We start from the raw sequence: 112,409 nt of genomic DNA, 5'->3' as shown, positions 1-112,409 counted from the left end.
ACGATCGTACTGGCGAAAAGCGTGCCCGACATAGCCGCCCAGATCGAGCAGGGTCCGCGCGCCGTCGTCCAATGCGCCGCGCAGCCACAACAAAACGGGATACTCGGTCGCCGGCATGGGCTCGAAGCCGCCGGCCATCGTGGTGTAGTGGTCGATATCCGCCATGGCGGCGTGATCGAAGCCGGCGAGGCCGGCCGGAAGGGCGCGCTCGGCAGCCTGAAAACTGTCGTATCTGCCGCTGTAGCCGCAGTGATATCTGCCTGCGCGAAACCGTGCCTGGTAGAGCCGTTGGCGCAACCGGGCGATGCCGGGCCAGCTGAGCGAGGCCGTGCGGGCGGTCAGGCGCAGGTTCTGCTTCCAGGTAGCCATGGTGGACATCAATCAGGCCTCGCCAGCGCGTTTCGACACGGGGCGGGGGCTTGGCTTCAACGCACCTGCTTTGCCGCCCGAGACTTCGGCGGTACCTGGGGTTTCCGACCGCGGCCCAAACGCGCGCCCCACCAGTCTTGCTGCGGGCTCTGCGAAGAGCACTGCCAGGGCGAACAGCAGCAGGATCACCGTCGATCTCAGGCGACTTGGCGTGGACGTGCCTTGCGGCATGTTGACGGAGGGCCGAGGGGGCGCTGTCTCATGCAGCGCATGTCGCTGCGGTGCCCGCCTGGCGGGCGCACCAAAGGCCGCTTTCGTGAGCTCGGCGCCTCCGTCGTCGACCGCGAGCCAATGTCTCGCGAAGGCAGCATGCCGGACCGCCGGAAGCGACGGGGAGGGACGCTCGCTGCTATGGCCTTCCCGGCTGTGCTTCTCCGAGCTCGTCAAGGATCTCTCCGTTTCAACACATGGAGTGTCTCCTCTGCTTTGCCGCTTTGGATCGCTCAGCGGGTCATAGAGAAGAGATCGCATCGGCCGCGGGGTTGATCATGGTCGTCACAGCCCAGCGGGCGCCTCTCGGCATGAGCTGCAGCGTCGGTCATTGCTGGCTGGCGAGGCCGGTGAGCGAACGCATCGGCGTCTGGGCCTCCCCCCCTGGAACCCTGCTCTCGATCGCGCGCGCCTTCGGAGCGACCTGGACGATGTCGCCCGGTTGCAGGGAGGTTTCGAATTTCGCCTGGATCGTCACCGGCGTGAGGCCGGTCTGCCGCGTGATCCGGATATCCCAGTCGCTCGCCGCGCTGGAACCTTCGCTTGCGATCATTCGGCGGCGCCGACTCTCCGCGATCTCACGGGCGACCGGAAGGCTGCGCTCGACCTCGAGGATCTTTTGCCGCGTTTCCTGGAGCTCCATGACGACACGGCGCATATAGGTGGTGTCGAGCTCCCGCAGCCTAAGCGTCAGCTCGCCGAGCGCCGTCTCGCTCTTGGCCAGTTCCGCCCGCAGGCGCGCGGCTTCGCCCTGCGTGCGGGCATAGTCGCGCTCGCGCTCGACCTGGACGGTGCGTAGGCCATGGCCGGTCGTCGCCAGCTTGTTGTATTCGCTCGATTGCTCGCGCGTCAGCTCGACCTGCCGCTCGACCAGTCGAGCTTGCTCGGTCAGAGCGCCCTTTTCGGACTGGAGCCGCGCGACCTGCTGGCTCAGCAAGTCGCGCTCGCCCTCGCGCGCCCGGCGCTGGAAGTCGAGGATTTCCTGTTCTCCGGCCAGAAGCTGGGCGTTCGCCGCAGCGCGCGCATCGGGGACGAGCTGTTTGACGCCGTCGCGTTCCGCTTCGAGCCGCGCGCGCCTTGCCATCCACGTCTGGAGCGACGTGTTGAGCAAGGTCTCACGTTCGTCCGCGAGCAGAAGTTCGGATTTGAGGACAGCGAGCGACTCGTCGCCGACACGATAGCCGCCTGCCAGCGCGACGGCTCCCAGGACATTGAGTCCGTGCCGGAACGGATAGGTTCCCGGCGAGCGCACCTCGCCCATGATGTAGATCGGCTTCAGCTCGGCGACCCGCAGGCTCACGACGGCATCCTTGAGATAGCCGTCCATGAGCGCGCTGCGGATCCGCGCTTCCGCTTCCATTGCCGTGAGCCCCGCGACCCTGATGCGCCCGGCCAGGGGCATATTGACCATGCCCGACCCGTCGAGCACGAAATCGCCGGAGAGGTCCGTCTGGCCGAAAACCGAGATCGTGACCTTGTCGCCGATCGAGAGCGTTTCGGCGGCATCGCGTTCCGCCGCCGATACCATCGACGCCACGAAGATCATGAGGGCGGATAGGACCAGGAGAAGGCGCCAGAGGCCGTATTGCCCCGATCGGCCGGCACCTGCCGGCGTTTCCGATGCAGGGTGAGAACCCCAGAGATGAATCGATGCGTCCGACATCAGCCTCGACCGTCCTGCCATTCGAGTCTCGCAAGGAGATGCGGGGGAGGATGTCAGGACATGCCGTGCTTTCCGCGTTGGCATTCAGGCCAAGGCGCGTCGCCATGGGATTAACTCCATCGTCGAACCCGGCAGCCATCGTTGTGTCAGCACGCCAGGTCGCGTCGCGTGGGAAGTAGCCCTTCCTTGTTGCCGCCGGGCGGCTCACCTCCCAAAGCGTCCTTTGAGAACGCGGGGCTTGCAGCAAAGCTTCCAGCTCCCTCCCGTGAACGATCCGGTGGAGCTCAGACATGCAGAAGCGCATTCTCGTCACAGGCGGCGCCGGTTTCCTCGGTTGCCATCTCTGTGAGCGCCTCGTCGCCCAGGGCCATCAGGTCCTCGCGGTCGACAACTACTATACGGGACGTCGCGAGAATCTGAGCGCGCTGCTCGGCCAACCCAACTTCGAGACGGTGAGGCACGATGTGACCTTCCCGCTCTATCTAGAGGTCGACGAGATCTACAATCTCGCCTGCCCGGCTTCGCCGGTGCACTATCAGCGCGATCCCGTGCAGACCACCAAGACGAGCGTGCTCGGCGCGATCAACATGCTGGGCATGGCCAAGCGGCTCGGCATCCCGATCCTGCAGGCCTCGACCAGCGAGATCTATGGCGACCCTGACGTCCATCCGCAGGTCGAGGACTATCGCGGGCTCGTCAGCATCAGCGGTCCACGCGCCTGCTATGACGAGGGCAAGCGCTGCGCCGAGACACTCTTCTATGACTACAAGCGGCGCCACGGTGTCGAGATCCGCATCGCGCGCATCTTCAACACCTATGGCCCCCGCATGAATCTCGAGGATGGCCGCGTCGTCTCCAATTTCATCGTCCAGGCGCTGCGCAACGAGCCGATCACGCTCTACGGCGACGGCCGGCAGACCCGCGCCTTCTGCTTCGTCGACGATCTCGTCGAAGGCCTGATGCGGCTGATGAACGTGACCCAGCCGCTGGATAGCGCGGTCAATCTCGGCAATCCCGTCGAGACCTCGATGGCCGAAATCGCTGACATGATCATCGCGCTCACCGGTTCGCGCTCGCAGATCGTCTACAGGCCGCTGCCGCAAGACGATCCGCGCCAGCGCTGCCCCGACATCGGCAAGGCGCAGGAGCTGCTGCACTGGGCGCCGAAGGTGCCCTTGCAGGAAGGGCTCGAGCGCACGATCGCCTATTTCGACGGCGTGCTGTCGAAGCTGCACGATCCCGTGCGGCACGTCGAGGTCGCGAGGGCGAGCTGATGACAACCCAAAACCCGCTGCCGCGCGCCCGCATCATGGGCGTGAATGTCAGCGCCATCACCATGGCGGATGCCCTGCGCACGGTCGAAGACTGGATCGGACGGAGGGCTCAGAACTACGTCTGCATCACCGGCGTGCACGGCGTGATCGAAAGCCAGTCGGATCCGAAGCTGATGGCGATCCACGAGGGGGCGGGAATGGCCACCCCCGACGGCATGCCCCTGGTCTGGATGGCTCGCAAGCTCGGTTACGGAGGCACTGAAAGGGTCTACGGCCCCGAGCTGATGCTGCAGCTCTCGGCCTTGTCTGCCCAGAAGGGCTACCGTCAGTACTACTTCGGCGGCGCGCCGGGCCTTGCCGAGCGCCTGCGTGAGCGCCTCACCGAACGCTTCCCCGGGCTCGCTGTAGCCGGCACGTTCTCACCACCGTTTCGACCAGCCTCTGCCGATGAGGATGACGAGACCGTGCGCATGATCAACGCGGCCCGGCCGGACATCGTTTGGGTCGGGCTCAGCACGCCCAAGCAGGAATACTGGATGGCCGGGCATCTCGGCCGGATCGATGCACCGGTCATGATTGGCGTCGGGGCTGCCTTCGATTTCCTCGCCGGCACCAAGCGCCAGGCCCCGGCCTGGATGCAGAGGCGCGGGCTCGAATGGCTGTTCAGGCTGTTGTCGGAGCCGCGGCGGCTCTGGCGTCGCTACGGCAAGATCGTTCCGCAGTTCATATTCGGCGCCAGCCTGCAGCTGCTGCGCCAGAAGACTGCGCTCGCGGATAATCCCAAGAGGTAGCTCGTCTCAAAAGGGGTATAGTTCGGTTTAACCACCTGATTTAAAAAGATAAAACCGCTATCACTGAATTCCATTTCTCAGTGGAGCGAAGTAATGTCCAGGAAATCTGTGCTGGTTACGGGCGCTGGTGGCTTTATCGGCTTCCATCTTGTCAATTATCTCAAGGATCGAGGCTATTGGGTCCGCGGGGTCGATATCAAAGATCCGGAATACCAGGCCAGCTCGGCGGACGAGTTCCGCCTTCTCGACCTGCGTGAGATGGACGATTGCCGCGAGGCCGTCCAGGGCATGGACGAGGTCTACAACCTCGCTGCCGACATGGGCGGCATCGGCTACATTTCCGGCGCGCACGCCTCGATCACCTACAACAACACGATGATCAGCGCGCAGATGCTGAAGGCGGCGCACGACGCCAAGGTCAATCGTTTCCTGTTCTCGTCTTCGGCCTGCGTTTACCCGCAACATCTCCAGGACGTGCCCTCGGTCGTGCCGCTGAAGGAGGACGATGCGTTCCCCGCCGACCCGGAGCCTGGTTACGGGCTGGAGAAACTCTACACCGAGAAGCTGTGCGAGTACTTCACGGAAGATTACGGCTTCCAGACCCGGCTGGTCCGCTTCCACAATGTCTACGGGCCGCTGGGCACCTGGGATGGCGGCAAGGAGAAGGCGCCTGCCGCCATCTGTCGGAAGATCGCGCTGGCGAAATCGGGCGATGCGATCGAGGTCTGGGGCGACGGCAAGCAGACCCGTTCCTTCATGTATATCGACGATTGCGTCGAGGGCATCTACCGCATCATGCGCTCGGACTACTCTCGTCCGCTCAACCTCGGCACGGACGAGCTGGTTGATGTCAGCGGGCTCGTCGACATCATCGCCGGGATCGCCGGGAAGACGATCCACAAGCGTTTCAACACCAACCGCCCGCAAGGCGTGCGCGGCCGCAACAGCGACAACAACCGCCTGCGTGAGGTGCTCGGCTGGGAGCCGTCGATCCATCTCGGGCAGGGGCTGATCCCGACCTATGCCTGGATCGCGAGCGAGGTGAAGGCGAGGGCCGAGCGCGAGGCTGGCGTCGAGCAGATCCCCACGATCGCAGCGCAATAGCGCCTTCACGCTTCTGCGTAGTTGAACGAGACCTCCTGGGAGCTTGCCATGCCGGACGTTGTCACGACTGTCGTGCCCGCCTCGATCGGCATGGCAAAGCCGGGTTGGCGGCTTGGCACCCCTGTTGCTCCGGCAACGCGGCGACGACTGGTCGCCGTCGCGTTGCTGCTCGGTGATCTCGTCACGCTGACGATCGTCGCAGGCGTGCTGCAGTTCGGCGCGGCTATGGCCGCGTCCGATACCGACACCAATATGGCGAGCCTGATCCTGGTCTGGGCTCTGGCTCTGTGCGGTGCTCTGGCCGGTTTCGGGCTCTACGGCTCGGACCGGGCCGAGCCGGTCGATCGCCTGCGCCGGCGCGCGCTCGGCAATGTCGCCGCGGTTGTGGCCATGTTCGCCTGGCTCCTGGTCAATGAGCCGAATAACCACCTCTGGGGCTTCGTGGGGGTCGGCGCGGCTCTGACGATCGTGCTCGGCTATTATGTCGAGGCACTGATCCGGGGCGGGTTGCTTCGGCGTGACCTGTGGACCGCTCCGACCGTCCTCTACGGGACGATGCCGGCATGCGTGGCCCTGGCGCGCGACCTTGCCTTGCGGCCGGAACTCGGTCTCAGGCCGGTTGCCATCCTCCTGGATGAGGACGCCGATGGGCCGTGGGATGCCGCCGAGATGGCAGGTCTCCCGGTGATCACCCGCGGCCAGGCCAGTATCATCTCGTCGGGGATCGAAGTCGCCCTGTGCGCATCGGGCGATCTGCACGCCGAGAAGGCGGATTGGCTGGCGCGCCTGCCGTTGCGTCAGATCTTCGTCGTCCATGACGCGTCGACGCTGCAGGTCCTGAATCCCCAGCTGCGGGCCATGGGCGGATTGCTTGGCCTCGAATTGCGCAGCGCCATCCACATGCCGCGTAACCTGCGTCTGAAACGGGTGCTCGATCTCATCGTCGCAGTGCCGCTTGCCCTTCTGGCCCTGCCGGTGATCGCCGTGCTCGCGCTCGCGGTGAAGGCGGTTGATGGCGGGCCTGCTTTCTACACACAGCCGCGCGTCGGCCGGAGCGGCCACATCTTCAACGTCTACAAGCTGCGCAGCATGTATGCCGACGCAGAGGCGAGGCTCGCCGCGCATCTGGAAGCCGACAGCGCGGCGCGGCAGGAATGGGAGCGCTTCTTCAAGCTGTCGAACGATCCGCGGATCCTGCCTGGAATCGGACAGTTCATCCGCCGCTCGAGCCTCGACGAGTTGCCGCAACTCTGGAACGTTCTGCGCGGCGAGATGAGCATCGTCGGGCCGCGGCCGTTCCCCGCCTACCATAATCAGTGCTTCGACACCGCCTTCCAGGCGCTGCGCACCAGCGTGCCGCCCGGCCTCACCGGCCTCTGGCAGGTCACGGACCGAAGCGACGGCGACCTCGCCGTCCAGAAGCGGCAGGACAGCTTCTACATCCACAACTGGTCGGTCTGGCTGGACTTCTATGTGCTGCTGCAGACCGTTCCAGCTGTGCTCCTGGGGCGCGGGGCGAAATAGCGCTCAGAAATCTCCGCACGTGCCGGCCAGCAGGCGCCGGCCGCGATCCGCATCTCGAGTGAATTCAGCAGGCGAGGCACGGGACCATGGATCTCTTCAACGACATGCGAGGCCACCGCGCCCCGGCGACGCTCGCCAAGCACTATGATGCGGTGACCTTCAACTTCCTCTCCATGCTCTGGAGGAAGCGGCTGCTGATCCTCACCGTCACCTGTGCGACGATATTGGTGGCAAGCCTTTATCTGATGGTGACGCCGCAGCGCTACACGGCCGATCTGGTGCTGCAGTTCGATTTCACGCGGGAGGATAGTGGCGGAGGCGGCAAGGCGAGCAGTGTTGCGCTCGATGCTTCGACACTTGTGGAAAGCGAGGCGCGCATCATCCGCTCGCTTGCGACGGCCCGAGCTGTGGCCTCGCGTCTGGGGCTCGACAAGGCGACGGCGGCTCCACCCTCGTCGCTATCCAGTCTTTTCACCGGAGCTGCCGAGTTGATCTTTCCATCGTCCGTCCGCAGGACGCTACGGAATCTCGCCGGTTTCGATGTGGGAGCGGCCGAGCCGACGCCGCGCGATATCGCCGCCCAGAGGCTGCTCGCATCGCTCGGCGTGAGCAACGATACGAAAGCCTATCTCGTCACGCTGACCTATCGCGATACCGACCCGGATCGCGCGGCGCTGATCGTCAACGCCTTCGGCAACGAGTATCTGCGCCGCAAGATGGAGGCCACCACCAGCGCCTCGCAACGCTCCAGCCAGTGGTATGGCGCGCAGGCGCAGGAGGCGCGCGCCAATCTCGGGAGGATCGACAAGGAGATCGAGTCCTTCCGCGTCAGGACCGGCTTCGTCGAGCTGGGCCAGGATGGCGCCGACATCCAGCAGCAACAGCTTCGCGACATGCTGACCCAGCTCAACACGATCTCCGCCACGCGCCTGGCGGAAGAGACCCGGCTGCAGCGTGCGCAGGTCTCTCTGGCCGCAGGCAATATCCCCCAGACAAGCGATCTCGGCGGTTCTTCGGTCGTACAGCAACTCCTGGACGAGGAGGGCAAGGCGCGCCGGGCCCTCGACGAGATGGTCGCGGTGTCGGGTGAGCGGCATCCTGCCGTGCAGCGGCTGCGGCTCTCGCTGACGGCTGTCCAGGAACGGCTGCAGAAGCAGTTGGCGCAATCCGTCGCCAATATCGAAACCGATGTCGCGGCGGCCCGGAGCGCCGAAGCCGCGCTGCATGAGCGCGTTGCGGCACTGCAGACCAAGTCGATCGAGGCGAGGGGCCTTGAAGGCCAGCTGCGGACCTTGCAGGCCGAAGCAACAGCCGCACGCGACCGCCTGAAGCAGCTTTCCGATGCGCATCAGCAGGCAAGCGCGGTAAGCGAGCTGCGGCCCATCATCGCCCAGATCGTCGCACCGGCCGATATTCCCTCGCTGCCGAGCTCGATCAAGCCGTCGCTGGTGCTGGGGCTTGCCCTGATGGGAGGGCTCACAGCGGGCGCCGCGCTCTCCTACATGCTGGAGAAGCGCGACCGTGGCTTCCGCAGCGAGAACGAGTTCGCTGCGGAGATCCGGACCAATTGCGTCGGCCTTCTCCCCAATCTCGAGCATTATCCGGGCGGGCTGGAGAGCCTGGTCTTCGCCGAAGCGGTGCGCTCGATGGTGGCTGAGCTGTTTCCGTCCACCAATCCGCCGAAATTCGTGCTGATCACCTCGTCCGCACCGGGGGAAGGCAAGTCCTTCGTCGCCTCCGCCATGGCGCGCGTGCTGGCGATGATGGGACAGCGGGTGCTCGTGGTCGACGGCTCGCCCCGGCGCCTGCTGCTGGGCCAGAACTTTCCGCATGAGGCGTTGCTCGACCAATGCCTGCCGCAGGTCGGCGATGCGGGCGGTCCGGGTGCAAGTCCGGTCGCCACGGTTAGGCGCGCCTCCGGCCTGCGCGACAGCCAGAACGTCTATTCGAACCCGGCTTTCGAGGCGATGCTGCGCGAGGCGCGGGCGCGATACGACGTGATCCTGTTCGAAGTGGCGCCTGTGCTGCTCTCCGCCGACAGCGCCCTGTTGCGCGAACACGCCGATACGGTGCTGCATGTCGTCAAATGGAACGACACGCTGAAGAGCACCGTCTCCGCAACGCTCGATCACCTCGCCAGGCTGGGACTGGACGTCGCGGGTGTCGTGCTCAACGGCGTCGATCTCGAGGAGCAGGGCCGCTACGAGGTCTCCGATCGCGGGCGGGTCTATCGCAACTACAAGTCGTTCTATCAGGCCTCGGCATGAGCCGGCGCGCGCATCGCTATGCCGCGCTGCTGACGGCCAGGGGGAGCGGCACGCCTTCGCCTGCGCCTGCGCAACGGGGAGGCTTCAGCTGCCGGAATTGCGGATCTCCCGCCGTTCACTTGCCGAGCGATCTATCGGCCGGAGCGCTCGTGATCTGTGACGGTTGCCAGCGCCCGGTGGCGACTCTGGCTGCCTTCCGGGCCTATGTCGATCGCCTGGCCGCGGGGGCCCAATTTTGCGATCACCACCTGACGGTCTGCCATTCGGACGCCGGAGCCGGATCGGATCAGGTGTCGTCGACCTGAGCGGCAAATTCGCCTTCTGGTTTCGAGATTAAGGCCATTTGAGGGCTTCGCCCACCCGGTCAGCAGGCGATTCGGGCCCGGCCGTGCCGTTCCATCAACAGGGTCGGCGACACCGGGCTACCAAATAATCCGTTGATATATTGTACCAAAACAAGACGATTAGTCCGAACGGACTAATCCCTCCGAGTATCGATTCATTGCTTTGGGTAGAATCGAATCAGGCCTCAAGGGTATCTAGGCAGCGATCACTTAATGTGTTCCAGCCAAAAAAGGAGCCCCTTTATGGCCATAATTTACGTCTCGCCGACTGGAAACGACAACAATACTGGAATCGACCAAGCGTCGGCTTTCCAGACACTGGAGCGGGCGCTGCAAGCCATGCACCAGAGCGCTGGTGCCGATACAGTCTACCTCAGTGGAGGTACCCATTATGTGAAAGGCCCGATCCAACTGACGGCTGCCGATTCCGGCTCCTCCTTCGTGGCGACGTCCGGGGAGAAGGTGGTGATCAGCGGCGGCACGCCGGTGAGCAGCTGGACCAAGGGCGCCGATGGCATCTGGACGGCTCATGTCGACGCGGACCAGGTCGAACAGTTCACCGTCAATGGGGTGAAGCAGACGGAAAGCCGTTTTCCCAATGTGGATCCGAACGATCCGATCCAAGGCGGCTGGCTCTGGGCGAAGGATCTGCCGAACGGCTACGATCCCCAGAAGTCGATGGCGTTCAATCCGTCGGATTTCCCAGCTGGCCATGAGCCCAAGGTCGGGCAGACGATCTCGGTCTTCGCCGAGAACGGTTATGCCAACGACAAACTGACGATCGCCTCGATCGAAGGCAATGTGATCACCTTCACATCGGAGGCCAATTACGACCTTGGCCCCGCAAGCCGCTTCTACGTTTCAGAGGGCACGCCGGACGATGTCGGCGAATGGTCCTACGATAGCGCAACGCAGACCATCCGGTTCAAGGCGCCCGAGGGCTTCACTGGCGAAGGAGGCGTCGTTTCCGACGACCACAGCCTGTTCGTCGTCGACGGCGCGAAGGACGTGACCTTCAAAGACCTCACATTCACGGACACGGCCGCTAACGCAGGGGATCCCAATACTGCGGCGATCGAGGTGCATGACGCGACCGGCCTGAAGGTGGAAGGCAACCACTTCATCAATGTCGGCGTCGGCGTCGCGCTGCATGGCGACAGCAGCGGAAATCTGGTCTCCGGCAACAGCTTCGAGCATACTTGGTCGAGCGCCATCGCGCTGACGCCGGGAACGAGCGGCAATCAGATCTCGAACAATGTCATCGATCGCTCGAACGAGGCCTTCGTTCAGCATGGCTCGATCTCGATGGAGGAGTCGGCGCGCAATCAGATCGATCACAACACGATCACCAATGTGCCGCGCTTCGGCATCGCGGAGATCAACTACGATCCCGGCAATCCGTCGGGCGGTAACACCATCGAGTACAACGATGTCCGCCATTCCGGTCAGCAGACGCCGGATGTCGGCGCCATCTACCTGTTCTCGGCCGATGACTCTGGCGCGGCTGGCGACATCATCCGCTATAACCACATCGTCGACACTGGCGGCCTGAACACGCAGGCCGGTGGCTTCGCCGAGAACTGGAGTTCCGGCATCTATCTCGACAATATGGCGAGCAATGCCCAGATCTACGGCAATTTCGTCCAGGGCACGACGTTCAGCGGCATTCTGATCCATGGTGGATCGAACAATCAGATCCACGACAACACGCTGCTGGACAACGGCAAGTACGGGATTTCGACGATCACCGCCGATGATCACGCGATCTCTGGAAACCAGACCTACCAGAACTTCATCGAGGTCTCGGAAGACGGCAGCAACACGATCGATACCGATCAGACCGATCCGGGTCTGATCCACGACAACGTCTACTACAACCCCAATGGCGGCGAGTTGACGATCGCCGATCTCGCGCTGGCGGGCTTCCAGCAGCGCGGCGGCGATGCCGGCAGCGTCATGACGACACAGGCCGGTTTTGTGAACGCGGCGGCTGGCGACTACGGCTTTGTCGCCGGATCGGCGGCGCAGGGGCACGGTATCGAGGCGCTGCCGTTCGACTCTGTTGGCGCGACAGGCGTCGTCACGGCACCTGATGTCGATGTGCCTGTGACGCCTCCGAGCGGGGGCGGCACCCCACCGGTTACGCCAGAGCCCGAGGCGCCGGCCACGGAAATCCCGCCGATCGTGGCAGAACCGGAGGTCCCGACCAATGGCGGCACGTTGCCGGTAACGGAAAACCCGCCGGCGACGGCGGAACCCGAGGCTCCGAGCAATGGCGGCACATCGCCAGTATCGGAGACCCCGCCGATCACCGCTGAGCCCGAAACACCGCAAGTCGAGACGCCGGTCTCAAACCCCGATATCCCGGATGTGATTACGATCCCCGAGGTGACAGTGCCGGATACCCCGTCGAATTCGGGGAGTTTGTCAGGCTGGGGCGGTCTCGGCGGTGGGCGTGGCTGGTTCCAGGAAAACTGGGCTCAGCGTGGCGACGATGACCATGGCGGCGGTCGCAACTGGTTCCAGGAGAGCCGGGTGAGCCGCGACGACGATGCGGGCGGGCGCCGTAGTGACTCGCTGGCTAGTCTGGGGCGCCAAGATGATGGCGACAACGAGCACCACGGGCTCTCGCACTCGCACTGGCACTGGTAGCGCGTCCGCTACTGCCTCCAAGCGACCCGGCCATCGCGGCCGGGTCGCCCTTCATCGCGACGAAGCCTGCGGGCTCTCAACCTTCTTCCCCACAGACTGCCGCCCGGCCGGCTTCGCTGCCGCCGACGGCTGCAATCGTGCCAAGGAAACCGACGAATATGCTCTCGCAAACGGTTCGCAAGCTGACGCCCGCATTCGCATCGCTCTTCGGGCTTTCCTTCGTGCTGAACCTGTTCGTCTTCGTATCTCCGCTCTATACGATGCAGATCTACGACCGGGTGCTGACGAGCCGGAACAGCACCACGCTCGTCATGTTGTCTCTGATCGTGCTCGCTTTGTTTGCCGCCTATGCAGCGCTCGAGCATTTCCGCAGCCGCGCGCTCGTCCAGCTCGGCTTATGTGTCGATCGGGCGCTGTCCGAGCCGGCTTTCGAAGCCTCCTTTCGTGGTGCGCTCGATGCGAAGGGCTCGCCAACCCTGCCCATTCGCGATGTCGAAACCTTGCGGGCGACGCTCTCCGGCAGCCTCGTGCCGGCGCTCATGGATGCGCCCTGGATTCCGATCTATCTCGGCCTCTGCTTCGTCCTTCATCCGGCGATCGGCCTCGTCGCTACGCTAGGGGCGGTCGCGATCCTGGGCGTTGCGCTGCTGAACGAGCGCATCACCAAGGGCTCGCTGGTCCAGGCGTCGGAGCTTGGGCATGGGGCGAGTGAGCGGCTGACGGCCTCCCTGCGAAACGCCGAGGTCATCAAGGCGCTCGGCATGGGCCAGGCCGTTCACGGCGAATGGCAACGTCAGCGCGGGCAGGCGCTTGCATTTCACACGATTGCTGCCGATCGGGGCGGAACCCTGCTGGCGGTGACGAAGCTGTTGCGCCTGGCGCTTCAAAGCGCGGTGCTGGGCGTCGGGGCCTATCTCGCAATCAACCAGAACATGGCGGTAGGGGCGATGTTCGCCGCATCCTTGATCATGGGCCGGGCGCTTGCTCCGATCGAGGGCGCTGTCAGCCAATGGAAAAGCTTCGTCTCCGCTCGCAGCGCCTTCCAGCGGCTGGGGACGACGTTGAAGGCGCCGTCCGATACCGCCAGCCCCATGACCTTGCCTCATCCGGCCGGCTCGTTGCGGGTCGAAGGCCTGAGCGTGCGTGCTCCGAGCGGAAACGCTTTGCTGCTGCACAATGTCTCCTTCGAGGTCGAGCCGGGCGAGATCGCGGCCGTCGTCGGCCTCACCGGCTCGGGAAAATCCACGCTGGCCCGGGCTTTGGTCGGTGTCTGGCAGCCCGTTCAGGGCGTCGTCCGGCTCGACGGCAACGACATCCGCCATTTCTCCGATGAACAACGCGGCGGTGTCCTCGGCTATCTGCCGCAGGATGTCGAACTCTTCGCTGGAAGTGTGCGCGACAACATCACCCGCTTCGATCCTGCTGCCACGGACGAAGTCGCCGTCGCTGCCGCATCCGCTGCCTCGGCGCATGAACTGATCCAGGGCTTTTCCGATGGCTACGCGACCCAGATCGGGGAGGGCGGGGCGATCCTGTCCGGTGGGCAGCGGCAGCGGATCGGGCTGGCGCGGGCACTCTGCGGCCAGCCGGCACTGGTGGTGCTGGACGAGCCGAACGCCAATCTCGACATGGACGGCGATGCCGCGCTCGGACGGGCCCTGGCGGGCCTGCGCGCCGCGGGTGCGATCGTCGTCGTGATCACCCATCGCCCGCAGCTCTTGTCGCAGGTCGACAAGATCATCCTCATGCAGAAGGGCCAGGCCGTCAGGGTCGGCCTGCGCGACGAGATCCTGCCGGTGCTGCTGCAGCCGGGCGGCGGCTTGCGCATCCAGCCTCCGCAGCGCGGCCAGACAGGGCAGGTCGAGCCGCTTTCGGCAGCGCGGTGGGCGCGTCGATGAACCAATTCCTGAAGCAAATGAGACTCGTCCTGAAGCAGATGACGCCTTCCTTGACCTGGCCGGAATGGCGCCGCCGTTTCGAAGCTGCGCCCACGATTGCAAAGCAGTGGCTCGAGCGGGCTCGTGCGCCGGTCGAAGGCAGCGGTGATTGGCGCAGTCCGATCCGAAAAGGTTACGTCGTGGTCGCCATCGCGCTGGGCGCCGGCGGCCTCTGGTCGGCGCTCGCGCGCCTCGACAGTGCCGTGGTGGCACATGGCAGCGTGGTCGTTGAAAGCGATCGCAAGGCGGTCCAGCATCTCGAGGGCGGCCTCGTCGAAGCGATCGCAGTCCGCGATGGCGCAGAGGTCAAAGCCGGCGAGATTTTGGTGCGTCTCGACGCGACGCACGCTGCCGCGCAGCGCAGTGTCGCGCGGCTCGGCGTGATGCAGGCGCTGGGTGAGGAAGCACGTCTCACGGCCGAGATCGACCGGCTCGATCGCATCACCTTCCCGAGCGAATTGGCCGAGGCTACCGACATCAAGGAAGCGCGCCGGATCACGATCGATCAGGAGCGTCTGTTCAAGGAACGCCAATCCGCCCAGAAGCTGGAAGTCTCGATCCTGAAGGAGCGGCTGACCCAGTCCGAGAGGCAGTACCAGTCGACCGAGGCGCAGCGCGACTCGACCGTCGGGCAGGCCGCCAGCATCAACGACGAGCTCACCAATCTGCGGCCTCTGGCCGATAAGGGTTATGTCGCTGCGACGCGAATCAATCCGCTGAAGCGATCGCTGACCGAGCTGCAGGGTCGCACTGGTTCGCTGGAAGCGGACTTGTTGCGCTTGTTGGTCGCCACTGACGAGATCCGGCTTCAGATTGGTCAGATCGGCCTTCGCGCCGTGGAAGAGGCCTCGACGAAGCTCGCCGAGTGCCGGGTCAAGCTCGCCGACGCCCGTGAAAAGCTGCGCATCGCCGAGGACGTGCTGGCGCGCGCTGAAGTTCGCGCACCGCGGGCCGGGCGCGTCGTGGCGTCGAAGGTCCATACGGTCGGGGCTGTGGTCAAGCCGGGCGAGACCCTGATGGAGATCGTGCCGCAGGACGACGAGCTGATCGTCACGGCCAAGGTGTCACCGATGGATGTGAACAATCTGCGTCCGGGCATGGCCGCGGAGGTGCGCCTGCCATCGTTCAAGGGACGGGCGACGCCCTTCACAGTCGGCGAGGTGAAGTCCATCGCGGCCGATGCGCTGCGCGATGAGGTCCTGCAGCAGATGGTCTACGAGCTGCGCGTCAGCGTATCGGCCTCGGGCTTTCCTCCGAAGATCAGGGCCAAGCTCCGGCCGGGCATGCCGGCCGAGGTCTATGTGCCGACCGGCGAGCGGACCGCGATCGCCTATCTGATGCAGCCGCTGACGGACTCGATGCGCTCCAGCTTCAGGGAGGAGTGAGGCCGGAAAGGACTCGCTCGCCTATATGGCCGTACGCCGCGCGGCGCCGACGAACCGGATCGACTGAGAGCTAGCATGCGAACGCCCGCCATTGAGCGGGCGTTCGCATGCTCATCAAATTAGCATTGACTAATCAATTAGTGATTGCTAATTGATTTGCCCATGATCCAGACCGCCCCCGTCTCCACCGTCATGCGCGCACTCGCCGATCCGACGCGGCGGGCCGTGTTCGAACGGGTTTCGGCTTGCGACGAGATCTCGGTCGCCGAGCTTACCCGCGGCAGCGGCGTGACGCAGGGCGCCATCTCCCAGCACCTCAAATCGCTGAAGCAGGCCGGCCTCGTCGCCGAGCGTCCCGAAGGCCGCAATGTCTTCTACCGCGCCGAGCCCGAGGGGCTGGCGCCGCTCGTCGATTGGATCGGCCATTACGGCGTCTTCTGGCGCGAGTGCTTCGCCAACCTCCGCACCCTTCTCAAGGAGATCGACCCATGACTGCTCTCGACCTGCAGCCCGCCACGCAGGAGATCGTCGTCGACGAAATCCTGCCGCATGCACCGGCGACGATCTGGAAGGCGCTGACCTCGAGCGTGCTGATCGCGCGCTGGATCATGGAACCCTCCGGCTTCGCCCCGGTCGAAGGCACGCGCTTCACCTTCAAGACGACGCCGGCCGGCGCCTGGGACGGCACAATCCAATGCCAGGTACTGGAGGTGAGCCCGAATGAGCGGCTGGCCTATTCCTGGAAGGGCGGCGATGACGGCAATGCCGGCTACGGCTCAAGGCTCGACACGATCGTCACCTGGACGCTGTCCAGGGTCGCGAACGGCACTCGCGTACGCCTGGTCCATTCCGGCTTCGAGCTGCCGCGCAACGAGACCGCCTTCACGAATATGGGCCGTGGCTGGAAGAGCATTCTGCCACGTCTCGGCGAGATCGCCGGCGAGCAGGGCTGACAGGACTGTCGCGCTGGCTTCTGCCGCCCCCGTTTTTTCGAGGAGAAGACGATGAGCCATGCCTACAAGGGCGGCTGCGCCTGCCGCGCGATCCGCTATGAGATCGCGGCCGAGCCGGTCGAGAGCAATGACTGCCAGTGCCGCCAGTGCCAGCAGCAGAGCGGCACCGGCCACAGCTCCTATCTGAGCTTCGTCGGTGCGCCGGTCACCGTCGAGGCGAGGCGAAGACCTGGGACGTTGTCGGGGAGGGCGGCACGGTCAAGCGCTGCGCCTTCTGCCCGACCTGCGGCTCACCCGTCTATCTGACCTTTCCGGACATCCCCGACCTGTTCATCGTGCGTGCCGGCAGTCTCGACGAACCCGCCCGCTACAAGCCGGAGATGGTGTTCTGGCATTCGGTCGCACAGCCCTGGGACCATTTGCCTCCGGGCATCCTGAAACATGAGAAACTACCGCCGCGATAACCGCGGGCGGCCTTGGCCTGTCCGGGCTCAATAGGGCAGGCCGACATAGTTCTCCGCCACGCTAGTGAGTGCGGCCTGCGACTGCGCGAGATAGTCGAACTCGGCGCGCCTGATCCGCTGGTCGAAGGTGCTCGCCTCCGGGAAGAGGTGGAGCAGGTTCGTCATCGACCAGGAGAAGCGCACCGCCTTCCAGACTCGCGCCAGCGCCCGGCCAGAATAGGCGTCGAGCCCGGCATCGGAGCGCTCGGCATAGTGCTCCCGCAGCGCCTCGAACAGGTAGTGCACGTCGCTCGCCGCAAGGTTCAGCCCCTTGGCGCCGGTCGGCGGCACGATGTGGCCGGCATCGCCGGCGAGGAAGAGCCGGCCGAAGCGCAGGGGCTCGGCGACGAAGCTGCGTAGCGGCGCGATGCTCTTCTCCAGCGACGGCCCCGGCGTCATCGCGGCCGCGACCTCCTCTGGCACGCGCCGGCGCAGCTCGTCGAAGAAGCGCGTGTCCGACCAGGCAGCGACCTTTTCGTCGAGCGGGACCTGCACGTAATAGCGGCTGCGGGTCTGCGAACGCATCGAGCACAGCGCGAAGCCGAAGGGCGAGCTGGCATAGACCAGCTCATGCGCCGCCGGTGGCTGGTCGGTGAGCAGGCCGAGCCAGCCGAAAGGATAGACGCGCTCGAAGGTCTCGATCGCGCCTGCCGGCACCGAGGCGCGGCAGACACCGTGGAAGCCGTCGCAGCCGGCGATGAAGTCGCAGGCGATCTCGCGTCGCCGGCCCTCGAACGTGAAGCTGACGCGCGGCGAAACGCTGTCGAAATCATGCAGCTGGACGTCCTCGGCCTCGTAGAAGGTCGTCGTGCCGGCGGTCTGCCGGGCCTCCATCAGATCCTGCGTCACCTCGGTCTGGCCATAGACCGTCACCTGCTTGCCGGTCAGGCCCTTGAGGTCGACGCGCTGCAGGCGCCCTTCGAAGGCGAGCGAGAAGCCGTCATGCGGCAGGCCCTCTTCGGCGAGGCGCGCGCCGACGCCCGCCTCGTGCAGCAGCTCGACCGTGCCCTGCTCAAGCACGCCGGCACGGATGCGCGAAAGCACATAGTCGGCGCTCTTGCGCTCGAGGATGACGTTGTCGATGCCCTGGCGGGTCAACTTCTGTCCGAGCAGCAGGCCGGACGGCCCGGCGCCGACGATGACGACCTGCGTGCGCATGGCGTCCTCCCATGAAACAAGGGGCGCAAAGCCCGGTACTTTCACACGAAAATGCCACCGTATCTGCTTGACCGGAATGGAGCTTTCACCCAAGCTCTTGGACAAAACGAACATCGGATACCTAGATGACGCTCGCTTCGGTGCCCGCCTACTGGCTTTATGACGAGCCGCGGGAGCAGCGCTTCCCCGATGCGCTGCATATCGAGCGCATCAGCGCGCGCAGCGCCCCGCGCGACTGGCGGATCGAGCCGCACCGCCATCAGGACATGGCCCAGTTCTTCCTGATTGCGACTGGCGGCGGGCTGGTTCGGATCGACGGTGATGAGCATCAACTCGCGCCCAGCACCGTCCTCCTGCTCCCGCCGCTGGCGATCCACGAATTCCGCTTCGAGCCCGACACCGAAGGCTTTGTTGCCAGTGTCGCGACCTCGACCCTGACGCCGCTGATCGAGGCCGAGCCCCCGCTCGGTGCTGTGCTCGGCGAGGCGTTCGTCGGCAGGCGAGGGCCGGACGACGCCAGCATCACCGAGCTGGCCATGGCGATGGAGGTTGCGCTCGCCGAGTTCGGCCGCAACCGGGGTAGCCGAGAGCTCGCGCTCGCCGCCCATGCACGCCTGATCGCGATCTGGTTCGCCCGCGCTGCGCGCTCGCATGCCGTGGCGAACAGCGGAGTGGGCGATGCGCGCGCCGTGCTAGTCCGGCGTTTCGTCGAGCGCGTCGAGAGTCATTTCCATACGCACGAGCCGCTCGATGCCTATGCGCTGGCCCTCGGCGTCACCGGCCCGCATCTCACCCGGGTCTGCCGCGAGGTGCTCGGCCATTCGGCGATGCGGGTCATCCAGGGCCGGTTGATGATCGAGGCACGGCGCGATCTCGTCTACACCCGCTCGCCGATCTCCCAGATCGCCTTCCGGCTCGGCTTTTCCGACCCCGCCTATTTCTCCCGCTTCTTCGCCGCGCGGGCGGGAGTGTCGCCCTCGGAGTACCGGGCCGCGGGGTGAGGGTGGTTGCGATTGTTCTCTATTTGTTCTAAGTACTGGAGATGGGAAGGCCATCTCCAGATCAACCAGATCTGTTCGGTTGGGATGCCCGGTACGGGATCGTGGGCGGCCGTGACTGGTCGAAGACCTCAGTCGCTCCCGGCTGGATCAGATACTTCTTCGCACTGCTGCCGCCGCCGGCGGATGCTGTGGCGATCGATGCGTTCGCCCATGGTCTGCGCAGATCGGACGGTTTACGCGGGTGGCCGATCGGACCGGAGCGCTATCACGTCACCCTGTGCGGCATCGAGCGATATGGCGGAGCTGCCAGCGAGGAAATCGCAGCCCTGGAGAAGGTTGGCGCTTCCATGGTCGCGCCGGGGTTCACCGTCGCCTTCGACCACGTTGCGGGGCATGGCAAACCCGGTGATCGGCAAGCCATCTTTCTGGAAACGAGCCAGACATTCTCGGTCCTCGACAGGCTTCAAAGGATCCTGTGTCGCGAGATGCGGGCGCGGGGCTTTCGGACGCCGTCCACGTTCGGGCCGCACCTGACCCTGCTCTACGACGAGTGCCCATTCAGCAAGCTGATGGTCCCACCAGTGAGCTTTCCGGTCCGGGAGTTCGTGCTCGTCCGCAGCGTCCATGGCGCAGGACAACACAATCATCTCGCCCGCTGGCCGCTCATTGGTGGACGGGTGCCCGTGCCGGCTTGATCGCCCGCACGCGACATGCCACGCCCGCACCGACGACATCCCAACGATCGGTCGAACGATGGTCACGCTCTACGGCATCCGCAACTGCGACACGATGAAGAAGGCTTGGAGCTGGCTCGACGCGCACGCCGTCCCGTACGCCTTCCATGACTATCGCGCCTCCGGCATCGACAAGGCCCGGCTCGAAGCGTGGTGCCGCGAGCTCGGCTGGGAGAAGGTACTCAATAAGGGGAGCACAACCTTTCGCGAACTGCCCGAGGCCGACAAGCAGGGCCTCGACGCGAAGAAGGCGATCGCGCTGATGCTGGCGCAGCCGACCATGATCAAGCGCCCGGTGCTCGATCTCGGCGACCGCCGCATCCTCGCCTTCAAGCCGGATGTCTACGAAGCGGCTTTCGCCAGCCGGTAGAAACTCGAGACGTCATTGCGAGCGTAGCGAAGCAATCCAGACCAGCAGAGCACGACGGCCCTGGATTGCTTCGTCGCTGCGCTCCTCGCAATGACGGTTGGCGTTATGGCTCTTCCGTCCGGCGCAACGCTGGGCTAGGCCGACGCCCATGATGACGGAATTCAGCTTTCACCTGCTCGGCCGGGACGGCGCAGCCCGCACCGGCGAGGTCCGCATGCCGCGCGGCGTGATCCGCACGCCCGCCTTCATGCCGGTCGGCACCGCTGCGACTGTGAAGGGCATGTATCCCGAGCAGGTTAAGGCGCTCGGCGCCGATGTCGTGCTCGGCAACACCTATCATCTGATGCTGCGGCCCGGCGCCGAGCGCGTCGCCAGGCTCGGCGGCCTGCACAAGTTCATGAACTGGCCGCACCCGATCCTGACCGATTCCGGCGGCTTCCAGGTGATGTCGCTCGCCAATCTGCGCAAGCTGACCGAGGAAGGCGTCACCTTCCAGTCGCATATCGACGGCTCCAAGCATGTGCTCACCCCGGAGCGCTCGGTCGAGATCCAGAACCTGCTCGGCTCCGACATCGTCATGCAGCTCGACGAATGCGTCTCACTGCCCTGCGAGGACAAGGTCGCAGAGAAGGCGATGCGGCTTTCGCTGCGCTGGGTCGAGCGCTGCAAGACGGCCTTCGGCGATCCGGCGGGTAGGGCGCTGTTCGGCATCGTCCAGGGCGGGGCGGTGCCAGCCTTGCGGATCGAGAGCGCGCGCGAGCTCGCCGCCATGGACCTAAAGGGTTACGCCGTAGGCGGGCTCGCCGTCGGCGAGCCGCAGGACATCATGCTGGCGATGATCGAGACGGTCGAGCCGCATCTGCCGCAGGAGAAACCGCGCTATCTGATGGGCGTCGGCACGCCGGACGACATCGTCGAGGCGGTCAGGCGCGGCGTCGACATGTTCGACTGCGTGATGCCGACCAGAGCCGGCCGCCATGGCCAGATCTTCACCCGCTTCGGCCGAATGAACCTGAAGAACGCCAAGCATGCCGAGGATATCAGGCCGGTCGATCCGCAATCCTCCTGCCCGGCGGCCAATACCTATTCGCGGGCCTATCTGCACCATCTGGTCAAGGCCGAGGAGATGCTTGGCAAGATGCTGCTGACCTGGGTCAACCTGGCCTATTATCAGGAGCTGATGGCTGGCCTGCGAGCTGCCATCGCCGCCGGCCGGCTGACCGACTTCATCGCTGAGACTAGGGAAGGCTGGGCCAAGGGCGAGCCGGCGTGATCGATCCCTGGCTCGGCCTGCTGCTCATGAAGATGGCGGTCGCGGCCGCCATCGTCGTCAGCTGTTCGTTGCTCGCCGAACGGTCGGGGCCGCTGCTCGCGGCGATGATCGCGACGCTGCCGATCTCGGCCGGGCCGGTCTATGCCTTCCTCGCCATGGATCACGATGCGGCCTTCATCTCGGCGAGCGCGCTCGGCAGCTTGAGCTCCAATCTCGCCAATGCCGGGTTGTCGCTGGTCTATGTGCTGCTGGCCCAGCGCTTCGGCACGGTGATCTGCCTCGCCGCAGCGTTGCTGACCTTTTTCCTGATCGTCTCCGGCTTGCAGGCACTGGCTTTGCCTTTCGTTGTCATGGTGGTGGCGACGCCTGTCGTCTTCCTGATCCTGCACCGGATCGTCCGCCCTTATCTCGCTGCGCGGCCCGCGATCACGCCGCGGCGGCCCTGGTATGCGATCCCGCTGCGCGCCGTCGCGGTCGCCACACTGGCTGGTACTGTCACCACAGTCAGCGCCCGCGTCGGACCGGCCTGGTCGGGCGTGCTGGCGACCTTCCCGATCGTGCTGTCGAGCCTGATCGGGATCCTGCAGCCGCGTATCGGCGGGCCGGCCAGCGCCGCGGTCATCGCCAATGGCCTGCTCGGGCTCCTCGGCTTCGGCTTGGCGATTGCGCTGGTCCATGTGACGGCCGTGCCGCTCGGCTCCTGGCCGGCGCTCGGCCTCGGCCTGCTGGTCTGTATCGCCTGGAACCTGGGCTTGATGGCGCTAGCGCGCCGGCGCGCGGCGCCATGAGGCGATGAACAGCCCGCCGATGATCAGCGCGATGCCGCCGATCTGCAGCCCGCTCGGAATCTCGCCGAGCACCGGGATCGCGAGCAGCGTGCCGACGACCGGGATCATCGGCGGAAAGCGCCCGGCGACCGAGGGGCCGAGCACCGGCGTCGACCAGCTCCAGATCCACAGGCCGACGATGACGTTGAGCACGCCCTGATTGATCGCATGCAGGACCAGCACCCACCAGGGCGCGACGTCGAAGCCGCGGAAATAGAAGGCGAAGTAGATCGGCAGATAGGCCATCGACAGCACTGAAACCACGGCCGTGGCCTTGAGCGCATTGACCCGCCAGAGCTGGATCAGCAGCGGATAGCCGCCCCAGACCAGTCCGACGCCGAGAAAGCAGAGATCACCGAAGACGATGCTCGGGTTGGATTGCGTCGTGCCGGCGATGCCGAGGCAGGCGAGGCCGATGAGCACCGCAATGACGCCGAGCACGAGCTGCCGCGTCAGCAGCGCACCGAACAGGACGACGCTGCCGATGATGCCGATCACCGTGACGGTGCCGGGCCCAATCACCGCGCCATGCGCTGCCGGGGCGAAGGTCAGTCCGGTCATGAGCAGGAAGCTCATCGGGAGGCCGCTCATGACCGCGAGGATCACGCCCTGTTTCCAGCCGAGCCCGCCGCAGTCGCTGAGGCCGCCGGCCATCATGAAGCTGGGCAGAAGCAGGAAGCCGGCGGTGACGAAGCGCAGCGCCAGCATGTCGTGCGAGGAGAGGCCGTTCAGCACCGCATGGCGGCTCACGACGAAATTGGCCCCGAAGATCACCATGGCAAAGGCCATGCCGGCAAAGGCGAGCTGCCTGCGCCGGCGCAGTTTCTCGTCGGAAAGCGGAACGGCTTGATGCATGCTCCGGCTTAGCGCGATGCCGGAGCTGCCGTTAGGGGGCAAACCGCATGGCGCTGCCTATTGCAGCGCAGCATGTGCGTCAGGCGAGGGCCTTCAGCGCCGAGCGGCCGGCATAGATCGCTTGCGCTCCCAGTTCCTCCTCGATGCGCAGCAGCTGGTTGTACTTCGCCGTCCGGTCGGAGCGGGCGAGCGAGCCGGTCTTGATCTGCCCGCAATTGGTTGCAACCGCGAGGTCGGCGATGGTCGCGTCCTCGGTCTCGCCCGAGCGATGCGACATCACCGCGGTGTAGCCGGCGCGCTGGGCCATCTCGACGGCAGCCAGCGTCTCGGTCAGCGTGCCGATCTGGTTGACCTTGACCAGGATCGAGTTGGCCGTCTTCGCCTTGATGCCCCGCGACAGGCGGGTGACGTTGGTGACGAACAAGTCGTCGCCGACCAGCTGGCACTTGTTGCCGACGAGATCGGTCAGCGCCTTCCAGCCCTCCCAATCATCCTCGGCCATGCCGTCCTCGATCGAGACGATCGGGTAATTGGCGACAAGCTTGGCGAGATACTTCGCCTGCGCCTTCGGATCACGGGTTTTGCGTTCGCCTTCATAGACATAGGCGCCGTCCTTGAAGAACTCGGTCGCGGCGCAGTCGAGCGCCAGCGCCACGTCCTCGCCGAGCTTGTAGCCGGCCTTCTCGATCGCGACGGTGACGAAATCGAGCGCCGCCTCGGCTGATTTCAGGTTCGGCGCGAAGCCACCCTCGTCGCCGACATTGGTGTTGTGGCCGGCGTCGTGCAGCGCCTTCTTCAGCGTGTGGAAGATTTCCGCGCCCATCCGCAGACCCTCGGCGAAGGAGGGCGCGCCGATCGGCATCACCATGAATTCCTGGAAGTCGATCGGATTGTCGGCATGGGCGCCGCCATTGACGATGTTCATCATCGGCACCGGCAGGACGCGGGCCGAGGTGCCACCGACATAGCGATAGAGCGGCAGGCCCGAGCACTCGGCCGCCGCCTTGGCCACGGCGAGCGAGACGCCGAGGATGGCGTTGGCGCCGAGCTTGCTCTTGTTCGGCGTGCCGTCGAGCTCGATCATCGCCTGGTCGATCGCGGCCTGGTCCTCGGCGTCCATTGCGACCAGCGCCTCGGCGATCGCGACATTGACGGCCTCGACCGCCTTCAGCACGCCCTTGCCGAGATAGCGGCTCTTGTCACCATCGCGCAGCTCGACGGCCTCGTGCGCCCCGGTCGAGGCGCCTGAAGGCACCGCGGCGCGGCCCATCGAGCCGTCTTCGAGCACGACATCGACCTCGACCGTCGGGTTGCCGCGGGAATCGAGGATCTGGCGGCCGATGATGTCGATGATCGCGGTCATGGCAGGCTCCGGAGCTGAGGTGGGCAAGGGATGCCGCGCTTCTAGACACAAGCGGCGGCGACGGGAAGGGGCGGTTTTGACGAAATGTAATTTATAAGTTACATTACCTGTCGATAAGATCCGACAGGGCGCCATGCTCCAGCTCAGGCAGACGGATACCTTTCGAAAATGGGAACGGCGGCTGACGGATCAGAAGGCGAGGGCGGCGATCGCCGCGCGCCTCTTTCGATTGGCAAACGGGCTGGCGGGGGATGTTGCCCCGGTGGGTGGAGGCGTCAGCGAACTGCGGATTCACTACGGCCCAGGCTACCGGGTCTACTTCAAGCGCCGAGGCCAGGAGATCCTCATTTTGCTCTGTGGGGGCGACAAGGCGACACAGGAGCGGGATATCGCACTGGCGAAGAAACTCGTTGAGCAATGGAATGAATGAGATGGCGGACAAGCTCCACGATTACGATCCAGCTGATGCGTTGAAGACGGATGAGGCCGTCGAGATATTCCTCAGGGATGCCTTCGAGACCAGTGACGCGCGCTACATTGCGAAGGCGCTGGGCGTCGTCGCCCGGGCCAAGGGCATGACCAAAATCGCGCGGGAAACCGGCCTCGCTCGCGAACAGCTCTATAAATCGCTCAGCGAGCACGGTAATCCGACGCTCGAAACCACCTTGGCGGTCTTGAAGGCGATCGGTTTCGAGCTCACGGGCAAGCGCCACGCCGCCTGATCGCGACAATCTGGACGAAAACGACATGACCCTCGACGCCTCGACCCTTCAGCTCGGCAAGGCGAGCGACCTGCCGCGCTCGCCGGAGGAAGCCCGCCTCGATCGCGTGCCCAACCCTCATGTCGGCACCGACTATCTCGCGCGCTTCACCTGTCCGGAATTCACCTCGATCTGTCCGGTCACCGGTCAGCCCGATTTTGGCATCCTGGTGATCGACTATCTCCCGGGCGACTGGCTGGTCGAATCGAAGTCCTTGAAGCTCTATCTCAGTTCCTTCCGCAACCACGGCGCCTTCCACGAGGACTGCACCGTCGGCATCGGCAAGACGCTGGTCGAGTTGCTCGAGCCGAAATGGTTCCGCATCGGCGGCTACTGGTATCCGCGCGGCGGCATCCCGATCGACGTGTTCTTCCAGACCGGCGAGGCCCCGAAGGGCCTCTGGCTGCCCGACCAGGGCGTCGCGCCCTATCGTGGGCGCTGACCTTCAGGTCCGGCTGCCGGCCAGCGGCAGGATGCGCGGCGTTGCGAAGCCGAGCAGGGTGATTCCGGCGGCGAAGACGAGGATCGCGCCGCTGGTGCCGAACAGGTGCAGGGCGGCGCCCATCAGCACCGGCCCGAGCGCATGGCCGCAGAACAATGCGCAGGCGAACAGCGCCACCGCAGAACCGCGCGCGGTCGGCGCGAGCTCGGTCGCCTGCGCCTGGAAGGTTCCGTGCATCAGGAAGAAGCCGAAGCCGTTCAACGTGAAGATCGCGACCGCGCTCCACCAGGGCAGGAAGGTGAGCGAGAAGAGAGCGAAGGCCAGGCCCATCACGATGCCGCCCAGCGTCGTCATGCGGGTCGGGCCGAGCCGCTCGACCAGGATACGAGTCAAGACGCCATAGACGATGCCGCCGAGTCCGGTGCCGGCGATAACGAGGCCGGCCTGTGACGGCCCGACGCTGGCGCGCTCCTGCAGGATCGCGGCGATATAGGGCGGCATGCCGAAGATCAGGCTACCCTCGACGATGACGAGCCCGTAAAGCAGTTTCGAACGCGGATTGGCGAAGACGGCGGCATAGTTCGCGAGCGCGCCGGCGAAGCTGAGCGGCGCACGCCGCGCATCCGGCCTGGGCTTCAGCACCACCAGCACCAAAATGCCGGCGATTGCGGCGAGGCCCCCCGCCATCACGAAGACGTAGCGCCAGCCCAAATGCTCGGCGATCAATCCCGAGCAGGCGGCACCGACCATCTGCCCGACGATCATCAGCACCAGGAAGCGGCCGAGCATGATCTGCCGCTCGGCCATGGGCGCCCGGTCACCGATCGCCGCCATGGCGACAGGGATGATGCCTCCGGCGGCGATACCGGCGACCATGCGCACGACCGTCAGCGCTTCGAACGACCCGACGAAAGCCACTGCGAGCGACAACAGCGCGAGCCCGCCGAGGCAGGCCGAGATCGTCCTGAGCTTCCCCAGCGAATCGGCGATCGGCCCGAGGAAAGGCTGACCGACGGCGTAGGCGAAGGAGAATGCGGTCGCGACGGCAGCGACCTGGGCGATGCTGCGGCTGAACTCGGCCGCCAGCGTCGGCACCAGCGGGTCGAGCAGGCGCATGGTGAAGGTCGAGGCGAAGCCGCACGCCCCGAGAACGAGGATCAGCGAATTCAGCGAACCTTGCGGTGGCGAGGCTGCGGGGCTGTCAGACATACGCCAGCGTAGAATGCGCTATGCGCTTGGCAAGCCGATCAAACTCTTGCAGCTCTGCAATCAGCGCATGGAAGTCGCGCAGCGGCACCATGTTCGGCCCGTCCGACGGGGCATTGTCGGGGTCCGGGTGCGTCTCGATGAAGACGCCGGCGACGCCGACCGCGACCGCAGCCCGCGCCAGCACCGGCACGAATTCGCGCTGCCCGCCGGTCGAGGCACCCTTGCCGCCGGGCTGCTGCACCGAATGGGTCGCGTCGAAAATCACCGGGGCGCCGATCTCCGCCATGATCGGCAGGCTGCGCATGTCGGTGACCAGCGTGTTGTAGCCGAAGGAAGCGCCGCGCTCGGTCAGCATCACGTTGGGATTACCGCTCTCGGTCACCTTGGCAGCGACATTGACCATGTCCCAGGGCGCCAGGAACTGGCCCTTCTTGACGTTGATGACGCGGCCGGTCTTCGCGGCGGCGACGAGCAAATCGGTCTGCCGGCACAGGAAGGCAGGAATCTGCAGCACGTCGACTACCTCGGCCACCGGCGCGCACTGGCTCGCGTCGTGCACATCGGTCAGTACCGGCATACCGGTGCGCTCGCGGATCTCGGCGTAGACGGGCAGGGCGGCCTCGAGCCCCATGCCGCGCTGGCCCTTCACGCTCGTGCGGTTGGCCTTGTCGAAGGAGGCCTTGAAGACGATGCCGATGCCGAGCTTCTCGGCGGTCTCCTTCAGCGCCAGGGCGATCTCGAGCGCGTGATCCCGGCTTTCCATCTGGCAGGGGCCGGCGATCAGGGCGAGCGGCAGGCCGTTGCCGAAGCGGACGGGCTTGGCGAGGTCGGCGCCCACGGTGACGATGGTGTTGGCGGTCATGGCGGGCTCTCAATCCGAGATTTCAGAGTGGGAACTTACGAAAATCCGGCTTTCGCCTTGTCGCGTCCGGCTCCGGAGGTCGAGGGTTTAGAAGCCGCCAGTCGCCATGACAAGTCGAAGCAGGCGAGGGCAAGGCCTCCCGCCTTGAAAGGCGGAATATTATTGATTAATCTGAGAGCATTGATGATCGAGGGCGAGCCATGACGGGTATGACGATCCGCAATCTCGACGGTCAGTTGAAAAAGCGCCTGCGCATACGCGCTGCCTCGCGCGGACGCTCGATGGAGGAGGAGGCGCGCGAGATTCTGAGAGCGGCCCTTTCGGTCGAGCCTCATCAGAACCGGCGCAATCTCGCCGATCGAATTCGCAGCCGGATGGCGAAGGTCGGAGGAGTGGAGCTCGATATCCCCGGGCGTGAGGCGATCCGTGAGCCGATCGATTTCGGCTGATGATCATTCTCGACACCAACGTCATCTCCGAACTCCTGCGTCCGAAGCCCGATGGCGCCGTGGAGGCATGGCTGACCGACCAGCCGCCGGCCTCGATCTTCACGACGACGATCACGCAGGCTGAGATCCTCTATGGCGTGCGCCTGCTTTCGGACGGCAAGCGCAAGAAGGAACTGCTTGCTGCTGTCGAGCCCATCTTCGCTGAGGATTTCGCCGGTCGTGTGTTGCCGTTCGACGAGGATGCGGCGGATGCCTATGCCACGCTGGCCGTCGCGCGCCGGCAGGCCGGTCGGCCGATCAGTCAGTTTGATGCGCAGATCGCGGCAATCGCGACCTCGCGTGGAGCCGCCATCGCGACCCGCAATGTCTCTGATTTCGCCGAAACCGGCGTAGCCTTGGTTAATCCATGGGCGTATGAGGGCTGACGGAGCCCGTGTCGGAACCGGCTGTCTTCCTGCGCCGCTTATAGTCTCACGTCACCTCGAACCAGCTCCACAGCCCGCGGTCGAAGCGCTCCAGCACGGTCGAGGAGATCAGCCAGCGCCCGGGATTGTCGGCGATGAAGGCGATGTGCAGGCGTTTTCCCTCGGGAATCTGCACCGTGTCGAGGAAATAGGGCTCCCAGCCATCGTCGAGCGGATGCAGCAGGCGGAAGCTGTGGCCGTGGACATGTAGCGGCTGCAGGAAGGCGGTCTTGTTGGTGATGCCGATCACGACGGGCGCCCCACGCTTGACGCTGAACAGCGGCTTGCCCTTCGGATCGCCCTGGCCGCCATTGACAGTCCAGGGCCTGGCTAGATCGAGCCCGGCGAGGTCGAGCTTGTTCTCCGCCGTGATCCTGGCGCCGCCCTCGATCACCAGCTCGGCACGCTTCGCGTCCTGCAACCGAACCGCCGCCGGCAGGGCCGGGTTGGGCGGCATCGCGGCGATCGGCGTGCGCGCCGCTTTGGCCGTGCCCTCCGAGACGAAGCGCACCAGCGGCACGCCCGGGCCGATCAGCGCGGTGACGCTGGCGCTGGCCCCGATCGTCTCCGGCATGTCGAAGATCACGTCGTAGCGCGTGCCCGGCGCGAAAGGCAGCTGCGCCCTGACCGGCTCGAAGGTCTCGGTCGGCTGGCCGTCGACCGCTGCGACGAAGGCCTTCATCTCGTCGAAGCGCAATCGCATGATCCGCGCATTGCAGGCATTGCCGAGGCGAAGCCTGACGCGAGCACCCGGTGGCAGCTTGACCGGCAGCGGCGGCGGCTTGCCGTTGACGGTGAGCCAGCTGCCGAGCCGTCCGGCCGCGGCGCCGTCCTGTCCGTCGGCAGCGAAGGGCAAGAGCTTCTGGTCGTCGCTGAGCAGCCAGTCGCCGATCAAGGCGGGCAGGTCGAGATCGACCGACGGCGGCTCCTTCTCCTCGACGATCAGCATGCCGCAGAGCCCGCGCCCGGCTGGCTCGGACGAGCCACCGATCAGCATCGGCCGATAGAGGGAGGTGCCGGAATCGGGCGGCGTCAGCCGGTATTCGAATTGCCCGCCCGGCGGCACCGGCTCCTGGCTGAAGCCGCCGACGCCGTCCATGGCGTGATCGGCGCGCAGGCCATGCCAGTGCAGCGAGAGCGGCTTGTCGGTCCGATTCTGCAAGGTGAGACGTAATGTCTCGCCCTGCTTCACTTTGAGAACCGGGCCCGGCGTGGCGCCGTCGAAGGCCCAGATCTCCGTCTCGGGCGCCGGCGCAGGCCGCAGCCGCACCTTGGCCGAGGTCGCGACAAGGTCTCGCATCGCGCCGCCGGCAGCTGGCGCCGGAGCAGTCGGCGTCTGCTGGGCCAGTGCGGAAAGCGGCGTGAGCAGGGTCGCGGCGCCGGCGGCCTGTGCGATGACCAGGCGTCGGCTGGGATGAGGGCGCGAGGCCGGTGGCGAAGCGTCTTTGCTCATGCTCGCGACATAGCCGGGCCGTGCTGTTCTGGCGAGTGCAAAGCCGCTAGGGAGCGGCGTTCGCAGAACTGTCGCATTTTTTTGCTGCATGACGCGTCCGAAATGGTATAGCGGCGCGGCCTACGGTGCTGCTGTCGCGAAAACCGCGATATGGCGCACCGGGTTGGCGGGCGTGGCGGAACTGGTAGACGCACTGGTTTTAGGTACCAGCGGCGAAAGTCGTGGGGGTTCGAGTCCCTCCGCCCGCACCAGGATTCGGATTTCGCGAGCGCGGCGGCGGTCATTCGGCGTCGCGCTTTGGACATTGAAGTTAAAGAGCTGTTGGCGGATCAGAACGATGAACGTGACGGAAACCCTGTCCCAGGGCCTCAAGCGCGAATTTCAGGTGGTGCTGAACGCCACCGACCTCAAGTCGAGGCTCGATGACAGCCTTCAGGACCTGCAGGGCAAGGCCAAGATCAACGGCTTCCGTCCCGGCAAGGTCCCGGTCGGCCATCTGCGCCGGCTCTATGGCCGCTCGGTCATGGCCGATGTGGTGCAGAACGCCGTCAACGAGGCGAACCAGAAGATCATCGCCGACAACGAGCTCAAGCTCGCCTTCGAGCCGCAGATCAAGTTCCCCGAGAACAAGGACGAGATCGAGGCCGCGATGGAGGCCAAGGGCGATCTCGCCTTCACCGTCGCGCTCGAGGTACTCCCGAAGATCGAGATCGTTGATGTCTCCGATGTCGCGCTCGAGAAGCCGGTCGCCGAGGTGCCCGCGGCGGATGTCGACGCAGCGCTGGAGCGCATGGCTTCGCAGAACCGCAGCTTCGAGTCGAAGAAGGATGGCGCCAAGGCCACCAAGGGCGACCGCCTGCTGATCTCCTTCGTCGGCACGCTCGAAGGCAAGCCCTTCGACGGCGGCACCGGCTCGGAAATCCCGCTCGAGCTCGGCGCCGGCCAGTTCATCCCGGGCTTCGAGGAGCAGCTCGAGGGCGTCAAGAAGGGCGACCAGCGCACCGTCTCGGTGACGTTCCCCGAGAACTATGCGGCCGAGAACCTTGCCGGCAAGCCGGCCGAGTTCGCCGTCACCGTCGACGACGTCCAGGGACCGGGCGAGCTCAAGATCGACGACGAGCTCGCCAAGGGCTTCGGCATGGAGTCGCTCGACGCGCTCAAGACCGCGATCCGCGAGCAGATCGGCCGCGAGTTCGGCGAGCAGTCACGCCGCAAGGTCAAGAAGAGCCTGCTCGACGCGCTCGACGCCAAGTACAGCTTCGAGCTGCCGCCGACCCTGGTCGAGCAGGAGTTCGCCGCGGTCTGGAGCCAGGTCGAGGCGGATATGAAGAACGCCAACAAGACCTTCGCTGACGAGAACACCACCGAGGACGAGGCTCGCGCCGAGTACCGCAGGATCGCCGAGCGCCGCGTGCGTCTCGGCCTGGTGCTGGCCGAGATCGGCGAGCAGGCCAAGGTCCAGATCGCCGATGACGAGGTGACGCAGGCCCTGATCCAGCGCGCTCGCCAGTTCCCGGGCCAGGAGAAGGAAGTCTGGGAGTTCTATCGCAAGAACCCGCAGGCGTTGGCCGAGATCCGCGCCCCGATCTTCGAGGAGAAGGTCGTCGACCATCTGCTCGGCCAGGTGAAGGTTTCCGACAAGTCGGTTTCGCGCGAGGCGCTCTTCGCCGATGACGAGGAAGAGGGCGCCGCCGAGGCCAAGCCGAAGGCCGCCAAGGCGAAGAAGGCCAAGAAGGCCGCGGACGACGAGGCTTCGGCCTGATCCCTTCCGCACCTGGCTTACGATTTCGCGCCGCCCGCATCCTGCCGGGCGGCGCTTCCCTTTTCAGCTGCCGCCGGCATGCTTATGTGGGGTTTCGCCGCTCTCGGCTGATTCCCGCCCGCTTTGACCCCAAGGACCGACCATGATGCGTGACCCGATCGAGACCTATAATAATCTCGTCCCGATGGTGGTCGAGCAGTCGAGCCGCGGCGAGCGCGCTTTCGACATCTATTCGCGCCTGCTGCGCGAGCGAATCATCTTCCTGACCGGCCCGGTCGAGGATTACTCCGCCTCGCTGATCGTGGCGCAGCTCCTGTTCCTCGAGGCCGAGAACCCGAAGAAGGAAATCTCCTTCTACATTAACTCGCCCGGCGGCGTGGTCACCTCGGGCCTGTCGATCTACGACACCATGCAATTTATCCGCTGCCCGGTGACGACGCTCTGCGTCGGCCAGGCCGCCTCGATGGGCTCGCTCTTGCTCACCGCGGGCGCCAAGGACATGCGCTTTGCCCTGCCGAATGCGCGGATCATGGTCCACCAGCCCTCCGGCGGCTTCCAGGGCCAGGTCACCGACATCCTGATCCATGCCCGCGAGGTCGAGAGCCTGAAGCGGCGCCTGAACGAGATCTACGTCAGGCACACCGGCCGCTCCTACGAGGACATCGAGGGCGCGCTGGAGCGCGATAATTTCATGACCGCCGATCAGGCCAAGGAGTTCGGGTTGATCGACAAGGTCATCGACAAGCGCGCGGACGAGGCGGCGGCCTGAGGTCGTCGCGATACAACGCGCCTGTGGGTTGGCGAGTGGCTTTCGAAGGGCCATATTGCCTAGAGACTAGGCCCCATGTTTGCATGGGGCATCGGAAGGGCGCAGCAAGGCGCCCGAGCGGTCCGGTTTTGGGTCAGTTTCGTCGCCGCCTGCGCCAGAGCGACGCGTTAACCTAAAAATCGTGATCTGAGCGCCTATTATGACGGGGAGACGACATCAGCCTGCCGTTATTCGGTGGCGGATTTCGTCCTCCGAGATGGAGAATCACGATGAGTAAGGCCAGCGGCGGCGATTCCAAGAGCACGCTCTACTGCTCCTTCTGCGGCAAGAGCCAGCATGAGGTCCGCAAGCTGATCGCGGGCCCGACCGTGTTCATCTGCGATGAATGCGTTGAGCTCTGCATGGACATCATTCGCGAGGAATCGAAGTCCGCGCTGGTGAAGTCGAAGGACGGCGTGCCGACTCCGAAGGAGATCCGCAAGGTCCTCGACGACTACGTCATCGGTCAGGATCACGCCAAGAAGGTGCTCTCGGTCGCGGTCCACAACCATTACAAGCGGCTCTCGCACGCCTCGAAGCACAACGACGTCGAGCTCGCCAAGTCGAACATCCTGCTGATCGGGCCGACCGGTTCGGGCAAGACGCTGCTGGCGCAGACGCTGGCGCGCATTCTCGACGTGCCCTTCACGATGGCGGATGCGACGACGCTGACCGAGGCCGGCTATGTCGGCGAGGACGTCGAGAACATCATCCTGAAGCTGCTCCAGGCCTCCGACTATAATGTCGAGCGGGCGCAGCGCGGCATCGTCTACATCGACGAGATCGACAAGATCAGCCGGAAGTCCGACAACCCGTCGATCACCCGTGACGTCTCGGGCGAGGGCGTCCAGCAGGCGCTGCTCAAGATCATGGAAGGCACCGTTGCCTCCGTGCCGCCGCAGGGCGGGCGCAAGCATCCGCAGCAGGAGTTCCTGCAGGTCGACACCACTAACATCCTGTTCATCTGCGGCGGCGCCTTCGCCGGGCTGGACAAGATCATTTCCAGTCGCGGCAAGGGCACCTCGATCGGCTTCGGCGCAAACGTGAAGGGGCCGGACGACCGGCGCACCGGCGCGATCTTCCGCGAGGTCGAGCCCGAGGATCTGCTCAAGTTCGGCCTGATCCCGGAGTTCGTCGGCCGCCTGCCGGTGCTGGCGACGCTGGAGGATCTCGACGAGGCGGCGCTCAAGACCATCCTGACCGAACCCAAGAACGCTTTGGTCAAGCAGTATCAGCGCCTGTTCGAGATGGAGGACACCGAGCTGACCTTCACCGACGAGGCGGTCAGCCTGATTGCCCGCAAGGCGATCGAGCGCAAGACCGGCGCGCGTGGCCTGCGCTCGATCATGGAAGGCATTCTGCTCGAGACCATGTACGAGCTGCCGGGGCTGGAAGGCGTCGAGCAGGTCGTGATCGGCCCCGAGGCGGTCGAGACCAAGTCGCGCCCGCTGTTCATCTATGCGGATCGCGAAGAAGAGGCCAAGTCGGCCTCGGCCTGAGCTAAGCCCGTTTCTGGTTCAGTTCGGAACGCGCGCCATTGGCGCGCGTTTTGCTTTTTAGGCCTGGGCGGATACGACTGCCCGGAAACGGTTTTTGCCTTGCCGATCCTCACGGTCTCGTGTGCCGGCTATGGCAGAAGCTGCGGTGGACTTTGCGTGGCCGTCGCTTGAAAGCCGGCGTCGAAACATCCACCTTAGGATCACCTGCAAGAGTCGCGTGCCTGTCGAGGGCGCGGTTTGCGGGGGCGCCTGGCGCGAATGGTCGCGTCGCGCGGTACGTCCGTTTCGATCGCCTTTTCGGGGTCGGCCGGACGAAAACTTGAAGGACTAGACATGACTGGCTCGACGCCCCGCGCCCCGCTTGTCCCCGGTACGACCGATACCTATCCGGTCCTGCCGCTGCGCGACATCGTCGTATTCCCGCACATGATCGTTCCGCTCTTCGTCGGCCGCGAGAAGTCCATTCGCGCGCTTGAGGAAGTCGTCAAGAACGATGGCCTGATCCTGCTCGCCACGCAGAAGAATGCCGGCGACGATGATCCGGAAACCGGTGACATCTACGAGATCGGCACGCTCGCCCGCGTGCTCCAGCTGCTCAAGCTGCCCGACTCGACCGTGAAGGTGCTCGTCGAGGGCATCGGCCGGGCGAAGGCGACGGCCTATACCGCCACCGACGATTTCTATCAGGCCGAGGCCGAGGCGCTCGCTGAGGAGGCCGGCAAGAAGGTCGAGGTCGAGGCGCTGGCCCGCTCGGTGATCAGCGAGTTCGAGAATTATGTGAAGCTCAACAAGAAGATCTCGCCCGAGATCGTCGCGGCGGTCTCCCAGATCGACGAGCCGGCCAAGCTCGCCGATACGGTCGCCTCGCATCTTGCGGTCAAGATCGCCGACCGGCAGACCGTGCTTGAGGTGATGAACGTCGCCCACCGGCTCGAGAAGGTGCTCTCCCTGATGGAGAGCGAGATGTCGGTGCTGCAGGTCGAGAAGCGCATCCGCTCGCGCGTCAAGCGCCAGATGGAGAAGACCCAGCGCGAGTACTATCTCAACGAGCAGATGAAGGCGATCCAGAAGGAGCTTGGCGACGGCGAGGAAGGCCGTGACGAGCTGGCCGAGCTGGAAGAGCGCATCGCCAAGACCAAGTTGACCAAGGAGGCGCGCGACAAGGCCGTCGCCGAGGTCAAGAAGCTGCGCCAGATGTCGCCGATGTCTGCCGAAGCCACGGTCGTCCGCAACTATCTCGACTGGCTGCTCGGTATCCCGTGGGCCAAGAAGTCGAAGATCAAGAAGGACCTGGCCGCGGCCCAGAAGGTGCTCGACGACGATCATTTCGGTCTCGACAAGGTCAAGGACCGCATCGTCGAATACCTCGCCGTGCAGCAGCGTGCCAACCGGCTCGCCGGACCGATCCTGTGCCTCGTCGGCCCTCCGGGCGTCGGCAAGACTTCGCTCGGCAAGTCGATCGCCAAGGCGACCGGCCGCGAGTTCGTGCGCATGTCGCTTGGCGGCGTGCGTGACGAGGCCGAGATCCGCGGCCACCGCCGCACCTATATCGGCTCGATGCCCGGCAAGATCATCCAGTCGATGAAGAAGGCCAAGACCTCGAACCCGCTCATCCTGCTCGACGAGATCGACAAGATGGGCCAGGATTTCCGCGGCGATCCGTCGGCGGCCCTGCTCGAGGTGCTCGATCCCGAGCAGAACTCGACCTTCAACGACCATTACCTCGAGGTCGACTACGACCTATCGAACGTGATGTTCGTGACCACGGCGAACACGCTGAACATCCCGCCGGCCCTGCTGGACCGCATGGAGGTGATCCGCATCGCCGGCTACACCGAGGACGAGAAGGCCGAAATCGCGCGTCGCCACCTGATTCCGGGGACGATCAAGAAGCACGGCCTCGAATCCAAGGAATGGTCGATCGACGACGAGGCCCTGACGACGCTGGTCCGGCGCTATACCCGCGAGGCCGGGGTGCGTAACCTCGAGCGCGAGCTCGCCAACACCGTCCGCAAGGCGGTGAAGGAGATCGTGCTGACCAAGAAGAAGAAGGTCGCGGTCACGCCTGCGGTGCTGGAAGAGTATCTCGGCCCGCCACGCTATCGCTATGGCATGGCGGAGACCGAGGATCAGGTCGGCGTCGTCACCGGCTTGGCCTGGACCGAGGTCGGCGGCGAGATGCTGACGATCGAAGGCGTGATGATGCCCGGCAAGGGCAAGATGACCGTCACCGGCAACCTGCGCGACGTGATGAAGGAATCGATCTCGGCGGCGGCATCTTATGTCCGCTCCCGCGCCATCGATTTCGGCATCGAGCCGCCGCTCTTCGATCGACGCGACATCCACGTCCACCTTCCCGAGGGGGCGACCCCGAAGGACGGTCCGTCGGCGGGCATCGGCATGGCGACGGCCATCGTCTCGGTGATGACCGGCATCCCGGTCCGCCGCGATGTCGCCATGACCGGTGAGGTCACGCTGCGGGGCCGGGCGCTGCCGATCGGTGGCCTCAAGGAGAAGCTGCTGGCTGCCCTGCGCGGTGGCATCAAGAAGGTGCTGATCCCCGAGGACAACGCCAAGGATCTGGTCGATCTGCCGAAATCCGTGAAGAATGGGCTCGAGATCGTCCCGGTCTCGCGCATGGACCAGGTGCTGCAGCATGCGCTGGTGCGCCAGCCGACGCCGATCGTCTGGGAAGAGGACCTCAAGGCGCCTGCGCCCAAGTCCACCGAGGACGACGCGGCTACCGGCCTCGTCGCCCACTGAACTCATCACTCGTGAATAGGAAGGCCGCCGGCATCGCCGGCGGCCTTTTTCTTTGGCGGAGCGCTTGAACCGCACCCTGCATTATAGCCTAGGCGCCTGAGCGATGAACTCGGCGAGCGGATTCGCAATCGGATCCCGCATCCGCAGAGCGAGGTGACGTTGCGCGAGCTCCTCGAGCAGCAGCAGCGCGGCCGGATGTCTTTCGAGTTCTTGAGCGAGGAGTTGGCGGACGCAGTCCGCGAGCAACAGCCGATCGTGAGCGCGGAGCTCGAAGCGAAGGGCGATCTGCAGTCGCCTGGCTTCCGCCGCGTTGCCGAGGACGGCGTCGATATCTACGAGGCGCGGTTCGCCCAAGGCTCCCTGCAATGCGGCATCGGCTTTGACCAGGATGGCCGCGTGCATACGCTCTGGATGCTGCCGGCCTGAGGAAAGGGTTCGCAAGCGACCGCCTGTGGCTTGCGAAGCCGCTCCCATGGCCTTAAACGGCGGACAGGGGCGGTTAGCTCAGTCGGTAGAGCGCTTCGTTTACACCGAAGATGTCGGCGGTTCGAGCCCGTCACCGCCCACCAGCCATCGCATGGCAGCTGTCGGACCCAGGGGCGTTCGTTCAACGGGTTCAGCGACTGCGGGTGTAGATCACCGCATAGCGATCGGAATAGGCGCGCGTCCAGCCGGGCAATTCCTCAAAGAACGGAATGCGGTTGTCCCCGGCCGACAGTAGCGCCCAGTCGACTCCATATTTGCGCAATTGGGTTTGCAGCAGCGGCTTGCCAGCGCTGCGTCCCGTCGCGTCATCCGCTTGCGTGAAGCCGTTCAGGAAAAGCTGGTCGGTGCGGCCGTCAATGAAGGTCTTAACGCCGTGGAAGATGAGAGTTCCGCCAAACTCGTAGGAGTTGAGGACAGGGCCTGACAGGCCGCGCTGCGCAGCGAAGGCCAGCGCATCCTTCGCCGATGTCTTCTGGCTCGGTTCAATGGCGGGGCCACGCGTTAGGACAACGCCAGTGCCCATCACGAGAGCGACACTGACGCCGAAGGCCAGCCGATAGTGCCCGAGCAGGAAACGCTCCAATCCGTCGCGCTGCTCCGTCATCCACGTCCGGATCGACAATGCGGGAAACTGTTCCGCGACCTGCACAGCCAGCACCACGGGAACCAGCAGGAAGAACACGTAAACGAAGCGCTCGTGCGCGAGATAGAGATGCAACGCGAACAGGACGAAGAGCGCCCTCGCCAGCCCGATGCGGAGGCCCGAGACGAGCAGCCCCAGCAGCATCAGCAACAAAGCTGCCTCGTTCAGAGGCGTGGCAGAGGCATTGAACGGCCGCCACTCCGTGATGAGCGGCACGGCCTCGTTGGCGCCGGCGACGGTGAAGGTCGCCAGGATGGCCTTGAGGCCATAGGGGTTGATCAGGCTCACCAGCGGGCACAGCGCGCCGAAGATGCACCATTGAGCCAGCAGCCGAGGCTGCGCCAGCCGATAGCGGATGAGGATTTCCAGCCCGGCAAAGGCCGCAATGACGAAGCCGAGCGTGAACGAGGCGTGGAGATTGGCCCACAGCCAGAGCAGGACGAGCAGTCCGAAGCCGGGGGGCCGGCCGGCGCCGGCGGACCGGAACAGGCAGGCCGTCCAGACCACGATGATGGGCAGCGTGAAGACATGCGGCCGGGCAGTGAAGACGAAGGCGGACAGAAGAGCGAGGCTCAGAGCCAGGGCCAGCGCGATGCTCGGCTTCAACGCCTCGCCGAACTGCCAGGCGAGCAGGAAGACCGTCAACGAAATCGCCGCGACAATGGCGAGTACGACACCGTTCCAGCCGGCGCCCTTGTAGGCCAGTGCCAGGAGCGCCTGGCTCAGCCATTCCTTCGCGATCCAGGGCTGACCGGCGAAGCTGTGTGAGTAGCTGTCGATGGTTGGGAACACGCGGGTGGCAAGCATGTCCAGCCCCACGCGAATATGCCACCAGCTGTCGGGGTCCTGAAGAAGGGCTGGGGTGCGGACGAGCAGAATCGTGGCCATGATGGCGGCCGCAAGCAGGCTGGAGATCAACCTCATGCGCCATGCTTCCGCAGCAGGCGATGGCGAGTCGGCCACGGGTTGGACGGTTTGGCTAGCGCTCATGGCTTGCGGACTGCGGCGTCAGGCGGCGACGATACCCGCAAACCGGGACGGCCGACGAACACGTACCGGGACGAGCCGAGATAGAAGAGGATGGAATAGGTGCAGAGGCCCGCAAGCTGGGCCAGGGGCGATTCCACGAACCCGAGTGATCTCGCCAGGGCCAGGACCGCGAGATTCGCACAATACGCGATGAGGAAGACGAGCATATAGCGACGGCCCTCGCTCATGCGCGAGCCCGCGTCGCTGCGGAAGGTCCAGCGCCGATTGAGCGCGAATCCGGCGAGGAGCCCGGCGGCATAGCCGGCTGCGTTCGAGACGATATCGCCCCAGCCCAAGGCAAGACCCGTCAGGATAACGGCGTAGCCGAGCGCGGTGTTGACAATCCCGACCACCCCAAATCGCAGCACGCGCAGCCGCTCAGGCGGCTGATTTGACTGCATGGACAAAATACTGCGCTCCGAGGGGGAAACGGGTGAGATAGCGTTCGAGCGGTCGCAGCCGCGCGAGCACCCGCGGGAAGAAGATTCTGTAGACGGTCCTGGTTCTCGGCAGGCCGGCCGCTGCGATTCTGGCGCACATGTCGTTCGCTGCGATCAGAACGGCATCCTTGTCGAACGGACAGCTCCGCACGGCATGCCTGGTCAACGGGTTGAGAGGGTTGTGTTCGAACAGGAAAAGGCTGCCGCCGGGAGCGAGTACTCGCGCGATCTCGCTGAGCAATCCGGCTTGCAGCTGCTCGGGGATATGGTGAAAGACGCAGGCGGCGAAGACGACATCGAACCGTCCCTCCGGAAAAGGGATCGTTTCGCCGTCGAACGGCGTGAAGCGCGCCTGCCCGGGGAAGCGTTGTGCCGCCATATCGAGCGATTGTGCCGATGGGTCGAGCAGCACGATCTCGGCATTGGGGAAGATCGCGCGCATAGGACCCAGCGAGTTGCCGATGCCGGCGCCGAAGTCGAGAATCCGGTTTGGACGGCGCCCCGCCGCCATGAGGGTCGTCGCGATATCCTCGATCTTGTACTTGGCGAAAAAATCCGGCGTCTCGCCACTCATGCGAATGCTGGCGGCGTGCTGCTGCTGATAGTCGAGAGCGAACTGGTCGAATTCCGCCTCAGGCACCGACGATACCCTTCACCCGTTCTTGCAGCTCGTGCACGGGGCTGCCTTGGGCCCCGGCCGTACCGTCACAGACGATTTCGGCGACGATGTAGAGCGGGCGGCGCTTCGTCTCCATGTACATGCGCCCGAGATACTCGCCGAAGATGCCGAGCACGAGCAATTGGACGCTGCCGAGGATGAGGATGATCGCGGCAAGGCTGGTCCAGCCAGGCAGGGTGTTGCCGGCCAGCCATGACATGATGGTGTAGCCGAGGACACATAGTCCGAGCACGCCAAAACCCATCCCCAGATGCGACGCGAATCGCAAGGGCGCGATGGAGAAACTCGTCATCGCATCGAAGGCGAGAAGCAGCATCTTCTTCAGCGGATAGTGCGTCGTTCCCGCAAAGCGCGGATGCCTTTCATATGGAAAGGCCACCTGCCGCAAGCCGATCCAGCTCACCATGCCGCGTACGAAGCGGTAGCGCTCAGGCATCGCGTTCAGATGGTCGAGCGTACGCCGGCTCATCAGGCGGAAATCCCCGGCGTCCGCAGCGATCTCGACATCGACTATCCGCCGCAGCAGGCGATAGAACAGGGCGGCGCTGGAGCGTTTGAACAGGCTCTCGCCGTCGCGCTTCCGGCGCTGGCCGTAGACGACGTCGAAACCTTCATCCATCTTCGCCATCATCGCGGCGAGCAGTTCCGGCGGATCCTGGAGGTCTGCGTCGAGGATCAGGCAGCGTTCGCCCCGGCAAAACTCGAGCCCCGCGGTGAGTGCGATCTGGTGGCCGTAGTTGCGGGCGAGGTCCATGGCGACGACATGGCTGTCATGGCGAGCGAGATCGAGAATCGCTTCCCGGGTACCGTCGGTCGCGCCGTCGATGATGAGGACGATTTCGTAGGATGGCCCGACCGCTGCCAGGCAGGCCGCGCTCACGCGCCGATGCAGCTCGGCGATGCCGTCCCGCTCGTTGTAGCAGGGCACCACGACCGACAGCGCTATGCTGTGTCGAAAGGCGCCGTGATGAGGGTCGGCCATGAGCTGCATCCACGTTTTCGCAAGGATGGACCAGTTCGGTTGGAGAATGGTTAAATCCGGCAAGACATGGCGTGGCATCGACGATCAACAATTTGACGGCTTCAGTGCTTGACAGTCAGGGCCCGGGGCCATAATCCCAACCCCGCCGAGGACATGTTCCTCCGCCGCCCGCGCGGGCGTAGCTCAGTTGGTTAGAGTGCCGGCCTGTCACGCCGGAGGTCGCGGGTTCGAGCCCCGTCGCCCGCGCCATTTCAAACGATTTCCCAGAACGTTGCATCGATTCCTTTGCATGCGCCGAAAGCATTCGAAGCGGTGTCTTTGACATACGGATGACGCGGCCTGCCGGCCGCAACCTCAATGTCGCGTGGTCCGCAGGAATTCGGCGAGACGCGCATTTTTCGGCGCGCCGAAGATCTGGGCGGGCGGTCCGTCCTCGACGATGCGCCCTTGCTCCATGAAGACGACGCGGCTGGAGACGTCACGGGCGAAGCGCATCTCGTGCGTGACGATCAGCAATGTCGCCCCGTCGTCGGCGATGCCCTTCACCGTGTTGAGGACCTCCTGGACGAGCTCGGGATCGAGCGCCGAGGTCACCTCGTCGAGGAGCACGAGCTTCGGGTTCATCGCGAGCGCCCGCGCGATGGCGACGCGCTGCTGCTGGCCGCCGGAGAGCTGGCTCGGATAGTGCTCGGCGCGGGCGGCGAGCCCGACGCGGTCGAGCCAGCTTTCGGCGATGGCGCGAGCTTCGGCCTTCGGCAGCCTGAGCACCTTGCGCAGGCCGAGCATGACGTTGCCGGCGGCGCTGAGATGCGGGAACAGGTTGAAGCTCTGGAAGACCATGCCGGTCATCGCGCGCTGGCGCGACAGCTCCCGATCGCCCAGCCGCTGGCGCCGGCCATGGCTCGCGCGATAGCCGATCGTCTCGCCGTCGAGAACGATGTCGCCGCCCTGATACTCCTCGAGCAGGTTGACGCAGCGCAGCAGCGTCGTCTTGCCCGAGCCACTGGAGCCGATGATCGAGACCACATCGCCCTGGCCCAGCTCGAGGTCGACGCCCTTGAGCACTTCGGTTGAGCCGAACTGTTTCTTCAGTCCGCGGATAGCGAGGAGGGAGGGCTGCTTGTCGTTCATCCGGGCTGCCCCACGCGTCTTTCGACGGCTTTGCCGAGCTGATCCAGGACGATGTTGATCGCGAGGTAGAGGATGCCCGCGAAGACATAGAACTGGATGGTCATGAAGTTGCGGCCGATGACCTCCTGCGTCTTCAGCAGGAGCTCGCCGACGCCGATGATAGAGAGCAGGCTGGAGCCCTTGATCAGCTCGACGCCGGTGTTGATCCAGGGCGGCAGGGCCGAGCGGACCGCCTGCGGCAGCAGCACATAGGCGAGGAGCTGCGGATATGTCAGGCCGATGCTGCGACCCGCCTCGGCCTGCCCGGGCGGGATCGCCTGCAGCGAGCCGCGCATCAGCTCCCCGATATGGGCGCCGGCGAACAGCGCCAGCGCCAGGATGCCGGCTTGCGTCGGGCCGAGGCTGAGGCCTGCGACCGCCGGAATGTAGTAGGCGGCGAGGATCAGCACGAGCACGGGTGTGCCGCGCATGATGTCGACATAGACGCGGAAGGGCAGGCGCAGCCACCATGGCGCATAGGCGAGCTGGATGCCGACGATGACGCCGAGCAGCGTGCCGAACAGGATCGAGGCGGCCGCGCTCCCGATCGTCAGCAGAAGGCCCTCCCAGAGAGGCCAGCGGGCGATCCAGAGCTGATCGAGGAAAGCTTGCATGGCTGCTCAGAACTTCGGGAAACGTCGTTCGAGGCTGCGCAGCAGCGCTGCGATGACCACGCAGGCGGCGATGTAGAGCCCGCTCGCCACCGTCCAGGTCTCGATCACGCGGAAGGTGTCGACATTGATCTTGCGCGCCTCGAAGGTCAGCTCCGGCACGGCGATGGCGGCGGCGATCGAGCTGTCCTTGAACATGCCGATGAAGGTGTTGCCGAGCGAGGGCAGGGCGTTGCGCAGCATGATCGGCGCCACGACCGACATGTTCGTCTGCAGCCGCGTCAGGCCGATCGCGCGCGCCGCCTCGATCACGCCCTTGGGCACGGAGGTGAGCCCGGCCCGGAACACCTCGGTGAGGTAGGCGCCGGAATAGAGCGCAAGCGCGCCGGCGAAGCTCTGATATTTGTCGAGTGTGATCCCGGCTTGTGGCAGGGCGAAATAGGCCAGCAGCACCAGCACGAGCAGCGGCAGGTTGCGGATCAGCGCGACGTAAGTAGCCGCAAGGCCGCGCAGCACGCGATAGGGACCGACGCTGGCGAAGGCGGCCAGCAGGCCGAGCACCGTGCCGATCGCGACGGCGACGACGGCGAGCCCGAGGCCGAGGGCCAGCCCTGACAAAAGCTTGTCGAAGCTGGCCCAGACGGCGCCGAAATGCAGCGAATACTCCACCGGGGGACCGCTCCCGGCTCAGCGGAATTCCTGCGGGAAGCCGATCTTGGGCTCGGGCGGCGTCTCGCCGAACCAGCGCTCATAGGCCGCCTTGTAGACCGGGAAAGTCGTCCCGGTCATCGACTCACGCAGCGCAATGTTGACGAAGTTGAGCCAGTCCGGATCACCCTGCTTGACGATGCAGGAATAGGTCTGCGGGTTCCAGCTGAAGCCGGAATCCACATAGCGGCCGGCGTTCTGCTTCATGTAGTAGCGCAGCGACGAGGAATCGGTGGCGGCTGCCTGGGCGCGGCCCGAGTTCAGGGCCTGGTACATCAGGTCGACGCTCTCGAACTGGTCGACCTTGGCCTCCGGCAGCGCATCCTTGACCATCTTCTCGGCGAACACGTTCTGCAGCACCGAGACCGTGACCTTGCTGCCGGCCGCCTTCATCGCGGCATAGTCGGCATAGGGGCCGCCGGCGACGAGCATCAGGCTGACGCCCTCGCGATAATACGGAACGGTGAAGGCGACCTGCTGGGCGCGGGCGGCCGTCACGGTCACGAACTGGCAGGCGATGTCGACCTTGCCGGTGACGATGTTCGGGATGCGGGCGTCGGAGGCCTGGTTGACGAACTCGATCTTGTTGGGATCGTCGAACAGGCCCTGCGCGATGATCCTGGCGATCTCGATGTCGAAGCCGACGAGCTCGCCCTTCTCGTTGCGGAAATGCCAGGGCGGATTGGTGCTGCCGGTGCCGACGACGAGCTTGCCGCGGCTCAGCACCTCCTTGAGTTTGCCCTGCGCCGAGGCGCCGGTGGCGGGCAATAGAGTGCAGGCGACCACTCCGAGCCCTGCGGCGATCTTCATCAGATTCTGAAACATGGCATCCCCTTCGCCTGTCGTTGAAAACCGCTCGATGGCAGGCGGCGACAAGCAGACGACGCATCGCCTTCCGCGAACAAGATGCGCCTGTTCCGCGAGAGGAAACAGGGGCTTTGCCAGCTGCGCCTCTCTCTAAGCGCGGCCCGCGCCAGCGTGGATCGGAAAGACCGGCTTGCGCAAACGCGTATAGGGCAATCCGACAATCTTGCTGGTGCAGGGGCCGGGCGTCGCCACGGTGAAGCTTCCCCTAGCGATCTTGTCATAGGCGCGCCGATGCGCCACCGCCGCCTTGACGCCGATGGCCTTCAGGCCTTCCGGGTTAATGCCTTGCGAGCGGAACTGTCCGAGGTCGAAGGGCGGCGTCTTGCGGCTGGTCAGCAGGATGGTGACGCCGGCGACCTTGACCACCACGCTCGGCCCCATGCTGAAGCGCGAGCCCTGTGAGGCGGCAAGATGGCTGTTGAGGTCTTCGAGCGCGAACTCGCCATCGCTCGCACTGACGAAGACCGCATCGGCCTCGACCGGCCCTTCGGCGATGGCGCTGCCCTTGCCGCCGATAGAGAGACTGCGCACCTCGCCGGGCATGGCACCGGCCATCGCCGCGACCGCAGCCGGATCGGCAATGGCGACGGCGCAATTCTCGACGCCATGGCGCAGGAAGGCGCGCAGGACCGAGGTGCCGTCGCCAGGCGCACCGCCGCCGATATTGTCGGCCGGCTCGACGACGATGTAGGGGCCGCCCGGCGAGCGCATGATCTCGGCGATCGCCTGGTCGAGGTCCCATTCCGCCGGCAGGCCGAGCTCGCGCAGCTCCGTCGCGGTCCGCGTCAGGCGGTCGAGCGCGTCCCTGGCGGCGGCGTCCGGCCCGGTGAACGCGACGGCGAAGGCGACGCCGGCTTCCGGCACATCCGAGAAGGAATAGCCACCGACGACGTTCGCAACCCAGATCGCCGGATTGTCCTGCTCGATCTGGCGTGCCAGTGCTTCCAGGTCTTTCATCGGTCGATCGGCTGTGCCGGTACCCGTCGGCGGCCACATCACCGGCGCGTTGCAGGAGAGCATGTGTGGCAGCTCACCCTCGTTCAAAGCCCGCGCCAGCAACCGCGCCGAGCGCACGGCGGAGTCGCGCGCATCGGTGTGCGGGTTCTCGCGATAGGCGACGAGGGCGTTGGCATTCTGCGCCATGGCGGCGGTGAAATTGGCGTGCAGGTCGAAGACGCTGAAGACGGGGAGCGTCTCGCAGCCAGGCACCGAGCGGATATGGGCAAGCAGCGCGCCCTCCGGATCGGGGCTCTCCGTGGTGACCATGGCGCCATGCAGCGCCAGCCAGATGCCGTCGAGCCCACCGGAGGCGAGCGCGGCCCTCAAACCGGCATCGAACTCGCGCAGGAAGCGCTCGAAGACGGCATGGTCGACGGTGCCGGCGGGCAGGGCTGTATAGTCGACCGTCGGCACGACCTCCCAGCCTTCCGCCGCCGCGACCTCCAGAAAACCATCGACGGTCGAGCCGTCGCCGCGCCGGCGCAGCAGCTCCTCGCCCCGGCGGATGGTGAAATCGGCGAGCGTCGTGATCTCGTCGACGAAGCTGTGCGTCTCGTGGAAGAGCGCTCCGAGCAGGATGCGGCGCGGCCGGGGCATGATCTTGGGGGCTCTCGTGGAGACAGTGCCGCAGCATCACGGCCGCTCGGCTGTTCCGGATCAAGGCTGCATTGTTCCGCCCCAGGGAACGCAGATGCTTTGACAGGGCAAGCCCGCTCCCGGTTTCATGATCATGCCGGCGACCGACGGGGTGGGCGCCGGCGCTGCTCGGGAACGGATCCGCATGCGCGTCTTCACTGCGTCGCTGGCGACGGAAACCAATACCTTCGCGCCGCTCTATGTCGACCGCAGCGCCTTTGAGAACGCCTTCTATTGCCCGCCCGGCACGCATCCGGATACGCCGACGCTGTGCTCTGCGCCGATCGTCGCGGCGCGCCGCCGCGCCGCCAGCGAGGGCTACGAACTGGTCGAGGGCACGGCGACCTGGGCGGAGCCTGCCGGACTGGTCTCGAGCGAGGGCTATGAGAGCCTGCGCGACGAGATCCTCGACCAGCTTCAGGCGGCGCTACCGGTCGATATCGTGCTGCTCGGTCTGCACGGCGCGATGGTGGCGCAGGGCTATGACGATTGCGAGGGCGACTTGATCACGCGGGTGCGGGCGCTCGCCGGCCCGAACTGCGTCATCGGAGTCGAACTCGACATGCACTGCCATCTCAGCGCTGAGATGGTCGACGGAGCCGACATCATCGTCGCCTTCAAGGAGTTCCCGCATACCGACTTCCTGGCGCGGGCCGAGGATTTGCTGGACCTCTGCCTCCGGGCTGCGCGCGGCGAGGTGAAGCCGGTGAGCGCGGTGTTCGATTGCCGAGGGCTCGCCGCCTTCATGACCAGCCGCGAGCCCGGCCGCAGCTTCGTCGACCGCATCATGGCGATGGAGGGCCTGGACGATATCCTCAGCATCTCCGTCGCGCACGGCTTCCAGGCGGCGGACGTCGCCGATGTCGGGACCAAGGTCCTGGTTATCGCCGACGGCGACCGGGACAAGGCCGCCGCGCTGGCGAAGCGGTTCGGGCTCGAGATCCTGGGCTGGGGGCAGGGCGCTTCGCCAAAGCACTACAAGCCGGAGGAGGGCATGACGGCGGCGCTGGCTCTGGCTGAGCCGGGCCGGCCCGTCATCCTCGCCGATCGCTGGGACAATCCCGGTGGTGGTGTCGCCGGCGATTCCTCCGTGATGGTCGAGGCGCTGCTGCGCCATCCCGAGATTCCGGCGGCGATCGGCGCACTCTGGGACCCCGTCGCGGTCAGCCTCTGCCGGGCCGCCGGAGTCGGGGCCGAGATCCCGCTGCGCTTCGCCGGGAAGGCAGCGCCGTCCTCCGGCCGGCCGATCGATGCCATCGTGCAGGTCGTCGGGACGACGAAGGATTTGCTGATCCCGTTCGAGCAGAGCTGGGTTTCGCTCGGCCCTGCGGCGGCGATCCGGATCGGCCGGCTCGACATCGTCCTGGCCTCGACCCGGGCCCAGACCTTCAGTCCGCCGGTCTTCACCGATCTCGGCATCGATCTCGCCGCAAAGACGCTGGTCGTGGTCAAGTCCTCGAACCATTTCCACGCCGCCTTCGCGCCGATCGCCGCGAGCGTGCTCTATCTCGACAGTGGCGGGCCCTACCCGCCCGACGCCAGCAAAATTCCCTACACCAAGGTCAAGCGCCCCTTTTCTCCACTGGATCCGAACCCATGGCTGTAGCCTCTCACACCGTCCTGCCGCGCCTGTCTCTCGGCGAGATTGAAGACCAGCGCCTCGACGGGACCATCAAGGGCGTGCCGCCCGGAACCTCCCTGCGGCTCGGCGAGATCGGCCGGCAGGGCTGGAACGTCCTTGCCGGCGACATGCCGATGCCGCTCGCCGTCATTCGCGAGAGCGTGCTCAAGACGAACAGCGCCTGGATGGCCGCCTTCACCGCCGCCAACGGCCTGCTGATCGCCCCGCACGGCAAGACGACGATGGCGCCGCAGCTCTTCGACCTGCAGATCGCCGACGGCGCCTGGGCTATCACGGTTGCAACCGTGCAGCAGCTCGCCATCTGCCGTCGGTTCGGCGTCGAGCGCGTCATCCTTGCCAACCAGCCGGTCGGCCGGCAGGAGATCGCCGCCTGCTTCGACGCCCTGCGGGAGCCGGACTTCGAGCTCTACTGCCTCGCCGACAGCATCGCTGGCGTCGCACTGCTGGCAGAGGCTGCCGCAAGGCATCGCAGCGCCAACCCGCTGCGCATCCTCGTCGAGATCGGCTTCATGGGCGGGCGCACCGGCGCCCGCAGCCAGGCGGAGGCGCTCGCCGTTGCGCGCGCGGTTGCCGCTTCATCCGGATTACGGCTCGCCGGCTTCGAATGCTTCGAGGGGCTGCTCAGCGAGCCGAAGGCGGCAGATCGACTGCTTGACGAAGTGGTCGCGACGGCTGCGGCGGCTGAAGCCGAGGGCCTGCTCGGTCCCGAACCGATGGTGTTGAGCGCCGGCGGAACCTCGCTGTTCGACCGCGCCGGCGAGCGCTTCAACGCTGCCTCCTTCGCGCGGCCGATCCTCAAGCTGTTGCGCTCAGGCTGCTATCTCACCCATGACTCGACGACCTACACGGCCTCCTTCCGCCGGATCACCATGGAGACCAGCCTGACCCTGCCGCCCGGCGGGCTGGAGCCAGCGCTGGAAGTCTGGGCCTATGTCCAGTCGCAGCCCGAGCGCGGGCGCAGCCTGCTCACCGTCGGCAAGCGCGACATCAGCTACGATTCCGGGCTGCCGGTGCCGCTGCGCTGGTTCCGGCCAGGCGGGGCGATGGCGCGCCCGGAGCCGATGCCGGCCGGGCATACGGTGCTCGCGCTCAACGACCAGCACTGCCATCTCGGCACGCCGCTGGAGAGCCCGCTCCAGGTCGGCGACATGGTCGCCTTCGGCATCGGCCATCCCTGCACGACCTTCGACAAATGGGCGCACCTGATGCTGGTCGACGATGATTATCGCGTGACCGGGGCGGTCCGGACCTTCTTCTGACGCTTTCGCTTTGCGTTCCTTCCTGCGGAACGTCGAATCCTTGACGCGAAATGGTTGCCGCAATTACGCTTTTGCCATGTCGCAGTCCTCCGTCTCGGCCGATTGGCGCTGCCAGACCGAGACCTGCGGGGAGCGGGCCGCCGCGTGTGATCGGCGACCAGGCGATGGAAGCCGACGTCCGGGAGGTCGATGTGCGTCTTGCCTTGATCCACATTGTGCAGGAGACGAACGACTTCAATCCGGTGCTGACGACGCTCGCCGATTTCCAGGCCTTCGGGCTTTATGAGGGCGAGGAGATCGCGCGGCGTTTCGGCGATATCGGCCAGATCGGCGGCCACTATGCCGCCATCCGGGAGTCCGGCCTCGAGGTCGAGACCATCCCGGTCATCCGCGCCTGGGCGGTGGCCGGCGGGCGGATCTCGCGCGAGGCCTTCGATTTCTTCCAGGAAAAGATCCGCATCGGTCTCGAAGCCATCGGCCCGATCGATGGCCTCGTCCTGCATCTGCATGGCGCTTGCGCCGCCGAGGGCGTCGACGATGTCGAGGGCGAGCAGGCCGCGCTCTGCCGGCAGATCCTCGGGCCCGAGATCCCGATCCTGCTCGGGCTCGATCATCACGCCAACGTCACCCACAAGATCATGGCCAATTGCACGGCCATCGTCGGCCACCGGACCCAGCCGCATGATGTCTTCGACACCGGCAAGGTCGGGACGCAGGTGCTGCTGCGCATCCTGACCGGCAAGCTCAGGCCGGTCATGGCCTGGCGCAAGATTCCGCTGCTCTCGCATCAGGAGCAGTTCCTGACCTCGAAAGGCCCGATGAAGCGCTGGTTCGACCGGGCGAGGGCGCTCGAGGCCGATCCGCGCGTGCTGCAGGCCTCGAATTATCCGATGCAGCCCTGGCTCGACGTCGCCGAGGGCGGCTGGTCGACCATCGTCGTCACCGATGGCGACGAGGCCCTGGCCGAGCGGCTGGCGGACGAGCTCGCCGATCTCGCCTGGTCGATGCGCGACGATTTCCAAGTGCGGGAAGCGGTCCCGGTCGACGAGGCCGTGCGCGCGGGCGACGCTGCCGAGCACGGCATCATCGTGCTGAGCGACACCGGCGACACGGTCTTTGGCGGCGCGGCCGGCGACAGCAACCTGATCCTGGAATCGATCCTACGGCAGGGCACGAAGAGCCGGACGCTGATCCCGCTGATCTCGCCGCAGGCGGTCGCGGCACTGGTCGCAGCCGGCGAGGGTGCTGAGGTGACCCTTCCGCTCGGCGGCGACGCGGCGATCGCCTTCTTCAAGCCGCTGACCGTGACCGGGCGGGTACGGCGGATCGGTGGTGGCCCGGTCCGGCTGGACTACAATCACCAGCCGGAGGTCGACATGGGCCGCGTCGTCATCTTCGATGTCGGGCCGGTGACCTTGCTGATCAGCGAACTGCGCGGCGTCGCCGGCAATGTGCCTGATGTCTACGAGGCCTTCGGCATCGACCTCGCCGACTACAAGATGGCGGTGCTCAAGACCGCCTCGAACTTCCAGTATTTCTCTCCGATCACCTCGCAGGTGATCCGCGCCGACACGCGCGGGCCGGGGCAGTCGGATGTCTTCACCCTGCCGTGGCAGCGCATCCCACGGCCGGTCTACCCATTGGAGGAGATAAGTGACTGGCGGGCGCATTCGTCCCAGCCGGGAGCGGGAACGGGCTGATTGTCGACCTGAAGCAAAAACAAAGGGGAGAGCGATGACAAAGCTGTCGCGACGTCAATTCTGCATGACCGGCCTCGCTTTGGTGGGGACAGCGCCGCTGATGGCGGCGAGCCCGGCGTCGGCCCAGCAGCTCAAGGGTGGCACGCTGCGCGTTGCTGTGCTGAGCGAGCTCGCCAATTTCGACCCGCAGCAGCTCTCGACGGTCAATTTCCACGTCATCAAGAACCTCTATGACAGCCTGATCGAGTACGCCCCGGACGGAAAGCCGCTGCCAAGCCTGGCGAGCGCATGGACGATCGCGCCGGACAAGACTTCGGTCAGCCTGACGCTGCGCGACGGCGTCACCTTCCACAGCGGCGCGCCGTTCAAGGCCGATTCCGTGTTGGCGACGCTGCAGAAGGGTGCCGATCCCAAGCGCGGCAAGAACGTCTTCTCGACCATGTCGATCGTGAAGGACTGGTCGGCGCCGGACGAGCGCACGGTGGTGATCAACTTCAAGGCGCCGGCGCCCGAGCGGCAGATCCTCGACCTCCTGCAGTTCCTGATCCCGATCGAGGCCAAGGGGATCGACACAGTCGAAACCGTGCCGGCCGGCACCGGCCCCTATACGCTGGTCAGCCGCGCCGTCGGCCAGGGGCTGACCCTCAAGGCCAATCCGAAATACTGGCGCGAGAAGCAGCCGATCGCGCAGGACCTTGTCTTCACCGTGTTCAGCGAGGACGCTGCCGCCACGGCTGCGCTTGAATCGGGCGCGGTCGACATCGTCTATAACGGCTCCTCGCGCAGCGCGGTGCGGTTGAAGGGGGCCGGCTATCAGGTCTTCGCCGGGCCGGGTCCGCTCGTGCAGGTGTTCCGCATCAACTCGACGCGCGGACCCTTCCGCAACAAGTCGTTCCGGCAGGCCTTCAACTACCTGATCGACCGCGCCAGCGTCCTGCGCGTCGGCTATGCCGGAATGGGCAAGGTGGTGGCACTGCCATGGGCGCCGGCGAGCCCGGCCTTCGACGACGGTTACACCAAGACTTATGCTTATGACCTTGAAAAGGCGAAGAAGCTTACTGCCGCCTCGGGGCTTTCTGCGGATGAGATGAAGGGCTGGAAGCTGCTGGTCAACGGCAGCGACGAGGCCTCCGTCACGATCAGCCAGATCGTGCAGGGTTCGCTGCAGAAGATCGGCGTGCCGATCGAGCTCGATATGCGCCAGGGCGCCGAATACGTCACCGCGCTGCTCGGTGGCGACTTCGCCGCGACCTTCGGCGCGGTCGGCAACATCCAGAAGTTCCCGTCGCGCGTCACGACCAATTCGATCTACCGCACCTCCGGCAATCCGATCCTCAAGGATCCGCACCCGCATCCGGACTATGTCGCGGCGATCGCCAAGGTCGACGCCGCGACGGGCGGCGAAGCGGAGGTGAAAGCGGCCTATGACAACCTCAACCGCGTCATGGTCGAGGAGGCTTTCGGGATTCCGACGAACTCCTACGATGTCGGCCTGATCGTCGCCTCCGAGAAGATCGGCGGCATCACGCTCGACATCGACAACCTCTTCATCGCCCGCACCATTGGATTCAAATGAGGCGGTGGGAAGCAGCTGCGCCGGCAGCTGACATTACGCGCGGCGGCACGCAATGAAGGAGACGTGGGCTGCCCTGGGAAGCCTGCTGTGCCGGCTCGTCGCCCGGCGCGGCCCGGCTCTCAGCCTCGCCTTCCTCGCTCTGGTCGCGCTGACAGCGGCCTTCGCCGGCCTCCTGCCGCTCGATCCGCTGGCCCAGAGCATCGCGGATTCGCTGAGGCCACCCTCGGGCGAGAGCTGGTTCGGCACCGACGAACTCGGCCGCGATATCCTGGCGCGGGTGGTCTATGGCGCACGCACCTCGCTGGTCACCGCCTTTGGCGCGGTCCTGATCGCGGCGCTGATTGGCGTCCCGGTCGGGTTGATCGCTGGCTTCTACGGTGATTGGCGCGATTCCCTGCTCATGCGCTGCATCGACGTGTTGCTAGCCTTGCCGAACATCCTTTTCGCCATGGCGCTGATCGCCGTGCTCGGCCGCAGCCAGGGGGCGGCTCTGATCGCAGTCGGCATCGCCGGCATACCGGGCTTCGCCCGCATCGCCAGGGCGCAGGTGATGGCGCTGCGCCAGCTCGACTTCGTGATGGCGGTGCGCAGCTTTGGTGGTCGCCCAGGCTACATCATGCTCCGGACCCTGCTGCCCAATATCCTGAGCCCTCTGGTCGTACAGGCGATCGTGCTGGCCTCGGTTGCGATCCTGCTCGAGGCGGCGCTCGCCTTTCTCGGCGTCGGCGTGCCGCCGCCGACGCCGAGCTGGGGCGAGATGCTGCGCACCGGCAAATCCTATCTCTACGAGGCGCCGAGCTATGCTGTGCTGCCCGGCCTTGTGCTGACGCTGACCATCCTCTCCTTCGACACGATCGGCCGGGCCCTGACCGCGATCCTCGACCGGGACGAGACCGATGCCTCCGGCGCGACGATCGGAGGCCGGCGATGACGGGGTATGTCCTGCGCCGGCTCGCCCAGATGCTGCCAGTGCTGCTGATCGCCTCCTTCGCGATCTTCGCGATGATCTACGCCGTGCCGGGTGGACCGGTCGCGGTCATCGCAGGCGAGAACGCCTCGCCCGAGGAGATCGCCGAGGTGACGCGGCGGTTCGGCTTCGACCGGCCGATGGTCGTTCAGTACGCCGATTGGCTCGGCCGGGCCGTTACCGGCGACTTCGGCCTGTCGCTGCACAGCCGCCAGCCGGTGCTGCACCTGATCGGCGAGCGCCTGCCGGCGACGCTGCAGCTCGCGCTTTCGGCCATCGTCGTCGCGCTCGTCATCGGCATTCCCGTCGCGATCGCCAGCGCGGTCAGGGCGAATTCCTGGCTCGACCGCGTGCTCAGCGGCTGGAGCGCGCTCGCGCTCGGCGTGCCGACCTTCTGGCTCGGCATCCTGCTGATCCTGCTCTTCGCGGTGGAACTGCGCTGGCTGCCCTCGGCGTCGCGTTATGTGCCGCTCTGGGAAGCGCCGCTCGATGCCTTGCGCAGCCTCGTCCTGCCGGCGCTGACGCTCGGAATCTATGTCTCGGGCGTGCTCGGGCGCTTCCTGCGGGCGTCGCTGATCGGCGAGGCACGGGCCGACTATGTCCGCACCGCCCGCGCCAAGGGCGTGCCGGAGAAGCGCATCGTCGGCCTGCACATCATGCGCAACGCGCTTTTGCCCTTCGTCACCATCGTCGGGCTGATGATGGCGCACTTCATTGGCGGCGCCGTGGTGACCGAGGCGGTCTTCACCTATCCGGGGCTAGGGCGCCTGTTGATCCAGGCGATCACCACCCGCGATTATCCGCTGATCCAGGGCTGCATCCTGGTCATTCTGATCGCCTATATGCTGATCAACCTCGCGGTCGACATGCTCTACGCTTGGATCGATCCGCGGATCGAGTATCGATGAGCGCCGCTTCAGCGCGCAGCGGTCTCCGGCTGCGAGCCGAGACGGGCGGAAATGTCGGCCGCGACCTGGCGCAGCCGCGTGCCCGCCTTCGCCGCCAACGAATGCGGCATGCGCATCAGCGGCGCCGAGATCGAAAGCGCCGCGACCGGATGGCCGTCTTCGTCGAGGATCGGCGCACCGATGCACATGGCGCCGTCCTCGTTTTCCCCCATTTCCGTAGCGTAGCCGGTCCGCGCCACCTGTCGCAGCTGCCGCTCGATCTCCTCGCGCTCGATCAGCGTGCGGCCGGTGCGCTCGGTCAGCGGCAGGTCGAGCTGGCGACGACGTTCGGCCTCGGGCAGGAAGGCGAGGATCGCCTTGCCGAGTGCGGTCGAGTGCATCGGATGGCTGTCGCCGATGCGGGCCTGCATCCTGAGCGAGCGATTGGCCTCGATCAGGTCGATGTAGACGATCGTGCCATTGCCCTTCACCGCAAGATTCACCGTCTCGTTGAACTCGTGCATCAGCTCGACCATCGCCGGGCGGGCGAGCTCGCGGATCTTGCTGACGCTGGCGTCGGCACGGGCAATGGAGCGCAGCTGCGGACCGAGATTGTAGCGGTCCGTGGCGCGGTTGTGGTCGAGGAAGCCGGCGGCGGTCAGCGTCTGCAGATAGCGGAAGGTCGTCGTCTTCGGGATCCGCAGTTCCTTGCTCACCGCGGTGAGCGCGATCTCATGGCCGTGGCGCGCGACCAGTTCGAGCACCCTCAGCGCCTTCATCACCGGCTGCACGACGTAAGGGTTGTCGGTTGTCTTCGGCATGGCCACTCCAATCACCCGGTGAAGGATATGTCCGCATAGCCAGCATGATCGAATTCCGCAACGCGAAACTCGTGTTCCTTTACGCGGATAGATCGGTCTGGTCTGCTCGACGGAACAGCAGCGGAGGCGACGCACGTGGCAGCGAATGGCACCCATCAGGCGGGGACACTGCGCTTCGAGGAATCGGCCCGGCAGGTCGCCGAGAATGCGCGCTTCGTCGCGGGCGGTGTGAACAGCAATTTCCGACTCGGCATGGCGCCGGGACCGCTCGTCTTCGAGCGCGGCGAGGGCGCCTACCTCATCGACGTCGATGGCAACCGGATCATCGACTACTACTGCGGCATGGGCGCGACGGTGCTCGGCCACAATCCGGCGCCCGTGCTCGAGGCGGTCCGGAAACAGGCGGAGAAGGGCATCCTCTTCGCCGGCCAGGCGCCGGTCGAATACGAGGCGGCGAGGCTGATCTGCGAGCGCATTCCGTCAGCCGAGCGGCTGCGCTTCGGCTCGTCGGGCTCGGAGGTGGCGCAGGCCGCGATGCGGCTGGCGCGCGCCGCCACGGGCAGGCGCATCATCGTCAAGTTCGAGGGCCACTATCATGGCTGGTTCGACAACATCCTCTGGTCGACCGCGCCCGGCCTCAACGCGGCGGGGCCGGACGACGCGCCGACCCCGGTGATCGGCAGCAAGGGCCAGGACCCGGCGGCGGGCGAGGGGCTCTCCATTCTCCGCTGGAACGATCTGGCAGCGCTGGAAGCCCGCCTCGCCAAGGGCGATGTCGCCGCGGTCTTGATGGAGCCGGCCATGTGCAATCAGGGCGCCATTGCGCCGGCGCCGGGTTATCTCGAAGGCGCGCTCGCCGCCTGCCGCAAGCACGGTGCGCTCCTGATCTTCGACGAGGTGATCACCGGCTTCCGTCTCGGCCGTGGCGGCGCTCAGGAACGCTTCGGTGTCACGCCCGATCTCACCATCATGGCGAAAGCGATCGCCAACGGCTTTCCGGTCGCGGCGATCGCCGGCCGGGCCGACCTGGTCGACCTGTTCGCCGACGGCGTACTGCATGGCGGCACGTTCAACGCCCAGCCGATCGCGATGGCGGCGATGGTGGCGACGCAGAAGCTGCTGACGCCCGAGCATTACGAGCGCAGCTCCAGCCATGGCCAGCGCCTGCAGGATGGTATCCGCGCGATCCTGGCCGAGGCGGGGATCAAGGCTGAGGTTGCCGGCTTCCCGCTGATGTTCCATGTCGCCTTCGGGCTCGATGCGCCGGCACGGGACTACCGGGACGTCGCGCGCTCGGACAAGGCCGCTTACAGCCGCTTTGCCCATGCGCTGCTCAAGCGCGGCGTTCGTGTGCTCGAGCGCGGCGCGTGGTTCGTCTCCTCGGAGCATGACGGAAAGGTCGTCGATGCCACGCTCGAGGCGGTTCGGGCCGTTGCCCGGGAGATGTAGGCAGCTCATTGTTCAACCCAAGTGCGGCGCCTTCTCCGGTGTCGACAGGAACAATCCTGGGGCGTGGTAGTTGCTGTTCAGGGTTGGCCCGTTCCGGGCAGTTGGAGGAAACAGATGCGTAAACGGACTTTCATCGCGGCTTTGATCAGTGGCCTGGCCCTGTCGGCCCCTGCATGGGCTTCGCCTCCTAGCGAAACTGGCCCGGTTGACGAAGCTGCGATCGCCCGTGCGCTCGACGGCCTCGACGTCGCGTTCACGCGTCATACGCGCGAGCACCGGATGTGGGAAATCCAACGGAATCTCGATCGGCAGAATCGCGGCCGCGGCTATGGCGGGCGCGGCTACGATCGTGACTATGGCTATGGGCGTGGACGCGGCTACGACCGTGGCTATGGCAACGGGCGCGGCTATGACGGCTATGGTGGGAGAGGTTATATCCGGGGAGGCGATCCCTATCGCGGCAGCGCCGTTCCCTGAAACGTCGGCGCCCTCGAGCGCATCGGATTGAAGGTGCTTCCCGCTCTTGTGTCCGATGCCTTGCCTACCAGGGGCGCCGCGGGCCGGTGTCGATATGGATCAGCCCGTTCCAGTAGACTTTGTTGCCGCCAACCTCGGATAAGTTGCGAGCCCACTCCAGAACGGTGCGCGGCCTGACGCCGGGCACCCGAAAGTCCATTGCCTCGCAGCGCTTGTGATAGGAGCCGCGCCGTGCCCGCCAGGGCGGACGCCAGGTCGAGGTCACCTTCACCGCCCCGTATTTGTCCGAGATCTTTCCGAGTATCGCCTTCAGGACCGGCGGCAGGCAGACGATCGAGGTGCCGGGGTCGGTCGAGATTCCCGGCTTGTCGGGCTTCTCGTTCGGATCGAAGGCGGGCTCTTCGCCGACCTGGCCCGGCGTGCGCTGCGGCCATTCCGGTCCCTCGTCGTCATCCGGCTGGGCGAGGGTGGGTGCAGGCCCCGGTGTCGTTGCGAGGCTGGCTTCGACCAGGGGCGCCGGGACAACGACGATCGGTGGCGCGCCCGGCTTGATCTGCAGGTCGAGATCGAAGGGGCGTTCGGGCGGCAGAGGGGCGAGCATCATCTGCTGCGCGAAGACCGAGCTACCGAAGACCACGACAGCGACGCAGGCCCCGGCCAACGCGAATCTCTGCGTTGAATTCATGAGGCGGCGGATGCCGATGGCAGGACAGCGACCATGATGCCGCAATCACGATGTGTTGGCCTCGGCATTCCCGCAACGGGTCTCCTGACGCCTCGGCGGTGCTTGCGCGACGAATCGAGCCGGCGCCGAAGGTTGACGTTGCGTCCCCGTGTGCCACGCTTCGGTGCGCCGCGACAACCGCCTTGCCGCGCCTGCACCTCTTCGTGAGAATCGACGCCAAAACGGCCGGGAATCGCGCCGCTTGCGAGAGTCGGGTCGACATATGCGGCAAAGACATGGCGATAGCCGCGTTGTGCGGCGCGGCGAACCCTTGCGTGATTCTAAAGCAGGGTCTAATCGACTGGCGAGATTGAGGGCGCCGCCTCGGCGCCGGGTTGAAGCGGGGTGACAGATGCAAGCTCTTCCTGTGCAGTCCCTGCTGTCGGACTACCTGCCTCTGGTGATCTTCGTCGGCCTGTCGATCGTGATCGGCCTGGCGCTCCTGATCGCGCCCTTCGCCGTTGCCTATTCCAAGCCCGACGCCGAGAAGCTCTCTGCCTATGAGTGCGGCTTCAACGCCTTCGACGACGCGCGCATGAAGTTCGACGTGCGCTTCTACCTCGTCGCCATCCTCTTCATCATCTTCGACCTCGAGGTCGCTTTCCTCTTCCCTTGGGCGGTCGCCTTCGGCGGGCTCGGCTGGTTCGGCTTCTGGTCGATGATGATCTTCCTGGGCGTGCTGACCGTCGGCTTCGTCTACGAGTGGCGCAAGGGCGCGCTCGAGTGGGACTGACCATTTGTCGCGCAGCCTGATACCGTCCTGTCACCGTTCTTACATTCGACGAAAGCTAAAGGTTCGAACTGATGGCCATGACAGCGATCGATCGCGGTGATCCGCTCGTCGCGCCGGCGCCCAGGGGCCTGCTTGGCCCGGACGGCAAGCCGGTCGGCACGCGCGATCCCTTCTTCGTCGAGATCAACAACGAACTGGCCGACAAGGGCTTCCTGGTCACGGCGACCGATGACCTGATCAACTGGTCGCGCACCGGCTCGCTGATGTGGATGACCTTCGGCCTCGCCTGCTGCGCGGTCGAGATGATGCAGATGTCGATGCCGCGCTACGATGTCGAGCGTTTCGGCTTCGCGCCGCGCGCTTCTCCGCGCCAATCCGACGTGATGATCGTCGCCGGCACGCTGACCAACAAGATGGCTCCGGCCCTGCGCAAGGTCTATGACCAGATGCCGGAGCCGCGCTACGTCATCTCGATGGGCTCCTGCGCCAATGGCGGAGGCTACTACCATTACAGCTATTCGGTGGTGCGCGGCTGCGATCGCATCGTGCCGATCGACGTCTATGTGCCGGGCTGCCCGCCGACTGCGGAAGCACTGCTTTATGGCGTGCTGCTGCTGCAGAAGAAGATCCGGCGGACCGGGACGATCGAGCGGTGAGCGAAGCTGGCGCCAGCGTGATGCGGCAGTGGCGGGCGCGGGCCACGCCGGAGGGAGCGCTCGCCTATCGCGCGCATCTCGCCGGCTCGGTGCTGCCGCAGCTGCAGGCGCTCGACGGATTCCGGGGCTTCGCGCTGCTCAATCGCCCGGTTGCCGGCGAGGTCGAGATCACCGTGCAGACCCGCTGGGCGAGCATGGCGGCGATCGCGGCTTTCGCGCAGCCGGATCTGGAAGCAGCTGTAGTCGAGCCGGCGGCGGCCGCCGTTCTGTTGAGCTATGATGGTCTGGTGACGCATCACCAGGTCATTCTCGAAGGATGATGCGATGAGCGAAGAGCTCGTGACATTGGGCGAAGAGATCAAGGCGGCGCTGCCCGGCGCGGTGACCGATATCGTCGTCGCCTATGACGAGCTCACCGTGCTCGCCGAGGCAGCCGAGATCGTGCGGGTTCTCAAGACCCTCTACGACGATGCCCGCTTCCGCTTCGTCAACTTCACCGACATCGCCGGCGCCGATTATCCGCAGCGCGAGAAGCGCTTCGAGGTCGTCTACCACCTGCTCTCGCCGCGCCATAACCAGCGCGTGCGCGTCAAGGTCCAGACCGACGAGGCGACACCGGTCCCTTCGGTGATCGAGGTTTTCCCGGCGGCGAACTGGTACGAGCGCGAAGCCTACGACTTCTACGGCATCCTGTTTTCCAATCACCCGGATCTGCGCCGCATCCTCACCGACTACGGTTTCGAGGGGTATCCGCTGCGCAAGGACTTCCCGCTGACCGGCTTCGTCGAGGTCCGCTATGACGACGAGCAGAAGCGCGTCGTCTACGAGCCGGTGAAGTTGAACCAGGAGTTCCGCAACTTCGACTTCCTCTCGCCCTGGGAAGGGACGGAATACGTCCTGCCGGGCGATGAAAAAGCCAAGACGGCCTGATCGGACTGGGCAATGTCAGAGCACAACATCCGCAACTTCTCGATCAATTTCGGCCCGCAGCATCCGGCGGCGCACGGCGTGCTGCGCCTGGTGCTGGAGCTCGACGGCGAGATCGTCGAGCGTGTCGACCCGCATATCGGCCTGCTGCATCGCGGCACCGAGAAGCTGATCGAGCACAAGACCTACCTCCAGGCGCTGCCCTATTTCGACCGGCTCGACTATGTCGCGCCGATGAACCAGGAGCATGCCTATTCGCTGGCGGTCGAGAAGCTGATGGGCGTGACAGTGCCGCGCCGCGGCCAGCTCATTCGCGTGCTCTATTCCGAGATCGGCCGCATCCTCTCGCACATCCTCAACGTCACCACGCAGGCGATGGACGTCGGCGCGCTCACCCCGCCGCTCTGGGGCTTCGAGGAGCGCGAGAAGCTGATGATCTTCTACGAGCGGGCCTGCGGCGCGCGCATGCACGCCGCCTATGTCCGGCCGGGCGGCGTTCACCAGGACCTGCCGACCTCGCTGATCCACGATATCGCCGAATGGTGCGACCCATTCCTCAAGGTCTGTGACGATCTCGAAGGCCTGCTCACCGACAACCGCATCTTCAAGCAGCGCAATGTCGACATCGGCGTCGTCGATCTCGAGACCTGCTGGAAATGGGGTTTTTCGGGCGTGATGGTGCGCGGCTCCGGCGCGCCCTGGGACCTGCGCAAATCGCAGCCCTATGAGTGCTACGAGGAGCTGGAGTTCGACATCCCCGTCGGCAAGAACGGCGACTGTTACGACCGCTACTGCATCCGCATGGAAGAGATGCGCCAGTCGGTGCGCATCATGAAGCAGTGCTGCGAGAAGCTGCTCTCGGCCGATGGCGGGGGGCCGATCTCCTCGCTCGACGGCAAGATGGTGCCGCCCAAGCGCGGCGAGATGAAGCGCTCGATGGAAGCGCTGATCCACCACTTCAAGCTCTATACCGAGGGCTACAAGGTGCCCGAAGGCGAGGTCTATGCCGCCGTCGAGGCGCCCAAGGGCGAGTTCGGCGTCTATCTGGTCTCGGACGGCACCAACAAGCCCTATCGCTGCAAGATCAAAGCGCCTGGCTTCGCCCATCTCCAGGCCATGGATTTCATGTGCCGCAAGCACATGCTCGCCGACGTCTCGGCGATCCTCGGCTCCCTCGATATCGTGTTCGGGGAGGTCGATCGGTGAGATTGGCCGCTGCCTTGATTGGTCTGCTCGGATGCACGATCGCCGCTTGCGGTGCGTCGGCGCAATCCGGGCCGACCTATCAGCAGCTTGAAGGGGCCGGCTACCGATATGTCGCCAAGGATCAGCCCGGCTATGTGAGTTGGTGTGCGTGGATTTACGTCCGTCGGTGCAACGATCCGGTCTACGCCTGTGACTGTGGCGGCATGAGCACTCAATACGGTCGCTGTTCAATCTCTTCTCCGCGACGTGCACAGCACTATCGCGGCTACTGTCAGGGCTGAGAAATTATGTCCGTCCGTCGTCTCGCGCCCGATCACGTTCAGCCAACCTCCTTCGCCTTCACTGCGGCGAACGAGAACTGGGCTGATCAGCAGATCGCCAAATATCCGGAAGGCCGGCAGGCCTCGGCCGTGATCCCGCTGCTCTGGAAGGCGCAGGAGCAGCATCATGGCTGGCTGCCGCGCGCCGCGATCGAGGAGGTCGCCCGCAAGCTCGGCATGGCGCCGATGCGGGTGCTGGAGGTCGCAACCTTCTACACCATGTTCAGCCTGCAGCCGGTCGGCGAGCACTTCATCCAGCTCTGCGGCACGACGCCTTGCGCGCTACGCGGCGCCGAGGCGCTGAAGAAGGTCTGCGAGGATGTCATCGGCCCGCAGTCGACGGTCACCGCCGACGGCAAGCTGTCCTGGCTCGAGGTCGAATGCCTCGGCGCCTGCTGTAATGCCCCGATGGCGCAGATCAATTTCGACTATTACGAGGATCTGACGCCGGACAATTTCCGCAAGCTGCTCGGCGATCTCCGCGAAGGCCGTCCGACCAAGCCCGGCCCGCAGGTCGATCGCTCCTGCTCGGAGCCGCTCGGCGGCGGCGACACGCTGAAGGATCCGGCCCTCTTCGACGGCTCGGTGATCGGCGCCGGCGACTGGCAGAAGCGCATCACGACGCAGCGCGAAGAAGCAGCGATCAGGATCGCCAGCGAGAAGGCTGCGGCCGAGGCCAAGGCCAAGGCTGAAGCCGAGGCGGCCGCCGCGACAGCCAAGGCCGGCCCGACCGACGTCAAGACCGCGCCGGCTCCCGAGGCCGCCGCTCCTGGCCGCCCCAAGCCCTCCGAGCCGAAGCAGCCGGCCAGCGCCGCGCAGGACACCCCGTCCGCGACGAGCAAGGCGATCAAGGATGCTCCTGCAAAGGGTACCGCCGAGAAGGCGCCTGCGGCCAAGGCAGCTCCTGCTGCCGAGCCAGCTCCTGCCGTGGCCGAATCCAAGCCGCGGCTGCTGACCGCGGCCCGCGGCGGCAAGGGCGACGATCTCGAGCTGATCTGGGGCGTCGGTCCCAAGCTCGGCAGGATGCTCAACGAGATGGGCGTCTGGCATTTCGACCAGGTCGCCGCCTGGACCCCGGCCGAGCTCGCCTGGGTCGATGCAAGGCTGACCGGTTTCAAGGGCAGGGCGGTCCGCGACGACTGGATCTCGCAGGCAAAGAAGCTCGCTACCGGCTGGCGGCCGGAGAGCAAGCTCGGCGACAAGCCGGTCGGGTGAGGGCGGGACAATGGCCGAAGTCACCAATGAGTTGATCTACGAGGTGCTCAAGGCGGTCCAGGCTCGCCTTGGAAACCTTGAGGATGCAATTCGCGACGAGCGCGGTCAGTTGGCCGCGATCAGGGTGGATTTGCGTGCTGTCCACGCCGAAATCGGCTCTGTTAAGACTGACATCTCGAATATTTATCAGACTCAGGGCGCGATGGACTCGCGGCTGGCGCGCATAGAACGCCGGCTCGACATCATCGACAGTCCGGTTAGCTGAGGCCCGACATGCTCGCAGACCGCGACCGCATTTTCACCAATCTCTACGGCCTTCACGACTTGTCGCTGAAGGGCGCCATGCAGCGTGGCGCCTGGGACGGCACCAAGTTCCTGCTCGAGCAGGGGCGCGACTGGATCATCGACGAGATGAAGAAGTCGGGCCTGCGCGGGCGCGGCGGCGCCGGCTTCCCGACCGGGCTGAAATGGTCGTTCATGCCCAAGCAGAGCGACGGGCGCCCGCATTATCTCGTCGTCAACGCCGACGAGTCGGAGCCTGGCACCTGCAAGGACCGCGAGATCATGCGCAACGACCCGCATACGCTGGTCGAGGGCTGCCTGATCGCCTCCTTCGCCATGGGCGCTCACGCGGCCTACATCTACATCCGCGGCGAGTATGTCCGCGAGCGCGAGGCACTGCAGCGCGCCGTCGACGAGGCCTATGAGGCGAACCTCATCGGCAAGAACAACAAGCACGGCTATCCCTTTGATCTCTATGTGCATCACGGCGCCGGCGCCTATATCTGCGGCGAGGAGACGGCGCTGCTGGAGAGCCTCGAGGGCAAGAAAGGCATGCCGCGGCTGAAGCCGCCTTTCCCGGCCAATGTCGGCCTCTATGGCTGCCCGACCACCGTCAACAATGTCGAGTCGATCGCGGTCGCGCCGACCATCCTGCGCCGCGGCGCCAGCTGGTTCTCCTCGATCGGCACGCCCAACAACGTCGGTACCAAGCTGTTCTGCGTCTCGGGCCATGTGAACAAGCCCTGCAACGTCGAAGAGGCGATGGGGCTGACCTTCCGCGAGCTGATCGACCGCCATTGCGGCGGCATCCGCGGCGGTTGGGACAATCTCAAGGCGGTCATCCCTGGCGGCTCTTCGGTGCGCATGGTGCCGGCCGAGCAGATCATCGACACGCCGATGGACTTCGACTCGCTCTCGAAGCTGAAGTCGGGCCTCGGCACGGCGGCGGTGATCGTCATGGACAAGTCGACCGACATCATCCGCGCCATCGCCCGCATCAGCTATTTCTACAAGCATGAGAGCTGCGGCCAGTGCACGCCGTGCCGCGAGGGCACCGGCTGGATGTGGCGCGTCGTCAACCGCATGGCGGAAGGCCGTGCCCAGAAGCGCGAGATCGACATGCTGCTCGACGTCAGCAAGCAGATCGAGGGCCACACCATCTGTGCGCTCGGCGACGCTGCCGCCTGGCCGATCCAGGGCCTGATCAACCATTTCCGTCACGAAATCGAGCAGCGCATCGACGACTATGCCGCCAACCCGCATGGCGAGCCGGTTCGGCTCATGGCGGCGGAGTGAGACCATGACCAAGCTTCTGATCGACGGCATCGAGGTCGACGTTCCCGCCGAGTACACTGTGCTCCAGGCCTGCGAGGCGGCTGGCGCCGAGGTGCCGCGCTTCTGCTTCCATGAGCGCCTCTCGATTGCCGGCAATTGCCGCATGTGCCTGGTCGAGGTGAAGGGCGGCCCGCCCAAGCCGCAGGCCTCCTGCGCCATCGGCGTGCGCGATCTGCGCCCCGGCCCGAACGGCGAGCTGCCGGTCGTGCTGACCAGGTCGCCGATGGTCAAGAAGGCGCGCGAAGGGGTGATGGAGTTCCTGCTCATCAACCACCCGCTCGACTGCCCGATCTGCGACCAGGGCGGCGAGTGCGACCTGCAGGACCAGGCCATGGCCTACGGCGTCGACACCTCGCGCTATGCCGAGAACAAGCGCGCCGTCGAGGACAAGTATATCGGCCCGCTGGTCAAGACCTCGATGACGCGCTGCATCCAGTGCACGCGCTGCGTCCGCTTCACCACCGAGGTCGCCGGTGCCTCCGACCTCGGCGCGATCGGCCGCGGCGAGGACATGGAGATCACCACCTATCTCGAGCACGCGATGAGCTCGGAGCTGCAGGGCAATGTCGTCGATCTCTGCCCGGTCGGCGCCCTGACCTCCAAGCCCTACCAGAACAAGGCCCGGCCCTGGGAGCTGACCAAGACCGAATCCATCGACGTGATGGACGCGGTCGGCTCGGCGATCCGCGTCGACTCGCGCGGCCGTGAGGTGATGCGCGTGCTGCCGCGCGTCAACGAGGCGGTGAACGAGGAGTGGATCTCCGACAAGACCCGCCACATCGCCGACGGCCTCAGGACCCAGCGGCTCGACCAGCCCTATATCCGCGAGCACGGCGCCCTGCGCCCGGCGAGCTGGAGCGAGGCGCTCTCGCTGGTCTCGCGCAAGCTCAAGGCGGCCAAGCCTGAACGCATCGGCGCTATCGCCGGCGATCTCGCCGCCGTCGAGGAGATGTATGCGCTTAAAAGCCTGATCGCCGGCCTCGGCTCGGCCAATCACGATTGCCGCCAGGACGGGACGAAGCTCGATCCGAAGTTCGGCCGCGCTGCTTACATCCTCAACGCCGGCATCGCCGGGATCGAGGACGCGACCTCGCTACTGATCATCGGCTCGAACCCGCGTCGCGAGGCGCCGATCGTCAACGCCCGCATCCGCAAGCGCTGGCTGCGCGGCGACTTCAAGGTCTCGCTGATCGGCGAGAAGGTCGACCTGACCTACGCCTACGATTATCTCGGCGCTGGCCCCGATACGCTGGCCGATCTGATCAAGCGCGCCGGAGCTGCCGGCGAGCGGCCGATGGTGCTGGTCGGACAGGGGGCTCTCACGCGCGCCGACGGCGCCGCCGTGCTCTCGCTCGCCGCCAAGGCCGCCGATCTGCTCGGGGCGGTCAAGGACGGCTGGAACGGCTTTGGCGTGCTGCACACGGCTGCCGCCCGCGTCGGCGCGCTCGATCTTGGCTTCGTGCCGGGTGAGGGCGGTCTCGATGTCGCCGGCATGACGCAGGCTGGCGCGCTCGACGTGCTCTTCCTGCTCGGCGCCGACGAGATCGAGGTGCCGGCCGGCGCTTTCGTGATCTACCAGGGCAGCCATGGCGACAAGGGTGCCCATCGCGCCGATGTCATCCTGCCGGGTGCCGCCTACACCGAGAAATCGGGCACCTACGTCAACACGGAAGGGCGCGTGCAGATGGCGGCTCGCGCCACCTTCCCGCCGGGCGATGCCAAGGAGGACTGGGCGATCCTGCGGGCGCTCTCGGCCTCGCTCGGCAAGCCGCTGCCCTTCGATTCGCTTCCCGCATTGCGCCGCGAACTCTACGCCGCGCATCCGCATTTCGCTGCCGTCGATGCGGTGGCGGAGGGCGATCGCGCCGGCCTGGCCAAGCTGGCCGGGCAGGGCGGCGCCACCGAGAAGGCTGGCTTCGCGCCGGCCGTCAGCGATTTCTACACCACGAACCCCATCGCCCGCGCTTCGGCAGTGATGGCGGAATGCTCGGCGCTGGCCTCCGGCCGCATGCGCCAGGCGGCGGAGTAAGCCTCGATGAACTGGGACCTCGTCCTCGATCTCGCGATCATCGCCGGCAAGAGCCTGCTGCTGCTGGTCTGCCTCCTGGTCTTCATCGCCTTCATCCTGCTCGCCGATCGCAAGATCTGGGCGGCGGTGCAGTTGCGCCGCGGCCCCAACGTGGTCGGCCCGTTCGGCCTGTTCCAGAGCTTTGCCGACCTGCTGAAGTTCGTCTTCAAGGAACCGATCATCCCCTCCAGCGCCAATAAGGGCGTGTTCCTGCTGGCACCGCTGATCTCCTGCGTGCTGGCGCTGGCGGCCTGGGCGGTGATCCCGGTGGCGGAGGGCTGGGCGATCGCCGACATCAATGTCGGCGTGCTCTACATCTTCGCGATCTCCTCGCTCGGCGTCTACGGCGTCATCATGGGCGGCTGGGCCTCGAACTCGAAGTATCCGTTCCTCGGCGCATTGCGCTCGGCGGCGCAGATGGTCTCCTACGAAGTCTCGATCGGCTTCGTGATCATCACCGTGCTGCTCTGCGTCGGCTCGCTCAACCTCTCGGCGATCGTCGAGGCGCAGAACTCGAAGGCGGGCCTGTTCGGCTGGTACTGGCTGCCGCTCTTCCCGATGTTCATCGTGTTCTTCATCTCGGCGCTGGCCGAGACGAACCGGCCGCCCTTCGACCTGCCGGAAGCGGAATCGGAGCTCGTCGCGGGCTTCATGGTCGAGTACTCCTCGACCCCCTATCTGCTGTTCATGCTCGGCGAATACGTGGCGATCATGACCATGTGCTCGCTGACCACGATCCTGTTCCTCGGCGGCTGGCTGCCGCCGTTCCCGGTCGCGCCCTTCACCTGGCTGCCGGGCATATTCTGGTTCGCGCTCAAGATCTGCCTGGTCTTCTTCATGTTCGCGATGGTGAAGGCCTTCGTGCCACGCTACCGCTACGATCAATTGATGCGGCTGGGCTGGAAGGTCTTCCTGCCGCTGTCGCTGGCTTCGGTGGTGGTGGTCGCGGCGGTGCTGCAGATCACTGGCTGGGGGCCCGCTCCGTGACGGCCGCTGTTCTCGGACCTCTGCTCGGCATGGTCGCGGGAGCACTGCTTTGGAGCGGCGGCCTGTTCGCGCTGGGCTGGCGTCTGACAAGCGGGCGAGACACCGCCTGGGGCGTTGCGCTGGAGGGGATTTGGATTGGTGCGCTCCTTGGCGGAGTGCTCGGTTTCAAGGCCTTCGAGGCCGCTGGGTTGATCCTGTCGTGACGTCGGTGCTGGTCATCGTGACGGTGGCCAGCGCGATCATCGGGATGGGTTTGTATATGTCGCTCGTGTGGTGGTTGCGCGGGGGAATCTACATCGTCGTCGACGGGTTTTCGCTGGGCTTTTATGTGGCTGGGCGGGGTACAAGGCGGCGCGGTGGCTCGGTCTAGGTGCAACGGTCGCTGGGGCAGGGTGGTGATATGAGTACGAATTGGGCCGGGATCATCGGAGCTCTTATCGGCTTCGTCGTCGGCCTGATCGAGTATCGGCTCGTCACGGGTGTTGTGGTTGCGAGCCTACGTCGCACCGACAGCTCGCAGACGCAGGCCGAGAAGGATGATTACGAACGGCGCATCCGCCTGTTGAAGGCGGCGGTGCTGGTGGTTTCGGTGGGCGGATTGCCCATCGTCGGTTACCTGATCGGCCGGACGTTGTTCGGCTGAGCTAGTGAGAGGAAGACGAGGCGATGTCATTCGCGCAAGCTGCCAAGGGACTGCTCCTCAAGGAGTTCGTCGGCGCGTTCGTCCTGTCGATGCGCTATTTCTTCAAGCCGAAGGCGACGCTGAACTACCCCTTCGAGAAGGGTGTGCTCTCGCCGCGCTTCCGGGGCGAGCACGCGCTGCGCCGCTATCCGAACGGCGAGGAGCGCTGCATCGCCTGCAAGCTCTGTGAGGCGATCTGCCCGGCGCAGGCGATCACGATCGAGGCCGGTCCGCGCCGCAATGATGGCACCCGCCGCACGACGCGCTACGACATCGACATGACCAAGTGCATCTATTGCGGCTTCTGCCAGGAAGCCTGCCCGGTCGATGCCATCGTCGAGGGCCCGAATTTCGAGTTCGCCACCGAGACCCGCGAGGAGCTGTTCTACGACAAGGACAAGCTGCTCGAGAACGGCGCCCGCTGGGAGCGCGAGATCGCGCGCAATATCGCGATGGACGCGCCGTATCGTTAGGAGCGAATGGCGAGTAGCGAATGGCGAATAAGGGTTCTATTCGCTACTCGCCATTCGCCATTCGCCCTCTTATAGACGCTCCAAACTGCGGCGGGACTCGATCCGCCGCGTGATGAAAACGAGGGCCGCCCGCAAGGGCGGAAAGGCTGGCGAGATGAATGCCGCAGCGGCTTTCTTCTATCTCTTCTCAGGCGTCACCATCGCTTCGGCGCTGATGGTGATTTCGGCGCGCAACCCGGTCCATTCGGTGTTGTACCTGATCCTCGCCTTCGTCAACGCGGCGGGCCTGTTCCTGCTGCTCGGGGCCGAGTTCCTGGCGATGCTCCTGATCGTCGTCTATGTCGGCGCCGTCGCCGTGCTCTTCCTCTTCGTGGTGATGATGCTCGACGTCGATTTCGCCGAGCTGCGCCAGGGCTTCCTGCAATACCTGCCGATCGGCGGCCTGATCGGCCTGATCTTCGCGGTCGAATTGCTGCTCGTCGTCGGCGCCTGGGTGATCGACCCGCAGATCGTGCGCGCACCGGTCGCGGCGATCCCCGCCAATATCAGCAACACGGCGGCGCTCGGCCGGGTGCTCTACACTCAGTATATCTACTACTTCCAGGCCGCCGGCCTCGTGCTGCTCGTCGCCATGATCGGCGCGATCGTGCTGACCCTGCGCGATCGTCCCGGCGTCAAGCGCCAGCATATCCCGACCCAGAATGCCCGCACCAAGGAAGCGGCGATGGATGTGAAGCAGGTGCCCTCGCGCGCCGGCGTTCCCGAGGAGATGGCGTGATGATCGGGCTCGGACACTATCTCGCGGTCGCCGCGATCCTGTTCACGCTCGGCGTGCTCGGCATCTTCATCAACCGCAAGAACGTCATCGTCATCCTGATGTCGATCGAGCTGATCCTGCTCTCGGTCAACATCAACTTCGTCGCCTTCTCGAGCTTCCTGAACGACATCGTCGGCCAGGTCTTCGCGCTCCTGGTGCTGACAGTCGCCGCCGCCGAGGCCGCGATCGGGCTCGCCATTCTCGTCGTCTACTTCCGCAACCGCGGCACGATCGCGGTGGAAGACATCAACATGATGAAAGGCTGAGCGCGGCAACGCGCCCGTAACCTGCCATGTATCACGCGATCGTCTTCCTCCCCCTGATCGGCTTCTTCATCGCCGGCATCTTCGGCCGGCTGATCGGTGCCCGCGCCTCGGAGATCGTCACCACCACGCTGCTGCTGGTCTCGGCAGCGCTGTCCTGGGTCGCCTTCTTCCAGGTCGGCTTCGGCCCGGGCACCACCCGAATCCAGGTCGCGACCTGGCTCGCCTCGGCGGATCTGCGCGTCGACTGGGCCTTCCGCGTCGATACGCTGACCGCGGTGATGCTGGTCGTCGTCAACACCGTCTCCTCGCTCGTGCATGTCTATTCGATCGGCTACATGCACGAAGATCCGCACCGCCCGCGCTTCTTCGCCTATCTGTCGCTGTTCACCTTCGCCATGCTGATGCTGGTGACCGCCGACAACTTGGTGCAGATGTTCTTCGGCTGGGAGGGCGTCGGTCTCGCTTCCTATCTGCTGATCGGCTTCTGGTATCAGAAGCCCTCGGCCAACGCCGCGGCGATCAAGGCCTTCGTGGTCAACCGCGTCGGTGATTTCGGCTTCCTGCTCGGCATTTTCCTGGTTTTCGTGCTGACCGGATCGGTCGCCCTCGATAGCATCTTCCCGCAGATCGCCGGTCTCACCGAGCGCAGCTTCCGCTTCCTCGGCTATGACTGGAACGCGCTGACGCTGACTTGCCTGCTGCTCTTCATGGGTGCCATGGGTAAGTCGGCGCAGTTCATGCTGCACACCTGGCTGCCGGACGCGATGGAAGGCCCGACCCCGGTCTCGGCGCTGATCCATGCCGCGACCATGGTCACAGCCGGCGTCTTCATGGTGGCGCGCCTGTCGCCGATCTTCGAATACGCCCCGGTCGCGCTGACCGTCGTCGTCGTCATCGGCGCCACCACCGCCTTCTTCGCCGCGACTGTCGGCCTGGTGCAGAACGACATCAAGCGCGTCATCGCCTATTCGACCTGCTCGCAGCTCGGCTACATGTTCGTGGCAATGGGTGTCGGCGCTTACTCGGCAGGCATCTTCCACCTCTTCACCCACGCCTTCTTCAAGGCGCTGCTGTTTTTGGGCGCTGGCTCGGTCATCCACGCGATGCACCACGAGCAGGACATGCGGAACATGGGCGGCCTCAGGAAGCACATCCCGCTGACCGCGGCCGCCATGACGATCGGCACGCTGGCGCTGACTGGCTTCCCGCTCTTCGCCGGCTATTTCTCCAAGGATGCGATCATCGAGAGCGCCTATGCCTCGGTCGCGCATGGCGGCTTCGCCAGCTCCTATGCCTTCGTGCTGCTGGTCGTCGCCGCGCTGATGACCTCGTTCTACTCCTGGCGGCTCTATTTCATGACCTTCGAGGGCACGCCGCGCTGGGCGGGCCACGGCCATGATGCGCATGGTCGCGACGACCACGCCCACGCTGCCCACGCCCATCACGACGACCATGCTCACGCAGCGGGCCATGACGACCATGGCCATGGTCATCACGATCACAAGCCGCACGAGAGCCCGCTTTCGATGCTGATCCCGCTCGCCGTGTTGTCGCTCGGTGCGCTCGCTGCGGGCTACGTCTTCAAGGAGGCCTTCATCGGCCACGACTACGAGCACTTCTGGAAGGCGGCGCTGTTCACGGCTAAGGACAACCACATCCTGCACGCCATGCACGAAGTGCCGAAGTGGGTTGTCGCTTCGCCCTTCATCGCGATGGTGACCGGCTTCGCCCTGGCCTGGTACATGTACGTGCGCCGGCCGGACGTACCCGGCAAGCTCGCCGCCGCCAACCCGGTGCTCTACAACTTCCTGCTCAACAAGTGGTATTTCGACGAGATCTACGACTTCCTGTTCGTGAAGCCGGCGATGTGGCTCGGCCGCTTCCTCTGGAAGAAGGGCGATGGCTTCGTCATCGACGGCATGGGACCGGACGGGGTTTCGGCCCGTGTCGTCGACGTGACCAACCGGGTCGTGCGGCTGCAGACCGGCTATGTCTACCACTATGCCTTCGCCATGCTGATCGGCGTCGCCGGGCTGGTGACCTGGTACCTCATGGCCCGCGGGTGAGATGATGTTCGGCTTTGGTATCCTCACCGGTCTCCTGGTCCTGCCGCTGGTCGGCGCCGCCTTCATCCTGGCGCAGCGCGGCGACGAGCCTTCCGTCGACTCCAACGCCCGCTGGGCGGCGCTGATCGCGACCGTCGCGACCTTCATCCTGGCGCTGGTCGCCTGGGGCCGCTTCGACTCGGCCAATCCCGGCTTCCAGATGGTCGAGACCCATGGCTGGGTTTCCGACATCATCAAGTTCAAGCTCGGCGTCGACGGCTTCTCCTTCCCCTTCGTGGTCCTGACCGCCTTCCTGATGCCGTTCTGCATCCTGGCGTCCTGGACTTCGGTCGAGAAGCGGGTGCGCGAGTATATGGTCGCGTTCCTGATCCTCGAGACGCTGATGATCGGCGTCTTCGTCGCGCTCGACCTCGTGCTCTTCTACCTGCTGTTCGAAGCGGGCCTGATCCCGATGTTCCTGATCATCGGCATCTGGGGCGGCAAGCGCCGGGTCTACGCCTCCTACAAGTTCTTCCTCTACACGCTGCTCGGCTCGGTGCTGATGCTGCTCGCCATCATGGCGATGTACTGGAACGCCGGCACCACCGACATTCCGACGCTGCTGACGCACAAATTCCCGGTCCAGATGCAGCCCTGGCTCTGGCTCGCCTTCTTCGCCTCCTTCGCGGTGAAGATGCCGATGTGGCCGGTCCACACCTGGCTGCCCGACGCACACGTCGAGGCCCCGACGGCCGGCTCCGTCATCCTGGCGGCGATCCTTCTGAAGATGGGCGGCTACGGCTTCATCCGTTTCTCGATCCCGATGTTCCCGGACGCCTCGGCGCTGTTCGCGCCGCTGGTCTATGCGCTCTCCGTCATCGCCATCGTCTACACCTCGCTGGTGGCGCTGATGCAGGAGGACATCAAGAAGCTGATCGCCTACTCCTCGGTGGCGCATATGGGCTTCGTCACCATGGGGCTGTTCACCCTGACGCCGCAGGGCATTCAGGGCGCGATGTTCCAGATGGTCAGCCACGGTCTGGTCTCGGGCGCGCTCTTCCTTTGCGTCGGCGTGATCTACGACCGCATGCACACCCGCGAGATCGCCGCCTATGGCGGGCTGGTGAACCGCATGCCGCTCTATGCGGTGGTGTTCATGATCTTCACCATGGCCAATGTCGGCCTGCCGGGCACCGCCGGCTTCGTCGGTGAGTTCCTGACGCTGATGGGTGCCTTCAAGGCCAATCCCTGGGTGGCGTTCATCGCGACCTTCGGTGTGATCCTGTCGGCGGGCTATGCGCTTTGGCTCTACCGCCGCGTCGTCTTCGGCGAATTGGTGAAGCCTGAGCTCAAGGACATCACCGACCTCAACGCCCGCGAGATCGCGATCTTCGTGCCACTCGTCCTGCTGACGATCTGGTACGGCATCGCCCCAGGCACGATCCTCGACGCCTTCGCGGCGCCGACCGAAGCCCTCATCAAGAACTATCAGGCCGCCATCACCGCCGCGAAGACGGCGATGCTGGCTGTCCAGTAAGGCTGCCCCGATGACCTTGCCCGCTCTCGGCCCCGCGCTCCCGGAAATCGTGCTGGCGCTCGGCGCCATCGCCATGGTGCTCTACGGCGCGATTCAGGGCGAGCGCTCGACGCGCACGCTCGAGATCGCGGCGCTGGCGCTGCTGGCGCTGGCGCTGGTGCTCGTCCTGCGCGGCGAGGGCAAGGTGATCACCTTCAACGGCGCCTTCATCGCCGATGGCTTCGCCCGCTTCATGAAGGTGCTGACGCTGATCGGCGCTGCTGCGGCGATCGTGCTCTCGGCCGATTTCCTGCGCCGCGACGGCGCCATGCGCTTCGAATTCCCGATCCTCGTCGTCCTCGCCACCATCGGCATGATGATGATGATCTCGGCCAACGACCTGATCGGGCTCTATGTCGGCCTGGAACTGCAATCGCTCGCGCTCTACGTCGTTGCCGCCTTTGACCGCGACAATCCCCGCTCCACCGAGGCTGGCCTGAAGTACTTCGTCCTCGGCGCGCTGTCCTCGGGCATGCTGCTCTACGGCTCGTCGCTGGTCTACGGTTTCACTGGCACGGTGAGCTATGCCGGCATCGCCGAGGCGGTAAAGGGCGGCCACCCCGGCATCGGCCTGATCATCGGCCTCGTCTTCGTCGCCGCCGGCGTCGCCTTCAAGATCTCGGCCGTGCCGTTCCATATGTGGACGCCGGACGTCTATGAGGGCGCGCCGACCCCGGTCGCGGCCTTCTTCGCCTCGGCGCCGAAGATGGCGGCGATGGCGATGACCGTGCGCATCTTCGTCGGCGCCTTCCCGGGCGCTTTGCATGACTGGCAGCAGATCATCGTCTTCATGTCGATCGCCTCGATGGCGCTCGGCGCCTTCGCCGCGATCGGCCAGAGTAACATCAAGCGCCTGCTCGCCTATTCCTCGATCGCGAACATGGGCTACGCCTTGGTTGGCCTCGCTGCCGGCACGCCCGCGGGCGTCCAGGGCGTGATGACCTATATGGCGATCTACCTCGCCACCACGCTCGCGGCCTTCGCCTGCGTCTTGATGATGAACCGCAATGGCAAGCCGGTCGAGGAGATCGGCGAGCTCGCCGGCCTGTCCCGCACCAATGGCTGGATGGCCTTTGCGATGTCGATGATGATGTTCTCGCTCGCCGGCATCCCGCCGCTCGCCGGCTTCTGGGCGAAGTGGTACGTCTTCCTCGCCGCGATCGAGGCCAAGCTCTACGTGCTCGCCGTCGTCGGCGTCGTCACCAGCGTCGTCGGCGCCTACTACTACCTGCGTATCGTCAAGGTGATCTATTTCGACGACGCCAAGCCTGCCTTCGACAAGGGCGACGCGGGCGTGCGCACCGTGCTGCTGATCTCGGCGCTGTTCGTGCTGGTGCTGTCCTTCCTGCCGGCGCCGCTGTTCGATTCCGCGGCCGCGGCAGCGAAGTCGCTGTTCTGATGCTCCGCCGTCATTCTCGGGCGAAGCGAAACGCAGACCCGAGAATCTCTGGATTGGGAGATGCTCGGGTCAAGCCCGAGCATGACGGTTTGTGAAATCGGCATGTTGAGCGAATCCGCCCGCGCCGCCGGCTATCGCCTGATCATCCGCGACGAGGTCGCCTCCACCATGGAGGAGGCGAGACGGGCGCTCGGCGACGGCGATCCGGGACGGCTCTGGATCGTTGCGAGAAGCCAGAATGCCGGTCGTGGCAGGCATGGCCGGCAATGGGGCTCCCCGCCCGGCAATCTCTATGCCAGCCTGCTCCTGGTCGCGCCTTGCGAACCGGCGCTCGCGCCGCAGCTCGGCTTCGTCGCGGGGCTCGCTTTGCACGATGCGGCTGCCGCGGTGACGGGGCTTGCTGCGCCGACGCTCGGGCTGAAATGGCCCAACGACCTGCTGCTCGGCGGCGCCAAGACATCGGGTCTCCTGCTGGAGGGCGAGAACCGGGCAGGTCGCTTCAGCGTCGTCATCGGCTTCGGCGTCAACATCGCATCTTCGCCGGAGGGAACGCCCTATCCCGCGACGCATCTTTCCGCGCATGCTGCCGATGCAAGCGTCGAGCGCCTGCTGGCGGCCCTCTCCGATGCCTGGCACCGGCGCTTCTCGGCCTGGTCCCTGCCGGGTGGCTTTGGGCCGACCCGCTCCGCCTGGCTGGAGCGCGCCGCTTATCTCGGTGAGACCATCACCATGCGCTTGCCGGAGGGACCGGTCTCTGGCCGCTTCCTCGGCCTCGATGCGTCCGGGCGGCTCGAACTGGAGACGGATGGCGGCCGCCGCTTGATCGACGCTGGTGATCTCTATTTCGATGGGGCCTCGACAGTAGCGGCCTCGCAGAGCTGAGTTCTGCGCATAGCCACACCGCCGTCTTTCTGGGCTTCGCGCAGCGAATAGCCCGGAACCCAGAACCGATGCCGCTTCGTTTCGCAGGTGTCGCCGGCACCCAAAATTAACCGCAAGGCCCTACCTTTTCGCGGGATGAGCCTGCGAGGCCCGATGAATCTTGAACCAATTACGAGCTTTCTGGCGAAGGTCGTCGAAACCTATAGCCATCAACTTCCGGTCTTTATCGGGTTGGCGCTGCTTTTTACGGTCTTCGCGATTTTCGACAGTCAGGCCTCGAAGCCCGGCAAAGTCTGGTGGCGCAATCCAGGGCTTTTCACGGATATCTCTTACGCGCTGATCCATGGGCTGGTCGGGCCGTACCTGCGGCTGCCCGCGATCATTATCATGTTCATTCTGCTGCACGGCCGCATTGGTTCGGGCAGCGAGGCGGTTGATTTTTTCTACAACGGCCGTGGCCCGTTGAGCGGCTTGCCATTCTGGGGGCAGGTCGTTGTCCAGCTCGTGGTCTCCGACTTCTTGCTCTACTGGCTTCATCGCATTTTTCACGGTGCGACTCTCTGGCGGTATCACGCCATCCATCATTCGGGCAAAGAGGTTGATTGGACCACGACCTACCGTTTCCACCCCATCAACATCGCGCTTCAACCGGCCCTCGTTTACGTGATCATGCTCGCGCTGGGCATTTCGCCGGAGGTGATGATCATCCTGCTGCCGCTCGATACGTTGACTGCGGCCTGGGTGCATTCGAACCTCAACTGGACCCTGGGGCCGCTCAAGTATGTGATTGCGACTCCCGTGTTTCATCGTTGGCATCACACTCAGCCAGATGAGGGCGGAAACTCGAATTTCGCTCCGACGTTCTCGTTATGGGATTGGCTATTCGGCACCTTCTACATGCCGGAAGCTAAGCAGCCGGAGGTCTTCGGAACGGATGATCCCCACTTTCCGGAGGGCTATTTCAAGCAGCTGATCTACCCGTTGAAGCCGAAAGAACGGGCTGCCGCTCCTTCCGAAGTCGAAAATCGGTGAACATAACGGCCGGATCGCGTTGAAATCCCGGATGATCGTCTCGATCAACAAATTGACAAAGGTGCTGCTAGCCGTCGGCGCGACCGCCGTGGTTTGTGTCATCGTGTCAACGTTCTTGACCAAGGCTGAACCGGTGTTTCGTTCGATCGCTATCGACGAAATGACGTGGGTAGAGGTTCGGGATGCGCGCCAGAGCGGCTACACGACGGTCATCGTGCCGACCGGTGGGCTCGAACAGAACGGCCCGCACATGGCAATCGGCAAGCACGATTACATCGTGCGTGAAGCTGCGGATCGCATCGCCAAAACCGTCGGGAAGACCTTGGTCGCTCCCGTCGTCAGCTTCGTCCCACAAGGCAGCTTTGATCCGCCGACAGGTCATTTGCGTTTTCCCGGAACAATCGGCGTCACTGAACAAGTTTTCGACGGAATGCTCGATGGAATTGCGCGAAGTCTCAAAGCTGGTGGTTTCAAGACGATTTGCCTGATCGGTGATCACGGTGGAAGCCAAGCTGTGCAGAAAGCGGTCGCAGATCGCTTGAGCATGGAATGGGCAAAGGAAGGCGTGCGGGTCGTCCATATCGAAAGCTACTATGATGATAGGGAGCAAATCGCGCGCTTGCTGAAGGAAGGCCATACTCTGGCGGCCATCGGACAGCATGCAAGTCTCATCGACACCTCGGAGTTGATGTCGATCAGGCCGAATGCGGTTGATCTCGCTCGCTATCGCGACACGCTTTTCTTGCTGCAATCCTCAGGTGTTTCTGGTGACCCGAGCGCGGCGAATGGCGACCTCGGCACGAGGTTGTTGGAGATGCGCGTCGAGGCGGCCACGTCGGAGATCAGAAGAATTGTGACTACGCCGTCGCGTTAAGCAGCCTTCATGCACGGGCGCCAAAAACCGCCAACGCGAAGCTTCCTGGCAAGAAAACGCTCCGATAATCAGGAAAGCCAAGAAATATCAAATAATTATGGGCAAGACCACAGGCAGCGCTATCGCCGCGTAATGGATCCAGGCTGCTGTTTCCGGGTTCCGGGCTTCAGGCCTATCGGCCTGCTCCGGAAAGGCGGCAAAGCGCCGGACCATTCTCAAGGCTCGCATCGTTCCCCCGCTATGGTGAGACAGGGGCAGGCATGCTAGAGCCGTGCGCGTTTCAATGGCCATTCGCCATCGGTCCGGACAAGCGGATTGGGCCGCGCAGCTCCGGAAACCATCGAGAGCACCGCGCTCTACGATGGATTTCAAGCGCTCCGTTTCACTCCGGCCGGAATGGCGGTCGAATTCCTCAACTCGTGACTTGTGTCAGGATTGCCAGTGCCCCGTTCCAGCGATCAGCTCGTCTTCGTTCCGCTCGGCGGCCTCGGCGAGATCGGCATGAACGCCGCGCTCTACGGCTTCGGGCCGGAAAAGAAGCGCAAATGGATCCTGGTCGATTGCGGGCTCTCCTTCGCCGGGCCGGAGGCGCCGGGCGTCGACATCGTCCTGCCTGACCTCAACTACATCATCGAGGACCGGGCCAATCTCCTCGGCATCGTCATCACCCATGCCCATGAGGACCATATTGGTGCGCTCGCCGCGCTCTGGCCCTCGCTGCGCGCACCGGTCTGGTGCACGCGTTTCGCCGCCGGTTTGCTGGCGACGCGGCGCCTGTCGGAGCCGGGCGCGCCCAAGGTCGAGATGAACATCGTCGCCCAGGGCGGGCGCTTCACGCTCGGGCCCTTCGATATCGAATTCGTCCCGGTCGCTCATTCGATCCCGGAATCGAACGCGCTCGCGATCCGCACTCCCGCCGGGCTCGTCGTCCATACCGGCGACTGGAAGATCGACCCGACGCCGCAGGTCGGTCTGCCGACCGACGAGGCCCGCCTGCGCGAGCTTGGCGAGGAGGGTGTGCTGGCGCTGGTCTGCGATTCGACCAATGTCCTGCGCGACGGCATCAGCCCGAGCGAGGCCGATGTCGCGGCCAAGCTCAAGGAACTGGTCGCCTCCGCGCCGAACCGCGTCGCCGTCACCACCTTCGCCTCGAACGTCGCGCGCCTGCGCGCGGTCGCCGAAGCCGCCATGGCCAATCAGCGCGAGGTCGTCGTCGTCGGCCGCGCCATGGACCGCGTCATCGATGTCGCGCGCGAATGCGGCTTTCTCGACGGCATCCCCGCTTTCCGCGGAGTCGACACCTATGGCTATCTGCCGCGCGACAAGGTCGTCGCACTGGTGACCGGCAGCCAGGGCGAGCCGCGCGCCGCGCTCTCGCGCATCGCCGCCGACGACCATCCGGAGATTGCGCTGGCGCCGGGCGACCGGGTGATCTTCTCCTCGCGCACCATTCCCGGCAACGAGAAGGCGGTCGGCGCCATCCTCAACCGGCTGGCACGCGACAACATCGAGATCATCACCGACCGCACCCATCTCGTGCACGTCTCGGGCCATCCCCGCCGCGAGGAGATGGCGCGGCTCTATGGCTGGCTGAAGCCGAAGATCGCGATCCCCGCCCATGGCGAGGATCAGCATCTGACCGAGCACGCCACCTTCGCCCGCAGCCTCGGCGTCAAGCATGTGCTGCGCGCTGGCAATGGCGATGTCGTCGCGATCACCGAGGACGGAGCCCGCAAGCTCACCGAGGTCCGGCATGGCCGGCTCTACCAGGATGGCACGCTTCTGGTCGGGGCGCTCGACCGCACCATTCCCGAGCGCCGCCGGCTCTCCTTCGCAGGGGTGATCTCGGTTGCGGTCGCCCTCGACGAGAAGGGTGAGCTCGCCGGCGACCCCGAGGTTGCGCTGATCGGCTTGCCGCTCGCGGCCAAGGACGGCACGCCCTTCGACGATATCGTCGCTGATGCGGTCGAGGATCTGATCGAGGGCATGCCCAAGTCCAAGCGCCGCGACCCGGAAGCGGTCCGCAATGCGCTCGAACGCGGCGTCCGCAGCGCCGTCAACGAGGAGTGGGGCAAGAAGCCGCTGGTGAATGCGCTGGTGATCACGGTGTAGGATCGGGCATATCGCCCGCTGCCTGCCGAGACCGAACGGAGCCTTTGAATGATCGGACGCCTCAACCACGTCGCCATCGCCGTGAAGGATCTCGCCGCCTCGACCGCACTCTATCGCGATACGCTCGGCGCCCGCGTCTCGCAGCCGCTGCCGCAGCCCGAGCACGGCGTCACCGTGGTTTTCGTCGAGTTGCCGAACACCAAGGTCGAGTTGCTGGAGCCGATGGGCGCCGATTCGCCGATCGCCAAATTTCTAGAGCGCAACGCCGACGGCGGCATCCATCACATCTGCTACGAGGTCGACGACATCCTCGCCGCGCGCGACCGATTGAAGGCGCAGGGCGCGCGTGTGCTCGGTTCGGGCGAGCCGCGCATCGGCGCCCATGGCAAGCCCGTGCTCTTCCTGCACCCCAAGGATTTCTGCGGCACACTCGTCGAGCTGGAACAGGCCTGAGCATGACGTCCGAGATCGCATTCTTCGGCGAACCGGAGGCTGGGTCGCCGCGCCCCTTCAGCCTCGCCGCGCGCGCGGGCGGCCTCGTCTTCGTCTCCGGCCAGTCGGCACCGCATGATCCCGCGAACGGCATCACCCGCGGTGCGACACCCGGAGAGCAGGTGAGGCAGGCGCTTGCATATATAGCCGGCGTCCTGGCCGAGGCCGGCTCCAGTCTCGACCGTGTCGTGCAGGTGACGATGCTGATCACCGACCCCAACGACTATGCCGCCTGCAACGCCGAATATGTGAAGCATTTTCCGAACGGCCTGCCGGCCCGGCACACCGCGCGCTTCGGCGTGCCGACTGAAGCCAGGGTCGCGTTCTCGTGCATCGCCCTGGCCGGTGAGGGCAGCACATCATGACGATCGGCGGCGGGCTCGCAGTCTATTTCGTGATCTGGTGGACGGTGCTGTTCGTGACGCTGCCCTTCGGCGTGCGCAGCCAGGCCGAAAGTGGCGAGGTCGAGAAGGGGACCGATCCGGGGGCGCCAGTGCTGCCGGGTCTTGCCAAGAAAGCGGTGGCAACGACGATCCTCGCTGGCATCGTCTTCGGCATCGTCTGGTATATCTGGGCCAACCTCGATATCTGAACGGTGTTCAGTACAACCCAGCGTATAGTTCAAAAACAAAAAGCAAGGCTTTCGCCTTGCCTTTGGAAGTCTATTTTTTACCGCAGTATCGGCGCGCTATTATCGACGCGCACTCATATACCAGCGGCTGTTTGTTCCTCCCGAGACCTGGTCCGCGGCGCCCGGAAAACGGTCGGGCGTGCCCAGCGCTGAATTGATTAGCGGATCGCAATAATGTTGTCACCTGTTTAGGCAGCGTCCGCCCGAACTTTTTGCAAAATTATTCCAGTTTGTTCTTGTGCAGTGCAACATTGTTCGCCGGGCGCGATTCCGCGCCTTGTTCCAGTCATAGGATGTCGCTACCTCGCTGCCTCAGATGCGCCGGGCCGTTCCGGCGGTCAGGAGAGATTCCGATGCTTCGCACCACGCTCGCTGCCCTGGCATTTTCCGCTTCCATTGGCCTGGCTCAGGCCCAAGCGCCGGCGCCGACAAATCTCGACCCGCAGAACACCCTGGCGCTCGATACCAAGGATGGACGCGTCACCATCCGCCTGCGGCCTGATCTCGCGCCCAAGCATGTCGAGCAGATCAAGGCGCTGACCAAGCGCGGCTTCTATGACGGCATCGTCTTCCACCGCGTCATCGACGGCTTCATGGCCCAGACCGGCGATCCGAAGGGCGACGGCACCGGCGGCTCCGACCTGCCGAACATCCCGGCCGAATTCACGCCAACGCCGTACAAAGCCGGGTCGGTCGGCATGGCCCGCTCGCAGAGCCCGAACTCGGCCAACTCGCAGTTCTTCATCTGCTTCGAGGGCTGCGGCTCGCTGACCGGCCAGTACACCCTGTTCGGGGAGGTCGTCTCGGGCATGGATGCCGTACGCAAGATCAAGAAGGGCAGCAGCGCCAACAACGGCTCTGTGAGCGGCCCCGACAAGATCATCCGCATGCGCCTGCTGGCGGACGCCAAGTAAACCTATGCGCCGGTCGCGCCTGACTGCATTCGCGCTCCTGCTGCTGGTTTCGGCCAGCAGCTTCGCGCATGCGCAGGACACGCGCGATCTCGGCCTGCCGCCGGCTTCCGGCTTCCAGAATCCCGTCCTGCCGCCGCCATCGGGCTCGCAGAACCCGGTGCTGCCGCCGCAATCGGGTCAGCGCTATATGCCTGGCATCGGCGGCCCCTTCGGCGAGGGCGCGCGCCGGCCGGTCAGGCCACCGCAAACGCCTGGCGTCGACAACGGGGTCAGCGGTACGGTCACGCCCGAGACGATCGGCCTCGGCGAGGAAACCATCGACCGGCTCGACCAGATCGGTCCGGCGCTGCGCCGCTGCTGGCAGCCGCCGTCGCTCGATGCCCAAAATGGTAGCGCCAGCGCGAGCGTGCGCTTCAGCCTGCGCCGGGACGGCACGCTCTTCGGCCAGCCGCGCGTCACCTGGGAGATGCGGCGCGCGCCGCCTGGCCTGCGCGAGCGTTTCAGCGACTCGCTGATGCGCGCGGTGCGCGACTGTACGCCGATGAGGTTGTCGCCGGGGCTCGGAGGGAGTATCGCAGGCCGCCCGATCATCATCCGCTTCTTCGGCCGTGTGCCGACCAATGAAAGATCAGTCTGATGTCGCTCGATCCTGAGAACACCCTCGTCATGGAGACCACCAAGGGCCGCGTGGTGATCAAGCTGCGGCCGGATCTCGCGCCGAACCATGTCGAGCGCATCAAGCTGCTCGCCCGCGAGGGCTTCTATGACGGTATCGTCTTCCACCGCGTCATCGACGGCTTCATGGCCCAGGTCGGCTGCCCGCACGGCACCGGCACCGGTGGCTCGAGCTATCCGGACCTGGCCCAGGAGTTCAACGCCGAGCCGCATGTCCGCGGCGTCTGCTCGATGGCTCGCTCCCAGAACCCGAACTCGGCCAACAGCCAGTTCTTCATCGTCTTCGACGACGCCCGCTTCCTCGACAAGCAGTACACCGCCTGGGGCCAGGTCGTGGAAGGCATGGAGAATGTCGACAAGATCAAGCGCGGCGAGCCGGTGCGCGATCCCGACTCCATCGTCTCGATGAAGGTGATGGCGGACGCCTGAGGCGTTCTCGCAGCTTCGTCATTGCGAGGAGCGTAGCGACGAAGCAATCCAGGGCGGCAGAGCTCTACGACCCCTGGATTGCTTCGCTGCGCTCGCAATGACGGGGACCGGTCCATGGACGTCGACCTCTTCGACTTCGATCTGCCTGAAGAGCGCATCGCGCTGCGGCCTGTAAGCCCGCGCGATGCTGCGCGCATGCTCGTCGTGCGCCCGGGTACGCCCGAGCCGCTTGAGGATCGCGGTATCCGCGACCTCGTCGGATTGCTTCAGCCCGGCGACGCGCTGGTGCTGAACGATACCCGCGTCATCCCCTCGCGTCTCTGGGGGCGGCGCTATCGCGGCGAGGTTTCGGCCCGTGTCGAGATCATGCTGCACAAGCGCGAGGCGGATGATCGCTGGCGCGCCTTCGCCCGCCCCGCCAAGAAGCTGAATGTCGGCGAGACGATCGTCTTCGACAGCGAAGGCGCCGGCAATGCCTGCGAACTCGCCCGGTTGCAGGCCGAGGTCGAGGACAAGGGCGAGGGCGGCGATATCGGCCTGCGCTTCTCGCTGACTGGCCCTTATCTCGACGAGGCGATCGCGCGGCTCGGCGAGTTGCCGCTGCCGCCCTATATCGCCGGCAAGCGGGCGACCGACCAGGCCGACGCCCACGACTACCAGACGACCTATGCGCGCAAGGAAGGCGCCGTCGCCGCGCCGACGGCCGGGCTGCACTTCACGCCGGAGCTGTTCGCAGCGTTGAAGGAGCGCGACGTCTCCAGCCATTTCGTCACGCTGCATGTCGGCGCCGGCACCTTCCTGCCGGTCAAGGCCGATGACACCGACGAGCACCGCATGCACGCAGAATGGGGCACGGTCAGCGCCCCGACCGCTGACGCCCTCAATGCGGTCAAGGCCGCTGGTGGTCGCATCGTCGCGGTCGGCACGACCTCGCTGCGCCTCATCGAAAGCGCGGCTGGCGAGGACGGCGTCATCCGGCCGTTCTCAGGCGATACGGCGATCTTCATCACGCCGGGCTATCGCTTTCGCGCCGTCGACCTGCTGATGACCAATTTCCACTTGCCGCGCTCGACGCTGTTCATGCTGGTCTCGGCCTTCAGCGGGCTCGATCTGATGAAGCGCGCCTATGCCCACGCCATCGCCGAGAGCTATCGCTTCTATTCCTATGGCGACGGCAGCCTGCTGTTCCGGGCATAGCACCGGACCGAAAAGTGGAATCCACTTTTCGGAATAATCCGATGCGATAACAATGTGATAGACCATCGTGATCGCGACCGATTGGGCGCGCGATGATCTAAGGCGCCAGCCTGAGCGCTATTTGGCCGGCAGCGGCGGCACGCCCTTCTGCCACTGCGCCCAGTTGCTGACGATGTGATCTACGACACGCGAGCCGACCGCCTCGACATTGGCGACGGTCTCGGCGAAGCCTCCCGCCGTCTGGCCCGGTGCCGGGTCGAGATGCTGCAAGGTCGTCTCGTTCGGATTGCCTTGGTCGAAATTGACCGCGCCGCGCAGGCTCAGGATCCGGTCGGTGCCGAATTGCCGCTTGATCACCAGCGTGATCGCCGCGGCTTCCATCTCGGTGATGACATAGTCGTCGGCGCCGTAGAGCTTGGCCATGTACTGCGCCTCTTTCGACAGGCCGGGACCATGGAAGAAGGTGTCGCCGGTCATGTGCGTACCGGTCTGGACGGAGGGTGCGGCCCGGGCGCGCTCGTCCGGGTAACGCTGGCGATACTGCTTGGCCGAATCCGAGTCCTGAAGGTTGACGCCGGTGCTCAGCCGCGTCGCCCAGCCGACTAGCGTCGGATTGAGCTTGAAGACCCGGTACTCCTCATAGCCTTTGCGCGGTATGAACACCGGCTCGCCCGGCTTGCCTTCCTCCGGCGCCCAGCGATGGCCGAGATCATAGTCGACCAGCCAGCTACCCCAGGAGACGTCGCCGATGGTGCCGCGCGAGGGCGGGGTGCCGGCGACACCAGTGATGACGAAATAGGCTTGCGAGAAGTCGTAATCCGGGTCGAGCAGGATTGCCTGCATCGAGGAGGAGGAGTTGACCTTGCCCATGCCGAGGACCGCGCCGCAGACGCCGTTCTCGTTGCAATAGATTGGCTTCAACGCGCCGCGCGCCTCATGCGGCTGGCTCTTCTGCCAGTAGCGCTCATACCAGTGCTGGAATTCGCCGGCCCGATCGCCCGTATTGGCGCCGATCTCGAACATCGAGGCGACGAAGACCTTGACCTTGGTCGGCGCAGCTTCGGCCGTGTCGTGGGCTCCGAACGCGGCGAGGGTGAGAAAGGCCGCTCCCAGCCCGGTGGCGATCCTGTTCATGGCGATCTCCTTGCCGCTGCCTGATGGAGCAGCCTTGCAGCTTGCATGCCGTGGCGGGGCGATCAAGTTGATCGCTCGAACAGTCTTCCAGCCGCTCGGGCCATCTCGCCTTGGCCGTTCCGGCTCGCATTCCGCCGGCAAAGGTGCTACCCGGCAGGCGAGAGCAGTTTGAGGCGTCATGTCCGATATTTTCCGCGAGATCGATGAGGAGGTTCGCCGCGACAAGGCGACCGCCGTCTTCAAGAAGTATGGCAATGTCTTCATCGCCATCGCCGTGCTGGCTGTCGCCGGCGTCGGCGGCTGGCAGTTCTGGCAGCAGCAGGAGCGCAAGCAGGCCGAGGCCGTCGGCGCGAAGTTCGAGGCGGCGGTGCGTGCCTCGCGCGACAACGATGCCAGCGCGGCCGAGGCGACGCTGACCGAGCTCTCCGCCAATGCGCCGGCGGGCTACCGCCTGCTGTCGCGCTTCCGCCTCGCGGCCGAGGTCGGCAAGCGCGATGGAGCCGCTGGCGCCACCGCCTTCGACGCGCTCGCCAACGATGCCTCGCTCGACCAGTACCATCGCGATCTCGCTCGCCTGCGCGCCGGCCTTCTGCGGGTCGATCTCGTGCCCTACGCCGACCTGCGCAAGGAGCTCGAGCCGCTGGCGACGCCGACCGGTCTCTGGCGTCATTCGGCGCGTGAATTCCTTGGCATTTCCGCGCTCAAGGCCAACCTGTTCGAGGATGCCGGACGCTGGTTCGACGCCATCGTCGCCGACCCGCAGACGCCGCAGGTGCTGCGCCAGCGCGTCGAGCTCTATCTGACTCTGGTCCGCGGTGGGCCGGTGACTATCAAGAATTGATTCCGGGTGCCGGTTGCTGCCGGCGGCTGCGCCCGGCACAACTGGACGGATCATGACTGCAATCATCGCCATCGTCGGCCGGCCCAATGTCGGCAAGTCGACCCTGTTCAACCGGCTCGTCGGCAAGAAGCTGGCGCTGGTCGACGACCAGCCCGGCGTCACCCGCGACCGCCGCGAGGGCGAGGCCAGCCTCGGCCATCTGCGCTTCACGGTGATCGACACCGCCGGTCTCGAAGAGGCCGACAAGGATTCGCTTGCGGGCCGCATGCGCGCCCAGACTGAAACCGCGATCGACCAGGCTGACGTCATCTTGTTCATGATCGATGCCAGGCTCGGCGTGACGCCGATGGACCAGCCTTTCGCCGACCTGGTGCGCCGCTCCGGCAAGCCCGTCATCCTGCTCGCCAACAAGGCGGAGGGGAACAAGGGCAAGGACGGCGTCATGGAAGCCTATTCGCTTGGCCTGGGCGATCCGGTGCCGTTCTCGGCCGAACATGGCGAGGGCACCTCCGACCTGCTGGAGGCGCTGGCACCCTACGTCGACGACGAGCCGGAGGAGGACGAGGAGGAGGCCTGGGCCGATGCTCCTGCCGCCGACGCGCCGGAGGAGGGCGATGACCCGAACCGGCCGGTGCGCGTCACCATCATCGGCCGCCCCAATGCCGGCAAGTCGACGCTGGTCAACAAGATGATCGGCGAGGAGCGCCTGCTGACCGGGCCCGAGGCCGGCATCACCCGCGACACCATCTCGGTCGAATGGGAATGGCGCGGCAGGCCGGTGAAGCTCTTCGACACTGCCGGCATGCGCAAGCGCGCCCGCATCGACGAGAAGCTGGAGAAGCTCGCCGTGGCGGATTCGCTGCGCGCCATCCGCTTCGCCGAGGTCGTGGTGGTTCTGCTCGATGCGACCATCCCCTTCGAGAAGCAGGACCTGACGCTGGCCGACCTGACCGAGCGCGAAGGCCGTGCCGTCGTCATCGGCCTGAACAAATGGGACCTCGTCGCCGACAAGCAGGGCCTGCTCGCCGAGCTCAAGGAGAAGGCGCATCACCTCTTGGCGCAGATCCGCGGCGTCGAGATCGTACCGCTCTCCGGGATCGCCGGCGAGGGCATCGACCGGCTGATGCAGGCGGTGTTCCGGGCCTATGAGGTCTGGAACCGCCGCGTCTCCACCGCAAAGATCAATCGCTGGCTCGAAGGCGTGCTCTCGGCCCATCCGCCGCCGGCTGTCGCCGGCCGGCGCATCAAGATCCGCTATATGACGCAGGCCAAGGCGCGGCCGCCGACCTTCGCGCTGTTCGGCAACCAGCTCGACCACCTGCCGGTGTCCTATATGCGCTATCTCACCAACAACCTGCGCGAAGCCTTCGAGCTGCCGGGCACGCCGGTCCGGCTCCATACCCGCGGCGGCGGCAACCCTTACGACAAGAGCAAGGGCTGATGCTGGAGACCGTCAGCGCGCTCTTCCTGCGCGCCGACGGGCGGGTGCTGCTGGGCTTGCGCGCTTCCTGGAAGCGGGCCTGGGCCGATCACTGGGACGCAATTGGCGGCCGGGTCGAGGCAGGCGAGGGGCTCGAAGCAGCGCTCATTCGCGAATGTCGCGAGGAGGCCGGGCTGACGCCGCTGACCTATCGCTTGATGCTCTCGGCGGAAGAACGTTTCCCCGAGCGCAACGGCGCGGCGCTCCACCACATCTATGTCGTCTCGGGCTGGGAAGGCGGTGAGGCGGAGAACCTCTCCGACGAGCATGTCCGGATCGGTTGGTTCTCGCTCGACGAGATGGCGGCCCTGCCGAACCTGACGGTACCCGACCTGATTGCAGTGGTGCGGGAGTACGCGGCTACGCTGTGAGAGGCGCGTCGTGCTCGGACTTTTCTTCCCTTCTCCCCTTGCGGGAGAAGGTGGCCGCGTAGCGGCCGGATGAGGGGTCGGGGGACATTTCAGCGTCATGGCCGGGCTTGTCCCGACCATCCACGTCTTCCTTCGGGCGAGGTGGTGTTCAAGACGTGGATGCTCGCCACAAGGGCGAGCATGACGGAAAGATCGCGCGACCCCTCACCCTAGCCCTCTCCCGCAAGGAGAGAGGGGACGGGTTGCGCTTACGCCGGCATCTGCGGCGTCAGCAGCTTGCCCTGCGGGAAGTCGAAGATCTTGCCGGTCTCGGTCCAGCTTGGCGCGGCGATCTCGACCAGATGCGGCGCCAGGTCTTCCGGGGTCCTCAGCGTCATCGGATCTTCGCCGGGCATCGCCTGGGCACGCATCCGGGTGCGCAAGGGGCCGGGATTGACGAGCATGACCCGCAGATTGGTCGTGCGCGTCTCGTCAGCGTAGCTGCGCGCCATCGCCTCGAGCGCCGCCTTGGATACCGCATAAGGGCCCCAATAGGCCAGACCCTTATGCGCGGCGCCGGAGGACAGGAAGATCGCCCGGCCGGAATCGGAGGCCTTGAGCGCCGGCTCGACCGATTTCAGCAGCCGCCAGTTGGCGCTGACATTGATGTCGAAGACCTCGGCCCATTCCTTCGGGCTGACATGGGTCAGCGGCGCCAGCGGGCCGAGGATGCCGGCATTGGCGAGCAGGATGTCGAGCCTGCCCCAGCGCTCCAGCAGGGCAGGGCCCAGCTTTTCGATCGCGGCGGCATCGGCGAGATCGGCCGGCACCAGCGTCGCACTGCCGCCGAGCGCCCGGATCTCGTCGTCGAGCTCCTCGAGCGCGCCGGTGGTGCGCGCCAGGGCGATGACATGGGCGCCGGCCTGGGCAAAGGCGAGCGCCGCGGCACGGCCGATGCCGCGCGACGCGCCGGTGACGAGCGCGATGCGCCCTTCCAGAGGCTTGGTCATCGAAATCCCGTCGAAAGGCTCAGCCGGCGGCCAGGAGCGAGATCTGCTGCTTGGCGCTCTCGCCGATGACATCGGTCAGCGAGGTCGGATAGTCGCCGGTGAAGCAATGGTCGGTGAACTGCGGCCAGGTCGGATCGCGCCGCTCATGGCCCATCGCCTTGTAGAGCCCGTCGACCGAGATGAAGGCAAGTGAATCGGCGCCGACGAACTGGCGCATCTCCTCGAGCGTATGGTTTGCGGCGAGCAGCTTTGCCTGGTCGGGCGTGTCGATGCCGTAATAGTCAGGATGGGTGATCGGCGGCGACGAGATGCGGAAATGCACCTCGCGGGCGCCGGCCTCGCGCATCATCTTGACGATCTTCAGCGAGGTCGTGCCGCGCACGATCGAATCGTCGACCAGCACGATGCGCTTGCCCTCGACCACGCTGCGATTGGCCGAATGCTTCAGGCGCACGCCGAGTTCGCGCACCTTCTGCGTCGGCTCGATGAAGGTCCGGCCGACATAGTGGTTGCGGATGATGCCGAGCTCGAACGGGATGCCGCTCGCCTGGGCATAGCCGAGCGCCGCCGGCACGCCGGAATCGGGCACCGGCACGATGACGTCGGCATCGGTTGGCGCCTCCGAAGCAAGCTGAGCGCCCATTGCCTTGCGGCGTTCATAGATGCTGCGCCCCTTCACGATCGAATCCGGCCGGGCGAAATAGATGTACTCGAAGATGCAAGGCCGTTCCGGTACGGGCGGGAAGGGCTTGTGGCTCTCGATGCCCTGCTCGGAGATGACGACGACCTCGCCGTTTTCGATCTCGCGGACGAACTTGGCGCCGATGATGTCGAGCGCGCAGGTCTCGGAGGTCAGGATCGGGCAGCCGTTGAGGTCACCGAGCACCAGTGGGCGGATGCCAAGCGGATCGCGCGCACCGACCAGCTTCTTGTTGGTGATGCCGACGAAGGCATAGGCGCCTTCGATCTGGCGCAGCGCGTCGATGAAGCGCTCGATGAACTTCGTTTTGCGGCTGCGCGCCACGAGATGCAGCAGGACCTCGGTGTCGGAGGTCGACTGGTAGATCGCGCCGTCGCGGACGAGGTTGCGCCGCAGCGTCAGCCCGTTGGTCAGGTTGCCGTTATGCGCCACCGCGAAGCCGCCACCATGCAGCTCGGAGAAGAGTGGCTGGACGTTGCGCAGGATGGTCTCGCCGGTGGTCGAGTAGCGGACATGGCCGATCGCCTGCTTGCCCTTGAGCTTCTCGATCACGCTGGCATCGGAGAAGGCATCGCCCACCAGGCCAAGCTGGCGTTCGGTGTGGAAGCGGTGGCCGTCGAAGGAGACGATGCCAGTCGCTTCCTGGCCGCGATGCTGGAGCGCATGCAGGCCGAGCGCGGTCAACGCCGCGGCGTCGGCATGGCCGAAGATGCCGAAGACGCCGCACTCCTCGCGCAAACGGTCGGCGTTCGGGTCGAACACGGCGTCGGCATCGTGGATCTGGCTCATCGCAGGCTCCATCGCGGCATTATACTCCAGTCAGGGCCGGCGTTGCGCCGGGGCGGGTGTCGCACCGGTGGTGGCCGGAGCGGGCGAATCGATCACGCGCTGCAGCGCCTGCCGATCGGTAGTGGGCGCCTGGGTGCGGCGCTGCGGATCGACAGGGGCGGTGCCGCCGGCCGGCGGGTTAGCGCCTGGCGTGCGCGGCTCTTCGGCCGGCGCCTCCGTGGGTTCGGAGCCACCCTTCGAGGGAATAAGCTTCTTGAAGAAGTCGGAATTCAGGTCCTGCGGCAGCATGGCCAGCAAGCTGCGCCCGGTTTCTTCGAGAAGCGGCTTGGCTCGCGCGTCCTTGGCCCAGGTCGGCAGATTCTTGTCGCCCATTAGGGTCATGAAGAACAGATAACCGATCACGGCCAGCAGCAGGCCACGGGCCGCGCCGAAGACGAAGCCGAGGGTGCGGTCGAGCGCGCCGATGCGCGAATCGAGCACGAAGTCCGAGATCCGTGCCGTGATCAGCGAAACGACGATCAACGTGCCCAGGAAGAGCGCGGCGATCACCGCAACCAGCGCCACGGTGTTGTTGGGAATGTATTGCTGCGCCAGCGGCAGCAGTTGCGGGTGGAAGATCCAGGCGACGACGGCCGCTGCGGCCCAGGAGCCGATCGCCAGCACTTCGCGTGTCAGCCCGCGCACGGCTGCCAGCAAAGCCGAGATCAACACCACGCCGATGACGACGAGATCGAGAATGGTCACAGGCATGTCAGGGCCGCTTTGCTGCAAAATCGGGGCCGGCACGCGTCAAATGGGTGGGCCGGGCGGATTTTGCTATACCCGCTCGCGTGCCGCGCGTCACCCATGCAGTCGGCTCATTTTGCACTGCGAGAGCCGGACCCTATCAGGTTATTCAACCTGATCGGTGAATCCGTCTCCCCGCTTCAGAGATCGGGAGCGTTTTACCGGTCGGCTTGCGGAGCGCGCTGACTGGAACGAGCCCGAGGTGCTGAAGCGGCGATCTCCGCCACAAGTTCGCCGACATGGCTCAGCCGCCGCAGCTTCAAGCCGTTTCCATCGCCGATATCGGCCCCTGCCGCAGGCAGCACCGCACTTTCGAAACCGAGCTTCGCCGCTTCGCGCAGCCTGGCCGCCGCGACCGAGACAGGCCGGATCGCGCCTGAGAGCGCGATCTCGCCGAAATGAACCGCGCCCGAAGGCAGGATCGCCCCGGTCAAGGAGGAGATGAGCGCAGCCGCCACGGCAAGGTCGGCCGCTGGCTCGCCGACGCGCAGACCGCCGGCGACGTTGAGATAGACGTCGTGCTGGCCGAGCTTCAGCCCGCCATGCGTCTCCAGCACCGCCAGGACCATGGCAAGGCGGCTGTTCTCCCAGCCGACTACGGCGCGGCGCGGCGTGCCGAGCGCGCTCGGCGCCACCAGCGCCTGAATCTCGACCAGAACCGGCCGCGTGCCCTCGATGCTGGCGAGCACGGCCGCGCCCGGCGCGTCCTGGTCGCGACCGGCCAGGAAGAGGGCAGAGGGGTTACCCACTTCGGAGAGGCCGGCGCCGGTCATCTCGAAGACGCCGATCTCGTCGGTCGCGCCGAATCGATTCTTCTGGCCGCGCAGGATGCGGAAGGCGTGCGTGCCCTCGCCTTCGAAGGACAGCACCGCGTCGACCATGTGCTCGACGACGCGCGGCCCGGCGATCTGGCCGTCCTTGGTGACATGGCCGACCAGGATCATACAGGCGCCCGAGGTCTTGGCATAGCGGATCAGCGCCTGGGCCGAGCCACGTACCTGCGTCACCGTGCCTGGCGCGCTCTCGACCTCGGAGGACCACATGGTCTGGATCGAATCGATCACCACGAGGGCAGGGCGTTCGCCTTGCCCGAGGGTAGCGATGATGTCTTCGATGTTCGTCTCGGCGGCAAGATCGACCGGTGCCTCAGCGAGGCCCATGCGCTGGGCCCGCAGGCGGACCTGGCCGGTTGATTCCTCGCCCGAGACATAGACGACGCGCCGACCGGTCATCGCCATGGCGGCACAGGCCTGCATCAGCAGCGTCGATTTGCCGATGCCGGGATCGCCGCCGATCAGGAGGACCGAGCCCGGCACGAAGCCGCCGCCGGTGACACGGTCGAGCTCAGCGATGCCGGAGACGATGCGCGGCGCGTCCTGCGTCTCGCCCTTCAGGCTTTCCAGCGCGAAGATGCGGCCGCGCGCCCGCCCGCCCGAAGACGGACGGCCGCCGCCGGGGACCGGCGCAGCCTGTGCTTCCTCGGAAAGCGACGACCAGGTGCCGCAGGCGTCGCATTTGCCCTGCCAGCGATGATAGACCGCGCCGCAGGCTTGGCAGATATAGGTCGGGCCGCGCTTGGCCATTTACTCCCTCCCCCCGCTTGCGGTGGGGAGGGCAGGGGTGGGGGGCAGCTCCGCTTGGCGTAACGATGCAGGATAGAGCTCCGGCTTTCCGGCCCCCCACCCTAACCCTCCCCACCGCAAGCGGGGGGAGGGAATTCGCGAACAGGCCGTCACGTCAAAGCCCGACATAGCGCCGCGCATGGCGGCGGCCGAGGCTGGTCAGGATCTCATAGCCGATGGTCTTGGCGCCGGCGCCAACCACTTCCAGATCAAGTTCGCCGCCGATCAGCGTCACAGGCGCGCCGCGCATAGCCGCATCGGTTGGCGCATCGGAGACGTCGATGATGATCAGATCCATCGAGACCGTGCCGACGAAGGGGCAGCGCACGCCGCCGACCAGCGCCGAGCCGCCCTGCGAACGATCGGTCCAGCTGCCATTGCGTGGATAGCCGTCGGCATAGCCGAGGCAGATGGTCGCCAGCTTGCGCCGGCCTTTTGCCGTCCAGGTGCCGTTATAGCCCACCTGGGTGCCGGCCTCGACTTCGCGCAACTGGATGATCCGGGCTTCGAGCCCGACGACCGGCCGCATCGGGTTCGGCTTTCCGGGAGTTGGATTGCCGCCATAGAGCGCGTAGCCCGGCCGGGTCAGCTGGTAGGAGGGGCAGTTCGGCAGGAAATGGCCGGAGGAATTCAGCAGTGACGCCGGCACGCCGGGGAAGGCCGAGGCGATCTCGGCGAAGGCGGCGATCTGCCGGGTGTTGGCGGGGTCGTCGACGACCTCGGAGGCGGCGAAATGGCTCATCACCAGCCCGATCCCGGCCGCGGCGATCACCCCGCTCTTCTCGCGCGCTAAGTCGAGCCCTTCGCCCGGCCAGAGTCCGAGGCGGTTCATGGCGGTGTCGACATGCAGCGCCGCCGGCCGGACCTTGGCGCCGCTCTGCCGGAAGCCGGCCCATTCGAGCAGTTCCTCATGCGAGCCCAGAACCGGCGAGAGATCGTGCTCGGCGAAAGCTCCGCCTGTCTCCGGCGCCAGGCCGTTGAGCACGTAGATCGTCGCCTCCGGCGCGACGGCGCGGGCGCGCACCGCTTCCGAGAGGTGCGCGACGAAGAAGGTCTTGCAGCCGGCCTTGGCGAGTGCGGTGACGGCCGGTTCGATGCCGATGCCGTAGGCATTGGCCTTGACCACGGCCGCCGCTTCCGTGCCGGCACGTTGCCTGAGCAGGCGCCAATTGGCGGTGAGCGCGCCGAGATCGATGGTCAGCAGGGCGCCGTGGCCGGCGTTCTCGGGGGTATCGAAGGCGTTCATTCGAGACGTTCCGGTAGATGGCTCTGGTCAGCCCTGTCGGAGAAGCGCGTCACGTCGGCGTCGAACTGCAAGGCGACGGTTCCGGTCGGGCCATGGCGCTGCTTGCCGATGATGAGTTCGGCGAGCCCGTGGGCCGCCTCCATCTCCATCACCCACTTGTTGTGCTCCTCGGTGCCCGGCCTGGGCTCCTTGCCCTTGAGATAATACTCTTCGCGGTAGACGAACATCACTACGTCGGCGTCCTGCTCGATCGAGCCGGATTCACGCAGGTCCGAGAGCTGTGGGCGCTTGTCGTCGCGGCTCTCGACCTGACGCGAAAGCTGCGAGAGCGCGACGATCGGGACGTTGAGTTCCTTGGCCAGCGCCTTCAGGCTGGTGGTGATCTCGGTCAGCTCCTGCACGCGGTTCTGGCCGTTCTTGGCCGAGCCGGAGAGGAGCTGGAGATAGTCGATGAACAGGATGTCGAGCCCCTTCTGGCGCTGCAGCCTTCGGGCGCGGGCGACGAGCTGGGCGATCGAGATGCCGCCGGTCTGGTCGATATAGAGCGGCAGCTTCTCGATCTGGGCGGCGACATCGGTCAGCCGGGCGAAGTCGGCCTCGGTGATGCGGCCCTGCCTGATCTTGTAGGACGAGATGCCAGACTGCTCGGCGACGATACGGGTCGCGAGCTGGTCGGCCGACATTTCGAGCGAGAAGAAGCCGACGATCGCGCCGTCGACCGATTTGAGCGAACCGTCATCCTGGCGTTCGCCGCGCCAGGCCCTGGCCATGTTGAAGGCGATGTTGGTGGCGAGCGAGGTCTTGCCCATGGCGGGGCGGCCGGCGAGCACGATCAGGTCGGAGCGCTGCAGCCCGCCCATGCGCTGGTCGAGGTCGCGCAGGCCCGACGAGATGCCCGAGAGACCGCCGGCGCGCTGGAAGGCGCTGGCCGCCATGTCGATGGCGAGCCGGAGCGCCCCGTCGAATTTCTGGAAGCCGCCCTCATAGCGGCCCTTCTCGGCGAGCGCGTAGAGCTTGCGCTCGGCGTCCTCGATCTGCTCGCGCGGCGCCATCTCGACCGGCGCGTCATAGGCGACGTTGACCAGCTCCTCGCCGACGCCGATCAGCTGGCGGCGGATGGCGAGGTCGTAGACGGTTCGTCCGTAGTCGCCGGCGTTGATGACCGTCGTCGCTTCGGCGGCGAGCCGGGCCAGGTATTGGGACGCCGTGACGCCGCCGAGATCGATCTCGCCGATGAAGGTCTTGAGCGTGATCGGAGTCGCGATCTTGCCTGCCCGGATCAGGCTCGCCGTCATCTCGAAGATGCGCCGGTGCAGCTCCTCGAAGAAATGATCGGGCAACAGGAAGTCCGAGACGCGATAGAACGCGTCGTTGTTGACCAGGATGGCGCCCAGCAGCGCCTGCTCCGCCTCGATGTTGTGCGGCTGGACGCGGAAGTTGGCCTCACGGCTGGTATCGAGGCGGGTGACGAGGGCGGTGGCGCTGGACATGGTTTTGGATAGGTCAACGTCGGCGAGTCATGAACCTGAACAAAATAAGAACATTCTGAATAGCATCGACTCAACCCCACTGTCCACAGCGCATGAAAAAGGGCGCCGTGTTGCCACGGCGCCCGTTGACTCGGGTAAGCGTCTGGAAGTGCTCAGCGGTCGTCGTTGTCGCCGGCCTCGGCCAGCGCCGCACCGACCTCGAGGCCGAGATCGTCGAGGTCGAACTCCTCGCGGGCCGTGACGTTCTCGCCGGCGGCCTGGCGCTGGGCTTCTTCGGCGGAGCGGGCGACGTTCACGGTCACGGTGACCGAGACCTCCGGATGCAGCACGACCGGGAGGGTATGCAGGCCGAGTGTCTTGATCGGGGTGTTGAGCGTGACCTGGTTGCGGTCGACCGAGAAGCCTGCGGCGCTCAGCGCCTCGGCGATGTCGCGGGTCGAGACCGAGCCATAGAGCACGCCGGATTCGCCGGACTGGCGCAGGATCACGACCGACTGGCCGTTCAGGCTCTCGGCGACCGAATCGGCCTCCTGCTTCAGCTCGAGGTTGCGGGTCTCGAGCTGGGCGCGCTGGGTCTCGAAGCGCTTCTTGTTCTCTTCCGTGGCGCGCAGGGCCTTGCCGCGGGCGAGCAGGAAATTGCGGGCATAGCCGTCGCGGACGCGCACGGTCTCGCCCATCTGGCCGAGCTTGGCGACACGTTCGAGCAGGATCACTTCCATGGGTCTTCTCCTTCAGAGTTCGTAATCGAGGGTCTTGGGCAGGCGTGGGTTTCAGGCAGCAGGCGACGTCGGCGGTTTGCGCCGACGAAGGTCGATCAGCGCGTCGGCGATGCCGAGCAGCGCGAGGAACGGAAAGACGGTGACCAGCATGATCACCAGCGCGAGATAGAGAGCGAACAGGGTCGGCGACCGCCAGGCCTTGCCGCGACTGAGATCGTGCACGGCGGTGAGGCCGGCGAGGCCAAAGGCGGCGATCAGCGCCCCGGCCAGGGCCGCTCCGGCCAGGCCGATGAAGCCACCGACGACGCTCAGCAGGATGCCACCAACGAGCCAGGCAACGGCCACGGTCGGCAGGCGCGTAGCTGGGATGAAAGGCCAAGGCCGCGGCAGTCGGCCGGAGAGCTGTACGGCCTTCGCGGCCAGCCAGAGATTGGCGACGATCATCGGCACGAAGGAAGCGCCGGCGGCGACCGGGACGAGGAGGGCGAGCTGTGCTGCGAGCTCGCCGGCATCGACGCCGGGCGGCAAGCGCACGACCGGGCTGATGCCCTCGCCACCGCTGAACAGGAGCTGCAGCCCATGCGTCATCACGCGGTGATAGGTCTCGAAGTCGGTCGAGATCGCCATTGCGCCACCAACCGTCACCAACGTCGCGACGGCGGCGATCCAGACGAGCAGGCGCCCGAGCGGATACCATTCGCTCGTACCCGTTTCGTCGGTGCGCGCCAGCAAGGCGAGATAGGCGATCCACCAGGCCGGCAACGCCGCCCCGATAGCGAAGGCGAGTCCCAGCGAGAGCTTGAGCACGACGGTGACGGCGATCGTTCCGGCGGCGACCGCGACCAGTCCGGCGCGGTGGTTCCAGCCGAGCGCCGCGATGAAGACCGGGAGCGGCGCGACATAAGACAACAGCAGCGCCAGCGGCGATCCGGTGATCACCACTGTGAACAGAAGGGCTGAGACCAGCCCGGCGCCGATGCCGACGATTGGTAGCATATCCGTCCTGCTGTCCCGCTGCTCGAAAGGGCAGGGTGAGAGGCTGTCGCCTCAACATACCAGACGGGGTTTCACCGCCTGGCGACTCGAAAGCATCGGCCCGAAAAGTGGAAAAGCCGATGCTATAGGCCTATGTCAGATCGAAGACCCGGCGGCGCTGGGCGCCGCCGGGGAAATCCTCACCCGCTCAGCGGATGACGTAGGGCAGCAAGCCGAGGAAGCGGGCGCGCTTGATCGCCTGGGCGAGCTCGCGCTGCTTCTTGGCCGAAACGGCCGTGATGCGCGACGGCACGATCTTGCCGCGCTCGGAGATGTAGCGCGAAAGCAGGCGCACATCCTTGTAGTCGATCTTCGGCGCGCCCTCGCCCGAGAACGGGCAGGACTTGCGGCGGCGGAAGAAGGGGCGGCGGGCGCCGGCAGATGCAGTCGACATGCTCAGGCCTCCCCGGCAACGGTTTCGGTGGCTTCGTCTTCACGACGCGGGCGCTCGCGGCGCGGGCCACGGTCACGGTCGAAGCGGTCGCCGCCCGGGCCGCGATCGAAGCGATCGCTGCGCTCGTCGCGGTCGCGCTTCTGCAGCATGACCGACTGACCTTCCTCGAGTTCCTCGACGCGGATGGTCATGAAGCGCAGCACGTCCTCGTTGATGCGCATCTGGCGCTCCATCTCGGCCACGGCGGCCGCGGGAGCGTTGATGTTCAGGAGCGAGTAGTGCGCCTTGCGGTTCTTCTTGATGCGATAGCCCAGCGACTTCACACCCCAGTACTCGACTTTGGGGATGGAACCGCCATTCGCCTCGATAATGCCCTTGAACTGCTCGACAAGGGCCTCGACCTGCTGCGCGCTGACATCTTGCCGCGCGAGCAGAACGTGCTCGTACAATGCCATGGATGGCCTTTCTTCGTTCACCGGTTTCGTTCGACGCGGAGCCCTCCGAGCCCTGGATAAAGGCCCGACAGGATTTCTTCGAAGGCGGAGACACGGGACGGCGGCCCTCCAAGAACGAGGAGCCTGCGAAACGCTTCCTGGGGAATCGCTTCGCCGTCCGTTCAGCCTCCGGCCGAACAAACCGAGGCGGTCGTTACATCGTGGCGGCGTGCCATGCAAGCCGAAAACATCGGAAAACGTCGATGCAAGTCGACTTTCGTCACGTAAACGCCTTGACTTGGCCGGCTGCACGGTGCGAGTGCGCCCAAACTTGTTAACCAAGCATCATTTTTGGGACCATTGCGACATGGCCACGGCTTTCATCTTTCCAGGGCAGGGTTCGCAGGCGGTCGGCATGGGCAAGGCGCTTGCCGAAGCCTTCCCGGTAGCGCGCGCCGTCTTCGACGAGGTCGACGCCGCGCTCGCGCAGAAGCTCTCCACCCTGATGTGGGAAGGCCCGGCCGAGGAGCTGACCCTGACCGCCAACGCTCAGCCGGCCCTGATGGCGGCAAGTCTTGCTGCGATCCGCGTGCTCGAGGCCGAGGCGGGCCTTTCGCTCAAGAACGACGCCGCTTTCGTCGCCGGCCATTCGCTCGGTGAATATTCGGCACTGGCTGCGGCCGGCACCTTCTCGATCGGCGATGCGGCCCGGCTGCTGCGCATCCGCGGCGACGCCATGCAGAAGGCTGTGCCGGCCGGTGAGGGGGCGATGGCGGCGCTGCTTGGCGTCGAGCTCGACCAGGCCCGTGCCATCGCTGCCGATGCCGCCGAGGGCCAGGTCTGCCAGGTGGCCAACGATAATGGCGGCGGCCAGGTCGTGCTCTCGGGCGCCAAGGCGGCGGTCGAACGGGCTATCGCGCTCGCTGGCGAGCGCGGCGTGCGTCGCGCCATGCTCCTGCCGGTCTCCGCGCCATTCCACTGCGCCTTGATGCAGCCGGCCGCCGAAGCGATGCAGGCGGCGCTGGCCGAGGTTTCGATGCAGGCTCCGGTCGTGCCCGTCATGGCCAATGTCGGCGCGGCCCCGCTCAGCGATCCGGCCGCGATCCGCGCCTCGCTGGTGGCGCAGGTCACTGGTACGGTGCGCTGGCGCGAATGCGTCGAGGCGATGGCGGCTAGCGGCGTGAGCCAGTTCTACGAGGTCGGCTCAGGCAAGGTGCTCGCTGGCCTGGTCAAGCGCATCGCCACGGGAACCGCGGCGGCGTCGATCGGATCTCCGGACGACATCGCCGCGTATAAGGCCCAGAAGGGCTGAACGGCGCAAAAGCCGGACAAGGGAGGCAATATGCTCGATCTGACGGGAAAAAAGGCGCTGGTCACCGGCGCCACCGGCGGTCTCGGCGGCGCCATTGCGCGGCGGCTTCATGCCCAGGGCGCGACCGTCGCCCTGTCCGGTACGCGGGTCGAGGCGCTGGAGGCGCTGGCAAAGGAGTTGGGCGAGCGGGCCGAAATCACGCCCTGTGATCTGTCCAACCGCGATTCGGTCGAGGCACTGGTGCCGGCGGCCGAAGCCAAGCTCGGCGGGCTCGACATCCTCGTCAACAATGCCGGCGTGACCCGCGACAACCTCTTCATGCGCCTGAAGGACGAGGACTGGGATCTGGTGCTCGCCGTCAATCTCACCGCGGCCTTCCGGCTCTCTCGCGCGGCGGTGAAGAGCATGATGCGCCGACGCTATGGCCGCATCGTCTCGATCGGCTCGGTTGTGGGCACGAGCGGCAATCCAGGGCAAGGCAACTACGCTGCCTCCAAGGCCGGCCTGATCGGCATGTCGAAGTCGCTGGCCGCGGAAGTGGCGAGCCGCAACATCACCGTCAATGTCGTCGCACCGGGCTTCATCGAGTCGCCCATGACCGAAGTGCTGAACGAGAAGCAGCGCGAGGGTATTCTCGCCGACGTTCCGATGGGCCGGCTCGGGCAGGGAGCGGACATTGCTGCCGCTGTCGCCTATCTCGCCAGCGCCGAAGCCGGTTACATCACCGGGCAGACCCTGCACGTCAACGGTGGAATGGCAATGATCTGAGCCGGTTAGGCTGGCCTTTTTACTCATCTAAAGGTATGGGCTGCGCTCTCGCCAGCCTATTACGAGTGTGTTAATGACCCAGCCGGCCAAGCGCCGACCGACATTCTTGGGACTTGACGCCGGCCCGGTTGTTGCGTTTGTGCAGCCATGAACTCCCGGCGTGGTTCGCCGCCAGGCGAAGGTCCGAGCCGGGAAATCAGTTTTCACCCACGCGTCGCTTTCAGCGGTGTGTTTTCGAGTTTGAGGGAAAGACCCATGAGCGATGTCGCCGAGCGCGTGAAGAAGATCGTGATCGAGCACCTCGGCGTTGAGCCGGAGAAGGTTGTCGAAGGCGCCAATTTCATTGAGGACCTCGGTGCGGACAGCCTCGACACCGTCGAGCTGGTCATGGCTTTCGAGGAAGAGTTCGGCGTCGAGATCCCCGACGACGCGGCCGAGACGATCGTGACCGTCGGCGACGCGGTCAAGTTCTTGTCGAAGTCGGCCTGACAAGGCCTTGGTCCCGGCGCGCTGGAGCCGGATGATTTCAGTTGGAATTGCAAGGCGATTCCAACTGAAATCTGAATCCGCCTCTCATCAAACGTGGGAGCAGGATTCATGCGAAAACCGGTTTCCACGTTTTTGCATCCTGCTCCAGCGCGCCGAGGCTGAATTGAGGAAGACCGATGCGGCGTGTCGTCGTCACCGGACTGGGGATGGTGACACCGCTTGGTTGCGGGGTTGAACCGAGCTGGTCGCGCATTCTGGCTGGCGAAAGTGGCGCCTGCCCTATCACTACCTTCGACGTGTCCGACCTGCCGGCGCAGATCGCCTGTATTGTTCCACGCGGCGACGGCTCGAACGGCACCTTCAATCCCGACGATTGGATGGAGCCGAAAGAGCAGCGCAAGGTCGACGATTTTATCATTTTTGCCATGGCTGCGGCGACGCAAGCGTTGCGGGATTCCGGCTGGAAGCCAGAGAGCTATGAGGACCAGATCGCGACCGGTGTCGCCATCGGCTCCGGCATCGGCGGGCTGGGCGGCATCTACGAGGCCTCGCTGCTCCTGAAGGAGCGCGGTCCGCGCCGACTGTCGCCCTTCTTCATTCCCGGGCGCCTCAGCAATCTCGCCGCCGGCTATGTCTCGATCGAACATGGCTTGAAGGGACCGAACCACGCGGTCGTCACCGCCTGCTCGACCGGCGCCCATGCCATTGGCGATGCGGCCCGCATGGTTGCGCTCGGCGATGCCGAGGTCATGCTGGCGGGCGGTGCTGAATCCGCGGTCAACCGTATCGGTATTGCCGGCTTCTGTGCCTGCCGGGCATTGTCGACCGGCTTCAACGAGACCCCCGAGAAGGCCTCGCGCCCTTATGACAGGGATCGCGACGGCTTTGTCATGGGCGAGGGCGCTGGCGTCGTCGTGCTCGAGGAGCTGGAGCACGCCAGGTCGCGCGGCGCGCGCATCTATGCCGAGATCATCGGCTATGGCATGTCGGGCGATGCCTATCATATCACCTCGCCCTCCGAGGATGGTGACGGCGCCTATCGCTGCATGCAGGCAGCGCTGAAGCGGGCTGGCCTGCGCGCCTCGGATGTCGACTACATCAACGCCCATGGTACCTCGACCCAGGTCGGTGACGAGATCGAGCTGCGCGCCGTCGAACGCCTGCTCGCCAACGCTCCGAATCGACCGGCCATGTCCTCGACCAAATCGGCGACCGGCCATCTGCTCGGTGCTGCCGGCGCGATCGAGGCGATCTTCTCGATCCTGGCCATCCGCGATCAGGTCGTGCCGCCGACGATCAATCTCGACAATCCCTCCGTCGAGACCGAGCTCGATCTGGTGCCGCACAAGGCAAAGAAGCGGAAGGTCGACATCGCTCTGTCGAACTCGTTCGGTTTCGGCGGGACCAACGCCTCGCTGGTGATGCGTCGCTTCGTCGACTGACGACAAGCGCGCTTTCGCCACAATTTTCGCTAGCCTGTCGCCGCCGTCGTGCCAGTATGCGGCCGGCGTTGCCACTAGATCGGATCGACGCCGGCATCGCCGGTCGCGATGTCAGGGAATCGGGCGAAAGCATCATGAGTCAGCCGCCTCGCGTCGCGCCGAGGAGTCCAAACGAGGCGTTGAAACCTGTCGCACCGCCGGCTCCACCGCCGAAGGTGCGCAAGCGGCGGCGTTCGCCCTTCATCGGCTTGCTCAGTGGACTGTTCACCGCGACCCTCGTCCTGGCCGGTGTCGTCGGTGGCGGCGTCGCCTATCTCGACAGCCGCAGCAAGGCGCCGGGCCCACTCGCCACAGATCGCGTGCTGATCATCCCAAAGGAGAACGGGGTGACGGAGATTGCCGAGTTGCTGCAGCGCGAGGGGCTGATCGAGCACCCCTGGGCCTTCAAGGTCGCGGCGTTCACCTCGGGCAAGGCCGCCAGCCTGAAGGCCGGCGAATACCTGTTCAAGGCGCGCGCCAGCCAGAAGGAGATCCTCGACGTCATCGCCGAGGGCAAGGCGGTCGAGCATTCCATCACCATCCCCGAGGGGCTGACGAGCGAGCAGATCATGGCCCGCCTGCAGCAGAGCGATCTGCTCACGGGCGACGTCATCCAGGTGCCGCGCGAAGGCCAGATCCTGCCCGATACCTACAAGTTCCAGCGTGGCTCGACACGCCAGGCCATCGTCGACCGGATGACTCGCGACCAGCGCCGCATCCTCAACGAGGTCTGGGCCAAGCGCCCGGCCGATCTGCCGATCAAGACGCCGCAGGAACTGGTGATCCTCGCCTCGATCGTCGAGAAGGAGACCGGCCGTGCCGACGAGCGGCCGCGCGTCGCAGGTGTCTTCATCAATCGGATGAACCGAAAGATGAAGCTGCAATCCGACCCGACGATCGTCTACGGGCTCGTCGGCGGCAAGGGCACGCTCGGACGCGGAATTACGCGCCCCGAGATCACCCAGGCGACGCCCTACAACACCTATGTGATCGAAGGCCTGCCGCCAGGGCCGATCGCCAATCCGGGCCGCGCGGCACTCGAGGCGGTGGTCAACCATTCGCGGACCAAGGACCTCTATTTCGTCGCGGACGGCAGTGGCGGGCACGCTTTCGCCGAGAGCCTGGAGCAGCACAACCGCAACGTCGCGCGCTGGCGCCAGGTCGAGTCGGCCCGCCGCGAGGCCGGCCGCCCGCCGGTCGACGGCGGTGTCGACCGGGCCGAGCCGCCACCGGCGACCGACCAGCGCACCGAAGCGCCTGCCGCCACCCGGCAAGATGGCCAGGCCGCGACGGCGCCCGGTCAGGCCGAGCCGGAGAGCTTCCCGGTTCCGGGCAACCGCCGCGCCGCGGCCGGCCAACCCGTGCAGGCTGGCGCGGCCGCTGGGCCTGCCGGGACACGGGCCCGCGCCTTCGACGCCTCCGAAGGCACTGCCCGGGATCCGCTGCTGAACAAGACCTTCGACCTCAACAGCCCCAAGCAGGTGCCCCCGCTGAAGCCCTGACAGATCTTTCCACATCTCGCGCTTGTGGACGTCGCCGGCCCTGAATAGGGTCCGCGCGCAACGCGAGAAGGAAAACGGCGGCCGATGGCGATCGAGAGTATGACGGGGTTCGCGCGCGAGGCCGGTACATCCGGAGCGCACGCCTTTGCCTGGGAGGTCCGCAGCGTCAACGGCCGCGGCCTCGATGTCCGCGTTCGCGTCCCGACCGGTTTCGACAGCTTTTCCGAAGCGGCGCGCAAGCAGTTCTCTGCTGCGTTCACCCGCGGAACCCTCCACATCAGCCTGACCATCACCAGCGAAGCTTCAGCCCCGCGCCCGCGCATCAACCAGGAGGCGCTCGCCGCCCTGATCGACGCCACGAGCCAGGTGCAGCTACCGACCGGTATTGCCCCGGCGACGCTCGATGGTCTGCTGGCGATCCGCGGCGTGGTCGAGATATCCGAGGAGAGCGGAGATGCTTTTTCGACGCTCGAAAAACCGGTGCTCGCCGCGCTTGCGGACACGATCGTGGCGCTGAAGCAGGCGCGGCTCGCCGAAGGGCGGGCACTCGAGGCGATCATCAATGGTCACCTCGACACCATCGCCCGCCTCACCATCGCGGCTGAATCCCATCCCGGTCGCAGCGCCGAGGCGATCCGTTCGCGACTCGCGGCACAGGTCACGGCCCTGCTGGAGGCGAGCACCGCGCTTGAGCCGCAGCGCCTGCATCAGGAAGCTGCGCTGCTGGCGGTCAAGGCCGATATCCGCGAGGAGATCGACCGGCTCCACGCTCATGTCGCAGCGCTCCGCGAACTACTTGTTCAGGGCGGGCCGATCGGCCGCAAGCTCGACTTCCTGGCGCAGGAGTTCGGTCGCGAGGCGTCGACGCTTTGCGCCAAGGCGGGCGATCCCGGCCTGTCGCGGATCGGGCTCGAATTGCGCACGACCGTCGACCAGCTGCGCGAGCAGGTCCAGAACGTGGAGTGATGGCGATGGTCGATCCTACCCGCCCGGCCCGCCGCGGCCTCATGCTGATCCTGTCGTCGCCGTCCGGCGCCGGCAAGTCGACGCTGACCCGGACCTTGTCACAGAGGGAAACCAATCTCGACCTCTCGATCTCGGTGACGACGCGCGGGAAGCGCCCCTCCGAGATGGACGGCGTCCATTACCGCTTTATCGATCGCGATGCCTTCGACCTGCTGCGCCAGCGCGATGAGCTGCTGGAGTGGGCCGAGGTCCACGGCAATGGCTACGGCACGCCGTGCAAGCCCGTCGAGGAGGCGTTGAAGGCTGGCCGCGACGTGCTGTTCGACATCGATTACCAGGGCACGCAGCAGATCCTCGAGAAGGCGCGCGAGGACGTCGTCGCGATCTTCATCCTGCCGCCCTCCATGGCCGAGCTGCGCTCGCGGCTGGTCCGGCGTGCAGAGGACGCGCCGGAGGTGATCGCGCGCCGGCTCGACAATGCCCGCGACGAGATCGCGCGCTGGAGCGTCTACGATTATGTCATCGTCAATGACGATTTTGGCGCCGCCTATGAATCGGTTCGTTCGATCCTGGCGGCCGAGCGGCTGAAGCGCAGCCGCGCGGTCGGCATGGCGGCCTTCGTCGAGACCTTGCTCGCCGAGAAGGTCGGCTGATCAGCTGCGTGGGGCCGACGCCAGCGCGTTGGCGAGCGCGACGAAGCCGCTGACTGAAACCTCCTCGGCCCGCATGGTCGGCGATAGTCCGGCTGCTTCGATCATCGCCGCAGGATCGGCGAGCACGGCCTTGAGGCTCTGGCGCAGCATCTTCCGCCTCTGGCCGAACGCGGCGAGCGTGACCCGTTCGAGCAGCCGGCGATCGCATGGCTCAGGATTCTGCCGCGGCACCAGCTGAACGATCGAGGAGGTGATCTTGGGCTGCGGCACGAAGGCGGTCTTCGGCACGTCGAACAGGATCTTCGTCTCGCAGCGCCAATTGGCGAGCACGGCGAGCCGGCCATAGGCAGCGCGCTGTTCCGGTGTCGCGACGATGCGTTCGGCCACCTCGCGCTGGAACATCAGCGTCAACGATATCCACCAGGGCGGCCAGGGCTCGGCGCTGAGCCAACCCACCAGCAACGGCGTGCCGATATTATAGGGCAGGTTGGCGACGATCCGCGCCTGGCTGCCGCCGAGCAGGCCGGAGAGGTCGACAGCGAGCGCATCGCCATCGACGACATCGAGACGCCCCGGATAGTGGGCGCCGATCTCGGCCAGCGCCGGCATGCAGCGTCGGTCGCGCTCGATAGCGATGACCCGGCCTGCGCCGTTCGCCAGCAGGGCGCGGGTGAGTCCGCCGGGGCCAGGACCGATCTCGACGATGGTCTGACCGTCCAGCGGGCCGGCGGACCGCGCGATCCGGCCGGTCAGGTTGAGGTCGAACAGGAAGTTCTGGCCGAGTGCCTTCTGCGCCATCAGCCCATGGCGCTCGACCACCTCGCGCAGCGGCGGCAACCCGTCCGGAGAGATGGCGCTCATGCGGGAGTCTTGCTTTCGGCTGCAGCCATGCGGGCCGCAAGCTTAAGCGCCGCGCACAGGCTGTCCGGCCGGGCGATGCCCTTGCCGGCAATGTCGAACGCCGTGCCGTGGTCCGGCGAGGTTCGGATGAAGGGCAAGCCGAGCGTGACGTTGACGCCCTCGTCGAAGGCGATCGTCTTGATCGGGATCAGCGCCTGGTCGTGATACATGCCGAGCGCCACGTCGTAGCCGGTACGGGCCCGGGCATGGAACAGGGTGTCGGCCGGATAGGGGCCGCTGGCATCGATGCCGAGCCTTCGCAGCTGTTCGACTGCGGGGGCGATCACCGCCGCATCCTCCTTGCCGAGAGCACCGCCTTCGCCCGCGTGAGGGTTGAGGCCGCACAGGGCCAGCCGAGGCCGCAAGATGCCGAAGCGGCGCTCGAGGTCGGCGGCCGCGATCCGGCCGGTCTCGACGATCAACTCCGTCGTCAGCTGCCCCGGCACCGCCGCCAGGGGGATATGGATGGTGACCGGAATGACCGCGAGCCCTTCCGACCAGATCATCATCACCGGCCGCGGTGTCGCCTTTCGGCCACGGCCCGCCAGCTCGGCCAGGAACTCGGTATGGCCAGGGTGCTGGAAACCGGCGGCATAGAGCACGCTCTTGGCGATTGGATTGGTGACGAGCGCTGCGGCCTGCCCGGCCTCGACAGCCTCGACCCCGCGCTCGATCGCTTCGATCACGCCGCCGGCGTTGGCGGGATCGGGAAATCCGGATCGCGCTGGCGAGCTATTGTCGAGCTCGATCACAGGCAGGGCGGTCGCGAAGCAGGCTTCGGCCTCATCCCAGCCGACACTGCGCAACTGCACCTGGAGGCCGAGCCGCTCCGCCAAACCCGTTAGCGCCATAGCACTGCCAAGATAGGCGAAGGGCGGAATGGAGCGCTCCTCACGCTGCCTCCAGGCGGCGAGCGCCAACTCTGGGCCGATCCCGGCAGGATCGCCCTGAGTCAGAGCCAGGAGACGCTGGCTCAAGCGCGGTCCCATTCAGCGGCTTTGGAAAACGCCAGCATGGGCGCCATCAATTGCTGGACGCGACACCGTCGCCGGAGCTGCTCGCACCCAGGTTCTGCGAATAACTGATCTCGCCGAGCGTGCGCAGCTCGAGACGGAACATGACCGTCCGCGTATCCTTCGCCGAGCCCGCCTGCCTGTCGGCATAGGACTGCGAATAGGTCACGTCGAAGATCGTGCACTCATCCTGATAGCGCAGGCCGAGCGAAGCCGCCGCCGTCTGGAACGGGCCCGTGTTCGGATAGATCGGGTTCGGGGTGCTGGCCGGGTTCGCCATGTAGGCCGACACCGCGTCGCGATAGCGCTCGCGATCGTACTTGAACTTGTCGAGATCGAACAGAACGCTGCCGCGCACGCTCCAGTACTGGGCGAACGAGACGGACTGGGTGAGGCTGAGACCTTCGCGGCGGCGCGGGATGCCCAGATCGGGCTGCGGCTCGTAGCGGCTGTAGCCGACCGTCGTCGTCAGGAACCGGTAGTTGAACGCGGCGGAGGCGTCGACACGCTGCGCCTCGAAGGTCGACTCGTCGAAACGCCCACCTGCCTGCAGCAGCAAGCCCTTGAACGGTTGAAGCTGTGCCTTGGCGACATAGTCGGAGCGGCGGGTGTCCAGGCCCGAGTTGAGGCCGGTATTCGCCAGGTCACCGCTGGCATAGGAGTTGCGGCCGCCGAGCTGGTAGGATTGGCCGAACAGCAAGTTCGCGTAGGATTCCTTGCCGAACGTGCCGCTATAGCGCAGGCCGATATTGGCCCGGCTGCCGCCCTCGACCCGGTCGTATCCGGAGAACTTGTTCCATTCGAACAGGTTGGTGTCGTCGAAGACGAGACTCTGCGAATCTTCGTTGGCGACGCGCAGGCTGTTCGTCTCGTTCGGGCGCGCCACGACCTGCGCGACCGGCTCGAGAATATGCGTTCCCCAGGAGGTCGAGGCGACGAAGGGGAACCGGTACATCAGGCCGATCGCCGGCATCGCGCGGCCGAACACCTCGTCCGAGACGTCGGCTATCGTGCTGACATTGGCGTTGGTGTAGCTGGTGGTGTTCGGGTTGAGCGAGAACACGTCCGCTCTCAGCGAGGCATAAGGTGTCCAGACCTGACCGATCGGATCGACGAAGTTGCGCCGCCAATCGACCTCGGCAGTGGCGCGCGCGATCGAGCCAGCGAGGCCGGTCACGAGGCATTGCCCCTTCTGATAGACCGCGCAGCCGTCGAACAGTGAATAGCTCGGAGTGTTGATCAGGTAGTTCTTCTGGAGCGGCAGTTCCTTGAAGGAAGCCGCCTCGCGCGTCAGATGCGTCAGATTGACGGTGAACGACAGCTCGCCGCCGATCATCGACGGCTTGTGGATCCGCCGGTTGTAGTCGACGACCGGCCCGACGACCGGCTGCTGCTTCTGCCAGTCGTAATAGGTCAGCGGCTGGAAGTAGTAGCCGCGCATGTCGAACCAGGCGTTCGCCGTCTGGCCGTTGAGCGAGACGGTCGAGGTCGATTCCTGCAGATAGGTCGACGCGGTGATGCTCTCGCTGCGGATCCGGTAGTTCTTGAAGAAGAACCGGTCGGTCGCGGCCGCGACGTCCCAGCTGAAGTTCCAGCGCGGATTGATGAACACCTTGCCGGAGCTCTCGACCGAGCCGCGGAACTCGTCGTCACCGGCACCGAAGGGGCTCGGCAGGAAAGCCTCCTTTTCCTGCTGGAAGATGCCGGCGGCGCGGATGTTGTACGAGCCGTTGACGAAACGATGCCGCCACTCGACCTCACCGAGCAGGCCCTGGCGCGAAAGATAGGTCGGCGTCACCGTCAGATCGTAGTTCGGCGCGAGATTGATGAAATAGGGCAGGCCGACGCCATAGCCGAGCGCCGAGGTGTTGATGAACTTTGGCGCCAGGAAGCCGGTCTTGCGCTTAACGGTCGCGTCCGGCCCCGACATGTACGGGATATAGGCGATCGGGATGCCGGCGAACTCCAGCCGGGCCTCCTCGTAGTAGATCATCTGCTCGGACTTCTTGTGGATGATCCGGGCAGCGCGCACCTGCCAGAACGGCGGGCGCTCGGGTTGATCGACGCAAGGCTCGCAGGCCGTGTAGATGCCCTTGTCGAAGACGAAGACCTCGCCGTCGGTACGCTCGGCGCGCGGCGCCGAGAACCGCGTCTTGTCGGTGTTCACCACGCGCAGCGAATCGATGAAGCCGTCGCGGAAGTCGTCGGTCAGGTTGAAACGGTCGCCGGTGATCACCGTGCCATTGGATTCGGTGATGCGGGCGTTGCCGGTCGCGACCACGCGCTTGCTCTGGCGGTCATAGACGACGCGATCGGCCTCGATCGTACGGCCCTGATAAAGAATCTGGACATCGCCGACCGCGGAAACCGTGTTGTTGTCCTTGTCATAGACGAGCTCGCGCGCGTCGACGACCATGCGCTCCTGCGGCTTGGCCGCCGGAGTTTGGGCATAGGCCAGGCTCGTCCAGCCGAGGACCGGGGCAAGTGTCGTTGCCAGCGCGGTCGCAGCTGCAAGGCGCGTGATGCGTCTTAGGCCGGAAGCCATGAACTCAATCCAAAATTAACCATAGCCACCGTATTCTCAGCCGTCTTCCTGATGGAGGAGGGCGAGCGCGCCGAGCAGCGTGCCCACGATCGCGGGCAGCCAAGCGGCCACCGAGGCATTGACGATGCCCGATGAGCCCAATTCCTCAGATAACTGTGTCGCCACATAGAGCATGAACCCGGCCGCGACGCCACCTACCACCAATCTCGTCACACCACCAAACCGGAAAAATCTTAAGGAAACGGATGCCGCGACCAAGATCATGGCGATCAGCAGGAGCGGCCGTGCCTTGAGGGATTCATAGCGCAGCTCGTAGCGTGTCGTATCAAGCCCGGCCTTGCGGGTCCGGTCGAGTACGGCCGGCATCGACCAGAACCCGACAGAATCGGGCGGCGTGAAACTTTGTCGCACCTGGTCGGGCTCCAGCGTCGTCGCGATCAGGTATGTCGAGTACGTCTGTGGCTCTTCCGTGGCGGACGTGACCCGAGCCTCCGACAATTCCCAGTAGCCGTGATAGAGCACAGCCTGCTTCGCTTCTATGCGTTCGCTGAAGCCGCCATCGGGGGAGAAGGTGAAGAACGCGACCTGGGCGAGCCCCACGCCGTCTCCCAGAGCCGCGGCGGCGCGGATGATCGCCTGGCCGTCCATGCTGCGCTGGCGAATCCAGATCTCCTTGCCGCCGACGATCTGCCCGGTCCGGGCGAAGAGCGAGGCCTCCAGCGCGGTGGCGCGCTGCTTCAGCTCGGCGGCGACCGGATTGTAGATTCCGATCGAGACGAGGCCGACCGCGCCTGCGACCAGCGCTGCCGGCTGCAGGAATTGCCAGGCCGAGATGCCGACCGAGCGGGCAACGACCAGCTCGAGCTTCCGGCTGAGATTGAGCAGGGCGAACATGCCGCCGAACAGCACCGCGAACGGGAAGATCTGCTCTGCCACCGAGGGTGCCCGGTAGAGCGCGAGTTGGATGATGCTCGGTGTCGTCGCCGTCGGGGAATCGCCGGCACGCCGCATCAGCTCGACGAAGTCGAGCGTCGCGATCAGGAAGAAGAAGGTGCCGAACACACTCAGGATCGCGCGCAGGAAGCGCTGCGTCAGATAGCGGCCGAAGGTCTTGAACAGCAGCATCAGGCGCGCCGGAAACGTGCTGCGAGGGCAACGAAGGGTGCGATCAGCGGCTCCGTCAGCTGGTCGATGAGGACACGGGTTCGTGAGCCGAAGCCGATGGCGAAGGCCGACAGGAGGATCGTTCCGATCGGCAGGATGTAGAGCAGGGCGGCAGCCAGAGGAGAACGCACGCTGGCGGTCCAGGCGGCATAAGCGCCGATCCTGATGGCGCCGACTAGGAGGATGGCGATCTGGATCGCGGCGGCGCGGCCCTGGCGGGTGGTACGCGCCTCGCCGAGAATGGCGAAGGCGACCAGCATAAAGGCGATCGGGTAGAGCGGCGCCGACAGGCGATTGTGCAGCTCCGCCCGGAAGCGGCCTTCCTGGAGCTTGTAGTAGGGTTCGTTCGGGTTCTGCGTCAGCAGCGCCCAAGTGGTGCGTTCGCGCGGCTTGTAGATGACCTTGTCGCCGTCACCACTGCCGGCGCCGTCGGAATCGCCCGTCAGCGCGGAGAGATTGAGCGCATAGCGTTCGAACGAGATGATCGAGCTCGAGTTCTGGCTGCGGCTCTCGCGCTGGATCGTTCCCTTCTCCAGCATCAAAAAGCTGTTTCCGTCGGCCTCGGCCGACTGGCCGCGCTCGGCGATGTAGACGGCAGGCTGGTTGGGATCGCGTCGATCCTGCATGAAGATGCCGAGCAGGGCCTGTCCCTGCTTCTCGCGATAATGGAAGGTGACGCCGGAATCGAGCGAGACGAACTGGCCTTCCTTGATCACGTTCGCGACGAAGTCGGCACGGATCAGGGTGATGAGGTCGCGCAGCGCCCGGAAGCCGGCCGGCATCACCCCCAGCGATATCCAGCCGACCAAAGCGGAGGTTATCAGGGTCAGCACGATGAAGGGCCGCGTCAGCCGACGCGGGGGGACGCCCGCGGCGTTCATCACGATCAGCTCGGAATCGCTGTTGAGCTTGTTGAGCGTGTAGAGCGTCGCCATGAACAAGGCGACCGGCGCGATGCCCGCGATCAACGCCGGCAGCGAGAGCAGGGTCACGGTGAAGAAGATCACCAGCGTCTGGCCCTTGCCGGTGATGAGGTCGACCTCACGCAGCGCCTGCGTGACCCAGATCACGCTCGTCAGGCCGACCAGCAGAATCACTGCCGCACCGGCGGCGATCTTCAGGATATAGCGGTCGAGAAGTCCGAAGCGCACGCGGTGACGATCCTGGGCCGGCGGTCGTTTGAGCCCGTTCCGATCAGCTTGTATCGCAAGCTGTCGGAAAAACGGTCTCAATCTAAAAGTGAGAGACGGATTCACCGATCGGATTGAAACAACCCGATCGGACCCGGCTCTGAAGGCGCTCCCCTTGGACGGCTCGCCTCGAACTCCCTATGGTATAGCTTCGATCATGGCGCAAACGGGAATCGTTTGTGGCCTTTGCGAGCCCCCGCCTCGGTCGGCTCCTTCCGCCAACCCTTCTTCCGCAACCCGTGAGCCTTCGATGTCGCAGCGCCTGAAGCTTGAGGTCAAAGCCCTGAACGCCATTGCCGGGGGGGATCTCGTCATCCTCGTCTCGGACAG

The 112,409-nt window shown here is 65.6% G+C and carries 109 protein-coding genes, 3 tRNA genes and 1 pseudogene (2 of these 113 running past the window's edge); 78 read left to right on the top strand and 35 right to left on the bottom strand.

Annotation, left to right across the window (positions count from 1 at the left end; genetic code table 11):
• Together ACSQ24_RS13500 and ACSQ24_RS13495 are read right to left on the bottom strand one after the other, a co-directional pair.
• Positions 1-378: the 5' end (the start) of a methyltransferase, TIGR04325 family gene (locus tag ACSQ24_RS13500; protein ID WP_436095167.1), read on the bottom strand. Its footprint begins 480 nt before the window's first position; only the first 378 of its 858 coding nucleotides appear in the window; the start codon lies at positions 376-378; its stop codon lies off the left edge, out of view.
• A 589-nt stretch (positions 379-967) separates the two neighbouring features.
• Positions 968-2,167 carry a polysaccharide biosynthesis/export family protein gene (locus ACSQ24_RS13495; protein ID WP_436097887.1) on the bottom strand — a complete coding sequence of 400 codons (1,200 nt, stop codon included), beginning with the start codon at positions 2,165-2,167 and terminating at the stop codon, positions 968-970.
• A 425-nt stretch (positions 2,168-2,592) separates the two neighbouring features.
• Between ACSQ24_RS13495 and ACSQ24_RS13490 the strand changes: the two genes are divergently transcribed.
• From ACSQ24_RS13490 to ACSQ24_RS13440, 11 genes and pseudogenes are all read left to right on the top strand, one after another.
• Positions 2,593-3,576: a UDP-glucuronic acid decarboxylase family protein gene (locus ACSQ24_RS13490; RefSeq protein WP_436095166.1), complete on the top strand. Its 984-nt coding sequence runs from the start codon at positions 2,593-2,595 to the stop codon at positions 3,574-3,576.
• Positions 3,576-4,367, top strand: a complete 792-nt coding sequence (locus ACSQ24_RS13485; RefSeq protein ID WP_436095165.1) for a WecB/TagA/CpsF family glycosyltransferase — start codon at positions 3,576-3,578, stop codon at positions 4,365-4,367. Before ACSQ24_RS13490 ends, ACSQ24_RS13485 begins: the two co-directional genes overlap by 1 nt.
• Before the next feature lie 93 nt (positions 4,368-4,460).
• Positions 4,461-5,471, top strand: a complete 1,011-nt coding sequence (locus ACSQ24_RS13480) for an NAD-dependent epimerase/dehydratase family protein (RefSeq protein ID WP_436095164.1) — start codon at positions 4,461-4,463, stop codon at positions 5,469-5,471.
• A 48-nt stretch (positions 5,472-5,519) separates the two neighbouring features.
• Entirely contained in the window at positions 5,520-6,995 is a 1,476-nt protein-coding gene (locus ACSQ24_RS13475; protein WP_436095163.1) for an exopolysaccharide biosynthesis polyprenyl glycosylphosphotransferase, read from the top strand.
• An 86-nt stretch (positions 6,996-7,081) separates the two neighbouring features.
• Positions 7,082-9,262, top strand: a complete 2,181-nt coding sequence (locus tag ACSQ24_RS13470; protein WP_436095162.1) for a GumC family protein — start codon at positions 7,082-7,084, stop codon at positions 9,260-9,262.
• Positions 9,263-9,819: 557 nt separating this feature from the next.
• A complete protein-coding gene (locus ACSQ24_RS13465) occupies positions 9,820-12,258 on the top strand; it encodes a right-handed parallel beta-helix repeat-containing protein (protein ID WP_436095161.1) in 2,439 nt (812 codons plus the stop codon).
• A gap of 158 nt (positions 12,259-12,416) precedes the next feature.
• Positions 12,417-14,156 carry a type I secretion system permease/ATPase gene (locus tag ACSQ24_RS13460; RefSeq protein ID WP_436095160.1) on the top strand — a complete coding sequence of 580 codons (1,740 nt, stop codon included), beginning with the start codon at positions 12,417-12,419 and terminating at the stop codon, positions 14,154-14,156.
• A 17-nt stretch (positions 14,157-14,173) separates the two neighbouring features.
• Entirely contained in the window at positions 14,174-15,580 is a 1,407-nt protein-coding gene (locus ACSQ24_RS13455) for an HlyD family type I secretion periplasmic adaptor subunit (protein WP_436095159.1), read from the top strand.
• Positions 15,581-15,742: 162 nt separating this feature from the next.
• Positions 15,743-16,072 carry an ArsR/SmtB family transcription factor gene (locus ACSQ24_RS13450; RefSeq protein ID WP_436095158.1) on the top strand — a complete coding sequence of 110 codons (330 nt, stop codon included), beginning with the start codon at positions 15,743-15,745 and terminating at the stop codon, positions 16,070-16,072.
• Positions 16,069-16,533, top strand: coding sequence for an SRPBCC family protein (locus ACSQ24_RS13445; RefSeq protein ID WP_436095157.1), 465 nt, complete (start codon positions 16,069-16,071; stop codon positions 16,531-16,533). Before ACSQ24_RS13450 ends, ACSQ24_RS13445 begins: the two co-directional genes overlap by 4 nt.
• A gap of 51 nt (positions 16,534-16,584) precedes the next feature.
• Positions 16,585-16,997 (top strand): annotated as a pseudogene (locus ACSQ24_RS13440) (GFA family protein).
• Positions 16,998-17,024: 27 nt separating this feature from the next.
• Here ACSQ24_RS13440 and pobA read toward each other — a convergent pair.
• Positions 17,025-18,194 carry a 4-hydroxybenzoate 3-monooxygenase gene (pobA, locus tag ACSQ24_RS13435; RefSeq protein WP_436095156.1) on the bottom strand — a complete coding sequence of 390 codons (1,170 nt, stop codon included), beginning with the start codon at positions 18,192-18,194 and terminating at the stop codon, positions 17,025-17,027.
• A gap of 125 nt (positions 18,195-18,319) precedes the next feature.
• Between pobA and ACSQ24_RS13430 the strand changes: the two genes are divergently transcribed.
• The 5 genes from ACSQ24_RS13430 to ACSQ24_RS13410 all read left to right on the top strand — a co-directional run bounded on the left by ACSQ24_RS13430 (position 18,320) and on the right by ACSQ24_RS13410 (position 22,360).
• A complete protein-coding gene (locus tag ACSQ24_RS13430; protein WP_436095155.1) occupies positions 18,320-19,195 on the top strand; it encodes a helix-turn-helix domain-containing protein in 876 nt (291 codons plus the stop codon).
• A 101-nt stretch (positions 19,196-19,296) separates the two neighbouring features.
• Positions 19,297-19,890, top strand: a complete 594-nt coding sequence (locus tag ACSQ24_RS13425) for a 2'-5' RNA ligase family protein (protein ID WP_436095154.1) — start codon at positions 19,297-19,299, stop codon at positions 19,888-19,890.
• A 58-nt stretch (positions 19,891-19,948) separates the two neighbouring features.
• On the top strand, positions 19,949-20,299 hold the full coding sequence (locus tag ACSQ24_RS13420; RefSeq protein WP_436097886.1) for an ArsC family reductase: 351 nt from the start codon (positions 19,949-19,951) through the stop codon (positions 20,297-20,299).
• A gap of 148 nt (positions 20,300-20,447) precedes the next feature.
• Entirely contained in the window at positions 20,448-21,572 is a 1,125-nt protein-coding gene (tgt, locus tag ACSQ24_RS13415) for a tRNA guanosine(34) transglycosylase Tgt (RefSeq protein ID WP_436095153.1), read from the top strand.
• Positions 21,569-22,360 carry a hypothetical protein gene (locus ACSQ24_RS13410; protein ID WP_436095152.1) on the top strand — a complete coding sequence of 264 codons (792 nt, stop codon included), beginning with the start codon at positions 21,569-21,571 and terminating at the stop codon, positions 22,358-22,360. The genes tgt and ACSQ24_RS13410 overlap by 4 nt, the downstream gene beginning before the upstream one ends.
• Here the strand turns inward: ACSQ24_RS13410 and ACSQ24_RS13405 are convergent.
• Together ACSQ24_RS13405 and eno are read right to left on the bottom strand one after the other, a co-directional pair.
• Entirely contained in the window at positions 22,334-23,254 is a 921-nt protein-coding gene (locus tag ACSQ24_RS13405; RefSeq protein WP_436095151.1) for a DMT family transporter, read from the bottom strand. The two genes, ACSQ24_RS13410 and ACSQ24_RS13405, sit on opposite strands and share 27 nt — an antisense overlap.
• Positions 23,255-23,333: 79 nt before the next feature.
• A complete protein-coding gene (eno, locus tag ACSQ24_RS13400) occupies positions 23,334-24,617 on the bottom strand; it encodes a phosphopyruvate hydratase (protein WP_436095150.1) in 1,284 nt (427 codons plus the stop codon).
• A gap of 133 nt (positions 24,618-24,750) precedes the next feature.
• On the opposite strand from eno, the gene ACSQ24_RS13395 reads away from it, so the two are divergent.
• From ACSQ24_RS13395 to queF, 3 genes are read left to right on the top strand one after another with little or no spacing between them, the layout of a single operon-like run.
• A complete protein-coding gene (locus tag ACSQ24_RS13395; RefSeq protein ID WP_436095149.1) occupies positions 24,751-25,047 on the top strand; it encodes a type II toxin-antitoxin system RelE/ParE family toxin in 297 nt (98 codons plus the stop codon).
• 1 nt (position 25,048) lies between these two features.
• Positions 25,049-25,339, top strand: coding sequence for an addiction module antidote protein (locus ACSQ24_RS13390; RefSeq protein WP_436095148.1), 291 nt, complete (start codon positions 25,049-25,051; stop codon positions 25,337-25,339).
• Positions 25,340-25,364: 25 nt separating this feature from the next.
• Positions 25,365-25,820, top strand: coding sequence for a preQ(1) synthase (gene queF, locus ACSQ24_RS13385; RefSeq protein ID WP_436095147.1), 456 nt, complete (start codon positions 25,365-25,367; stop codon positions 25,818-25,820).
• A gap of 3 nt (positions 25,821-25,823) precedes the next feature.
• Here the strand turns inward: queF and ACSQ24_RS13380 are convergent, their stop codons facing one another.
• Together ACSQ24_RS13380 and kdsA are read right to left on the bottom strand one after the other, a co-directional pair.
• Positions 25,824-27,029 carry an MFS transporter gene (locus ACSQ24_RS13380; RefSeq protein WP_436095146.1) on the bottom strand — a complete coding sequence of 402 codons (1,206 nt, stop codon included), beginning with the start codon at positions 27,027-27,029 and terminating at the stop codon, positions 25,824-25,826.
• Positions 27,022-27,891, bottom strand: a complete 870-nt coding sequence (kdsA, locus tag ACSQ24_RS13375) for a 3-deoxy-8-phosphooctulonate synthase (protein WP_436095145.1) — start codon at positions 27,889-27,891, stop codon at positions 27,022-27,024. The genes ACSQ24_RS13380 and kdsA overlap by 8 nt, the downstream gene beginning before the upstream one ends.
• 200 nt (positions 27,892-28,091) lie before the next feature.
• Here kdsA and ACSQ24_RS13370 point away from each other — a divergent pair, with 200 nt between their 5' ends.
• Entirely contained in the window at positions 28,092-28,340 is a 249-nt protein-coding gene (locus ACSQ24_RS13370; protein ID WP_436095144.1) for a FitA-like ribbon-helix-helix domain-containing protein, read from the top strand.
• Positions 28,340-28,765, top strand: coding sequence for a type II toxin-antitoxin system VapC family toxin (locus ACSQ24_RS13365; RefSeq protein ID WP_436095143.1), 426 nt, complete (start codon positions 28,340-28,342; stop codon positions 28,763-28,765). The genes ACSQ24_RS13370 and ACSQ24_RS13365 overlap by 1 nt, the downstream gene beginning before the upstream one ends.
• Positions 28,766-28,811: 46 nt before the next feature.
• Here the strand turns inward: ACSQ24_RS13365 and ACSQ24_RS13360 are convergent, their stop codons facing one another.
• Positions 28,812-30,257, bottom strand: coding sequence for a multicopper oxidase family protein (locus tag ACSQ24_RS13360; protein ID WP_436095142.1), 1,446 nt, complete (start codon positions 30,255-30,257; stop codon positions 28,812-28,814).
• A 166-nt stretch (positions 30,258-30,423) separates the two neighbouring features.
• On the opposite strand from ACSQ24_RS13360, the gene ACSQ24_RS13355 reads away from it, so the two are divergent.
• The 7 genes from ACSQ24_RS13355 (at position 30,424) to ACSQ24_RS13325 (ending at position 37,658) form a co-directional block, all read left to right on the top strand.
• A tRNA-Leu gene (locus ACSQ24_RS13355) sits at positions 30,424-30,508 on the top strand.
• Positions 30,509-30,594: 86 nt separating this feature from the next.
• On the top strand, positions 30,595-32,019 hold the full coding sequence (tig, locus tag ACSQ24_RS13350; RefSeq protein WP_436095141.1) for a trigger factor: 1,425 nt from the start codon (positions 30,595-30,597) through the stop codon (positions 32,017-32,019).
• A 145-nt stretch (positions 32,020-32,164) separates the two neighbouring features.
• On the top strand, positions 32,165-32,788 hold the full coding sequence (locus ACSQ24_RS13345; RefSeq protein ID WP_436095140.1) for an ATP-dependent Clp protease proteolytic subunit: 624 nt from the start codon (positions 32,165-32,167) through the stop codon (positions 32,786-32,788).
• Positions 32,789-33,057: 269 nt separating this feature from the next.
• The gene (gene clpX / locus ACSQ24_RS13340) at positions 33,058-34,326 is read left to right on the top strand and encodes an ATP-dependent Clp protease ATP-binding subunit ClpX (RefSeq protein WP_284169728.1); all 1,269 of its coding nucleotides are present in this window, start codon (positions 33,058-33,060) and stop codon (positions 34,324-34,326) included.
• A 333-nt stretch (positions 34,327-34,659) separates the two neighbouring features.
• Positions 34,660-37,089 (top strand): endopeptidase La, encoded by a 2,430-nt coding sequence (gene lon, locus ACSQ24_RS13335; RefSeq protein ID WP_436095139.1) that lies wholly within the window; start codon positions 34,660-34,662, stop codon positions 37,087-37,089.
• 159 nt (positions 37,090-37,248) lie between these two features.
• On the top strand, positions 37,249-37,515 hold the full coding sequence (locus ACSQ24_RS13330; RefSeq protein ID WP_436095138.1) for a hypothetical protein: 267 nt from the start codon (positions 37,249-37,251) through the stop codon (positions 37,513-37,515).
• Between the two features lie 67 nt (positions 37,516-37,582).
• A tRNA-Val gene (locus ACSQ24_RS13325) sits at positions 37,583-37,658 on the top strand.
• Positions 37,659-37,705: 47 nt separating this feature from the next.
• On the opposite strand, the gene ACSQ24_RS13320 is transcribed toward ACSQ24_RS13325, so the two are convergent.
• From ACSQ24_RS13320 to ACSQ24_RS13305, 4 genes are all read right to left on the bottom strand, one after another.
• Positions 37,706-39,142: a hypothetical protein gene (locus tag ACSQ24_RS13320; RefSeq protein WP_436095137.1), complete on the bottom strand. Its 1,437-nt coding sequence runs from the start codon at positions 39,140-39,142 to the stop codon at positions 37,706-37,708.
• 62 nt (positions 39,143-39,204) lie between these two features.
• Positions 39,205-39,648 carry a GtrA family protein gene (locus tag ACSQ24_RS13315; protein ID WP_436095136.1) on the bottom strand — a complete coding sequence of 148 codons (444 nt, stop codon included), beginning with the start codon at positions 39,646-39,648 and terminating at the stop codon, positions 39,205-39,207.
• A complete protein-coding gene (locus tag ACSQ24_RS13310; RefSeq protein WP_436095135.1) occupies positions 39,626-40,327 on the bottom strand; it encodes a class I SAM-dependent methyltransferase in 702 nt (233 codons plus the stop codon). Before ACSQ24_RS13310 ends, ACSQ24_RS13315 begins: the two co-directional genes overlap by 23 nt.
• Positions 40,320-41,348 (bottom strand): glycosyltransferase family 2 protein, encoded by a 1,029-nt coding sequence (locus ACSQ24_RS13305; protein ID WP_436097885.1) that lies wholly within the window; start codon positions 41,346-41,348, stop codon positions 40,320-40,322. Before ACSQ24_RS13305 ends, ACSQ24_RS13310 begins: the two co-directional genes overlap by 8 nt.
• Before the next feature lie 172 nt (positions 41,349-41,520).
• On the opposite strand from ACSQ24_RS13305, the gene ACSQ24_RS13300 reads away from it, so the two are divergent.
• Positions 41,521-41,597: transfer RNA gene (locus ACSQ24_RS13300), tRNA-Asp, on the top strand.
• A gap of 105 nt (positions 41,598-41,702) precedes the next feature.
• Here ACSQ24_RS13300 and ACSQ24_RS13295 read toward each other — a convergent pair.
• The 5 genes from ACSQ24_RS13295 to ACSQ24_RS13275 form a co-directional block, all read right to left on the bottom strand.
• Positions 41,703-42,479, bottom strand: coding sequence for an amino acid ABC transporter ATP-binding protein (locus tag ACSQ24_RS13295; protein WP_436095134.1), 777 nt, complete (start codon positions 42,477-42,479; stop codon positions 41,703-41,705).
• Positions 42,476-43,132, bottom strand: a complete 657-nt coding sequence (locus ACSQ24_RS13290; RefSeq protein WP_436095133.1) for an amino acid ABC transporter permease — start codon at positions 43,130-43,132, stop codon at positions 42,476-42,478. The genes ACSQ24_RS13295 and ACSQ24_RS13290 overlap by 4 nt, the downstream gene beginning before the upstream one ends.
• A 6-nt stretch (positions 43,133-43,138) precedes the next feature.
• Positions 43,139-43,798 (bottom strand): amino acid ABC transporter permease, encoded by a 660-nt coding sequence (locus tag ACSQ24_RS13285; RefSeq protein ID WP_436095132.1) that lies wholly within the window; start codon positions 43,796-43,798, stop codon positions 43,139-43,141.
• Positions 43,799-43,816: 18 nt separating this feature from the next.
• On the bottom strand, positions 43,817-44,662 hold the full coding sequence (locus ACSQ24_RS13280) for a transporter substrate-binding domain-containing protein (protein WP_436095131.1): 846 nt from the start codon (positions 44,660-44,662) through the stop codon (positions 43,817-43,819).
• 132 nt (positions 44,663-44,794) lie between these two features.
• Positions 44,795-46,300 carry a M81 family metallopeptidase gene (locus ACSQ24_RS13275; RefSeq protein ID WP_436095130.1) on the bottom strand — a complete coding sequence of 502 codons (1,506 nt, stop codon included), beginning with the start codon at positions 46,298-46,300 and terminating at the stop codon, positions 44,795-44,797.
• Between the two features lie 184 nt (positions 46,301-46,484).
• Here ACSQ24_RS13275 and ACSQ24_RS13270 point away from each other — a divergent pair, with 184 nt between their 5' ends.
• The 6 genes from ACSQ24_RS13270 to ACSQ24_RS13245 all read left to right on the top strand — a co-directional run bounded on the left by ACSQ24_RS13270 (position 46,485) and on the right by ACSQ24_RS13245 (position 54,391).
• Positions 46,485-47,945 (top strand): M81 family metallopeptidase, encoded by a 1,461-nt coding sequence (locus ACSQ24_RS13270; protein ID WP_436095129.1) that lies wholly within the window; start codon positions 46,485-46,487, stop codon positions 47,943-47,945.
• The gene (locus tag ACSQ24_RS13265; protein ID WP_436095128.1) at positions 47,936-49,240 is read left to right on the top strand and encodes an alanine racemase; all 1,305 of its coding nucleotides are present in this window, start codon (positions 47,936-47,938) and stop codon (positions 49,238-49,240) included. Before ACSQ24_RS13270 ends, ACSQ24_RS13265 begins: the two co-directional genes overlap by 10 nt.
• Before the next feature lie 164 nt (positions 49,241-49,404).
• Positions 49,405-50,940 (top strand): M81 family metallopeptidase, encoded by a 1,536-nt coding sequence (locus tag ACSQ24_RS13260; protein ID WP_436095127.1) that lies wholly within the window; start codon positions 49,405-49,407, stop codon positions 50,938-50,940.
• A 34-nt stretch (positions 50,941-50,974) separates the two neighbouring features.
• Positions 50,975-52,516 (top strand): ABC transporter substrate-binding protein, encoded by a 1,542-nt coding sequence (locus tag ACSQ24_RS13255; RefSeq protein WP_436095126.1) that lies wholly within the window; start codon positions 50,975-50,977, stop codon positions 52,514-52,516.
• A 52-nt stretch (positions 52,517-52,568) separates the two neighbouring features.
• Positions 52,569-53,447, top strand: coding sequence for an ABC transporter permease (locus ACSQ24_RS13250; RefSeq protein ID WP_436095125.1), 879 nt, complete (start codon positions 52,569-52,571; stop codon positions 53,445-53,447).
• On the top strand, positions 53,444-54,391 hold the full coding sequence (locus ACSQ24_RS13245) for an ABC transporter permease (protein ID WP_436095124.1): 948 nt from the start codon (positions 53,444-53,446) through the stop codon (positions 54,389-54,391). The genes ACSQ24_RS13250 and ACSQ24_RS13245 overlap by 4 nt, the downstream gene beginning before the upstream one ends.
• 8 nt (positions 54,392-54,399) lie before the next feature.
• On the opposite strand, the gene ACSQ24_RS13240 is transcribed toward ACSQ24_RS13245, so the two are convergent.
• Positions 54,400-55,191 carry an IclR family transcriptional regulator gene (locus ACSQ24_RS13240; RefSeq protein ID WP_436095123.1) on the bottom strand — a complete coding sequence of 264 codons (792 nt, stop codon included), beginning with the start codon at positions 55,189-55,191 and terminating at the stop codon, positions 54,400-54,402.
• Between the two features lie 135 nt (positions 55,192-55,326).
• Between ACSQ24_RS13240 and ACSQ24_RS13235 the strand changes: the two genes are divergently transcribed.
• Positions 55,327-56,640 (top strand): aspartate aminotransferase family protein, encoded by a 1,314-nt coding sequence (locus ACSQ24_RS13235; RefSeq protein ID WP_436095122.1) that lies wholly within the window; start codon positions 55,327-55,329, stop codon positions 56,638-56,640.
• Between the two features lie 114 nt (positions 56,641-56,754).
• Positions 56,755-57,117, top strand: coding sequence for a hypothetical protein (locus ACSQ24_RS13230; RefSeq protein WP_436095121.1), 363 nt, complete (start codon positions 56,755-56,757; stop codon positions 57,115-57,117).
• Positions 57,118-57,181: 64 nt separating this feature from the next.
• Here the strand turns inward: ACSQ24_RS13230 and ACSQ24_RS13225 are convergent, their stop codons facing one another.
• Positions 57,182-57,778: a YcbK family protein gene (locus ACSQ24_RS13225; RefSeq protein WP_436095120.1), complete on the bottom strand. Its 597-nt coding sequence runs from the start codon at positions 57,776-57,778 to the stop codon at positions 57,182-57,184.
• Between the two features lie 430 nt (positions 57,779-58,208).
• Between ACSQ24_RS13225 and ACSQ24_RS13220 the strand changes: the two genes are divergently transcribed.
• The 30 genes from ACSQ24_RS13220 (at position 58,209) to queA (ending at position 84,066) form a co-directional block, all read left to right on the top strand.
• Complete coding sequence (locus ACSQ24_RS13220; RefSeq protein WP_110491427.1) at positions 58,209-58,574, top strand: NADH-quinone oxidoreductase subunit A; 366 nt, start codon at positions 58,209-58,211, stop codon at positions 58,572-58,574.
• A 77-nt stretch (positions 58,575-58,651) separates the two neighbouring features.
• Complete coding sequence (locus tag ACSQ24_RS13215; RefSeq protein WP_436095119.1) at positions 58,652-59,230, top strand: NuoB/complex I 20 kDa subunit family protein; 579 nt, start codon at positions 58,652-58,654, stop codon at positions 59,228-59,230.
• Entirely contained in the window at positions 59,227-59,550 is a 324-nt protein-coding gene (locus tag ACSQ24_RS13210) for an antibiotic biosynthesis monooxygenase (RefSeq protein ID WP_436095118.1), read from the top strand. The genes ACSQ24_RS13215 and ACSQ24_RS13210 overlap by 4 nt, the downstream gene beginning before the upstream one ends.
• A gap of 4 nt (positions 59,551-59,554) precedes the next feature.
• A complete protein-coding gene (locus ACSQ24_RS13205) occupies positions 59,555-60,160 on the top strand; it encodes an NADH-quinone oxidoreductase subunit C (protein ID WP_436095117.1) in 606 nt (201 codons plus the stop codon).
• A gap of 12 nt (positions 60,161-60,172) precedes the next feature.
• A complete protein-coding gene (locus tag ACSQ24_RS13200; protein ID WP_436095116.1) occupies positions 60,173-61,363 on the top strand; it encodes an NADH-quinone oxidoreductase subunit D in 1,191 nt (396 codons plus the stop codon).
• A 287-nt stretch (positions 61,364-61,650) separates the two neighbouring features.
• Complete coding sequence (nuoE, locus tag ACSQ24_RS13195) at positions 61,651-62,898, top strand: NADH-quinone oxidoreductase subunit NuoE (RefSeq protein ID WP_436095115.1); 1,248 nt, start codon at positions 61,651-61,653, stop codon at positions 62,896-62,898.
• Between the two features lie 10 nt (positions 62,899-62,908).
• Positions 62,909-63,163: a hypothetical protein gene (locus tag ACSQ24_RS13190; RefSeq protein WP_436095114.1), complete on the top strand. Its 255-nt coding sequence runs from the start codon at positions 62,909-62,911 to the stop codon at positions 63,161-63,163.
• An 8-nt stretch (positions 63,164-63,171) separates the two neighbouring features.
• Positions 63,172-64,476, top strand: a complete 1,305-nt coding sequence (nuoF, locus tag ACSQ24_RS13185; protein ID WP_092154251.1) for an NADH-quinone oxidoreductase subunit NuoF — start codon at positions 63,172-63,174, stop codon at positions 64,474-64,476.
• A gap of 4 nt (positions 64,477-64,480) precedes the next feature.
• On the top strand, positions 64,481-66,544 hold the full coding sequence (nuoG, locus tag ACSQ24_RS13180) for an NADH-quinone oxidoreductase subunit NuoG (protein WP_436095113.1): 2,064 nt from the start codon (positions 64,481-64,483) through the stop codon (positions 66,542-66,544).
• 6 nt (positions 66,545-66,550) lie between these two features.
• Complete coding sequence (nuoH, locus tag ACSQ24_RS13175; protein WP_436095112.1) at positions 66,551-67,570, top strand: NADH-quinone oxidoreductase subunit NuoH; 1,020 nt, start codon at positions 66,551-66,553, stop codon at positions 67,568-67,570.
• Positions 67,567-67,773 carry a hypothetical protein gene (locus ACSQ24_RS13170; RefSeq protein ID WP_436095111.1) on the top strand — a complete coding sequence of 69 codons (207 nt, stop codon included), beginning with the start codon at positions 67,567-67,569 and terminating at the stop codon, positions 67,771-67,773. The genes nuoH and ACSQ24_RS13170 overlap by 4 nt, the downstream gene beginning before the upstream one ends.
• A complete protein-coding gene (locus ACSQ24_RS13165) occupies positions 67,770-67,940 on the top strand; it encodes a hypothetical protein (RefSeq protein WP_436095110.1) in 171 nt (56 codons plus the stop codon). Before ACSQ24_RS13170 ends, ACSQ24_RS13165 begins: the two co-directional genes overlap by 4 nt.
• 30 nt (positions 67,941-67,970) lie before the next feature.
• Complete coding sequence (locus ACSQ24_RS13160) at positions 67,971-68,213, top strand: hypothetical protein (protein WP_436095109.1); 243 nt, start codon at positions 67,971-67,973, stop codon at positions 68,211-68,213.
• A gap of 23 nt (positions 68,214-68,236) precedes the next feature.
• Complete coding sequence (gene nuoI, locus ACSQ24_RS13155) at positions 68,237-68,725, top strand: NADH-quinone oxidoreductase subunit NuoI (protein ID WP_436095108.1); 489 nt, start codon at positions 68,237-68,239, stop codon at positions 68,723-68,725.
• 154 nt (positions 68,726-68,879) lie between these two features.
• Complete coding sequence (locus ACSQ24_RS13150; protein WP_436097884.1) at positions 68,880-69,503, top strand: NADH-quinone oxidoreductase subunit J; 624 nt, start codon at positions 68,880-68,882, stop codon at positions 69,501-69,503.
• Positions 69,500-69,808 carry an NADH-quinone oxidoreductase subunit NuoK gene (nuoK, locus tag ACSQ24_RS13145; RefSeq protein ID WP_436095107.1) on the top strand — a complete coding sequence of 103 codons (309 nt, stop codon included), beginning with the start codon at positions 69,500-69,502 and terminating at the stop codon, positions 69,806-69,808. The genes ACSQ24_RS13150 and nuoK overlap by 4 nt, the downstream gene beginning before the upstream one ends.
• Before the next feature lie 26 nt (positions 69,809-69,834).
• Positions 69,835-71,874 carry an NADH-quinone oxidoreductase subunit L gene (gene nuoL, locus ACSQ24_RS13140; protein WP_436095106.1) on the top strand — a complete coding sequence of 680 codons (2,040 nt, stop codon included), beginning with the start codon at positions 69,835-69,837 and terminating at the stop codon, positions 71,872-71,874.
• Positions 71,875-71,878: 4 nt separating this feature from the next.
• Positions 71,879-73,390, top strand: coding sequence for an NADH-quinone oxidoreductase subunit M (locus tag ACSQ24_RS13135; protein WP_436095105.1), 1,512 nt, complete (start codon positions 71,879-71,881; stop codon positions 73,388-73,390).
• 10 nt (positions 73,391-73,400) lie between these two features.
• Positions 73,401-74,828: an NADH-quinone oxidoreductase subunit NuoN gene (nuoN, locus tag ACSQ24_RS13130; protein WP_436095104.1), complete on the top strand. Its 1,428-nt coding sequence runs from the start codon at positions 73,401-73,403 to the stop codon at positions 74,826-74,828.
• A gap of 102 nt (positions 74,829-74,930) precedes the next feature.
• Positions 74,931-75,710, top strand: a complete 780-nt coding sequence (locus tag ACSQ24_RS13125; RefSeq protein WP_436095103.1) for a biotin--[acetyl-CoA-carboxylase] ligase — start codon at positions 74,931-74,933, stop codon at positions 75,708-75,710.
• A gap of 153 nt (positions 75,711-75,863) precedes the next feature.
• Entirely contained in the window at positions 75,864-76,742 is an 879-nt protein-coding gene (locus ACSQ24_RS13120; protein ID WP_436095102.1) for a sterol desaturase family protein, read from the top strand.
• 31 nt (positions 76,743-76,773) lie between these two features.
• Complete coding sequence (locus ACSQ24_RS13115) at positions 76,774-77,616, top strand: creatininase family protein (RefSeq protein ID WP_436095101.1); 843 nt, start codon at positions 76,774-76,776, stop codon at positions 77,614-77,616.
• A 441-nt stretch (positions 77,617-78,057) separates the two neighbouring features.
• Entirely contained in the window at positions 78,058-79,728 is a 1,671-nt protein-coding gene (locus ACSQ24_RS13110; RefSeq protein WP_436095100.1) for a ribonuclease J, read from the top strand.
• Positions 79,729-79,776: 48 nt separating this feature from the next.
• Entirely contained in the window at positions 79,777-80,181 is a 405-nt protein-coding gene (gene mce, locus ACSQ24_RS13105) for a methylmalonyl-CoA epimerase (protein ID WP_126111733.1), read from the top strand.
• Between the two features lie 2 nt (positions 80,182-80,183).
• On the top strand, positions 80,184-80,585 hold the full coding sequence (locus ACSQ24_RS13100) for a RidA family protein (protein WP_436095099.1): 402 nt from the start codon (positions 80,184-80,186) through the stop codon (positions 80,583-80,585).
• Positions 80,582-80,812, top strand: coding sequence for a DUF1467 family protein (locus ACSQ24_RS13095; protein ID WP_436095098.1), 231 nt, complete (start codon positions 80,582-80,584; stop codon positions 80,810-80,812). Before ACSQ24_RS13100 ends, ACSQ24_RS13095 begins: the two co-directional genes overlap by 4 nt.
• A 392-nt stretch (positions 80,813-81,204) precedes the next feature.
• Positions 81,205-81,765, top strand: coding sequence for a peptidylprolyl isomerase (locus ACSQ24_RS13090; protein ID WP_436095097.1), 561 nt, complete (start codon positions 81,205-81,207; stop codon positions 81,763-81,765).
• A 4-nt stretch (positions 81,766-81,769) separates the two neighbouring features.
• Positions 81,770-82,402, top strand: coding sequence for a hypothetical protein (locus ACSQ24_RS13085; protein ID WP_436095096.1), 633 nt, complete (start codon positions 81,770-81,772; stop codon positions 82,400-82,402).
• Positions 82,402-82,869, top strand: a complete 468-nt coding sequence (locus ACSQ24_RS13080) for a peptidylprolyl isomerase (protein WP_436095095.1) — start codon at positions 82,402-82,404, stop codon at positions 82,867-82,869. The genes ACSQ24_RS13085 and ACSQ24_RS13080 overlap by 1 nt, the downstream gene beginning before the upstream one ends.
• Before the next feature lie 114 nt (positions 82,870-82,983).
• A complete protein-coding gene (queA, locus tag ACSQ24_RS13075) occupies positions 82,984-84,066 on the top strand; it encodes a tRNA preQ1(34) S-adenosylmethionine ribosyltransferase-isomerase QueA (protein WP_436095094.1) in 1,083 nt (360 codons plus the stop codon).
• A 117-nt stretch (positions 84,067-84,183) separates the two neighbouring features.
• On the opposite strand, the gene ACSQ24_RS13070 is transcribed toward queA, so the two are convergent.
• A complete protein-coding gene (locus tag ACSQ24_RS13070) occupies positions 84,184-85,200 on the bottom strand; it encodes a purine-nucleoside phosphorylase (protein ID WP_436095093.1) in 1,017 nt (338 codons plus the stop codon).
• 178 nt (positions 85,201-85,378) lie between these two features.
• On the opposite strand from ACSQ24_RS13070, the gene ACSQ24_RS13065 reads away from it, so the two are divergent.
• From ACSQ24_RS13065 to ACSQ24_RS13055, 3 genes are read left to right on the top strand one after another with little or no spacing between them, the layout of a single operon-like run.
• Positions 85,379-86,041, top strand: a complete 663-nt coding sequence (locus tag ACSQ24_RS13065) for a tetratricopeptide repeat protein (RefSeq protein WP_436095092.1) — start codon at positions 85,379-85,381, stop codon at positions 86,039-86,041.
• 52 nt (positions 86,042-86,093) lie between these two features.
• Positions 86,094-87,482 (top strand): ribosome biogenesis GTPase Der, encoded by a 1,389-nt coding sequence (der, locus tag ACSQ24_RS13060; RefSeq protein WP_436095091.1) that lies wholly within the window; start codon positions 86,094-86,096, stop codon positions 87,480-87,482.
• On the top strand, positions 87,482-87,892 hold the full coding sequence (locus tag ACSQ24_RS13055; RefSeq protein WP_436095090.1) for an NUDIX hydrolase: 411 nt from the start codon (positions 87,482-87,484) through the stop codon (positions 87,890-87,892). The genes der and ACSQ24_RS13055 overlap by 1 nt, the downstream gene beginning before the upstream one ends.
• Before the next feature lie 248 nt (positions 87,893-88,140).
• Here ACSQ24_RS13055 and ACSQ24_RS13050 read toward each other — a convergent pair whose 3' ends face one another.
• The 10 genes from ACSQ24_RS13050 to rpsF all read right to left on the bottom strand — a co-directional run bounded on the left by ACSQ24_RS13050 (position 88,141) and on the right by rpsF (position 98,117).
• On the bottom strand, positions 88,141-88,881 hold the full coding sequence (locus ACSQ24_RS13050; RefSeq protein WP_436095089.1) for an SDR family NAD(P)-dependent oxidoreductase: 741 nt from the start codon (positions 88,879-88,881) through the stop codon (positions 88,141-88,143).
• 19 nt (positions 88,882-88,900) lie between these two features.
• Entirely contained in the window at positions 88,901-90,370 is a 1,470-nt protein-coding gene (purF, locus tag ACSQ24_RS13045) for an amidophosphoribosyltransferase (protein WP_436095088.1), read from the bottom strand.
• A 30-nt stretch (positions 90,371-90,400) separates the two neighbouring features.
• A complete protein-coding gene (locus tag ACSQ24_RS13040) occupies positions 90,401-91,120 on the bottom strand; it encodes a CvpA family protein (RefSeq protein WP_436095087.1) in 720 nt (239 codons plus the stop codon).
• 194 nt (positions 91,121-91,314) lie between these two features.
• Positions 91,315-92,739, bottom strand: coding sequence for a DNA repair protein RadA (gene radA, locus ACSQ24_RS13035; protein ID WP_436095086.1), 1,425 nt, complete (start codon positions 92,737-92,739; stop codon positions 91,315-91,317).
• 154 nt (positions 92,740-92,893) lie between these two features.
• Complete coding sequence (gene alr, locus ACSQ24_RS13030) at positions 92,894-94,024, bottom strand: alanine racemase (RefSeq protein WP_436095085.1); 1,131 nt, start codon at positions 94,022-94,024, stop codon at positions 92,894-92,896.
• On the bottom strand, positions 94,021-95,514 hold the full coding sequence (locus tag ACSQ24_RS13025) for a replicative DNA helicase (protein WP_436095084.1): 1,494 nt from the start codon (positions 95,512-95,514) through the stop codon (positions 94,021-94,023). Before ACSQ24_RS13025 ends, alr begins: the two co-directional genes overlap by 4 nt.
• A 152-nt stretch (positions 95,515-95,666) precedes the next feature.
• Complete coding sequence (gene rplI, locus ACSQ24_RS13020) at positions 95,667-96,233, bottom strand: 50S ribosomal protein L9 (protein WP_436095083.1); 567 nt, start codon at positions 96,231-96,233, stop codon at positions 95,667-95,669.
• 51 nt (positions 96,234-96,284) lie between these two features.
• Positions 96,285-97,229: a hypothetical protein gene (locus tag ACSQ24_RS13015; protein ID WP_436095082.1), complete on the bottom strand. Its 945-nt coding sequence runs from the start codon at positions 97,227-97,229 to the stop codon at positions 96,285-96,287.
• 187 nt (positions 97,230-97,416) lie between these two features.
• Complete coding sequence (rpsR, locus tag ACSQ24_RS13010) at positions 97,417-97,662, bottom strand: 30S ribosomal protein S18 (RefSeq protein ID WP_038367644.1); 246 nt, start codon at positions 97,660-97,662, stop codon at positions 97,417-97,419.
• A gap of 2 nt (positions 97,663-97,664) precedes the next feature.
• Positions 97,665-98,117: a 30S ribosomal protein S6 gene (rpsF, locus tag ACSQ24_RS13005; RefSeq protein WP_436095081.1), complete on the bottom strand. Its 453-nt coding sequence runs from the start codon at positions 98,115-98,117 to the stop codon at positions 97,665-97,667.
• Positions 98,118-98,463: 346 nt separating this feature from the next.
• On the opposite strand from rpsF, the gene fabD reads away from it, so the two are divergent.
• The 7 genes from fabD to gmk all read left to right on the top strand — a co-directional run bounded on the left by fabD (position 98,464) and on the right by gmk (position 105,267).
• Complete coding sequence (gene fabD, locus ACSQ24_RS13000; protein WP_436095080.1) at positions 98,464-99,408, top strand: ACP S-malonyltransferase; 945 nt, start codon at positions 98,464-98,466, stop codon at positions 99,406-99,408.
• A 30-nt stretch (positions 99,409-99,438) separates the two neighbouring features.
• Positions 99,439-100,176 carry a 3-oxoacyl-[acyl-carrier-protein] reductase gene (fabG, locus tag ACSQ24_RS12995; protein WP_436095079.1) on the top strand — a complete coding sequence of 246 codons (738 nt, stop codon included), beginning with the start codon at positions 99,439-99,441 and terminating at the stop codon, positions 100,174-100,176.
• Positions 100,177-100,431: 255 nt separating this feature from the next.
• Complete coding sequence (locus ACSQ24_RS12990; protein ID WP_043236751.1) at positions 100,432-100,665, top strand: acyl carrier protein; 234 nt, start codon at positions 100,432-100,434, stop codon at positions 100,663-100,665.
• Positions 100,666-100,841: 176 nt separating this feature from the next.
• Positions 100,842-102,107 (top strand): beta-ketoacyl-ACP synthase II, encoded by a 1,266-nt coding sequence (gene fabF, locus ACSQ24_RS12985; protein WP_436095078.1) that lies wholly within the window; start codon positions 100,842-100,844, stop codon positions 102,105-102,107.
• 134 nt (positions 102,108-102,241) lie between these two features.
• Positions 102,242-103,648, top strand: a complete 1,407-nt coding sequence (gene mltG, locus ACSQ24_RS12980; RefSeq protein ID WP_436095077.1) for an endolytic transglycosylase MltG — start codon at positions 102,242-102,244, stop codon at positions 103,646-103,648.
• Positions 103,649-103,732: 84 nt separating this feature from the next.
• Positions 103,733-104,614, top strand: coding sequence for a YicC/YloC family endoribonuclease (locus ACSQ24_RS12975; protein ID WP_436095076.1), 882 nt, complete (start codon positions 103,733-103,735; stop codon positions 104,612-104,614).
• Positions 104,614-105,267: a guanylate kinase gene (gene gmk, locus ACSQ24_RS12970; RefSeq protein ID WP_436095075.1), complete on the top strand. Its 654-nt coding sequence runs from the start codon at positions 104,614-104,616 to the stop codon at positions 105,265-105,267. Before ACSQ24_RS12975 ends, gmk begins: the two co-directional genes overlap by 1 nt.
• Here gmk and rsmA read toward each other — a convergent pair whose 3' ends face one another.
• Genes rsmA through lptF form a run of 5 tightly spaced genes read right to left on the bottom strand, consistent with a single transcriptional unit; the run spans position 105,268 to position 112,040 of the window.
• A complete protein-coding gene (gene rsmA, locus ACSQ24_RS12965) occupies positions 105,268-106,128 on the bottom strand; it encodes a 16S rRNA (adenine(1518)-N(6)/adenine(1519)-N(6))-dimethyltransferase RsmA (protein ID WP_436095074.1) in 861 nt (286 codons plus the stop codon). It lies immediately after the preceding gene.
• Positions 106,125-107,144, bottom strand: a complete 1,020-nt coding sequence (pdxA, locus tag ACSQ24_RS12960; RefSeq protein ID WP_436095073.1) for a 4-hydroxythreonine-4-phosphate dehydrogenase PdxA — start codon at positions 107,142-107,144, stop codon at positions 106,125-106,127. Before pdxA ends, rsmA begins: the two co-directional genes overlap by 4 nt.
• A 46-nt stretch (positions 107,145-107,190) precedes the next feature.
• Positions 107,191-109,725, bottom strand: a complete 2,535-nt coding sequence (locus ACSQ24_RS12955) for an LPS-assembly protein LptD (RefSeq protein ID WP_436095072.1) — start codon at positions 109,723-109,725, stop codon at positions 107,191-107,193.
• Positions 109,726-109,761: 36 nt separating this feature from the next.
• The gene (gene lptG / locus ACSQ24_RS12950; protein WP_436095071.1) at positions 109,762-110,850 is read right to left on the bottom strand and encodes an LPS export ABC transporter permease LptG; all 1,089 of its coding nucleotides are present in this window, start codon (positions 110,848-110,850) and stop codon (positions 109,762-109,764) included.
• Positions 110,850-112,040: an LPS export ABC transporter permease LptF gene (gene lptF, locus ACSQ24_RS12945; RefSeq protein ID WP_436095070.1), complete on the bottom strand. Its 1,191-nt coding sequence runs from the start codon at positions 112,038-112,040 to the stop codon at positions 110,850-110,852. The genes lptG and lptF overlap by 1 nt, the downstream gene beginning before the upstream one ends.
• 289 nt (positions 112,041-112,329) lie before the next feature.
• Here lptF and ACSQ24_RS12940 point away from each other — a divergent pair, with 289 nt between their 5' ends.
• Positions 112,330-112,409, top strand: the 5' portion of a protein-coding gene (locus ACSQ24_RS12940) for a leucyl aminopeptidase (RefSeq protein WP_436095069.1). 1,414 nt of this gene lie beyond the right edge of the window; the window shows 80 of its 1,494 coding nt (coding positions 1-80); it begins with the start codon at positions 112,330-112,332; its stop codon lies off the right edge, out of view.

Origin of the sequence: Allobosea sp. LjRoot237 (assembly GCF_964253285.1) — a bacterium.
Classification (GTDB): Bacteria; Pseudomonadota; Alphaproteobacteria; order Rhizobiales; family Beijerinckiaceae; genus Allobosea.
Note: the sequence above shows the minus strand (reverse complement) of the source record. Positions and strands in the feature narration are given on the sequence as shown.

Bases quoted from the DNA above. Each gene is read 5' to 3' on its own strand.
- ACSQ24_RS13495 (WP_436097887.1), bottom strand. From the start codon at position 2,167: ATGGTATCGGCGGCGGAACGCGATGCCGCCGAAACGCTCTCGATCGGC.
- ACSQ24_RS13490 (WP_436095166.1), top strand. From the start codon at position 2,593: ATGCAGAAGCGCATTCTCGTCACAGGCGGCGCCGGTTTCCTCGGTTGC.
- ACSQ24_RS13485 (WP_436095165.1), top strand. From the start codon at position 3,576: ATGACAACCCAAAACCCGCTGCCGCGCGCCCGCATCATGGGCGTGAAT.
- ACSQ24_RS13480 (WP_436095164.1), top strand. From the start codon at position 4,461: ATGTCCAGGAAATCTGTGCTGGTTACGGGCGCTGGTGGCTTTATCGGC.
- ACSQ24_RS13475 (WP_436095163.1), top strand. From the start codon at position 5,520: ATGCCGGACGTTGTCACGACTGTCGTGCCCGCCTCGATCGGCATGGCA.
- ACSQ24_RS13470 (WP_436095162.1), top strand. From the start codon at position 7,082: ATGGATCTCTTCAACGACATGCGAGGCCACCGCGCCCCGGCGACGCTC.
- ACSQ24_RS13465 (WP_436095161.1), top strand. From the start codon at position 9,820: ATGTGTTCCAGCCAAAAAAGGAGCCCCTTTATGGCCATAATTTACGTC.
- ACSQ24_RS13460 (WP_436095160.1), top strand. From the start codon at position 12,417: ATGCTCTCGCAAACGGTTCGCAAGCTGACGCCCGCATTCGCATCGCTC.
- ACSQ24_RS13455 (WP_436095159.1), top strand. From the start codon at position 14,174: ATGAGACTCGTCCTGAAGCAGATGACGCCTTCCTTGACCTGGCCGGAA.
- ACSQ24_RS13450 (WP_436095158.1), top strand. From the start codon at position 15,743: ATGATCCAGACCGCCCCCGTCTCCACCGTCATGCGCGCACTCGCCGAT.
- ACSQ24_RS13445 (WP_436095157.1), top strand. From the start codon at position 16,069: ATGACTGCTCTCGACCTGCAGCCCGCCACGCAGGAGATCGTCGTCGAC.
- pobA (WP_436095156.1), bottom strand. From the start codon at position 18,194: ATGCGCACGCAGGTCGTCATCGTCGGCGCCGGGCCGTCCGGCCTGCTG.
- ACSQ24_RS13430 (WP_436095155.1), top strand. From the start codon at position 18,320: ATGACGCTCGCTTCGGTGCCCGCCTACTGGCTTTATGACGAGCCGCGG.
- ACSQ24_RS13420 (WP_436097886.1), top strand. From the start codon at position 19,949: ATGGTCACGCTCTACGGCATCCGCAACTGCGACACGATGAAGAAGGCT.
- tgt (WP_436095153.1), top strand. From the start codon at position 20,448: ATGATGACGGAATTCAGCTTTCACCTGCTCGGCCGGGACGGCGCAGCC.
- ACSQ24_RS13405 (WP_436095151.1), bottom strand. From the start codon at position 23,254: ATGCATCAAGCCGTTCCGCTTTCCGACGAGAAACTGCGCCGGCGCAGG.
- eno (WP_436095150.1), bottom strand. From the start codon at position 24,617: ATGACCGCGATCATCGACATCATCGGCCGCCAGATCCTCGATTCCCGC.
- ACSQ24_RS13395 (WP_436095149.1), top strand. From the start codon at position 24,751: ATGCTCCAGCTCAGGCAGACGGATACCTTTCGAAAATGGGAACGGCGG.
- ACSQ24_RS13390 (WP_436095148.1), top strand. From the start codon at position 25,049: ATGGCGGACAAGCTCCACGATTACGATCCAGCTGATGCGTTGAAGACG.
- queF (WP_436095147.1), top strand. From the start codon at position 25,365: ATGACCCTCGACGCCTCGACCCTTCAGCTCGGCAAGGCGAGCGACCTG.
- ACSQ24_RS13380 (WP_436095146.1), bottom strand. From the start codon at position 27,029: ATGTCTGACAGCCCCGCAGCCTCGCCACCGCAAGGTTCGCTGAATTCG.
- kdsA (WP_436095145.1), bottom strand. From the start codon at position 27,891: ATGACCGCCAACACCATCGTCACCGTGGGCGCCGACCTCGCCAAGCCC.
- ACSQ24_RS13370 (WP_436095144.1), top strand. From the start codon at position 28,092: ATGACGGGTATGACGATCCGCAATCTCGACGGTCAGTTGAAAAAGCGC.
- ACSQ24_RS13365 (WP_436095143.1), top strand. From the start codon at position 28,340: ATGATCATTCTCGACACCAACGTCATCTCCGAACTCCTGCGTCCGAAG.
- ACSQ24_RS13360 (WP_436095142.1), bottom strand. From the start codon at position 30,257: ATGAGCAAAGACGCTTCGCCACCGGCCTCGCGCCCTCATCCCAGCCGA.
- tig (WP_436095141.1), top strand. From the start codon at position 30,595: ATGAACGTGACGGAAACCCTGTCCCAGGGCCTCAAGCGCGAATTTCAG.
- ACSQ24_RS13345 (WP_436095140.1), top strand. From the start codon at position 32,165: ATGCGTGACCCGATCGAGACCTATAATAATCTCGTCCCGATGGTGGTC.
- clpX (WP_284169728.1), top strand. From the start codon at position 33,058: ATGAGTAAGGCCAGCGGCGGCGATTCCAAGAGCACGCTCTACTGCTCC.
- lon (WP_436095139.1), top strand. From the start codon at position 34,660: ATGACTGGCTCGACGCCCCGCGCCCCGCTTGTCCCCGGTACGACCGAT.
- ACSQ24_RS13320 (WP_436095137.1), bottom strand. From the start codon at position 39,142: ATGAGGTTGATCTCCAGCCTGCTTGCGGCCGCCATCATGGCCACGATT.
- ACSQ24_RS13315 (WP_436095136.1), bottom strand. From the start codon at position 39,648: ATGCAGTCAAATCAGCCGCCTGAGCGGCTGCGCGTGCTGCGATTTGGG.
- ACSQ24_RS13305 (WP_436097885.1), bottom strand. From the start codon at position 41,348: ATGGCCGACCCTCATCACGGCGCCTTTCGACACAGCATAGCGCTGTCG.
- ACSQ24_RS13295 (WP_436095134.1), bottom strand. From the start codon at position 42,479: ATGAACGACAAGCAGCCCTCCCTCCTCGCTATCCGCGGACTGAAGAAA.
- ACSQ24_RS13290 (WP_436095133.1), bottom strand. From the start codon at position 43,132: ATGCAAGCTTTCCTCGATCAGCTCTGGATCGCCCGCTGGCCTCTCTGG.
- ACSQ24_RS13280 (WP_436095131.1), bottom strand. From the start codon at position 44,662: ATGTTTCAGAATCTGATGAAGATCGCCGCAGGGCTCGGAGTGGTCGCC.
- ACSQ24_RS13275 (WP_436095130.1), bottom strand. From the start codon at position 46,300: ATGCCCCGGCCGCGCCGCATCCTGCTCGGAGCGCTCTTCCACGAGACG.
- ACSQ24_RS13270 (WP_436095129.1), top strand. From the start codon at position 46,485: ATGCGCGTCTTCACTGCGTCGCTGGCGACGGAAACCAATACCTTCGCG.
- ACSQ24_RS13265 (WP_436095128.1), top strand. From the start codon at position 47,936: ATGGCTGTAGCCTCTCACACCGTCCTGCCGCGCCTGTCTCTCGGCGAG.
- ACSQ24_RS13260 (WP_436095127.1), top strand. From the start codon at position 49,405: ATGGAAGCCGACGTCCGGGAGGTCGATGTGCGTCTTGCCTTGATCCAC.
- ACSQ24_RS13255 (WP_436095126.1), top strand. From the start codon at position 50,975: ATGACAAAGCTGTCGCGACGTCAATTCTGCATGACCGGCCTCGCTTTG.
- ACSQ24_RS13250 (WP_436095125.1), top strand. From the start codon at position 52,569: ATGAAGGAGACGTGGGCTGCCCTGGGAAGCCTGCTGTGCCGGCTCGTC.
- ACSQ24_RS13245 (WP_436095124.1), top strand. From the start codon at position 53,444: ATGACGGGGTATGTCCTGCGCCGGCTCGCCCAGATGCTGCCAGTGCTG.
- ACSQ24_RS13240 (WP_436095123.1), bottom strand. From the start codon at position 55,191: ATGCCGAAGACAACCGACAACCCTTACGTCGTGCAGCCGGTGATGAAG.
- ACSQ24_RS13230 (WP_436095121.1), top strand. From the start codon at position 56,755: ATGCGTAAACGGACTTTCATCGCGGCTTTGATCAGTGGCCTGGCCCTG.
- ACSQ24_RS13215 (WP_436095119.1), top strand. From the start codon at position 58,652: ATGACAGCGATCGATCGCGGTGATCCGCTCGTCGCGCCGGCGCCCAGG.
- ACSQ24_RS13205 (WP_436095117.1), top strand. From the start codon at position 59,555: ATGAGCGAAGAGCTCGTGACATTGGGCGAAGAGATCAAGGCGGCGCTG.
- ACSQ24_RS13200 (WP_436095116.1), top strand. From the start codon at position 60,173: ATGTCAGAGCACAACATCCGCAACTTCTCGATCAATTTCGGCCCGCAG.
- nuoE (WP_436095115.1), top strand. From the start codon at position 61,651: ATGTCCGTCCGTCGTCTCGCGCCCGATCACGTTCAGCCAACCTCCTTC.
- ACSQ24_RS13190 (WP_436095114.1), top strand. From the start codon at position 62,909: ATGGCCGAAGTCACCAATGAGTTGATCTACGAGGTGCTCAAGGCGGTC.
- nuoF (WP_092154251.1), top strand. From the start codon at position 63,172: ATGCTCGCAGACCGCGACCGCATTTTCACCAATCTCTACGGCCTTCAC.
- nuoG (WP_436095113.1), top strand. From the start codon at position 64,481: ATGACCAAGCTTCTGATCGACGGCATCGAGGTCGACGTTCCCGCCGAG.
- nuoH (WP_436095112.1), top strand. From the start codon at position 66,551: ATGAACTGGGACCTCGTCCTCGATCTCGCGATCATCGCCGGCAAGAGC.
- ACSQ24_RS13160 (WP_436095109.1), top strand. From the start codon at position 67,971: ATGAGTACGAATTGGGCCGGGATCATCGGAGCTCTTATCGGCTTCGTC.
- nuoI (WP_436095108.1), top strand. From the start codon at position 68,237: ATGTCATTCGCGCAAGCTGCCAAGGGACTGCTCCTCAAGGAGTTCGTC.
- ACSQ24_RS13150 (WP_436097884.1), top strand. From the start codon at position 68,880: ATGAATGCCGCAGCGGCTTTCTTCTATCTCTTCTCAGGCGTCACCATC.
- nuoL (WP_436095106.1), top strand. From the start codon at position 69,835: ATGTATCACGCGATCGTCTTCCTCCCCCTGATCGGCTTCTTCATCGCC.
- ACSQ24_RS13135 (WP_436095105.1), top strand. From the start codon at position 71,879: ATGTTCGGCTTTGGTATCCTCACCGGTCTCCTGGTCCTGCCGCTGGTC.
- nuoN (WP_436095104.1), top strand. From the start codon at position 73,401: ATGACCTTGCCCGCTCTCGGCCCCGCGCTCCCGGAAATCGTGCTGGCG.
- ACSQ24_RS13125 (WP_436095103.1), top strand. From the start codon at position 74,931: ATGTTGAGCGAATCCGCCCGCGCCGCCGGCTATCGCCTGATCATCCGC.
- ACSQ24_RS13120 (WP_436095102.1), top strand. From the start codon at position 75,864: ATGAATCTTGAACCAATTACGAGCTTTCTGGCGAAGGTCGTCGAAACC.
- ACSQ24_RS13115 (WP_436095101.1), top strand. From the start codon at position 76,774: ATGATCGTCTCGATCAACAAATTGACAAAGGTGCTGCTAGCCGTCGGC.
- mce (WP_126111733.1), top strand. From the start codon at position 79,777: ATGATCGGACGCCTCAACCACGTCGCCATCGCCGTGAAGGATCTCGCC.
- ACSQ24_RS13100 (WP_436095099.1), top strand. From the start codon at position 80,184: ATGACGTCCGAGATCGCATTCTTCGGCGAACCGGAGGCTGGGTCGCCG.
- ACSQ24_RS13095 (WP_436095098.1), top strand. From the start codon at position 80,582: ATGACGATCGGCGGCGGGCTCGCAGTCTATTTCGTGATCTGGTGGACG.
- ACSQ24_RS13090 (WP_436095097.1), top strand. From the start codon at position 81,205: ATGCTTCGCACCACGCTCGCTGCCCTGGCATTTTCCGCTTCCATTGGC.
- ACSQ24_RS13085 (WP_436095096.1), top strand. From the start codon at position 81,770: ATGCGCCGGTCGCGCCTGACTGCATTCGCGCTCCTGCTGCTGGTTTCG.
- ACSQ24_RS13080 (WP_436095095.1), top strand. From the start codon at position 82,402: ATGTCGCTCGATCCTGAGAACACCCTCGTCATGGAGACCACCAAGGGC.
- queA (WP_436095094.1), top strand. From the start codon at position 82,984: ATGGACGTCGACCTCTTCGACTTCGATCTGCCTGAAGAGCGCATCGCG.
- ACSQ24_RS13070 (WP_436095093.1), bottom strand. From the start codon at position 85,200: ATGAACAGGATCGCCACCGGGCTGGGAGCGGCCTTTCTCACCCTCGCC.
- ACSQ24_RS13065 (WP_436095092.1), top strand. From the start codon at position 85,379: ATGTCCGATATTTTCCGCGAGATCGATGAGGAGGTTCGCCGCGACAAG.
- der (WP_436095091.1), top strand. From the start codon at position 86,094: ATGACTGCAATCATCGCCATCGTCGGCCGGCCCAATGTCGGCAAGTCG.
- ACSQ24_RS13055 (WP_436095090.1), top strand. From the start codon at position 87,482: ATGCTGGAGACCGTCAGCGCGCTCTTCCTGCGCGCCGACGGGCGGGTG.
- ACSQ24_RS13050 (WP_436095089.1), bottom strand. From the start codon at position 88,881: ATGACCAAGCCTCTGGAAGGGCGCATCGCGCTCGTCACCGGCGCGTCG.
- purF (WP_436095088.1), bottom strand. From the start codon at position 90,370: ATGAGCCAGATCCACGATGCCGACGCCGTGTTCGACCCGAACGCCGAC.
- ACSQ24_RS13040 (WP_436095087.1), bottom strand. From the start codon at position 91,120: ATGCCTGTGACCATTCTCGATCTCGTCGTCATCGGCGTGGTGTTGATC.
- radA (WP_436095086.1), bottom strand. From the start codon at position 92,739: ATGGCCAAGCGCGGCCCGACCTATATCTGCCAAGCCTGCGGCGCGGTC.
- alr (WP_436095085.1), bottom strand. From the start codon at position 94,024: ATGAACGCCTTCGATACCCCCGAGAACGCCGGCCACGGCGCCCTGCTG.
- ACSQ24_RS13025 (WP_436095084.1), bottom strand. From the start codon at position 95,514: ATGTCCAGCGCCACCGCCCTCGTCACCCGCCTCGATACCAGCCGTGAG.
- rplI (WP_436095083.1), bottom strand. From the start codon at position 96,233: ATGGAAGTGATCCTGCTCGAACGTGTCGCCAAGCTCGGCCAGATGGGC.
- ACSQ24_RS13015 (WP_436095082.1), bottom strand. From the start codon at position 97,229: ATGCTACCAATCGTCGGCATCGGCGCCGGGCTGGTCTCAGCCCTTCTG.
- rpsR (WP_038367644.1), bottom strand. From the start codon at position 97,662: ATGTCGACTGCATCTGCCGGCGCCCGCCGCCCCTTCTTCCGCCGCCGC.
- rpsF (WP_436095081.1), bottom strand. From the start codon at position 98,117: ATGGCATTGTACGAGCACGTTCTGCTCGCGCGGCAAGATGTCAGCGCG.
- fabD (WP_436095080.1), top strand. From the start codon at position 98,464: ATGGCCACGGCTTTCATCTTTCCAGGGCAGGGTTCGCAGGCGGTCGGC.
- fabG (WP_436095079.1), top strand. From the start codon at position 99,439: ATGCTCGATCTGACGGGAAAAAAGGCGCTGGTCACCGGCGCCACCGGC.
- ACSQ24_RS12990 (WP_043236751.1), top strand. From the start codon at position 100,432: ATGAGCGATGTCGCCGAGCGCGTGAAGAAGATCGTGATCGAGCACCTC.
- fabF (WP_436095078.1), top strand. From the start codon at position 100,842: ATGCGGCGTGTCGTCGTCACCGGACTGGGGATGGTGACACCGCTTGGT.
- mltG (WP_436095077.1), top strand. From the start codon at position 102,242: ATGAGTCAGCCGCCTCGCGTCGCGCCGAGGAGTCCAAACGAGGCGTTG.
- ACSQ24_RS12975 (WP_436095076.1), top strand. From the start codon at position 103,733: ATGGCGATCGAGAGTATGACGGGGTTCGCGCGCGAGGCCGGTACATCC.
- gmk (WP_436095075.1), top strand. From the start codon at position 104,614: ATGGCGATGGTCGATCCTACCCGCCCGGCCCGCCGCGGCCTCATGCTG.
- rsmA (WP_436095074.1), bottom strand. From the start codon at position 106,128: ATGAGCGCCATCTCTCCGGACGGGTTGCCGCCGCTGCGCGAGGTGGTC.
- ACSQ24_RS12955 (WP_436095072.1), bottom strand. From the start codon at position 109,725: ATGGCTTCCGGCCTAAGACGCATCACGCGCCTTGCAGCTGCGACCGCG.
- lptG (WP_436095071.1), bottom strand. From the start codon at position 110,850: ATGCTGCTGTTCAAGACCTTCGGCCGCTATCTGACGCAGCGCTTCCTG.